The 113,022-nt window shown below is 66.1% G+C and carries 103 protein-coding genes and 1 pseudogene (1 of these 104 only partly in view); 48 read left to right on the forward strand and 56 right to left on the reverse strand.

The genetic code is table 11. The features are described from left to right. The first annotated feature begins 457 nt into the window (after positions 1-457). The gene (locus AC1Q7Q_RS34505; RefSeq protein ID WP_416048614.1) at positions 458-847 is read left to right on the forward strand and encodes a nuclear transport factor 2 family protein; all 390 of its coding nucleotides are present in this window, start codon (positions 458-460) and stop codon (positions 845-847) included. Positions 848-951: 104 nt separating this feature from the next. Here the strand turns inward: AC1Q7Q_RS34505 and AC1Q7Q_RS34510 are convergent, their stop codons facing one another. After that, complete coding sequence (locus tag AC1Q7Q_RS34510) at positions 952-1,989, reverse strand: DNA-binding protein (protein WP_492374827.1); 1,038 nt, start codon at positions 1,987-1,989, stop codon at positions 952-954. A gap of 141 nt (positions 1,990-2,130) precedes the next feature. Between AC1Q7Q_RS34510 and AC1Q7Q_RS34515 the strand changes: the two genes are divergently transcribed. Together AC1Q7Q_RS34515 and AC1Q7Q_RS34520 are read left to right on the forward strand one after the other, a co-directional pair. Next, positions 2,131-3,342, forward strand: coding sequence for a tyrosine-type recombinase/integrase (locus AC1Q7Q_RS34515; protein ID WP_492374828.1), 1,212 nt, complete (start codon positions 2,131-2,133; stop codon positions 3,340-3,342). Between the two features lie 52 nt (positions 3,343-3,394). Then, positions 3,395-3,979, forward strand: coding sequence for a DUF1294 domain-containing protein (locus AC1Q7Q_RS34520; protein ID WP_492374829.1), 585 nt, complete (start codon positions 3,395-3,397; stop codon positions 3,977-3,979). A gap of 86 nt (positions 3,980-4,065) precedes the next feature. On the opposite strand, the gene rpoD is transcribed toward AC1Q7Q_RS34520, so the two are convergent. The 3 genes from rpoD to AC1Q7Q_RS34535 all read right to left on the reverse strand — a co-directional run bounded on the left by rpoD (position 4,066) and on the right by AC1Q7Q_RS34535 (position 8,044). Beyond that, on the reverse strand, positions 4,066-6,027 hold the full coding sequence (gene rpoD, locus AC1Q7Q_RS34525) for an RNA polymerase sigma factor RpoD (RefSeq protein WP_253932086.1): 1,962 nt from the start codon (positions 6,025-6,027) through the stop codon (positions 4,066-4,068). A gap of 366 nt (positions 6,028-6,393) precedes the next feature. After that, positions 6,394-7,719 carry a type II toxin-antitoxin system HipA family toxin gene (locus tag AC1Q7Q_RS34530; RefSeq protein WP_492374830.1) on the reverse strand — a complete coding sequence of 442 codons (1,326 nt, stop codon included), beginning with the start codon at positions 7,717-7,719 and terminating at the stop codon, positions 6,394-6,396. Further along, positions 7,709-8,044 (reverse strand): helix-turn-helix domain-containing protein, encoded by a 336-nt coding sequence (locus tag AC1Q7Q_RS34535; RefSeq protein WP_492374831.1) that lies wholly within the window; start codon positions 8,042-8,044, stop codon positions 7,709-7,711. The genes AC1Q7Q_RS34530 and AC1Q7Q_RS34535 overlap by 11 nt, the downstream gene beginning before the upstream one ends. 220 nt (positions 8,045-8,264) lie before the next feature. Between AC1Q7Q_RS34535 and AC1Q7Q_RS34540 the strand changes: the two genes are divergently transcribed. Together AC1Q7Q_RS34540 and speG are read left to right on the forward strand one after the other, a co-directional pair. Further along, complete coding sequence (locus tag AC1Q7Q_RS34540) at positions 8,265-9,050, forward strand: TatD family hydrolase (RefSeq protein WP_492374832.1); 786 nt, start codon at positions 8,265-8,267, stop codon at positions 9,048-9,050. 182 nt (positions 9,051-9,232) lie between these two features. Further along, positions 9,233-9,775, forward strand: a complete 543-nt coding sequence (gene speG, locus AC1Q7Q_RS34545; RefSeq protein WP_150990208.1) for a spermidine N1-acetyltransferase — start codon at positions 9,233-9,235, stop codon at positions 9,773-9,775. Positions 9,776-9,796: 21 nt separating this feature from the next. Here the strand turns inward: speG and AC1Q7Q_RS34550 are convergent, their stop codons facing one another. The 3 genes from AC1Q7Q_RS34550 to AC1Q7Q_RS34560 all read right to left on the reverse strand — a co-directional run bounded on the left by AC1Q7Q_RS34550 (position 9,797) and on the right by AC1Q7Q_RS34560 (position 13,330). Next, positions 9,797-11,665 carry a flavin monoamine oxidase family protein gene (locus AC1Q7Q_RS34550; protein WP_492374833.1) on the reverse strand — a complete coding sequence of 623 codons (1,869 nt, stop codon included), beginning with the start codon at positions 11,663-11,665 and terminating at the stop codon, positions 9,797-9,799. 37 nt (positions 11,666-11,702) lie between these two features. Next, positions 11,703-13,007, reverse strand: coding sequence for a cytochrome c (locus AC1Q7Q_RS34555; protein ID WP_492374834.1), 1,305 nt, complete (start codon positions 13,005-13,007; stop codon positions 11,703-11,705). Positions 13,008-13,144: 137 nt separating this feature from the next. Beyond that, the gene (locus tag AC1Q7Q_RS34560) at positions 13,145-13,330 is read right to left on the reverse strand and encodes a DUF2970 domain-containing protein (RefSeq protein ID WP_150990214.1); all 186 of its coding nucleotides are present in this window, start codon (positions 13,328-13,330) and stop codon (positions 13,145-13,147) included. Positions 13,331-13,517: 187 nt separating this feature from the next. On the opposite strand from AC1Q7Q_RS34560, the gene AC1Q7Q_RS34565 reads away from it, so the two are divergent. Further along, positions 13,518-14,933, forward strand: a complete 1,416-nt coding sequence (locus AC1Q7Q_RS34565; RefSeq protein ID WP_492374835.1) for an aminotransferase-like domain-containing protein — start codon at positions 13,518-13,520, stop codon at positions 14,931-14,933. Between the two features lie 6 nt (positions 14,934-14,939). On the opposite strand, the gene AC1Q7Q_RS34570 is transcribed toward AC1Q7Q_RS34565, so the two are convergent. Next, positions 14,940-16,445 (reverse strand): glycine betaine ABC transporter substrate-binding protein, encoded by a 1,506-nt coding sequence (locus AC1Q7Q_RS34570; protein ID WP_492374856.1) that lies wholly within the window; start codon positions 16,443-16,445, stop codon positions 14,940-14,942. Between the two features lie 258 nt (positions 16,446-16,703). Between AC1Q7Q_RS34570 and AC1Q7Q_RS34575 the strand changes: the two genes are divergently transcribed. The 9 genes and pseudogenes from AC1Q7Q_RS34575 to AC1Q7Q_RS34615 all read left to right on the forward strand — a co-directional run bounded on the left by AC1Q7Q_RS34575 (position 16,704) and on the right by AC1Q7Q_RS34615 (position 27,316). After that, positions 16,704-17,729 carry a LysR family transcriptional regulator gene (locus tag AC1Q7Q_RS34575; RefSeq protein ID WP_492374836.1) on the forward strand — a complete coding sequence of 342 codons (1,026 nt, stop codon included), beginning with the start codon at positions 16,704-16,706 and terminating at the stop codon, positions 17,727-17,729. Continuing rightward, positions 17,726-19,222 carry an NAD(P)-binding domain-containing protein gene (locus AC1Q7Q_RS34580; RefSeq protein ID WP_492374837.1) on the forward strand — a complete coding sequence of 499 codons (1,497 nt, stop codon included), beginning with the start codon at positions 17,726-17,728 and terminating at the stop codon, positions 19,220-19,222. Before AC1Q7Q_RS34575 ends, AC1Q7Q_RS34580 begins: the two co-directional genes overlap by 4 nt. Next, the gene (locus tag AC1Q7Q_RS34585; RefSeq protein ID WP_150990222.1) at positions 19,219-20,205 is read left to right on the forward strand and encodes an ABC transporter permease; all 987 of its coding nucleotides are present in this window, start codon (positions 19,219-19,221) and stop codon (positions 20,203-20,205) included. The genes AC1Q7Q_RS34580 and AC1Q7Q_RS34585 overlap by 4 nt, the downstream gene beginning before the upstream one ends. Further along, positions 20,202-21,143 (forward strand): ABC transporter permease, encoded by a 942-nt coding sequence (locus tag AC1Q7Q_RS34590; RefSeq protein ID WP_492374838.1) that lies wholly within the window; start codon positions 20,202-20,204, stop codon positions 21,141-21,143. The genes AC1Q7Q_RS34585 and AC1Q7Q_RS34590 overlap by 4 nt, the downstream gene beginning before the upstream one ends. Then, the gene (locus AC1Q7Q_RS34595; protein WP_492374839.1) at positions 21,140-22,150 is read left to right on the forward strand and encodes an ABC transporter ATP-binding protein; all 1,011 of its coding nucleotides are present in this window, start codon (positions 21,140-21,142) and stop codon (positions 22,148-22,150) included. The genes AC1Q7Q_RS34590 and AC1Q7Q_RS34595 overlap by 4 nt, the downstream gene beginning before the upstream one ends. Then, the gene (locus tag AC1Q7Q_RS34600; protein ID WP_492374840.1) at positions 22,147-23,184 is read left to right on the forward strand and encodes an ABC transporter ATP-binding protein; all 1,038 of its coding nucleotides are present in this window, start codon (positions 22,147-22,149) and stop codon (positions 23,182-23,184) included. Before AC1Q7Q_RS34595 ends, AC1Q7Q_RS34600 begins: the two co-directional genes overlap by 4 nt. Before the next feature lie 81 nt (positions 23,185-23,265). After that, a complete protein-coding gene (locus tag AC1Q7Q_RS34605) occupies positions 23,266-24,840 on the forward strand; it encodes an ABC transporter substrate-binding protein (RefSeq protein ID WP_492374841.1) in 1,575 nt (524 codons plus the stop codon). A gap of 11 nt (positions 24,841-24,851) precedes the next feature. Next, on the forward strand, positions 24,852-26,150 hold the full coding sequence (locus tag AC1Q7Q_RS34610; RefSeq protein WP_492374842.1) for an acyl-CoA thioester hydrolase/BAAT C-terminal domain-containing protein: 1,299 nt from the start codon (positions 24,852-24,854) through the stop codon (positions 26,148-26,150). Positions 26,151-26,195: 45 nt separating this feature from the next. Beyond that, a pseudogene (locus tag AC1Q7Q_RS34615) lies at positions 26,196-27,316 on the forward strand (CMD domain protein). Positions 27,317-27,354: 38 nt separating this feature from the next. Here AC1Q7Q_RS34615 and AC1Q7Q_RS34620 read toward each other — a convergent pair. Continuing rightward, the gene (locus tag AC1Q7Q_RS34620; protein WP_492374843.1) at positions 27,355-27,729 is read right to left on the reverse strand and encodes a cupin domain-containing protein; all 375 of its coding nucleotides are present in this window, start codon (positions 27,727-27,729) and stop codon (positions 27,355-27,357) included. Between the two features lie 34 nt (positions 27,730-27,763). Further along, positions 27,764-31,423 carry an FtsK/SpoIIIE family DNA translocase gene (locus AC1Q7Q_RS34625; RefSeq protein ID WP_492374844.1) on the reverse strand — a complete coding sequence of 1,220 codons (3,660 nt, stop codon included), beginning with the start codon at positions 31,421-31,423 and terminating at the stop codon, positions 27,764-27,766. A gap of 274 nt (positions 31,424-31,697) precedes the next feature. On the opposite strand from AC1Q7Q_RS34625, the gene AC1Q7Q_RS34630 reads away from it, so the two are divergent. Next, on the forward strand, positions 31,698-32,915 hold the full coding sequence (locus AC1Q7Q_RS34630) for an EAL domain-containing response regulator (protein ID WP_492374845.1): 1,218 nt from the start codon (positions 31,698-31,700) through the stop codon (positions 32,913-32,915). Between the two features lie 35 nt (positions 32,916-32,950). On the opposite strand, the gene AC1Q7Q_RS34635 is transcribed toward AC1Q7Q_RS34630, so the two are convergent. Further along, positions 32,951-33,364, reverse strand: a complete 414-nt coding sequence (locus AC1Q7Q_RS34635) for a DoxX family protein (protein ID WP_492374846.1) — start codon at positions 33,362-33,364, stop codon at positions 32,951-32,953. A gap of 145 nt (positions 33,365-33,509) precedes the next feature. Then, positions 33,510-34,466, reverse strand: a complete 957-nt coding sequence (locus tag AC1Q7Q_RS34640; RefSeq protein WP_174426354.1) for a LysR family transcriptional regulator — start codon at positions 34,464-34,466, stop codon at positions 33,510-33,512. Positions 34,467-34,615: 149 nt separating this feature from the next. Here AC1Q7Q_RS34640 and AC1Q7Q_RS34645 point away from each other — a divergent pair, with 149 nt between their 5' ends. Together AC1Q7Q_RS34645 and egtB are read left to right on the forward strand one after the other, a co-directional pair. Continuing rightward, a complete protein-coding gene (locus AC1Q7Q_RS34645) occupies positions 34,616-35,218 on the forward strand; it encodes an FMN-dependent NADH-azoreductase (protein ID WP_416048637.1) in 603 nt (200 codons plus the stop codon). Between the two features lie 348 nt (positions 35,219-35,566). Continuing rightward, a complete protein-coding gene (gene egtB / locus AC1Q7Q_RS34650) occupies positions 35,567-36,856 on the forward strand; it encodes an ergothioneine biosynthesis protein EgtB (RefSeq protein ID WP_492374847.1) in 1,290 nt (429 codons plus the stop codon). Between the two features lie 77 nt (positions 36,857-36,933). On the opposite strand, the gene AC1Q7Q_RS34655 is transcribed toward egtB, so the two are convergent. The 7 genes from AC1Q7Q_RS34655 to mltG form a co-directional block, all read right to left on the reverse strand. Beyond that, entirely contained in the window at positions 36,934-37,623 is a 690-nt protein-coding gene (locus AC1Q7Q_RS34655) for an ankyrin repeat domain-containing protein (RefSeq protein WP_492374848.1), read from the reverse strand. Between the two features lies 1 nt (position 37,624). After that, positions 37,625-38,419, reverse strand: a complete 795-nt coding sequence (locus AC1Q7Q_RS34660; protein WP_492374849.1) for a TatD family hydrolase — start codon at positions 38,417-38,419, stop codon at positions 37,625-37,627. A gap of 113 nt (positions 38,420-38,532) precedes the next feature. Beyond that, positions 38,533-39,054: a GNAT family N-acetyltransferase gene (locus tag AC1Q7Q_RS34665; protein ID WP_492374850.1), complete on the reverse strand. Its 522-nt coding sequence runs from the start codon at positions 39,052-39,054 to the stop codon at positions 38,533-38,535. 82 nt (positions 39,055-39,136) lie between these two features. Then, positions 39,137-39,574 (reverse strand): PilZ domain-containing protein, encoded by a 438-nt coding sequence (locus tag AC1Q7Q_RS34670; RefSeq protein WP_236701899.1) that lies wholly within the window; start codon positions 39,572-39,574, stop codon positions 39,137-39,139. A 64-nt stretch (positions 39,575-39,638) separates the two neighbouring features. Then, positions 39,639-40,646, reverse strand: coding sequence for a DNA polymerase III subunit delta' (locus AC1Q7Q_RS34675; RefSeq protein ID WP_492374851.1), 1,008 nt, complete (start codon positions 40,644-40,646; stop codon positions 39,639-39,641). A 117-nt stretch (positions 40,647-40,763) separates the two neighbouring features. Next, positions 40,764-41,378, reverse strand: a complete 615-nt coding sequence (gene tmk / locus AC1Q7Q_RS34680) for a dTMP kinase (RefSeq protein WP_492374852.1) — start codon at positions 41,376-41,378, stop codon at positions 40,764-40,766. An 8-nt stretch (positions 41,379-41,386) separates the two neighbouring features. Beyond that, complete coding sequence (mltG, locus tag AC1Q7Q_RS34685) at positions 41,387-42,382, reverse strand: endolytic transglycosylase MltG (RefSeq protein ID WP_492374853.1); 996 nt, start codon at positions 42,380-42,382, stop codon at positions 41,387-41,389. Between the two features lie 189 nt (positions 42,383-42,571). Here mltG and ygfZ point away from each other — a divergent pair, with 189 nt between their 5' ends. From ygfZ to AC1Q7Q_RS34700, 3 genes are all read left to right on the forward strand, one after another. Further along, complete coding sequence (gene ygfZ / locus AC1Q7Q_RS34690; RefSeq protein ID WP_492374854.1) at positions 42,572-43,567, forward strand: CAF17-like 4Fe-4S cluster assembly/insertion protein YgfZ; 996 nt, start codon at positions 42,572-42,574, stop codon at positions 43,565-43,567. Positions 43,568-43,592: 25 nt separating this feature from the next. Beyond that, on the forward strand, positions 43,593-43,883 hold the full coding sequence (locus AC1Q7Q_RS34695; RefSeq protein ID WP_150990383.1) for a DUF4936 family protein: 291 nt from the start codon (positions 43,593-43,595) through the stop codon (positions 43,881-43,883). Positions 43,884-43,997: 114 nt separating this feature from the next. Further along, positions 43,998-44,825 carry an NRDE family protein gene (locus tag AC1Q7Q_RS34700; protein WP_477133963.1) on the forward strand — a complete coding sequence of 276 codons (828 nt, stop codon included), beginning with the start codon at positions 43,998-44,000 and terminating at the stop codon, positions 44,823-44,825. A 17-nt stretch (positions 44,826-44,842) separates the two neighbouring features. On the opposite strand, the gene AC1Q7Q_RS34705 is transcribed toward AC1Q7Q_RS34700, so the two are convergent. Further along, on the reverse strand, positions 44,843-45,325 hold the full coding sequence (locus AC1Q7Q_RS34705) for a hypothetical protein (protein ID WP_492374855.1): 483 nt from the start codon (positions 45,323-45,325) through the stop codon (positions 44,843-44,845). A gap of 93 nt (positions 45,326-45,418) precedes the next feature. Next, complete coding sequence (locus tag AC1Q7Q_RS34710) at positions 45,419-46,318, reverse strand: LysR substrate-binding domain-containing protein (RefSeq protein WP_492387269.1); 900 nt, start codon at positions 46,316-46,318, stop codon at positions 45,419-45,421. A 156-nt stretch (positions 46,319-46,474) separates the two neighbouring features. Between AC1Q7Q_RS34710 and AC1Q7Q_RS34715 the strand changes: the two genes are divergently transcribed. Then, positions 46,475-47,746: an MFS transporter gene (locus AC1Q7Q_RS34715; protein WP_492376312.1), complete on the forward strand. Its 1,272-nt coding sequence runs from the start codon at positions 46,475-46,477 to the stop codon at positions 47,744-47,746. 20 nt (positions 47,747-47,766) lie between these two features. On the opposite strand, the gene AC1Q7Q_RS34720 is transcribed toward AC1Q7Q_RS34715, so the two are convergent. Further along, a complete protein-coding gene (locus AC1Q7Q_RS34720) occupies positions 47,767-48,192 on the reverse strand; it encodes a GNAT family N-acetyltransferase (protein ID WP_492376300.1) in 426 nt (141 codons plus the stop codon). A gap of 202 nt (positions 48,193-48,394) precedes the next feature. Between AC1Q7Q_RS34720 and AC1Q7Q_RS34725 the strand changes: the two genes are divergently transcribed. From AC1Q7Q_RS34725 to denD, 7 genes are all read left to right on the forward strand, one after another. Further along, on the forward strand, positions 48,395-49,147 hold the full coding sequence (locus AC1Q7Q_RS34725) for a FadR/GntR family transcriptional regulator (protein WP_492376301.1): 753 nt from the start codon (positions 48,395-48,397) through the stop codon (positions 49,145-49,147). Between the two features lie 49 nt (positions 49,148-49,196). After that, positions 49,197-50,093 (forward strand): L-threonate dehydrogenase, encoded by an 897-nt coding sequence (ltnD, locus tag AC1Q7Q_RS34730; RefSeq protein ID WP_416048650.1) that lies wholly within the window; start codon positions 49,197-49,199, stop codon positions 50,091-50,093. An 11-nt stretch (positions 50,094-50,104) separates the two neighbouring features. Then, entirely contained in the window at positions 50,105-51,409 is a 1,305-nt protein-coding gene (gene otnK / locus AC1Q7Q_RS34735; protein WP_492376302.1) for a 3-oxo-tetronate kinase, read from the forward strand. Beyond that, entirely contained in the window at positions 51,406-52,044 is a 639-nt protein-coding gene (otnC, locus tag AC1Q7Q_RS34740) for a 3-oxo-tetronate 4-phosphate decarboxylase (RefSeq protein WP_267603086.1), read from the forward strand. Before otnK ends, otnC begins: the two co-directional genes overlap by 4 nt. A gap of 194 nt (positions 52,045-52,238) precedes the next feature. Next, positions 52,239-53,570 (forward strand): MFS transporter, encoded by a 1,332-nt coding sequence (locus tag AC1Q7Q_RS34745; protein WP_492376303.1) that lies wholly within the window; start codon positions 52,239-52,241, stop codon positions 53,568-53,570. 57 nt (positions 53,571-53,627) lie between these two features. Beyond that, on the forward strand, positions 53,628-54,410 hold the full coding sequence (gene otnI / locus AC1Q7Q_RS34750; RefSeq protein WP_492376304.1) for a 2-oxo-tetronate isomerase: 783 nt from the start codon (positions 53,628-53,630) through the stop codon (positions 54,408-54,410). 49 nt (positions 54,411-54,459) lie between these two features. Next, positions 54,460-55,449, forward strand: a complete 990-nt coding sequence (gene denD / locus AC1Q7Q_RS34755; RefSeq protein ID WP_492376305.1) for a D-erythronate dehydrogenase — start codon at positions 54,460-54,462, stop codon at positions 55,447-55,449. A gap of 79 nt (positions 55,450-55,528) precedes the next feature. Here denD and AC1Q7Q_RS34760 read toward each other — a convergent pair whose 3' ends face one another. The 3 genes from AC1Q7Q_RS34760 to AC1Q7Q_RS34770 form a co-directional block, all read right to left on the reverse strand. After that, complete coding sequence (locus tag AC1Q7Q_RS34760) at positions 55,529-55,966, reverse strand: YbgC/FadM family acyl-CoA thioesterase (RefSeq protein ID WP_492376306.1); 438 nt, start codon at positions 55,964-55,966, stop codon at positions 55,529-55,531. A gap of 100 nt (positions 55,967-56,066) precedes the next feature. Further along, the gene (locus AC1Q7Q_RS34765) at positions 56,067-57,053 is read right to left on the reverse strand and encodes a tripartite tricarboxylate transporter substrate binding protein (RefSeq protein WP_150990354.1); all 987 of its coding nucleotides are present in this window, start codon (positions 57,051-57,053) and stop codon (positions 56,067-56,069) included. 116 nt (positions 57,054-57,169) lie between these two features. Continuing rightward, positions 57,170-58,135 carry an alpha/beta hydrolase gene (locus AC1Q7Q_RS34770; RefSeq protein WP_492376313.1) on the reverse strand — a complete coding sequence of 322 codons (966 nt, stop codon included), beginning with the start codon at positions 58,133-58,135 and terminating at the stop codon, positions 57,170-57,172. A gap of 316 nt (positions 58,136-58,451) precedes the next feature. Here AC1Q7Q_RS34770 and gbd point away from each other — a divergent pair, with 316 nt between their 5' ends. Then, positions 58,452-59,600: a 4-hydroxybutyrate dehydrogenase gene (gene gbd / locus AC1Q7Q_RS34775; protein WP_492376307.1), complete on the forward strand. Its 1,149-nt coding sequence runs from the start codon at positions 58,452-58,454 to the stop codon at positions 59,598-59,600. Between the two features lie 80 nt (positions 59,601-59,680). Beyond that, positions 59,681-60,202, forward strand: coding sequence for an O-acetyl-ADP-ribose deacetylase (locus AC1Q7Q_RS34780; RefSeq protein WP_043346598.1), 522 nt, complete (start codon positions 59,681-59,683; stop codon positions 60,200-60,202). A gap of 97 nt (positions 60,203-60,299) precedes the next feature. Here AC1Q7Q_RS34780 and AC1Q7Q_RS34785 read toward each other — a convergent pair whose 3' ends face one another. The 15 genes from AC1Q7Q_RS34785 to AC1Q7Q_RS34855 form a co-directional block, all read right to left on the reverse strand. After that, entirely contained in the window at positions 60,300-61,010 is a 711-nt protein-coding gene (locus AC1Q7Q_RS34785; protein ID WP_492376308.1) for an aspartate/glutamate racemase family protein, read from the reverse strand. A 141-nt stretch (positions 61,011-61,151) separates the two neighbouring features. Then, positions 61,152-62,072: an alpha/beta fold hydrolase gene (locus tag AC1Q7Q_RS34790; protein ID WP_416048660.1), complete on the reverse strand. Its 921-nt coding sequence runs from the start codon at positions 62,070-62,072 to the stop codon at positions 61,152-61,154. A 72-nt stretch (positions 62,073-62,144) separates the two neighbouring features. Then, entirely contained in the window at positions 62,145-63,047 is a 903-nt protein-coding gene (locus tag AC1Q7Q_RS34795) for an SDR family oxidoreductase (protein WP_492376309.1), read from the reverse strand. A 55-nt stretch (positions 63,048-63,102) separates the two neighbouring features. Beyond that, positions 63,103-64,038, reverse strand: a complete 936-nt coding sequence (locus tag AC1Q7Q_RS34800; protein ID WP_492376310.1) for a glutathione S-transferase family protein — start codon at positions 64,036-64,038, stop codon at positions 63,103-63,105. Between the two features lie 182 nt (positions 64,039-64,220). After that, positions 64,221-65,042 carry an SDR family oxidoreductase gene (locus AC1Q7Q_RS34805; protein WP_150990339.1) on the reverse strand — a complete coding sequence of 274 codons (822 nt, stop codon included), beginning with the start codon at positions 65,040-65,042 and terminating at the stop codon, positions 64,221-64,223. A 4-nt stretch (positions 65,043-65,046) separates the two neighbouring features. Then, on the reverse strand, positions 65,047-65,901 hold the full coding sequence (locus AC1Q7Q_RS34810; RefSeq protein WP_492376311.1) for a class II aldolase/adducin family protein: 855 nt from the start codon (positions 65,899-65,901) through the stop codon (positions 65,047-65,049). Positions 65,902-66,140: 239 nt separating this feature from the next. Further along, positions 66,141-67,151, reverse strand: coding sequence for an NADP-dependent oxidoreductase (locus AC1Q7Q_RS34815; protein ID WP_492374578.1), 1,011 nt, complete (start codon positions 67,149-67,151; stop codon positions 66,141-66,143). A 97-nt stretch (positions 67,152-67,248) separates the two neighbouring features. Continuing rightward, positions 67,249-68,625, reverse strand: a complete 1,377-nt coding sequence (locus AC1Q7Q_RS34820; protein WP_492374577.1) for a serine hydrolase domain-containing protein — start codon at positions 68,623-68,625, stop codon at positions 67,249-67,251. A gap of 94 nt (positions 68,626-68,719) precedes the next feature. Beyond that, on the reverse strand, positions 68,720-69,163 hold the full coding sequence (locus AC1Q7Q_RS34825) for a PaaI family thioesterase (RefSeq protein ID WP_174426385.1): 444 nt from the start codon (positions 69,161-69,163) through the stop codon (positions 68,720-68,722). Positions 69,164-69,255: 92 nt separating this feature from the next. Further along, complete coding sequence (locus AC1Q7Q_RS34830) at positions 69,256-70,038, reverse strand: SDR family oxidoreductase (protein ID WP_492374576.1); 783 nt, start codon at positions 70,036-70,038, stop codon at positions 69,256-69,258. Positions 70,039-70,109: 71 nt separating this feature from the next. Further along, complete coding sequence (locus AC1Q7Q_RS34835) at positions 70,110-71,960, reverse strand: acyl-CoA dehydrogenase (protein WP_492374575.1); 1,851 nt, start codon at positions 71,958-71,960, stop codon at positions 70,110-70,112. Positions 71,961-72,160: 200 nt separating this feature from the next. Then, complete coding sequence (locus AC1Q7Q_RS34840; RefSeq protein WP_492374574.1) at positions 72,161-72,340, reverse strand: hypothetical protein; 180 nt, start codon at positions 72,338-72,340, stop codon at positions 72,161-72,163. Positions 72,341-72,354: 14 nt separating this feature from the next. Further along, positions 72,355-73,533: an acetyl-CoA C-acyltransferase gene (locus tag AC1Q7Q_RS34845; protein WP_492374573.1), complete on the reverse strand. Its 1,179-nt coding sequence runs from the start codon at positions 73,531-73,533 to the stop codon at positions 72,355-72,357. A gap of 128 nt (positions 73,534-73,661) precedes the next feature. Further along, on the reverse strand, positions 73,662-74,297 hold the full coding sequence (gene pncA / locus AC1Q7Q_RS34850) for a bifunctional nicotinamidase/pyrazinamidase (RefSeq protein ID WP_492374572.1): 636 nt from the start codon (positions 74,295-74,297) through the stop codon (positions 73,662-73,664). Positions 74,298-74,388: 91 nt separating this feature from the next. Then, positions 74,389-76,470 (reverse strand): 3-hydroxyacyl-CoA dehydrogenase NAD-binding domain-containing protein, encoded by a 2,082-nt coding sequence (locus AC1Q7Q_RS34855; protein ID WP_174426390.1) that lies wholly within the window; start codon positions 76,468-76,470, stop codon positions 74,389-74,391. Positions 76,471-76,964: 494 nt separating this feature from the next. Between AC1Q7Q_RS34855 and AC1Q7Q_RS34860 the strand changes: the two genes are divergently transcribed. After that, complete coding sequence (locus tag AC1Q7Q_RS34860; protein WP_492374571.1) at positions 76,965-78,509, forward strand: amino acid permease; 1,545 nt, start codon at positions 76,965-76,967, stop codon at positions 78,507-78,509. On the opposite strand, the gene AC1Q7Q_RS34865 is transcribed toward AC1Q7Q_RS34860, so the two are convergent. The 5 genes from AC1Q7Q_RS34865 to AC1Q7Q_RS34885 all read right to left on the reverse strand — a co-directional run bounded on the left by AC1Q7Q_RS34865 (position 78,410) and on the right by AC1Q7Q_RS34885 (position 83,980). After that, complete coding sequence (locus tag AC1Q7Q_RS34865) at positions 78,410-79,492, reverse strand: pyridoxal-phosphate dependent enzyme (protein ID WP_492374570.1); 1,083 nt, start codon at positions 79,490-79,492, stop codon at positions 78,410-78,412. The genes AC1Q7Q_RS34860 and AC1Q7Q_RS34865 overlap by 100 nt on opposite strands. 114 nt (positions 79,493-79,606) lie before the next feature. After that, positions 79,607-80,932, reverse strand: coding sequence for a dicarboxylate/amino acid:cation symporter (locus AC1Q7Q_RS34870; protein ID WP_492374580.1), 1,326 nt, complete (start codon positions 80,930-80,932; stop codon positions 79,607-79,609). Between the two features lie 454 nt (positions 80,933-81,386). After that, complete coding sequence (locus tag AC1Q7Q_RS34875; protein WP_492374569.1) at positions 81,387-82,349, reverse strand: threo-3-hydroxy-L-aspartate ammonia-lyase; 963 nt, start codon at positions 82,347-82,349, stop codon at positions 81,387-81,389. Between the two features lie 28 nt (positions 82,350-82,377). After that, positions 82,378-83,349, reverse strand: a complete 972-nt coding sequence (locus AC1Q7Q_RS34880) for an ornithine cyclodeaminase family protein (RefSeq protein WP_492374568.1) — start codon at positions 83,347-83,349, stop codon at positions 82,378-82,380. Further along, positions 83,339-83,980 (reverse strand): helix-turn-helix transcriptional regulator, encoded by a 642-nt coding sequence (locus tag AC1Q7Q_RS34885; RefSeq protein WP_253931174.1) that lies wholly within the window; start codon positions 83,978-83,980, stop codon positions 83,339-83,341. The genes AC1Q7Q_RS34880 and AC1Q7Q_RS34885 overlap by 11 nt, the downstream gene beginning before the upstream one ends. A gap of 232 nt (positions 83,981-84,212) precedes the next feature. On the opposite strand from AC1Q7Q_RS34885, the gene AC1Q7Q_RS34890 reads away from it, so the two are divergent. Then, positions 84,213-85,712, forward strand: a complete 1,500-nt coding sequence (locus AC1Q7Q_RS34890; protein ID WP_492374567.1) for a Fic family protein — start codon at positions 84,213-84,215, stop codon at positions 85,710-85,712. Between the two features lie 80 nt (positions 85,713-85,792). Here AC1Q7Q_RS34890 and prfH read toward each other — a convergent pair whose 3' ends face one another. After that, entirely contained in the window at positions 85,793-86,407 is a 615-nt protein-coding gene (prfH, locus tag AC1Q7Q_RS34895; RefSeq protein ID WP_492374566.1) for a peptide chain release factor H, read from the reverse strand. After that, positions 86,404-87,555, reverse strand: coding sequence for an RNA ligase RtcB family protein (locus AC1Q7Q_RS34900; protein WP_492374565.1), 1,152 nt, complete (start codon positions 87,553-87,555; stop codon positions 86,404-86,406). The genes prfH and AC1Q7Q_RS34900 overlap by 4 nt, the downstream gene beginning before the upstream one ends. A 51-nt stretch (positions 87,556-87,606) precedes the next feature. Here AC1Q7Q_RS34900 and AC1Q7Q_RS34905 point away from each other — a divergent pair, with 51 nt between their 5' ends. After that, positions 87,607-87,741 (forward strand): hypothetical protein, encoded by a 135-nt coding sequence (locus AC1Q7Q_RS34905; protein WP_492374564.1) that lies wholly within the window; start codon positions 87,607-87,609, stop codon positions 87,739-87,741. 176 nt (positions 87,742-87,917) lie between these two features. Continuing rightward, positions 87,918-89,291, forward strand: a complete 1,374-nt coding sequence (locus AC1Q7Q_RS34910; protein WP_492374563.1) for an esterase-like activity of phytase family protein — start codon at positions 87,918-87,920, stop codon at positions 89,289-89,291. Between the two features lie 74 nt (positions 89,292-89,365). Here AC1Q7Q_RS34910 and AC1Q7Q_RS34915 read toward each other — a convergent pair whose 3' ends face one another. The 6 genes from AC1Q7Q_RS34915 to AC1Q7Q_RS34940 form a co-directional block, all read right to left on the reverse strand. Next, the gene (locus AC1Q7Q_RS34915) at positions 89,366-90,079 is read right to left on the reverse strand and encodes an ABC transporter ATP-binding protein (RefSeq protein WP_043346656.1); all 714 of its coding nucleotides are present in this window, start codon (positions 90,077-90,079) and stop codon (positions 89,366-89,368) included. After that, on the reverse strand, positions 90,079-90,852 hold the full coding sequence (locus AC1Q7Q_RS34920; protein WP_043346660.1) for an ABC transporter ATP-binding protein: 774 nt from the start codon (positions 90,850-90,852) through the stop codon (positions 90,079-90,081). Before AC1Q7Q_RS34920 ends, AC1Q7Q_RS34915 begins: the two co-directional genes overlap by 1 nt. Further along, positions 90,849-92,162 carry a branched-chain amino acid ABC transporter permease gene (locus AC1Q7Q_RS34925; protein ID WP_043351905.1) on the reverse strand — a complete coding sequence of 438 codons (1,314 nt, stop codon included), beginning with the start codon at positions 92,160-92,162 and terminating at the stop codon, positions 90,849-90,851. Before AC1Q7Q_RS34925 ends, AC1Q7Q_RS34920 begins: the two co-directional genes overlap by 4 nt. A gap of 10 nt (positions 92,163-92,172) precedes the next feature. After that, a complete protein-coding gene (locus AC1Q7Q_RS34930) occupies positions 92,173-93,120 on the reverse strand; it encodes a branched-chain amino acid ABC transporter permease (RefSeq protein WP_150990296.1) in 948 nt (315 codons plus the stop codon). Between the two features lie 181 nt (positions 93,121-93,301). Further along, positions 93,302-94,540 (reverse strand): branched-chain amino acid ABC transporter substrate-binding protein, encoded by a 1,239-nt coding sequence (locus tag AC1Q7Q_RS34935; protein ID WP_492374562.1) that lies wholly within the window; start codon positions 94,538-94,540, stop codon positions 93,302-93,304. 148 nt (positions 94,541-94,688) lie between these two features. Then, positions 94,689-96,314, reverse strand: a complete 1,626-nt coding sequence (locus AC1Q7Q_RS34940; protein WP_492374561.1) for a 3-(methylthio)propionyl-CoA ligase — start codon at positions 96,312-96,314, stop codon at positions 94,689-94,691. A 316-nt stretch (positions 96,315-96,630) separates the two neighbouring features. On the opposite strand from AC1Q7Q_RS34940, the gene AC1Q7Q_RS34945 reads away from it, so the two are divergent. The 5 genes from AC1Q7Q_RS34945 to AC1Q7Q_RS34965 all read left to right on the forward strand — a co-directional run bounded on the left by AC1Q7Q_RS34945 (position 96,631) and on the right by AC1Q7Q_RS34965 (position 100,663). Beyond that, positions 96,631-98,271: a protein adenylyltransferase SelO gene (locus AC1Q7Q_RS34945; RefSeq protein WP_477133974.1), complete on the forward strand. Its 1,641-nt coding sequence runs from the start codon at positions 96,631-96,633 to the stop codon at positions 98,269-98,271. 137 nt (positions 98,272-98,408) lie between these two features. After that, positions 98,409-98,855, forward strand: a complete 447-nt coding sequence (msrB, locus tag AC1Q7Q_RS34950; protein WP_492374560.1) for a peptide-methionine (R)-S-oxide reductase MsrB — start codon at positions 98,409-98,411, stop codon at positions 98,853-98,855. A 70-nt stretch (positions 98,856-98,925) separates the two neighbouring features. Next, a complete protein-coding gene (locus tag AC1Q7Q_RS34955) occupies positions 98,926-99,465 on the forward strand; it encodes a septation protein A (protein WP_174426400.1) in 540 nt (179 codons plus the stop codon). Between the two features lie 84 nt (positions 99,466-99,549). Further along, on the forward strand, positions 99,550-99,864 hold the full coding sequence (locus AC1Q7Q_RS34960; RefSeq protein ID WP_150990287.1) for a BolA family protein: 315 nt from the start codon (positions 99,550-99,552) through the stop codon (positions 99,862-99,864). Positions 99,865-99,868: 4 nt separating this feature from the next. Then, on the forward strand, positions 99,869-100,663 hold the full coding sequence (locus tag AC1Q7Q_RS34965) for a peptidylprolyl isomerase (RefSeq protein WP_150990285.1): 795 nt from the start codon (positions 99,869-99,871) through the stop codon (positions 100,661-100,663). Between the two features lie 88 nt (positions 100,664-100,751). On the opposite strand, the gene AC1Q7Q_RS34970 is transcribed toward AC1Q7Q_RS34965, so the two are convergent. Then, entirely contained in the window at positions 100,752-101,393 is a 642-nt protein-coding gene (locus AC1Q7Q_RS34970; protein ID WP_492374558.1) for a TetR/AcrR family transcriptional regulator, read from the reverse strand. A 108-nt stretch (positions 101,394-101,501) separates the two neighbouring features. Here AC1Q7Q_RS34970 and AC1Q7Q_RS34975 point away from each other — a divergent pair, with 108 nt between their 5' ends. Then, positions 101,502-103,169, forward strand: coding sequence for an acyl-CoA dehydrogenase family protein (locus AC1Q7Q_RS34975; RefSeq protein ID WP_492374557.1), 1,668 nt, complete (start codon positions 101,502-101,504; stop codon positions 103,167-103,169). Between the two features lie 33 nt (positions 103,170-103,202). On the opposite strand, the gene AC1Q7Q_RS34980 is transcribed toward AC1Q7Q_RS34975, so the two are convergent. Next, positions 103,203-104,414 (reverse strand): HD-GYP domain-containing protein, encoded by a 1,212-nt coding sequence (locus AC1Q7Q_RS34980; RefSeq protein ID WP_492374556.1) that lies wholly within the window; start codon positions 104,412-104,414, stop codon positions 103,203-103,205. A 79-nt stretch (positions 104,415-104,493) separates the two neighbouring features. Then, positions 104,494-105,195, reverse strand: coding sequence for a helix-turn-helix domain-containing protein (locus AC1Q7Q_RS34985; RefSeq protein WP_492374555.1), 702 nt, complete (start codon positions 105,193-105,195; stop codon positions 104,494-104,496). A 183-nt stretch (positions 105,196-105,378) separates the two neighbouring features. Here AC1Q7Q_RS34985 and AC1Q7Q_RS34990 point away from each other — a divergent pair, with 183 nt between their 5' ends. The 7 genes from AC1Q7Q_RS34990 to AC1Q7Q_RS35020 form a co-directional block, all read left to right on the forward strand. Further along, on the forward strand, positions 105,379-106,545 hold the full coding sequence (locus AC1Q7Q_RS34990; protein WP_492374579.1) for an NAD(P)/FAD-dependent oxidoreductase: 1,167 nt from the start codon (positions 105,379-105,381) through the stop codon (positions 106,543-106,545). 53 nt (positions 106,546-106,598) lie between these two features. After that, on the forward strand, positions 106,599-108,053 hold the full coding sequence (locus tag AC1Q7Q_RS34995) for a M81 family metallopeptidase (RefSeq protein WP_492374554.1): 1,455 nt from the start codon (positions 106,599-106,601) through the stop codon (positions 108,051-108,053). Positions 108,054-108,126: 73 nt separating this feature from the next. Then, a complete protein-coding gene (locus AC1Q7Q_RS35000) occupies positions 108,127-109,710 on the forward strand; it encodes an ABC transporter substrate-binding protein (protein ID WP_492374553.1) in 1,584 nt (527 codons plus the stop codon). 61 nt (positions 109,711-109,771) lie between these two features. Beyond that, positions 109,772-110,707, forward strand: a complete 936-nt coding sequence (locus AC1Q7Q_RS35005) for an ABC transporter permease (RefSeq protein WP_492374552.1) — start codon at positions 109,772-109,774, stop codon at positions 110,705-110,707. A gap of 41 nt (positions 110,708-110,748) precedes the next feature. Then, on the forward strand, positions 110,749-111,651 hold the full coding sequence (locus tag AC1Q7Q_RS35010; protein WP_492374551.1) for an ABC transporter permease: 903 nt from the start codon (positions 110,749-110,751) through the stop codon (positions 111,649-111,651). Between the two features lie 14 nt (positions 111,652-111,665). Next, positions 111,666-112,706: an ABC transporter ATP-binding protein gene (locus tag AC1Q7Q_RS35015; protein WP_492374550.1), complete on the forward strand. Its 1,041-nt coding sequence runs from the start codon at positions 111,666-111,668 to the stop codon at positions 112,704-112,706. After that, positions 112,703-113,022 carry the beginning of an ABC transporter ATP-binding protein gene (locus tag AC1Q7Q_RS35020; protein ID WP_492374549.1) on the forward strand. 673 nt of this gene lie beyond the right edge of the window, so 320 of the gene's 993 nt are visible here — the first part of the coding sequence; its start codon is at positions 112,703-112,705; its stop codon lies off the right edge, out of view. Before AC1Q7Q_RS35015 ends, AC1Q7Q_RS35020 begins: the two co-directional genes overlap by 4 nt.

A 113,022-nucleotide genomic window follows, 5' to 3' on the forward strand; every position in this document is an offset into this window, starting at 1 on the left:
CGTTTGCTGCAGCGAAGGAACGAGACTATAAAGAATTATCTGCGTTTCATCAATACTTTTTTAATCTTTTCTTGCTCGGGCAAGTTTCGCTCTGCCTATTACTCACCTTCCCCACTAGCAGCCCCGCGAACTCTACCGCCCTGCCCTGAAGCTGAGCCTCCTGCCGCGAAGGGAGCGAATACTAGGTCGTTCGCGCAACGCTGGCAAGTTTTTTCCAAGATTTTTTGCCCCAAGCTTTGTCGCCGCGGGATGAAGGTCACCGCACAGCACTTGTGCAATGACGATGGGGGGCAATGACGATGGGGGCACCGACCGCCTGCGCGACGGGCTCCGGCCAGAGCCGAACGGCGCGGATCCCCGAGCCGAACATATTGTATGCAATAATAGAATGCAATTGCATGGTTTGACGCCCGCCATTCAGGCCACCGCCAGGCGGATTCATAGATCTGGAGACAACATGACATTCAGCACCCCCGGCATGACATCACAACACGTAGCCGCTCTTGAGCCGATCGAGAACTACCTGCAAGCCCACATCACCGGCAATGCGGAATACATGCGCAAGGCGTTCCACCCGGATGCCAGGATCATCTCGTTTCGCGAGGGAAAGTTGCACGCCTTGACCCTCGATGAGTTTTCCGCGCGCTTCCAGGGCCAGCCCGCGGCAGATGAAGCACAACGCAAGCGCTACATCACGCATTTCGACGTCACCGGCAACGCCGGCACTGCCAAGGTCGTGCTGGAGTATCCGGAAGTGACCTTCACGGACTACATGACGCTCCTGGAAATCGACGGCGTCTGGAAGATCGCCAACAAGACGTTCAGCGCAGCGCCGCCGAAAAAATAATCCGCCATCCGCCTTCACGCGGCGCTCCGCAGGCTTTACCCGCCGGCAACTCGCGCTAGCTGGCCAAGTAGCTCGAAACCAAACGCGTCGATCGCAGCGGGCTCTCAAGCCGGCCCGGGCTTGAACTTGGTGCGCGTCACCGGCGCCAGGCGCCTGGCCGTCATCAGGCGGCGCGTCGCGGTGGCCTCGGCTTGCGCACGCTCGGCCCGCCGCAGCGCCACCTCGATTTCGGCCCGTAAGCGCTCCCGCGCCACTTCCCCCTCCGCTAGCGCCTGCTGCGCCTCCACCCACCGCCGGCTGAGCGTGTCGCGCTCGGCCTGCAAGCGCACCCGCTCCTCCGCGCCCGCGACGGCCGCGTCTTGCGCCCTCACCTGCGCCGCGGCCATCCCGGAGCGCAACTCCCCCACCACCTGCTCTGCCTTCTGCCGCAGCGTGCGCTCCTGATCAATCTCGCGCAGCGCGCGGCGCTCGGTGGCGCTGGCCCGTTCCTGCGCCACCGCGACCTGCTCGTGGGTGCGCTCCAGGTCCGTCGAGAACTGTGCATGCATTTCGCCCAAGTGGCGCTCGAGCGCCTCGATCTGGCGCTTGCCCTCCTCTTGGCGCGCCCGCGCGGCTGCGTGGGCCTGGCGCTCGGCTTCCAGTTCCCCTTGTAGCGCCACACGCGCTTGCCGGGCGGCGCCGAGTTCAGCTTGCACGACGGCTTTCTCCTGCTCGGCCACCACCAGAGCGGCCCGCGCCTGGTCGCGTTGCGCTTCGGCCTCGCTCGCCTGGTGTCGGGCCTCCACGCGCAGCGATGCCAGTTCGCCGGCGGCAGCCTCGTTGGCGGCTTGCCAGATCGACTGCACGGCATCGGCGGCGATCTGCTTGAGTGCGTCCGGCAACTCGGGGTGGGCGATGGTCACGCGCATCTTGTCGCGCATGTCTTGCCAGAACTGCGCCAGCACCTCGGTCGGTGTGCCCATGCTGCCCTTGCGCACCAGCCCGTAGAGCTTGTTGGCGGTGGGCGTGATGCCGTAGCGGAAGAACAGCAATCCACACACCTCTCGATAGAGAGCACGTGTTTCCGGGAAGCGTTCGCGCAGTTTGACGATGTCAGCCTGCAGGATTTGCTCGTTTGCCGTGGTTTCTGGGCTAGTGGTCATGAGTTTTGGAGAGGTTCCGGCAATTTATAAATATTACTACGTAATACGTAATATTTCATGAATAAACAGGCAATCTTTAGACATAACTGTTGTTCTGTCTATAATTACGCCTAATTTGAGAACGAGACTCACGCCTCACCCATGGAATCCAGCCAACTGCCCCTCGCCACCCTGCCGGCCACCCCGATCGAGCGCTTGCGCGTGCCCGCCGAGCTATCCGGCGCCGCCGGCACCAACAGGGCGCGCGGCGGCACCCCGCAGATCTCGGCCGCGGAGGATTTGGCCGCGGTGACTGCCTGGCTGGCGCGCTATGCCGACACGCCCACTACCCTGCAAACCTATCGGCGCGAGGTAGAGCGGCTACTGCTATGGGCCGTGATGCAGCATGGCAAGCCGCTGTCGTCGCTGACCCATGAGGATTTACTGGTGTACGAACGCTTCCTGGCCGACCCGCAGCCAGCCTGGCGCTGGGTGATGGCGTCGCGCAAGAAACTAGCGCGTGGTGCGCCCGAGTGGCGGCCGTTTGCCGGGCCGCTCTCCCCAGTCAGTGCGCGGCACACCATGGTGATCCTCAATGGCTTGTTCGCCTGGCTGGTCGACGCGGGCTACCTGGCCGGCAACCCACTGTCGCTGGCGCGCAGCCGGCGCAGCCTGCCCAAGCCGCGTATTACCCGCTACCTGAGCCACGACATGTGGCAAGCGGTCAAGGACGCCACCGCTGCCATGCCGGTCGAGACCGAGCGCGACCGCCTGCACGCGGCGCGTTGCCGTTGGCTGCTGACCGTGCTGTATCTCGGTGGCTTGCGTGCAGCGGAAGTGGCCAGCACGCGCATGGGGGCGTTTTTCTGTCGGCGCGACAGCCAGGGCCTGGAGCGGTGGTGGATGGAGGTGACAGGCAAGGGCAACAAGACGCGGCTAGTGCCGGCCACCGATGAGCTAATGGCGGAGCTGGCGCGTTACCGCAACGCCCACGGTCTGCCGTCTGCGCCAAGCCCCGGCGAGGATCGCCCCATTGTGCTGCCCGTGATCGGGCGCGAGCGCGCCCTGTCGCGTGGCGCGCTGCATTTGGTGCTCAAGGAGATCTTCGGGCTGGCGGCAGAGCAGTTGCGCGCGCGCGGCCCCGAATGGGCAAGCCGTGCCGAGGTGCTGGCCGGCGCCTCGGCACACTGGCTGCGCCACACAGCCGGGTCGCATATGACGGATCGGCAGGTCGACCTGCGCTTCGTGCGGGACAATTTCGGGCACGCGTCCATCGCCACAACCAGCGCATACCTGCATGCGGAAGACGATGCGCGGCACCAGGCCACGCAGGAGCGCCACCGGCTGGGCTGGGGCACAAAGCAGGATCAATGACCATGCACATCAAGGGGTAGCTAGAATGCGCATCGCCGATGGACAAGCAAAAATGAAAAAAGCGGGCCGCGTCAAATCCTGGCATGCCGACAAGGGCTACGGCTTCATCGATATCCATGCGGACTTGAAAGACATCTTCTTTCACATCACCGCGTTGCAGCACCGTGCCGTCCAGCCCAAGGCTGGCGACCGCGTGACGTTTGAACTAGGCAAGGACAAGGACGGCCGCATGCGAGCCACCAGCGTCTCGATACTGGGCGCGCCGAAGGGGCGAAGCCAGGTGAGCCGGCCAAACCTGTTGCCTGCCTTCCTGGCGGCAGCGGCGCTGATGGCCATTGCGGGCGGCGCCCTTAGCGGATACCTGCCACGATATGCAGGCCTCGTCAGCCTTGTGATGAGTGCCGTTGCGTTCCTTGCCTACGTGCTCGACAAGAACAGCGCCAAACACGATGCTTGGCGCACGCCCGAGGCCAGGCTGCACTTCCTGGCGCTGTGCGGAGGCTGGCCGGGCGCGCTTGCCGCGCAGCACCTGCTGCGCCACAAGAATCGGAAGCAAGAGTTCCAGCTGGTTTTCTGGGGCACCGTTGCCTTGAACCTTGGCGCCCTCGTCATGTGGAAGACGTACTTGCCTGGCTGAAATAGCAAAGGGGGCTACGGCTTTTAACTTTGCCGTAACCCCCTTCGACCAGCCTTCGCCCGGCACGCGCCGGGGCAGAACCCTGATTAGCCTTCCTTCAGGAACGCCTTCAGATGGTCCGCGCGGCTGGGATGGCGCATCTTCTTCATCGCCTTGCTTTCGATCTGGCGAATCCGTTCGCGCGTCACATCGAACTGCTTGCCGACTTCTTCCAGCGTGTAGTCGGTCGACATGTCGATGCCAAAACGCATGCGCAGCACCTTGGCCTCGCGCGGCGTCAGGTCGTCGAGCATCTCGCGCACAGTGGCGCGCAGGCTAGCGTGCAACGCGGCTTCGGCGGGGGACGCGGTGTCGGAGTCGGCAATCATGTCGCCCAGGCTCGTGTCACCGTCTTCGCCAACCGGCGTTTCCATCGAAACCGGTTCCTTCGCGATCTTCATGATCGAGCGGACCTTCTCTTCGGGCATCTCCATGCGCTCGGCCAGAGCAGCGGGATCCGCAGCCTTGCCGGTGCGCTGCATGATTTCGCGCGAGATCCGGTTGAGCTTGTTGATCGTCTCGATCATGTGCACCGGCACCCGGATGGTCCGGGCCTGGTCGGCGATCGCGCGCGTCACGGCCTGGCGAACCCACCAGGTTGCATAGGTGGAGAATTTCCAGCCGCGGCGGTACTCGAACTTGTCGACCGCCTTCATCAAGCCAATGTTGCCTTCCTGGATCAGGTCCAGGAACTGCATGCCGCGGTTCACGTACTTCTTGGCGATCGAGATGACCAGGCGCAGGTTGGCCTGCGTCATCTCGTGCTTGGCCTGGCGCATCTGCCGCTCGGCTGCCAGCATCTGGCGATTCACCAGCTTCAGTTCCGACAGCGGCAGCACCACGCGGGCGTGGATGTCGATCAGCTTTTGCTGATGCGCTTCGAGGTCCGGCAAGCTGCGGGAAACGGAGTCACTGTACGAACGCGACTCGCCGGCGATCGCACGGCCCCAGGCGAGATTGGTCTCGTTGCCCGGAAAGCGTTCGATGAACTCCTCACGGGGCATGCCGCAACGCTCGACCATCAGTTGCAGGATCTGGCGCTCGACCACGCGTACTTCTTCCACCACCGTCTGCACATCGGCGCACAGGCGCTCGATGGTCTTTGCGGTAAAGCGGATCGACTTGAGCTCCTCCCGAACCGCGAGCTGTGCCACGAGGAAGCCTTCGGACTCCACGCCGTGGGCGGTGTAGGCCTTGCGCATGGCTTCGAAATGATTGGCCACGCGAGCGAAGCGGGTCAGGCAATCGTCACGCAGCTTGGCCAGGCTGGCGGTTTCGTTGGCTTGCGCGGCCGCACCTTCGTCGACGGGCTCGTCCGAGGCGCTCTCATCCTCGGCGACGACTTCGTCGCGGCTGGTGTCTTCCTCGGCTTCGGCGACTTCGCCTTCCCCTTCGATCAGGCCGTCGACGAGCTCATCGATACGCGTTTCGTCGCGGGCGACCCGCTCCGACAGCTCAAGAATCGTCGCAATGGTGGACGGGCAGGCAGCGATGGCATGCACCATGCGGTTCAGGCCGTCCTCGATGCGCTTGGCGATCTCGACTTCCTGCTTGCGGGTCAGCAGCGTTGCCGAGCTCATTTCCCGCATGTACATCCGCACCGGATCGGTGGTGCGGCCAAATTCCGAGTCAACCGTCGAGAGCGCAACTTCCGCCTCTTCATCGGCCTGGTCGTCAGATGCGGCGACCGCGCTGTCGCGCAGCAGCAGCGCTTCAGCGTCCGGCGTCTGCTCATAGATCGTCACGCCCATTTCGGCGAACGTGCTGACGATGCTCTCCATCGCCGCGGTGTCCGTGAAATTGCCCTGCAAATGGTCGCTGATGTCCGCGTGCGTCAGGTAGCCTCGCTCCCTGCCCAGCTGGATCAGCGCGCGCAGCTGCTGGCTGCGTTCCGTTGCTTCGGTTGCGGGATCAGCTTGAGTCGTGGACGCCGCACCCCTGCCGACAGGCTTTTTGCCGGTCAATGCTGTCTTTGTTTCTGCCACCGTCCGTTGTGCGCCACTCGCCATTAACTGCTGCTCCCTTGCTGAATTACTTCTTAACTGTTGCTGTTGCCCGTACGAGGGTACACCCAACGCACCTCTGGCTGTCAAAGCCGTCACAGGATGGGTACCTGTCGAGAGATGCATGGCTGACGCCACCACTACCGGGTTCTTCCAGTATGGTGGTCCGCGCTCGTTTAGGCCAAAGGGCGATATTCTACATTCGTTGGTGCGACGCAGCACGTGCTAAAAGTTTTTTACCGCATCGCCGAGGCCCTTCAACCCCTCTTAAATTTGCGTTGCCATGTCACTCCATGCTAGGCAATAGCCCTATTTTCACGCACAAACCGGGAGAATTACCCGCAATATGTGACGCAAAGATTCCATATGACCTCATCGGGCCTTGTGACCGAAAGCACCGTCAGGATTTACATACAGATTTGTTTTTTTCTTGCCAGCCAGGCTACCGGGCCCGGAAAGGCCGGCTTCTTCCCTTAATGGGGCGGGTGCCGATTTCCCCGGCCGTGCATCCGGCTTGATGTCCTCCAGCCCTTGCGCCCATGCCGCCAGCATCCGCTTGGCGATTTCCCGGAACTCCGGGTACCGGCCAGCGCACTCAGCTACCATCGGCAGCACTTTTCGAACCGCCTCGGTCACCTGCGCCGCGCACGCCGCCATGTCGGTCCGGGACAGCGACAACCGGGCCCCCCCGTATTGGGTCAACCACTGCCCGGATGCCCAGGTCCGCTTGCCGGCCAACGGCAGCCCCGGAATATCTGCCTGGTACTCGGGGTAGGCCGTCACCGTGACGATGTCGTAAACCGGCGCCAGCCGCACGTCCTCTACGGAGGTATAGACCACTGCGAAGTTTTTCAAGTGCGCGTCTGCATTGCGCAGCGCATAGTTCACGAGCAGCAGCGTAAACAGCCGCCTCGCGCTGTCCTTGCGATGCGGGGCACTGATGTAAATCGACGACAGTTTGGCCAGGTCCTCAAGGCTGCCTTTGTACTTATTGACGGGATCCAGCCCCTTGAGTGCGCAGAAATCCTCGACCGCCAGGCGGCCCCCGTTGGCCAGCCGGTCGAAACGCCGGATGGCCAGCACCTCCCCGTCCTCCGAGAGTTGTGTCTCGGGGACCTCCAGGCCCGCATGCCGCGCGACCTCCAGGCACAGGAATTCATTGACAGACAGGCCGGGCAAGTCGGCCGGACCGGTTTTCAGGATGAACTCATCGGTCCAGACCGTGGCCTTGTCCTCTGGCCTGGCAAGCAGCTTCGGCATGACGCCAGAGACCCCATCGGTAATACCGGCTTCCAGCTGCCGCAACAGGTTGTCCCGTGAGCCTGTTGCGGCAAGCAGGCTCGCCATGTCCAGGTTGGAGGCGGGGGCGTCCACCGATACGCCACGGGGCACCACCCTGACCCTGCCGATTCCGTTCGCGCCGGTCAGTGCCAACAGGCCCTGGTCGCTCACGTCGGCATGGGCGCCAAGTTTTCGGCGCACCAGGTCTTTTTTGTACCCTTCAGGCAGGTTCATCTGAAAAAAAGGCAGCAATCCGGCAGCCCATTTATATGACTCTGCCCGCGCTGGGAGCAGGAGTGAGACGAGGTTGTGCGCCTGTACGTCTGGCAGGTAGGTGAAAACGCTCGCGCGCGCCTCTTCGACCAGGGTGCCCACTGGCGTTGCATTCACGTAGACGTCCAGTACCTTAGCGCTCATCCGCCCTCCCCGTGGCTGCCTGGGGCTTGCTATGGGCATGCCTGACCCGCCGGCGGAGGTCTCCCGCAGCGGCATTGCCTGTTTCGGACTCTGCCAGCACGTCGTCAAGGGTCCTTCGGTGGCCGGCGGGCCGTGCGAGCAGCTCAAGCCCGACGGCTTCAAACAGGCTCAGCAGCTTCACGGCGCCCAGCTCCGGCAAGCCGCCGGTCTCGAACCGGCTGATCCGCGCACGCGGCACCCCGCTGGCGTCCGCGACTTCCTGTTGGGTTTTGTTGGCAAGAAGCCTGGCGTGCTTAAAGGCCTCCCCCAGTTCGGCGAGATTCATATGCCACCTATAAAACATTAAGCCTTGAAATGCATTTAATGTACTGTATATGAAACAGAAGAATGGATCAAGATAATGTTCCGCATATAGAACAATAACTGCCAATTCCCTATTAATGTTCTATATATGGAACATTAATAGGGCTGCACAGGCACGGTATTTAAGCGGTTAGACTGCATACCTGTCGAACCACCAGCCACCCCATCCCTTAGCCAGAGACATGCACCTGATCGACATTGGCGTGAACTTTCACTCGTCTCAGATTGCCCCGCACACCGCCGTGATCCTGGAGCGCGCTACAGCAGCGGGCGTGGTCGGCATCCTTGCCACCGGCACCTCGCTGGAATCAAGCCGAAAGGCACGCGACCTGGCCAGCCGGCATCCCCATTTCCTCTTTGCCACGGCCGGCATCCACCCGCACACCGCCAAGGACTGGTCGCCAGCGGTCCTGCAGTCCCTCCAGGCGCTTTGGGAGAGCCCTGATGTGGTGGCAATCGGGGAATGCGGGCTGGACTACAACCGCAACTTCTCTACGCCAGCCGACCAGCGCCACGCCTTCGAGGCACAACTCGAAGCGGCGGTGCGCTGGAAGAAGCCGCTGTTCCTTCATTGCCGGGACGCCTTCGACGATTTCTACGCCATGGTCGCACCCGCCGTGCGCGCGGGCGCCCACGGCGTGGTGCACTGCTTCACCGGCGCAACCGATGAGGCAGCCGCTTTCGTAGCGCTAGGCCTGGACATCGGCATCACCGGCTGGGTCACGGATATCAAGCGCGGCCAGGCCCTGCGGGAGGCCGTGCAAGCCATCCCGCTCGAGCACCTGCACCTGGAGACGGACGCGCCCTATCTCGGCCCGAAAAACCACAAGAACCGGCGGCCTTACAACGAGCCCGCCAATCTTCCCTGGATCGCGCAAGCGGTCGCCGAGCTGAAGGGGCTGAGCATGCGCGAAGTGGCGGATCAGTGCACCCGCAACAGCCGCCGCTTGTTTGGCATTCCGGCCTGATGCGCTCCGCCCCACACCAGTCACTTCAAGCTTTGCGCCTGAACGTGCCCGCATTACACTGGAACCCGCCCATAGCCGGGCGAGTCCAAAAGACCTTCGCCCGGCCAGTCTTGTGTCTCCAACCGATCCATGATGGCTTGGGCCGACCCATCAATCGAAGAACAATCAAGAAAGGCCCACCGATGGTGACCGAAACCGGCCAGAACCTGCTCCTGCGCCCGCTGGAGCGCAGCCATCTGCATTTCGTCCACAGCCTCAACAACGACGCCAAGATCATGCGTTACTGGTTCGAGGAGCCGTACGAGACCTTCACCGAGCTGTCGCAGCTATATGACCGCCACGTGCACGACCAGCGCGAGCGCCGCTTTATCTGCGAGAACCTGGAAGGCGAGGCCGTCGGCCTGGTCGAGCTGATGGAGTTGAACCATATCCACCGGCGCGGCGAGTTCCAGATCATCGTGGCACCCGCCAGCCAGGGCCGCGGCTATGCCAGCACGGCCACGCGGCTTGCCATGGACTACGCCTTCATGGTGCTGAACCTCCACAAGCTGTTCCTGATCGTGGACGTGCAGAACGAAAAGGCGATCCACATCTACGAGAAATGCGGCTTCCAGCGTGAGGGCGAGCTGCGGGAAGAATTCTTCAGCTATGGCGCGTATCACAACGCACTGCGCATGTGCGCCTTCCAGCGCGACTACCTCGCGTCGCGACCACGGCAGCGCTGAACAACCGCTGCCGCCTCCACATCAGCCAGCCAACTCGCCCACCGCCCTCCACGCCTGATCAATGGCGGACGTCAACGACGGGCTGCCCGCGCTATCGCTATTGGCGATCACCACATTGCCAGCGCGGGCGCGCGAGCGATCCAGCACGGCCTGCGCCGCCGCTTCTTCCTCGAACAAGCTGTTGGGCATATAGCTGTAACCGTGTGCCCAACGGTTGACGGTGATGCCCCGGATGACGTCCTTGCCGGCAAAGCCGCCTGGCGCCAGCATGCGATCGAGCTGGCTGCGCACGCCCTTCTCCAGTTCGCTGAACGGCGTACCCAGCAAGAAGGCGCGCCCCGCGCGAAAGCGCTCGCGCGCCTGCATGCCGCTGTCCGGCACGGTGGGCACATAGAGCATATGCAGCACCACCGGATCTGCCGGACGCGCGCCGGCTGGCTTCTCCAGCCACAGGTCGGTGTAGGCCATGGCCGGCGCGTGGATGCGGCTGGTCTTGAGCGCCTCGAAGGCACGCCAGTTGTCCAGCGCCACCTTGGTGTAGACCACGGGCGCCTTCACGTCGGCGCGCAAAGCTTGCTTTTGCGCGTCCGGCAGGCCGGGCATGATGAACGGGATCATCATGTTGTAGCCTGCCAGCACTACATGCGCGGCTTCGACCCGGTGCAGGTTCCCATTCCAGCCGTAGGTCACGCGCGTGATGCGCTGGTCGGGCTCGATGGCGATGGCTGTGCTGTTCAGCCGCACCCTCACCCTTGCATCTTCGGCATCGAGCCGGCTGTAGTCGAAGCTGGCCGCGCCGATGGCATCGGGGCTGGCGATGCTTGCCACGCCCGGGACCAGGTTCTGCACCAGCAGCCGCGCCAGCGTGGCGTTGCCGTCGGCAAACCAGAGCTTTGACGCGGGCGACTTGCCAAGGCGCGGATTCAGGCTGGGCGGTGGCATGTTCTTGCCCGCCGGCAGGCCAATGGCCAGCGCGTCGAACACGGATACGCCGTCGGCGTCGAGCGCATAGGCATCGTTGCTGCGGCTGCGGAAAAAGCGCTGTCCATCCAGCCCCAGGCCGGCCTTCTCGCGCAGGAACGCCGCGTAGCTGGTGCGCTTCAGGTAGGCCAGCCGCTCGCTTTCGCTCATGCCGGCCAGGTAATCCGTGCCGCCGTCGGCCAGCCGCGCCAGCGCAGCGCGGTCTTGCTGGGGCAACGGCGCCTTGTCGAGGAAGGCTTTGAAGGCGGCGGCATCCACAGGCTGCGTGCCTATCCCCTGTGCGGCTATCCCCTGCGCAGCTATCCCATTACGGCCATCGATCAGCCCCGCAAACGGATCGCCGGCAAGCAACTGGTCCCGGCCGAAATGCTCCTGGTCGAAGAACACCGAGCGGCCCATGCCCAGCTCGCGGTATGGGTCGCGTTCGGCGGCTTGATGGCGCTTTGCGTCTACACCGAGGCCGGCCAGCAGCGTGGCCACCGCGCGGCTGTCCAGCGCGGTCGATGGCATCTCGGCGCTGCCGCCGTACGTCACCAGTTTCTGCCCGCGCACGGTGAACTCGTTGCGCTTGGCGTGCCCGCCGAAATCGTCGTGGTTGTCCAGGATCAGGATGCGCTTGCCGGCGCCAAAGCGGCGCTGGTAGAACCACGCTGCTGCCAGCCCGCTGAGTCCGCCACCCACCACCACCAGGTCGTAGACTTCGCGCGCCATGACGGCGGGATACTTGGCGCCCTCACGCGCCAGGCTGTGCGCGAGCGTATAGGTGCCCGCATGGTTGCCGCGCAGCCCGGTCAGCGCGGGCGGGTAGCCGGCACCGCGTTCGGCGGCCTGCAAAAGCTGGGACGGCGCCAGCCCCGCGGCAATGGTGAGCGCGGCGCCGTTAAGGAAATCTCTGCGCGTGATGGTCATGGCAATAGGATTCGCTTGAAGTAGGTGGCGCGCGGGCTCAACGGGATTCGGCGGTGTCGCGCTGGCGCCCGAGCGCGGCGCGGCGGGCGGCGACAGCCGCTTCCTTGACCGGGCTGGCCTGGTTGCCCCAGCCTGTGCGGATAAAGGTCAGCACATTCGCCAGTTCCTGGTTGTCCAGCGTCCAGCCATAGCCGGGCATGTGGTAATCGGTGGCCGCGGTGCCCACGTGCGCTGTCACGGCGCCATCGAGCAGCAGGTTGGCCAGCGAGGACGGATCGGGATCCACCACGGTGGGATTGCCCGCCAGCGGTGGGAAAACGCGGGCAAAGCCCTTGCCGTTGGCACCGTGGCAAGGCATGCAGAACTCGGCGTACTGGCGCGCGCCGGTAGCATCGAAACGGCCCTGCGCAAGCGTGTCGGTGGTATTGGCGTCATAGGCATACGGCGTTTCATCGCTGCGCGCGCCGGGCACGGACTTGAGGTACACCGCAACGGCGTCCAGGTCCGGGCGCGTCATGAACTGCGTGGACGACGCAATCACCTCGGACATCGGCCCGAAGGAAGTCGCATGCGCATTGCGGCCGGTATGCAGGTATTCGGCAATGTCCTCGCGCGACCAGCTGCCCAGCCCGGTGCGCGGATCGCCGCGCAGGTTGGTGGAGGCCCAGCCTTCCACACTGGCGCCGGCCAGGAAGTGCCGGCTGCGCTCGTCCAGTCCCTTCTCGGCCATCAGCATGCCGCGCGGCGTGTGGCATGCGCCGCAGTGGGCCACCGCCTGGACCAGATAAGCCCCGCGATTCCACGCGACGCTCTGACCCGCATTGGCAGGAACCGGGCCAGACTCCAGGAACAGCCAGTTCCAGACGCGCAGCAGCCAGCGCATGCCAAACGGCCAGCGCATCTCGGGCTCGGCGGTTTGTTGCCGCACGGCTTTCACTTCGGTGCGCAGATAAGCGTATAGCGCCTGCACATCCGGCTCGGCGAGCTTGGCGTAGGACGGGTAAGGCATGGCTGGATACAGCCGCTTGCCATGCCTGGCCACGCCCTCGCGCAGCGCGCGGTCGAATTCCTCGAACGAGTAAGCGCCAATGCCACTGTCCACGTCCGGCGTGATGTTGGTCGAGTAGACGGTGCCAACGCCGGTCTTCAACGGCAAGCCGCCGGCAAACGGCGCGCCACCGGCGCTGGTGTGGCAGGCCGCGCAATTGGCAACCTTGGCCAGGTAGCGGCCGCGCTCGATCTGCGCGGCACCGGGGGCGTCAGCTGCCGCCGCGAAGCATGGCGCCAGCAATAGGACAGCAAAGGCAACGGTAGCGGAAAACCGCCTTGTGGCAAGGCTCATGGGGCTGATTATCGTTTTAAGCGCCGCGATGGCATTCAGTACGGCGAGCGTGCACAGCCCGCACGCGGCGGGCTGTACTTCGTGGTTGCGGGCCTGGATGGCCCCTTGGGCATGGGAGGAATTGGCGGGCTCGCGGCTCAGGCGTGGGTCACCGCCCAGTGCGCCAGCGACACGAGCAGCAGCACCAGCCCCGCCGCCAGCGCCACCCCCGTCAGGATCAACGGCACTGGCCGCACGGCCTGCAGGTCGCGCATATGTTCCTGGCCCTTGCGCAGGCCAAAGAATCCCCACAACACCGTCAGCACCAATCTCAAGGGGTTCATTTCGCTCTTCCTTACATGCTTGCCAACCGCCGCGTGACCTTGCGGCGCTTTGGCTTTTGGTAGTTACGGGGGATTATGGCGTCGGCTGGCAAGGAATAACAGAATCAGATCTGCGATAATTTTGCGTATCAGTTTGAGCGCCTGAGACTGCGCTCATCGCTACGCCACGGCAACGCCCCCTGCCCCCATGAAGCGCTATGAAGAACTGGCGGAAACGCTGGCCAAGGACATCCGCAACGGTAACCTGCCGCCCGGCACCAAGATGCCGTCGATCCGCAAGACCGTGACCCAGTTCGGCGTGAGCCCCGCCACCGCGTTCCAGGCTTACTACCGGCTGGAGGAGCGTGGCTTGGTGCGGGCACGCGAGCGCTCCGGCTACTACGTGACCGGCCAGGTCGGCCGGCCGCTGCCGCAACCGGCTGTGCGGCCCTCGCACCAGGTCTCGACCGACGTTGATATTTCCAAGCTGGTTTTCTCTGTGCTGGACGCGGCGCGCGATCCCCAGCTCATCCAGCTTGGTTCGGCCTTCCCTTCGCCCGAGCTGTACCCCTGGGAGCGGCTGGGCAAATCGCTGGCCCGGGCTGGGCGCGAGCTCGATCCCTGGTATTCCGTCAACGACATGCCCGCCGGGCACCTCGCCCTGCGCCAGCAGATCGGCCTGCGCTACCTCGGCGCGGGCGCGCCGCAGCCCACCGACGAGATCATCGTCACCAACGGTGCGCTGGAAGCGCTGAACCTGTGCCTGATGGCGGTGACCCAGCCCGGCGACGTGGTGGCGATCGAGTCCCCCGGCTTCTATGCCGCGCTGCAGGCGCTGGAGCGGCTGCGCCTGCGGGCAGTGGAGATCCCGGTGGATCCGCGCGAAGGCATCGACCTGGACGCACTGGATGCCGCGCTCCAGCGCCATCCGATCAAGGCCTGCTGGTTCATGACGCAGTTCCAGAATCCAATGGGCGCGAGCATGTCCGAAGCCAGGAAGCAGGCGCTGGTAGCCTTGCTGGCGCGCCACCACGTACCGCTGATCGAGGATGACGTCTATGGCGAGCTGTATTTCGGCAATCGCTGCCCCCTGCCCGCCAAGGCCTTCGACCAGGAAGGGCTGGTCATGCACTGCAGCTCGTTTTCCAAGACGCTGGCGCCCGGATTCCGGGTGGGCTGGGTGGCCCCCGGGCGGTATGGCGAGGCAATCAAGCGGCTGCGGCTGATGACCACGCTGTCGGCGGGCGTGCCCACGCAGGTGGCGCTGGCCGAGTACCTGCAGAACGGCGGCTACGACAAGCACCTGCGGCGCCTGCGCCATCTGCTGGAGATGCAGCAGGGCCAGCTGATCGCGGCCATCGGCCGGCACTTCCCGGAGAACGTGCGGGTCTCGCAGCCCGCCGGCGGGTACTTCCTGTGGGTGGAGTTTGCGGCCGGATTCGATGCGCTGGCGCTGCATCGCGCGGCGCTGGAACATGGCATCGGCATTGCGCCTGGCCCGATCTTTTCAGCGCGCCAAGGCTATCGCAACTGCATCCGGCTGAACTATGGCCACCTGTGGAGCGATGCCGTGGAAGCCGCCGTGGCCAAGCTGGGCGAGCTGGCGAAGGCGCAATTGCAATAGGGCGCGTCAGGCTACCGTCCCGCCCCGGGCATGCCTGCCCAGATACCATTCGCCCAGCTCGAAGCCGGCCTGCACCAGCAGCGCAAGCACCGCGGCCGGGATGGCGCCAGCCATCAGCAGCACATGGTCGTTCAGCGCCAGCCCGGTGGCGATGCGCTCGCCATAGCCGCCGGCACCGACAAAGGCGGCAATGGTGGCGGTGCCCACGCTGATGATGGCGGCGGTCTTGATGCCGGCCAGCAGCACCGGCATCGACAGCGGCAGCTCCACATAGCGCAGCACCTGGCCGGGCGTGAAGCCCAGGGCGCGCGCTGCCTCGCGCATGCCGGCTGGCACCTGCTGCAAGCCGGTCAGCGTGTTGCGCACGATGGGCAGCAGTGCATAGAGGAACAGCGCCACCATCGCCGGCCAGACGCCGATGCGCCCCAGCAGCGGGATCAGCATCGCCAGCAGGGCCAGCGACGGCACGGTCTGCAGCACGCTCACCGTGGCCATCAGCACTTGCCCCAGCCGCTGCCGGCGCGCGGCGACGATGCCAAGCGGCACGCCCAGCAAGCTGGCCGCGCCAACCGCGCCCAGCACCAGGGCCAGGTGGCGGCAGGTCAGCCGCAAGGTATCGCGCCCGAACAAGGTGCCAGCAAGGCCCGCCCGCGCGCTTGCCGTTGCATCCGCCACGCTGGCGTTGCCATGCGCCAGGAAGGCCCGCGCCACGGCGGCAAAGGATTGCCCATCCAGTTCCGCTGCGGCATTCATGGCGATCATGTCCGCCGCGCTCACCTTGCCGGCCAGCCCCGTCAATGCCCGCCACGCGGCCGGGAAGCGCTGTGGCAGGTCCAGGCGGTACAGCACCACGGCGTCATAGCGGGGAAAGTAGTGGCGGTCGTCCGTCAGCACGCGCAGGCCGTATTTGCGGATCTTCGCATCGGTGGAGTAGATATCGATGGCGTCGACCTGCCCGTTGGCCAGGGCTTCGTAGGCCACGCCGTGGTCCAGCCCCAGGGGCCGCTGGGGCAAGCCGTAGCGCTGCGCCAGCCCGGGCCAGCCGTCCGCCCGGCCCAGGAATTCATGCGACAGCCCGAGGCGCAGTTGCGGTTGCGCGGCCAGGTCGCCGAGCGCCGCCAGCCCGAGTTGCCGGGCCTTGTGCTCCTCCATGGCAAGCGCATAGGTGTTCTCGAAGCCAAGCGGAATCCCTGCCGCCAGGCCCAGCGGCGCCAGCGCCTGGTTGATCTGCGCCAGGCTGGCGCCGGCGGGCAACTTGAGGATTTCACTGGAAACGGTGCCGGTGTAATCGGGATAGAGGTCGATGCTGCCGGCCTTGAGTGCCTCGAACACGATCGCCGTATTACCAAGGCCGGGCGTGTGCTGCGCACTGGCTTGGGCCGCGGCGGTCTGGGTGAGCACCTCCCCGAGGATGTAGGACTCGGTAAAGCGCTTGGAGCCGACCCGCAGGGTATCGGCGCAGGCCGTGCCGGCTGTGGCCAGCAGCGACAAACCGGCCAACGCCCAGCACAGGAGCAAGGCCAGCCAAGGCTCGGTACGGCGGGGGATTCCGGGTTGCAAGGTCAAATGAAGCGTTCTCCTGAGCATGGTGCGTGGCACGCGGACTGCTGGGCCGGTTCATCACATGATACGTGCATGGCCGCGACGGCGACGCCGGCGCGCACCCACTTTGTGCCGCATGAGCACATACGAAAATAGTATTTGCAATCCGAATGCTAGCGGGGCGAGAATCCACAAAACACATACATAGCATCAGCAACTCGGGCCCCCATGGAAATCCGGCAACTGGAAGCCTTCGCGGCAGTCATGACCAGCGGCAGCGTGACCGCCGCCGGGCGCCTGCTGGGGCGCTCCCAGCCGGCCATCACGCGCCTGATCCAGGAGCTGGAAAGCGAGATCGGCTTTGCCCTGTTCGCCCGCAGCGGGCCGCGCGTCAGCCCGACCGAGCGCGGCTTCCTGCTGTACGAGGACGTGGAGCACGCGCTGGTTGGCCTGCAGCAGATCCGCGCCCGCGCCGCCGAAATCGCCCGCGAGGAAAACCGCTCGCTGCAGATCGCGGCCACGCCGGCCCTGGCGGCTGGGTTATTGCCCCTGGCCCTGGCCGGCCACCAGCCGGACCATGCGACGGCCGGGGCAGCCCACGCCAGCCACATCCACATCAATAGCGCCTCCCCCGAAAAAGTCGTGCATTCGGTGCTGACCGGCGCGGCCGAGATCGGCCTGACCAGCCTGCCGCTGGAGCATCGCGGCGTCACCGTGCACTGGATCGGACAAGCTGCCTGCGTGGCTGCGGTGCGTGCCGACGATCCCCTGGCGGCGCTGGCTACGATTCCGCTGTCCGCCTGCAGCGGCCGGCGCATCGTCACCATGCAGAATCCCTACCGGCTGCGCCGCCGCCTGGACGAGGCGTTTGCCCGCGCCGGGGTGGAGCCGGCCGCGCTGATCGACACCAACTCCTCGCTCAATGCGCTCACCGCCGTGCGCGCCGGGCTGGGCATTGCCGTGCTGGAGCCAGTGACCGCGCGCGGCGTGCCGCTGGCCGATATCGTGGTGCGCCCGATCGATGCCGACATTCCCTTTTACTTTGGCGTGATCACCCCGCAGGCCAGGCCGGCCAGCGTGGCGGTGCTGGCGCTGATCGACACGCTGGCCGACGCGGCCCGCGCACTGCTGCCGGATTTCGCCCAACGCGGCCCGGAACAGCACGGCGCGCTGCTGCAAGCGCTGTATGGCGACGCCACCGCCACCGAGCCGGCCGCCGGCACGCCCTACGACACGGAACACACCGACCTATGAACTCGCCCGCTGACACCTTCCCGGCCGCCGCCGCCAACGCCGCCGGCCTTGCCGCCCTGGAAGCGCGCCTGCGCCAGGACCTGTCCTGGCTGGAACTCCCGGCCAAAAGCTGGACCGTGGCGCGCACGCATGACGGCGAGCCAGTGCTGGACGTTGCCGTGATCGGCGGCGGCATGGCCGGCATGGCCGCGGCGGCTACGCTCAAGCACCTGGGCATCAACGCGCGCATCTTCGATCGTTCGCCGGAAGGCTTCGAAGGCCCTTGGGCCACCACCGCGCGCATGGAAACGCTGCGCTCGCCCAAGCAACTCACCGGCCCCGCGCTCGGCCTGCCCGCCCTGACCTTCCGCGCCTGGTTCGAGGCGCAGTTCAGCACCAACGCCTGGGAAGCGCTGGACAAGATCCCGCGCCTGCAATGGATGGATTACCTGCGCTGGTACCGCCGGGTGCTGGACCTGGATGTGCGCAACGAACATGTGGTCGAGCGTGTGGTGCCCCGCCCCGATGGCCTGGTGGCACTGGAAATCCGCTCGCCCGCCGGCGCGCTCAGCGTGCTGGCACGCCGCGTGGTGCTGGCCACCGGCCGCGACGGCCTGGGCGGCGCGCATGTGCCGCCCTTCGCGCAAGACCTGCCGCGCTCGCGCTGGGCGCACTCGAGCGATGTGTTCGACTACAACACCTTGCGTGGCAAGCGCGTGGGCGTGATCGGCGCCGGCGCGTCGGCCATGGACAGTGCCGCCACCGCGCTGGAAGCGGGCGCGGCCAGCGTGGACCTGCTGATCCGGCGCGCCGACATCCCGCGCGTCAACAAGGGCAAGGGCGCGGGCAACCCCGGCCTCACGCACGGCCACCCGAGCCTGCCGGATGACTGGAAATGGCGCATCCGCCACTACATCAACGCGCAGCAGGTGCCACCGCCGCGCGGCAGCACGCTGCGCGTCTCCCGGCACGAGAACGCGCGCTTCAACCTCGCCTGCCCCATCGAGCGCATCGAACAGGCCGGCGACGCGCTGCTGGTGCATACGCCCAAGGGCGCGTTCGAGCTGGATTTCCTGATCTTCTCCACGGGCTTTCGCATCGCGCTGGAAACGCGCGAGGAGTTCGGTGCCTTCGCCCGCCATATCCGCTATTGGCGTGACCGCTACACGCCGGCCGCGGGCCAGGAAGACCAGGAACTGTCGGACTCGCCGGACCTTGGCCCGGCCTTCGAATTCCTGGAGAAGACGACGCACGCATGCCCCGGCCTGTCGCGCATCCACTGCTTCTGCTATCCGGCGGCGCTGACGCACGGCACGGTATCGGGCGACATCCCCGCCATCAGCGACGGCGCCAGGCGCCTCGGCCAAGGCATCGCCGCACTGCTTTACCAGGAAGACGTGGCGCTGCACTACGCCAATATGGAAGCCTTCGACGAGCCCGAGGTGTTCGGCGATGAGTGGGTCCCCGCCGGGCCACCCCCGGCGCTGCCCAGCGACGCGGCGAACGCATCATGAGCCGCTGGCCGATCCGATGGCTGGCCAGGCGGCTGGCGCAATCGCTGCTGGTAGTGCTAGCGATGACCGTGATCGTGTTCGCCGGCCTGCACGCGATCGGCAACCCGGTCGATATCCTGATCGGCCAGGACGTGGACCAGGTCGAGCGCGCGCGCATCATTGCCAGGCTAGGGCTGGACCAGCCACTCTGGCGCCAGTATCTCGCCTTCCTGCAAGGCGCCCTGCACGGCAACCTGGGCAACAGCTTTGTCTATAACGTGCCCGCCATCGCGCTGATCCTGCAGCGGCTGCCCGCCACGCTGGAGCTCGCCGTGGCGGCGCTGTTGCTGGCGGTGCTGGTGGGCGTGCCCTGCGGCCTCTTTGCCGGGCTGTATCCGGAGCATCCGGTCTCGCGCTTGCTGATGACCGGCAGCATCGTCGGCTTCTCGCTGCCAACCTTCTGGGTCGGGCTGATGCTGATCATGGCCTTCAGCGTGCGGCTGGGCTGGCTGCCCTCGGGCGGGCGCGGCGCCACCGCCGAGTGGCTGGGCGTGCCGTGGTCGTGGCTGACCACCGACGGCCTGCGCCACCTGATCCTGCCGGCCATCAACCTGTCGCTGTTCAAGGTGTCGCTGGTGCTGCGGCTGACCCGCGCCGGCGTGCGCGAGGTGCTGCCGCAGGACTGGGTCAAGTTCGCGCGCGCCAAGGGCTTGTCGCCGATCCGCGTGGTGCTGGGCCATGTGCTGCGCAACACGATGATTCCGCTGGTCACCGTGCTGGGGCTGGAATTCGGCTCGACGATTGCGTTTGCGGTGGTGACCGAGAGCATCTTCGCCTGGCCCGGCGCCGGCAAACTGATCCTCGACAGCATCAACGCGCTCGACCGCCCGGTGATCGTTTCCTACCTGATCGTGGTGGTGTGCCTGTTTGTCACGCTGAACCTGATCGTGGACATTCTCTACAAGCTGCTCGACCCGCGCGTGCGGCTGGAGGCCGCCACATGAGCGCCATCGACAACCCCGCCACAGCCGCCTCAGCCGCTCCGGCGGCGCCCCAGGCGCTGCGCCGCGAATCGCCGTGGCGCCGCATGGCGGCGGATTTCTTCGTCTCGCGCACCGCCGTGTTTGGCCTGGTGCTGTTGGGGACCCTGGTGCTGGCCGCGGTCTTCGCCCCGCTGGTCACCCCGCAGAATCCGTATGACCTGCTCCAGCTCGACGTCATGGACGCGCGCCTCGCGCCCGGCACGCCGAGCGGCACCGGCACCTACAGCTACTGGCTCGGCACCGACGGCCAGGGGCGCGACATCTTCTCGGGCATCCTCTACGGCCTGCGCATCAGCCTGAGCGTGGGCGTGGGGTCCGCGCTGATCGCCGGCGTCATTGGCACCCTGCTCGGCCTGCTGGCCGCCTATGCCGGCGGCCGCGTGGACAGCATGATCATGCGCACCGTGGACCTGCTGCTGTCGTTCCCGTCGATCCTGGTCGCGATGATGATCCTGGCCTTCCTCGGCAAGGGCGTGACCAATGTGGTGCTCACGCTCGTGATCCTGGAGTGGGCCTACTACGCCCGCGCCGCGCGCGGCCAGGCGCTGGTGGAAAGCCGGCGCGAGTACGTGGAGGCGGCGCGCGGCCAGGGCATTTCCAACTGGCGCATCGTGGTGGGCCATATCTTGCCGAACTGCCTGCCGCCGCTGATCGTGATTGCCTCGCTGCAGGTGGCACGTGCCATCACGCTGGAGGCCACGCTGTCGTTCCTTGGCCTGGGCGTGCCGGTGACCGAGCCCTCGCTGGGCCTGCTGATTGCCAACGGCTACCAGTTCATGCTGTCCGACGAGTACTGGATCAGCTTCTTCCCCGGCATCGCGCTGCTGGTCACGGTGGTGGCCACCAACCTGGTGGGCGACCGCCTGCGCGACGTGCTCAACCCGAGGTTGCAGAAATGACGGCGCCGGACATCAACAACGCCGTGCCGACGCTGGAGGTCCGCCACCTGCGCACGCACTTCGAAACCCGCGCCGGCGTGCTGCCGGCAGTCGACGACGTCTCCTTCACGGTGCCGCGCGGGCGCATTCTCGGGCTGGTGGGCGAATCCGGCTCCGGCAAATCGGTCACGGGGTTTTCCATCATGGGCCTGGTGGATCCGCCGGGACGCGTTATCGGCGGCGAGATCCTGTTCCAGGGACGCGAGCTGACCGGCATGCGGCCTGCGCAGCTGCGCCAGTTGCAGGGCAACCGCATCGCGATGATCTTCCAGGATCCGATGATGACACTCAACCCGGTGATGCGGGTGGACGCCCAGATGATCGAGGCGGTGCGCGCGCATAGCCCGGCGAGCCACAAGCAGGCGCGCGAACTGGCGCGCGACACGCTGGGCATGATGGGCATCCCCAGCCCGGAGGAGCGCCTGCGCGCCTATCCGCACCAGCTCTCCGGCGGCATGCGCCAGCGCGTGGCGATTGCCATCGCCATGCTGCACCGGCCCGACCTGATCATTGCCGACGAGCCCACCACCGCGCTGGACGTCACCATCCAGGCGCAGATCCTGTCCGAGGTGCAGAAGCTGGCGCGCCAGCATGGCACCGCGCTGATCTGGATCACGCACGACCTGTCCGTGGTGGCCGGGCTGGCCGATGAGGTCGCCGTGATGTACGCCGGGCGCATCGTCGAGCAAGGGCCGGTCGATGCCGTGCTGGACCATCCACTGCACCCCTACACCGCCGGCCTGATCGGCAGCTTGCCCAGCCTGAACAAGCGCGGCCAGCGGCTGCGCCAGATTCCCGGCATGACGCCCAACCTGCTGGCGATGCCGCCCGGCTGCGCCTTCGCGGCGCGCTGCCCGCGCGTCTCCGAGGCGTGCGCGCAGGCGCCTGCCATTACCTCGCCGCAAGGCATGCGCCAGGTGCGCTGCTTCCATCCGGGCCAACCGGCCATTGCCGCGGAGTTCGCATGAAGCCGACTGAACACGCTGCCGGCGAGCAGCCGCAATTGCCCGCCCTGATCGATGCCCGCGATCTCGCCAAGCGCTTTGGCGAGCAGCATCCCGGCCGCATTGGCCGCGCGCTGCAGCGCATGGGCTGGTCGGTACCCGCGCCGGTCACGCACGCCGTGGACGGCGTAGACCTGCAGATCCGCCGTGGCGAAGTGGTCGGCCTGGTCGGCGAATCCGGCTGCGGCAAGTCCACGCTTGGCCGCATGGTGGCCGGCCTGCTGCAACCCTCGGCGGGGGAAATCCGGGTGGACGGCCAGAGCATCGAGGGCCTGGACGCCAGCGCCCGCCGCGCACTGCGGCTTAAGATCCAGATGGTGTTCCAGGATCCGTACGCCAGCCTCAACCCGCGCCTGCGCGTGGACCGCATCGTCGGAGAAGGCGCGCGCCTGCACGGCCTGGTGGATGCGGCCGGCTTCGACGACTATGTCAGTGCCCAACTGGAGCGCGCCGGGCTGGACCCGGCCCTGCGCCAGCGCTACCCGCATCAGTTCAGCGGCGGGCAGCGCCAGCGCATCGGCATTGCACGCGCGCTGGCGGTGCAGCCGGAACTGCTGGTGTGCGACGAAGCGGTGGCCGCGCTGGACGTGTCGATCCAGGCGCAGGTGCTCAACCTGTTCATGGACCTGCGCGAACAGCTTGGCCTGACCTATCTCTTTATCAGCCATGACCTTGGCGTGGTCGAGCATGTATCGGACCGCGTGGTCATCATGTACCTGGGCCGCGTGGTGGAGAGCGCGCCGACGGAAGAAATCTTCCGGCAGCCCAACCACCCGTACACACAGGCGCTGCTGGCGGAAATCCCGCGCCTGGACTCGCGCCACAAGACCTTCACCGCCATCAAAGGCGAGATCCCCAGCCCGCTGGCGCCGCCACCGGGCTGCCACTTCCATCCGCGCTGCCCGCATGCCATGGCGCGCTGCCGGACCGAGGTGCCGCGCCTGCGCGGCATCGCCGTGAACCATCTCAGCGCCTGCCACCTGAACGAGGCTGGCTAACGGTTGGCCATCCGTTGGCTAACTGTTGGCCAATGTGCGCCACACCTATCAACCCTTCTCACGCCCCGAGGAAACCTGCTCATGAAACGCCTGCTGTCCCTCTCGATCAGCGCCACCGTTGCCGCCATGCTCTGCGCCGGCGCGGCCTCCGCGCAGTCCCTGTCGATCGCTTTTGCCGATCCGCTTTCGTCGCTGGACCCGCAGCTCAACAACCATGCCGGCGACCGCTCCGTCGACCTGCATTTCTGGGACCTGCTGATCGAGAACAAGGACAACAAGCTGCAGCCGGGGCTGGCCCTGTCGTGGAAAGCGCTGGACGACAAGACCTGGGAGTTCAAGCTGCGCCGCGATGTGAAGTGGCAGGACGGCAAGCCCTTCGGCGCGGAGGACGTGATCTTCTCCTACCAGCGCGCGCGCAATGTGCCGGGCAGCGTGGCGTCGTACGCGGGCTACCTGCGCACCATCGAGTCGATGAATGCCAAGGATCCGTACACCCTGGTCATCAAGACCAATATCCCGAACCCGGATCTGCCCCTGAACCTGGCCTCGATCCACATCGTCAGCAAGCACGTCGGCGAAAAGTCCAGCACCGAGGACTACAACAGCGGCCGCGCCGTGGTCGGCACCGGCCCGTACAAGTTCATCTCCTATACGCCGGGCGATCGCGTGATGATGGCGCGCAATGATGGCTACTGGGGCGGCAAGCCGGCCTGGCAGCAGGTCAGCTACCGCTACATCAACAACGGGCCGGCGCGCACCGCCGCGCTGTTGTCCGGCGACGTCGATGTGATCGACAAAGTCTCGGTGTCGGACCTGGCCAAGCTCAAGCAATCGCCCAACATCAGCGTGTTTCCCTATGCCGGCCTGCGCGTGATGCTGCTGCAGCCGAGCTTCAAGCCCGGCCCCAATCCGTACATCACTGACAACGCCGGCAAGCCGCTGGACAAGAACCCGCTGCTGGATGTACGTGTGCGCCGCGCCCTATCGCTCGCCATCAACCGGCAGGCGGTGGTGGGCCGCATCCTGCAGAACACCGCCAGCGTGGCCAACCAGTGGATGCCGAAAAACACCTTCGGCTACAACCCGGAGGTCAAGGACATCCCCTTTGATCCGGAGCAGGCCAAGAAGCTGCTGGCCGAGGCCGGGTTCAAGGATGGTTTCAAGCTGACCATCCACGCGCCCAACGACCGCTACCCGCAAGGCCCGGAGACCGCGCAGGCGGTTGCCCAGTTCTGGACTCGCATCGGCGTCAAGACCCAGGTGGAAGTGGTGCCCTGGTCGGTCTACTCCGGCCGCGCCAACAAGAACGAGTACGCGCTCAGCATGCTGGCCTGGGGCAACGGCACCGGCGAGGCCAGCTATGCGCTGGTCAACGTGCTGGCCACCGTGGATGCCAAGAAGGGCCTGGGCGCCTCCAACTGGGGCCACTACAGCAACCCGGCCGTGGACAAGGCCCTGGATGAATCCACCGCCGAGTTCGATGTGCCCAAGCGCGAGGCCATCCTGCGCCGCTCGGTCAAGCTGGTGTCGGACGATGTGGGCGTACTGCCGCTCTACCACTACCAGAACATCTGGGCCGCCAGGAAGGGCCTGAAGGTGGCGCCGATGACCAGCGACCGCACCGCGGCGATGATGGTCACGCGCGACGGCAAGTAAGGCGGGCGAACATGGCACAGCTTCATATCACCCCAGCCGACGACCTGATCGACGTCGCGCGGCGGATTTCCGTGTCGGGACTGCGTCCCGGTGAAACCATTGCCATCGCCACGCGCACGCTGCGCGGCCGGGAGCTTGCCTGGGCCAGCGAAGCCACGTTCGCGGCGGACGCCGCCGGCACCGTGGACCTGGAGCGCGACGCGCCGCTGTCGGGCAGCTACTCGGGCGTGAGCCCCATGGGCTTGCTGTGGTCCCAGCGCCCGGTCGATAGCGACAGCCGCGAGCAGTTCCATGCTGACGCCACCCGGCCGCTCGTGACCGAGATCACGGTGCGGGCCGATGGCGCGCAAGCACACGGCGAACTGGTGCAGCGCCTGGCGGCTGCCGGCGTGACCCGCCGGGAAGTGCGCGAGGACGGGCTGGTCGGCACGCTTTACCTGCCCGCGGGCCCCGGCCCGCATCCGGCGGTGATGGTGCTCAACGGCTCTGGCGGCGGCATCAACGAACCGCGCGCCGCGCTCTACGCCTCGCGCGGGTATGCCGCGCTGGCATTGGCATACTTCAAGGCGCCGGGGCTATCGGACTACATCTCCAACACGACGCTGGAATACTTCGAGCGCGGCCTGCACTGGATCCGCGAGCACGTCCGGCCTGCGCGCGACTTCATCGCGCTGTCGGGCCAGTCGCGCGGCGGTGAGCTTGTGCTGCTGCTGGGCGCAACCTTCCCCGAGCTGGTCTCGGCTGTGATCGGCTACGTGCCCGGCGCGGTGGTGCACAGCGCGCAGAACGCCGCCGATCCCGCCATCGGCCGCGAAGGTCCCGCCTGGCTGCACCACGGCAAGCCGCTGCCGCATGTGTGGGAGAACAACCGCACGGCAAGCTGGGCGCCCTTTGACGAAGGCCCGGCGCCTCATCGGCATGAACGCGCCATCCTGACCGCGCTGCAAGACCCCGAAGCGGTGGCGCGCGCCCGCATCCGCGTGGAGGCGATCCGCGGGCCGGTGATGCTGCTGTCGGGCACCGACGATGGCTCCTGGCCTTCCAGCCTGTATGCGCGCATGGTGGCGGACAAGCTGGCCGAGGTCGGGCATGCGCACGACGTCAAGCACCTTGATTTCGAGCAAGCCGGCCACGCCATCCTCTTCCCGTATGTGCCGACCACGCAGATGGTCTATGCACATCCGGTATCCAGACGCATCAGCACCACGGGCGGCACAGCGGCGGCCAATGCCGTGGCGGACGAGCAATCGTGGATCGGCGTGCGCGATTTCCTGGCGCGCGCCGTGGCGCGCCACGCTGGCCAAGCCTGATTTGCCGAACAACAAAATCACTGAGTCAAGACCGAGAACCCCATCATGACCCAAGCCAATCCTGCCACCGCCGACGTGGTGGACAACGTTGCCGGCCTCGCCGCCGGCTCGGCCACCCACGCATTGCGCCATCAGCGTGAGAAGGTCGCCGCCGCCACGCAAGGCAGCTATGACGCACTGTTCGATCCCGCCCTTCCCGGCCTGCCGCTGTCCGAGCGTCTGCTGGTGGCGCTGTACGCCGCGCGCCTTACGCCCGCGCCGGAACTGGTTGCGCATTACAGCGCGCGCCTGGCGCAAGCCGGCGCCGATGCCGACCTGGTCACCGCGGCCGGGCAAGGCAATCCGGATTCGCTGGCCGATCCGCGCCTGCGTGCCATGCTCGCCTTCACCCGCACGCTGATCGAGAACCCGGTAGCGGGCGACGAAGCCGCCCTCAAGGCCCTGCCCGCCGCCGGGCTGGCCACGCCCGAGGTGGTGACGCTGGCGCAGCTGATCGCCTTCCTGTCCTACCAGGTGCGCCTGGTAGCCGGCCTGAAGGCCCTGAACACCCTGCAATCCCAGGAGGCTGCAGCATGAGCGCACCCATCAAGGCAAACGGCTTCACCAACGAGGTGCTCGACTGGAAAGCCTGGCTGGACGTGGTCCAGGTGGACCAGGCCACGCCAGAGCAGATCGCGGTGCTGGAAGAAAGCCATCCCAAGGCCAAGGTATCCGACTACTACCTGTTCCTGGTGCATCAGCCCGAAATCCTGCGCCAGCGCTCCACCGCCTTCAACGCCATCATGTACGCCCCCGGCGGCATGGCGCGCGCCGAGCGCGAGCTGGCCAGCACGGTGGTGTCGCGCATCAACGGCTGCGTGTACTGCGCGTCGGTGCATGCCCAGCGCTTCGAGCAACTGGCCAAGCGCAACGATGTGATCACGCAGGTGTTCGAGGACCCGCATACGGCGGGCACCACCGCGCGCGAGCAGGCGATCTCGAAATTCTCGATCGCGCTGACCGAGCAGCCGGATGCGGTGAATGCCGACACCTTGCGCGCGCTGCGCGAGGTGGGCGTGAGCGATGCCGAGATCCTCGACCTGATCCACTCGATCGCCATCTTTGCGTGGGCGAACCGGTTGATGCTGAACCTTGGGGAGCCGGTGTTTCCGGTTGAAGGGGGCTGAGGTAGTGTTAAGCGCTGCCGGCTTCGGCTCGCTTGACGTTAGCCTTCAATCTGGCTTGGCGCACTGCAATGCACCGCCAGCCAGACCGTAGGCTGTTGCGCATCCGTCCACGCCACGCGATGCCGGCAATGCGCCGGCAGATGCAGGTAGTCGCCGGGCGCGAGCGTGCGCGGCTCGGCCTCGCCATCCAGGTGCAGGCCTGCGCTGCCGCTCACAAGCAGCACCCACTCGTCCTGCGCGCTGTCGTACCAGAAGCCCTTTGGGCTGGCCTGGCCGTTCGAGACGATGCGCTCGATCTTCAGGCCGGGCCGCTCCAGCAGGGCTTCGAAGCGCTCGGCAGTCCGGTCGACCGGCACCTGCGCCAGCAGGTTGCCCTGTGGCACGGGCGGCGGGTTGCCCTTGGCATCCATCATCGTCTCCGGTTGGGCGGCACGCCTGCCGCCAACGTCAATCGCCCGGGCCCGGGGCAAGCACGTCGCGCGCGCCGTTGCGGCCCATCGGCGAGACCAGTCCCGCCACTTCCATCTGCTCGATCAGGCGCGCCGCACGGTTGTAGCCAATGCGCAACTGGCGCTGCACGGCGGAAATCGAGGCCCGCCGGCTGGTGAGCACGAAGGAGGCCGCTTCGTCGTATAGCGGGTCGGCCTCCACATCGCCACCACCTTCACCGAACAGGTCCGACGCCGCGGCCTCGGCAGGATCGCCCGCGAGGATAGCCTCGTCGTAGTCGGGCTCGCCGAACTGCTTCCAGTGCTCCACCACGCGGTGGACTTCGTCATCGGCCACAAAGGCGCCGTGCACGCGTTGCGGATAGCCGGTGCCCGGTGGCAGGAACAGCATGTCGCCCTGTCCCAGCAGGCTCTCGGCGCCCATCTGGTCAAGGATGGTGCGCGAGTCGATCTTGGACGAGACCTGGAAAGCCACCCGGGTCGGGATGTTGGCCTTGATCAGGCCGGTGATCACATCCACCGACGGGCGCTGCGTGGCCAGGATCAGGTGGATGCCGGCGGCGCGGGCCTTCTGCGCCAGCCGCGCGATCAGTTCTTCGATCTTCTTGCCGGCCACCATCATCAGGTCGGCCAGCTCATCGATCACCACCACGATGAACGGCAGCGTGCGCAGCGGCTCGGGCGCATCGGGCGTCAGCGAGAACGGATTGGGCACGTGCTCGCCCGCGGCCTCGGCGGCGCGGATCTTCTGGTTGAAGCCGGCCAGGTTGCGCACGCCCAGCGCCGACATCAGGCGGTAGCGCTTTTCCATTTCGCCCACGCACCAGTTGAGCGCGTGCGCGGCCTGCTTCATGTCGGTCACCACCGGCGACAGCAGGTGCGGGATGCCTTCGTAGACCGACAGCTCCAGCATCTTGGGGTCGATCATGATCAGGCGCACATCGTCCGGCGTGGCCTTGTACAGCAAGGACAGGATCATGGCGTTGACCGCCACGGACTTGCCCGAGCCGGTGGTGCCGGCCACCAGCAGGTGCGGCGCGCGCGCGAGATCGGTCACCACCGGGTTGCCGGTGATGTCCTTGCCCATGGCCAGCACCAGATGCGAGTTATGCGCGAGGAACGATGAGGCCGCCACGATCTCGGACAGGCGGATCATCTGGCGCCGCGCGTTCGGCAGCTCCAGCCCCATGCAGGTCTTGCCGGGAATGGTCTCGACCACGCGGATCGAGGTCACGCCCAGCGCCCGCGCCAGGTCCTTCATCAGGCCGACCACCTGCGCACCGCGCACGCCCATGGCGGGATCCACCTCGAAGCGCGTGATGACCGGGCCGGCCGAGGCGCCAACCACCGACACCGGCACCTTGAACTCCGCCAGGCGCTGCGCGATCAGGTTGCCGGTTTCCTGCAACTGCTCTTCGGTCACCTGCTGGATGTCCGCCGTGGCGGTTTCCAGCAGGCCCAGGTCCGGCAAACGGTAGTCCGAAATACGGGACGGCGGCGGCGTGACGGCAATGACTTGCGACGCCGGCACGGCGCTGGCTGCGGGTGCCGCGGATACGGTGGGTGCGGCGGGTGCGGCGGCGGCTACCGGCGCATCGAGCGCTACCACCTTGCCGACCACGGCCGGAAGCACGATGCGCGGCTTGGGCGCCGGCGGCGTGGCCGGCAGCGCTTCGGGCAGCGGAGCCGGTGCTTCTTCTATCTCAGGCGCGCGGCTGGCAGCGCTAGCCTCGCTGCGGTGCTCGACCAGCAGGTTGGCATCGAGAACGCCTTCGGCGATCTCTTCCTTGGCGTCTTCAGGTTCGGCTTCAGGTTCGGGGCCGCCTGCGGGCCTCAGGTCAGCTTCGGCATCCTGAACGAACAGGATATTTGCGGCTTGTGCTTCTACTTCTGGCTCCGCTTCCGGCTCTGCCTGGGCCCGCGCAGCCGGCTCGGCGGCGCCTTCCGGCTCCTGAAGCATCGCCCGTTCGTCCACCTCAGGCGCCAGGACAACCTCTGGCAAGGCAACCGCCTCGGGCTCGGCCAGGACAGCCACTTCGGTATCCATGGCGGACGGTTCGGCAACGACTTCGTCGCTGGCTTCGGCTGCTGCTTCGGCTGCTGCTTCGGCTGCTGCTTCGGCTGCTGCTTCGGCTGTTGCTTCGGCTGTTGCTTCGGCCGGGATTTCGATCGAGGCTTCAGCCACGACCGGCGCTGCTACCTCGCTTACGGCACCGGTGACAAGATCGGAGCCTGCCTCGGCGACAACAGCGGCGACCGCAGGAGCGGCTTCCGGCTCCGGCTGCGCGTCGGCCGCCGGAGCCGCAGGCCGCGTCGACTTCCAGGCGCTGGCCAGTGCGCTCAGCTCCGCCATCAGCGCCTCGGCTTCCAGGCGGAGCGCATCCAGCGTCACGGAGGGTGTCGCGCCTTCGCCGGCGGATTCCGCACGCGGCTGCGCAATCTGCGGGGCGTCAACGGATGCAGCGGCGGGAATGGCCATGTCCTCGGTGGACAGCACCGCCATAGGCTGCGGCTCGGCGGGCGCCACAGCGGGGACGGCCTCGGCCTCCAGCACTTCCGTTTCCTGCGCCTGGCCGGACAGCGCTTCAGGCTCTGCCGGCCCCGCTGGCACAGTGGCAACCTGTTCGCTTCGGTGCTTGCGCGCATCGTCGTCCTGCCCGACCGGCACGACAACCGGCCGCACCGCGGCAGCTGTCGTCCCACTCTTTGCAGCAGCGGGCTGGGCGGGTTGCGCATCGGGTCGCACATTGGCTTGCGGCAGTGTCGTGATGGCCGAGCGTGCGCTCATCTGCGGCTGGCGCACTGGGCTGCTGGGCACGGTCGCGCGTGCAGCCGCAGCCGGGGCAGGGCTGGCTGCGCGGGCCTGCACTGCCGCCGCGGCACTAGCAGCAGCAGCCGCCGCCGCGACAGATGCCGCGCGCGCGGTTGCCGGGCTAGTGGCTTGCGGCTGGCTGGGGGTGCGCAGCGGCGCCGGCCTGGCGGGCGCCTTGGCTATAGGCAGTGGCGATGCGGGTGCAGGGGCCTCCGGCTTGGCGGCGCCCGGCGGCCCGGCCTGCTGCCGCCAGATCTCGCCCGGCTGCGGCGGCGAGTTGCGGGTGCGCGCCGGCGGCTGCCAGACTGGCTGGCGCCGCGCCGATACGGCTTCGATGCCCTTGTGGCGCGGCACATAGTCGGTCGAGCCCGGCACCGCGGTGTGCGTGGCGCCGAGGTGAGTGGTCTCCCAACTGTCCGGCTCGCGCGCGGCGCGGGCGGGCGGGCGCTGGGGCGCCAGTTCGGCCTCGTCCGGCTCCGGCAAGCTGGGCTTGCGCAGGAACAGGCTGCGCCAGGTTTCGCCGAACACCATCGGCGCGGCCAGGGCCAGCACGCCCAGCATCAGCAGCAGGCTGACGCTCCAGCCGAGCATGCCGGAAACCAGGGTGCCCAGCGCGCGCCCGGCGCTGCCACCCGACGTGCTGCCTGCCATGCCGCCCTCGCCCGCCGCGCCTGTCAGCGCTTCGAGCGAAGCGCTTGCGCACAGCACGATCAACGTGCCAAGCCATACGCGCAGCGTGCCGCGCCCACTGAAAAACCGGCGCTCGCCGGCGAGCAGGCGCGCCACCTGGCGCCACACCAGCGGCACAAGCCACAAGGTCGAAAATCCGAACCAGCCAAAACCCATTATCGAAACGCCATCATCAAATACCTCGGGCGACGATTGTAGCGGGTCTGGGCGCGGCGTTTCCGCCCAAGATGGCACTCGCAACGGAATATCGCCTGCTTTCCGGCGTCTGGCCCCCTCCCCCGCCGCGCGAACCCTGTACGCCGACGTCGGCATCCACCGGCGCAAAGGCGCGCCCACCGTGCGGCATGTGCGCTACTATGGACGAAGCCTGCCTCGAATCCACTGCCCGTTCTCACCGGCCGATTTCCATCGACCTAATCCCGAGCCAACCATGCAGACGCGCTACGCCGGACTGTCCGCCCTGGTGGTCGATGACCACCCGTTCCAGTTGCTGGCGGCGGAACAGCTGCTGACCCAGCTGGGTGTCAGCGACGTGCATTGCGCCGCGGACGGCCGCATTGCACTGGACCTGCTTGCCGCGCGCAAGGTCGACCTCGTGCTCTGCGATATCGAGATGCCAGGACTCAACGGGCCCGGCATGATGGACGAGCTGACCCGGCGCAAGGACCACGCCTTCGCCGGCGCCCAGCCCCTGTGGGTATGGGTGTCCGCGCTGCAGGACGACATCATTGATTCCCATGTGAGCTTGGCCGATTCGGTTGGGCTCGCCCACGTGCGCGCGGTGCGCAAACCGATCTCGGCGGTGGTGCTGGAAGAAATCCTGCAGGATGCGCTGGAGCGCGACCTCACCGCCGAAGCCCCGGCGGCGACCCCAAGCCAGCCGGATGACCGCGAGCTGCTGGCCGCGGTGCGCACGCCCGGCGCCATCTTCATCATGCTGCAACCGCAGTTCAGGATCAGCACCGGCGCGCTGGCCGGCGCGGAAGCGCTTTGCCGCTGGCGCCATCCGGCCATGGGCCTGATCCGGCCCGACCTCTTCATCCCAAGGCTCGAGGCGCTGGGCGAGGCCGATGCCATCTTCCAGCTGGCGGGACAGCAATGCCTGTCGGTGCAGCGCCAGTTGCTGGCGCGCGGCGTGCGCATCCCGCTGAGCATCAATGCATCCGCGCAGACGCTGTGCCGGCCCGGCGTGCTCGACGCCTTCGACGCCATGGTGGAAGCCAGCGGCATGCCGCGCCAGTTGCTGAACATCGAATTGACCGAGGGCTACCCGGTCTGCGACACCCGTGCCCTGTCGATCGCGCTGAACCGCCTGCGCTTGCTAGGCTACGGCGTGGCCATCGACGATTTCGGGATCGGCATTGCCACCCTCAAGCTGCTGGCGGACCTGCCCTTCACCCAGATCAAGCTCGACCGCTCGTTCGTGGTGGCGGTGCCCGGCAACAGCCAGCGCGCGGCGATCTGCCGCAACGTCATCAACCTCGCGCGCGACCTCAAGCTGGAATGCGTGGCCGAGGGCATCGAGACCCCCGCGCAGCGCGACGCGCTGCAAGCCCTGGGCTGCGACCTTGGCCAGGGCTACCTGTGGTCCCCCGCGCTGCCGCCCGACATGTTCGTGGCCGAAACGCTGGGCCGCTGGACACCCTGAGGACGCCCTCAGGACGCCCCCGAGCGGCAGCTACGCTAGTTCCACTTGCCGTTGACGCCGCCCACGCTCAGGCGCCCCGCGCCCAGCAGCGCGACCGCAATGGCGCTACCCAGGAACATCGCCTGCAATTCCAGTGCCCAGCCACCGGTGTCGGCCAGCATGCCTAGCTGCTTCATATGGACGAGGCTCACTGCCACCAGCATGTTCACGACGACGATCAGCGCGGCGACCCGGGCCCACAATCCAAGGATCAGCAGCACCGGCGCCACCACTTCCCCGATATAGACACCGTAGGCCAGCACCACGGGCAGGCCGGCCTGCGTCACCACCTGCGTCACGAACCCCGGCCCGGCAATAAGCTTGGAGATCCCGTGCAGCAGGACCAGCACGCCGAGCACAATGCGCAGTACCGCCTTGCCCAGGTCCTGCGATGGCTGAGAACCACTCATGGTCGTCACTCCTTGTCCGGATCAGAAAATGAAAGCACGAATGCGCCGCCCGCAGCCGAAGCGCCTTTGGCTCCACGCGCGGCACGCATATTCACCTTAGTGCGCCGCGCGGTGAAGGTAAAGGCACAAGTTGCGCGGACGCGTCTCAGATCTGGCCGACGGGCCGGTGCATGCCAGGCTGGCGCGGCGGCTGCATGCCCGCCTTGCAGGCCGTCTCGGGCAGGATGTCGGCAAGGAAATCCAGGAAGCGCCGCAGCGCCGGCGGCATGCCCTTGCGCGAGGGGAAGACCGCGTGCAACGTCCCGACCGGCATGATCCACTGCGGCAGCAGCACCTCCAGTTCCCCGCTCTCGATGGCATCGCGGCAGAACATGCGCGGCAGCATCGCCACGCCGATGCCCGCGATGGCGGCCGCGCGCAGCAGGGCGAATTCGTCGGTGACAAGGCGCGGATCGTACGGCACGTGGATCGACTGCCCGGTATTGCAGGTCAGCGTCCAGACATGCTTGCCGTCGTGCGGCTTCTGGTTGACGCCCGGCATGCCGTCCAGCGCCTCGGGCGTGCGCGGGCGGCCAATGCTGTCCAGCAGCGCCGGGCTGGCTACCAGCATGAGCGGGCTCTCGCCATAGGTGCGCACCACCAGCGACGAGTCGTCCATCACCTCGCGCACCCGCAGCGCCAGGTCGAAGCCTTCGGCAATCACGTCCACGCGGCGATTGGTGGCTTCCAGTTCGATGCGCACGCCGGGATTGGCCTGCATGAAATGCCCGATGGCGGGCGCCAGCAGGCTCTGGGCAATTGCCACGGGGCAGCTCACGCGCAAGGTGCCGCCGGGCTGGTCGCGAGCCTGCTCGATCACTTCGCGCGCCGCTTCGGCCTCGGCCAGCATGGCGCGGCAGCGCTCGTAGTAGGCCTCGCCGATGGGCGTCACGCGCACTTGCCGGGTGGTCCGGCGCAACAATTGCACCCCCAGGTCGCGCTCCAGCTGGGCAATACGCCGGCTGAGCCGGGACTTCGGCACGCCGCTGGCACGGCTCGCGGCCGAAAAACTGCCGTGCTGGACCACCTGGGCAAACAGGGAAAGATCATTCAGGTCTTGCATGGATCATCCTTGGCGGTAGGAGCGAGCCAGGGTAGCAGCCCGCCTGCGTTCTGCGCCTGGAACAATAAGTTCTATTTTGCCCCACTACCGGCATCAATAGCAGACCGCTATCTTTCATTCATCCAACCCGAACCCCAGTGGAGATGAACATGAAGATCTTGCAAATCGACTCGAGCGTACTTGGCGGCCATTCCGCTTCCCGCAGCCTGACCGCCAAGGTGGTCGCCGACCTGCGCGCCAAGCACCCCGAAGCCACCCTGACCGTGCGCGACCTGGACCAGGACGCGCCGGCGCACCTGTCCGGCGCGCTGCTGCCCGTGCTGGGCGGCCCGAAGGACGGCCTCAACGCCGTGCAGGAAAGCGAGCTGCAACGCACCGAAGCCTTCCTCAAGGAATTCCTCGAAGCCGACGTGCTGGTCGTCGGTGTGCCGCAATATAACTTCGGCATCCCCAGCCAGCTCAAGTCCTGGATCGACCGCATCGCCCAGGCTGGCCGCACCTTCAAGTACACCGAGACCGGCCCGGTCGGCCTGGCCGGCGGCAAGCGCGTGATCGTGGTGTCGTCGCGCGGCGGCGTGCGCCAGGACGCCAACGCCCTGGACCTGCATGAGCAGACCGTGGACGTGGTGTTCCGCTTCCTGGGCCTCACCGACATCACGTACGTGCGCGCCCACGGCCTGGCAATGGGCCCCGAAGCCCGCGAAGCCAGCCTGGTCGCCGCCAACGGCGCCGTGGCAGCCCTGGCAGCCTGATCCCGGCACGGCGGCCTCGCGCCGCCCAGTCCAGCGTCGAGCGCAAAACGCCCGCCCGCAGTCATGCCGGCGGGCGTTTTGCATTCCTGCGTTTCAGCCCGCGCACCTTGCAGCGCCGCGCCCAGCCACGGATTTTCGCAGGCGCGAGCCGGCTATGCCCATTGCGCGATCGGGTCTATGATGGTTCCGAACGCCTGAGCGGTTTCGGTGCATGTCCATCCAGGGGGAAGCCCGCGCGGCCTTGTTGTGCAGGCCTGGGTCGGAACCTGTCCGCAATCCACACGCCACGGCCAGCCGCCGCCCAAAGCGGCATCCGCGGCAGATGCATAGTCCGATCCGGGAGCCCGCATGTCCTCTGCCCTGCTGCCTGCCAGCGCCGTGCATCCTCCGCACGAGCCAGCCCTGCTGTCCCAGTACCGCCACGTGCGCGCGGCTACCGAAGCCATGGTCGCCGACCTGACCGACGCCGACGCCACGGTACAGTCCATGGACGACGCCAGCCCCGCCAAATGGCACCTGGCGCATACCACCTGGTTCTTCGAGGAATTCGTGCTGACGGCGCGTATCCCGGACTACGAGCCGGTCGATCCGCAGTATCGCTACCTGTTCAACTCCTATTACGAATCCGTCGGCGCCCGCCACCCGAGGCCACGCCGCGGCCTGCTGTCGCGGCCGTCGCTCGACGAGATCCTGGCTTACCGCGAGGCGGTCGACGAAACCATGCTCGGGCTGCTGACCAGCGCGCAAACCGATGCCGAGGCGGCGCTGATCGAGCTTGGCCTGAACCACGAGCAACAGCACCAGGAACTGCTGCTGACCGACATCCTGCATCTGTTCGCGCAAAACCCACTGAAGCCGGCCTTCGCGCCGGAGCTGCTGGCGCCCGTGATCGCCGATCCGCGCCCGGCGGCGGAATGGATCCGCTTTGCCGGTGGCGTGGTCGCCATCGGCCATGACCGCGACGGCTTTGCCTTCGATTGCGAAGGCCCGCGGCACAACGTGCTCCTGCAGCCTTACCAGTTGTGCTCGCACCCAGTCAGCAACCACCAGTGGTTTGAATTTATCGAGGATGGCGCCTACCGGACTGCCGGACTGTGGCTGTCGGATGGATGGCGCTGGGTGTGCGAACACGGCATCGAGGCACCGCTGTACTGGGAGGAGCGCGAAGGCACCTGGTGGCAAATGAGCCTGCGCGGCATGCAGCCGGTGGATCCGGATAGCCCGGTCACGCATATCAGCTTCTACGAGGCCGATGCCTTTGCCCGCTGGGCCGAGCGCCGCCTGCCGACCGAGGCGGAATGGGAGCACGCCGTGCGCAACCTGCCGGCTACCGGGAATTTTGTCGAGGGACGCGTGCTGCGGCCGCTGCCCGATCGCCAGAATACCTCCGGCGTGCTGCGGCAGATGTTCGGCGACGTGTGGGAATGGACTGCCAGCCCCTTCCAGCCCTACCCGGGCTTCCGGCCTAGCGCCGGCGCGGTGGGGGAATACAACGGCAAATTCATGTGCAGCCAGATGGTGCTGCGCGGCGGTTCCTGCGTCACGCCGGAGTCGCATATCCGCGCCAGCTACCGCAACTTCTTCTACCCGCACCAGCGCTGGCAGTTCACCGGCGTGCGCCTGGCCGACGACGCCTGAACACCTGAACGCTCGATCGCCTGAGCAGTAACCAGGCAAAAACGCGCCGGGTTTTGGCCCGGCGCGTTTTCACTAAGTCAGTTCCAGCCCTTTTGCGGAGGCTGCGCGCTTAATGGCGTCTGCGGATACAGCTTCTGCCAGCGCGACTTCAGCCCCTGCGCGATCTCCTTCTGGTGATAGCGCTCGGCAAAATCGATCACGGTCATGCCCTGCTGGTTCTTCAGGCGCATGTCGGCACCTTCGTCCAGCAGCAACTTGACCGTCTCGATATGCCCGCCGCGCGCCGCCATCATCAGCGGCGTGCTGCCATTGGGGCTCTCCGCGTCGATATAGGCGGCGTGGTCGACCAGGAACTTGACGATCTCGTTGTTGCCGTTGGTCGCGGCGTAATGCAGCGGCGTCCACCCGGTCTTGTTGATCTCGACCTCCATCTGGTCGACCATCAGCTTGACCAGGTCCAGTTCGTTCTGCAGGCTGGCCATCATCAGCGGTGTCTCACCGGCCGCATTGGTCTTGTCGAAATCGATGTCCTTGGCGCGGATCAGCGCCTCCGCCACCTTCAGCGACTTCTCGCGCAATGCCACCACCAGCATGGGATTGCCCTTGGCATCCACCAGGTTGGGGTCGACTCCGCGCGCCAGCATCTTCTGGGCGGCCTTGACGTCATCGAACTCCACCGCATGGCGCATATCGTCCACAGGCGCGGCCCAGGCCACGGCGCCCACCAGCATGGCCGCAACGGCGGCGAGGCGTCGGACAGTATTCATGTTAAGCATGAGATTTCCTATCTATATGCTTGAAAAGACGGAAGAAATTATCCGACGTATGTTCCGCGAGCGCCTCAACCGGCATGCCACGCAGGTTGGCGATGAACTCACCCACATGGCGCACCCATGCGGGCTGGTTGGTCTTGCCGCGGTACGGCACGGGTGCCAGGTACGGCGAATCGGTCTCGATCAGCATGCGGTCCAGCGGGATCTTGCGCGCCGTTTCCTGCAACTCCACCGCATTCTTGAAGGTGACGATGCCGGAGAACGAGATGTGGAAGCCCTCGTCCAGCGATTGCCGGGCGACCTCCCAGTTCTCGGTGAAGCAATGCATCACCCCGCCGGCTTCGCCCGCGCTTTCCTCGCGCATCACGCGCAAGGTGTCTTCGGCGGACGAACGGGTATGGATGATCAGGGGCTTGCCGGTTTGCCGCGCGGCGCGGATATGGGTGCGGAAACGCTCGCGCTGCCATTCCATGTCCGCGATGCTGCGGCCTTCCAGCCGGTAGTAATCGAGCCCGGTCTCGCCGGTACCGACCACCCGCGGATGCGCCGACAGCGTCAGCAGGCGCTCCAGCGTGGGCTCCTCGCCCTCCTCATAGTCGGGATGCACCCCGATGGTGGCGTACAGGTGCGGATGCTGCTCGGCGAGCGCCAGCACGCGCGGAAAATCTTCCAGCGTGACCGAAATGCACAGGGCATGCGATACCTGGTTGGCGCGCATGTTCTCCAGCAATTCGGGCAGGCGCGCGGCCAGGTCGGGGAAATCTAGATGACAGTGGGAATCGACAAACATTGGGGCGGTTTCCGGATAGAGACGCCGCCGCGGGCGGCGCCACCCGCCATTGTATCCGGTCGTGCCAGCGAGCCAGCGTGCCCGGTGCCTGGCGGCGCTTGGCTGGCGAGCTCCTACTCGGCCGGCTTGGTCAGATGCCGGCCGAGGATGATCAGGTCGCGCTCGACCCCATCGAGCACAGCCACGCGCGGCAGGTTGCCCCAGCGCTCGAAGCCCAGCGAGGCGAACAGGGCCAGGCTGGGCGCGTTATGGCCAAAGATGAAGCCCAGCAGCGTATTGACCCCGATCAGCGGCGCATGCGCGATAGCCTGCTGCAGCAGGTAGCGCCCCAGGCCCTGCCCGCGGCGGGTGGCATCCAGGTAGATCGAGACTTCGGCGGTGGCGCCGTAGGCCGGGCGTCCATAAAAGTCGGAAAAACTGAGCCACCCGGCCATGCGCCCTTCACCGTCCTCGGCCACCCACAGCGGACGCCGCTCCGGCTGATGCTCATCGAACCAGGCCTGGCGCGATTCCACCGCCACGGGCTCGGTGTCCGCCGTGACCATGCGTGAAGCGACGGTGGTGTTGTAGATGGCGACGATGCTGGCCAGGTCGCGCTGCAGCGCGGGCCGCACGGTAAAGGCGGAATCACTCATTGTTGAATTTCTTCTCGGACGGGCCAGAAAATTTGGCAAAAATCAACCATATCAAATACTTAAACCACAAATCTGAAGTCAGTTATAACGTCTGACTGGGCCGACCGGACTCAATGGTCTTGCCCAGGATCTCTTCCACCGCGCGGCGCAGGTTGCGGCCGTTGTCGTCATCCGGCAGGTGAATCCCGATGCCAGGCGTCTTGTTGGGCGTGCCGACCGGGGTAATCCATGCCACGTGGCCGGCAATCTGGTACTTCTGCGGCCGGTCCACCAGCGAAAGCACCAGGAAGACCTGCTCGCCCAGCCGGAAGGGCCGGTTGCTCGGGACAAAGATGCCGCCGCGGTGCAGGAACGGCATGTAGGCCGCATAGAGGCCCGCCTGGTCCTTGATCGACAGCGAAAGCACGTTGGGCCGGGAAGCGGCACCCGGGACGGTCGGCGCCCCGATACCGCCGGCGGCGGCCAAGCCTGCGGCTCCGGGAACGCTGGCGCCCCGTGCCCCTGTCACCTCTGTATTCATGACTGACCCCTTGTTACTGACTGTTGGCCTTCAGGCCATATTGGATTTGTTCAACGTCTTGGGCTTACTGAAACAACTGCCGGTATTCCAGAAACACGGCCTCCATCACCAGCCGAGCCGCCAGCGGATGGTTCTCGCTGCGGCGATGGCCCACCAGCCGCGTGGAGAACGCCTGCAACCGGTGCGCATCGGTTGCCTGTGCGCAACGCGCCAGGGCTGCCTGCTCGCGCGGAAAATAACGCGGCCCTGGCGTTGCGGCCAAGCGGGCCGACAGCAGATCGTACGTCCACCGCTGCAGGATGCCAAGCACCGACGGCACCGGCAGCTTCTGCACCTGCTCGGCCGCCGCCAGCGCATCGAAGCCAGCGCCTGCGCCAAGCTGGCTCACCAGCCAGCGCTGCATCGGCTGCTCCTCGGCCTCGGCGGCATGCAGTGCGGTCAGCGGGGAGCCACCGGCCAGCGCCAGCTGCGCCTCGGCGTCTCCCACGCCCTGGCTGCTCAGCCAGCTCATGGCCGCATCGGCCGTGGGCCGTTGCACGGAAAACTGGCGGCAGCGCGACAGGATGGTGGGCAGCACACGATCCAGCCGGTCGGTCACCAGCAGGAACACGGTGGACGGCGGCGGCTCCTCCAGCGTCTTGAGCAAGGCGTTGGCACCCTCATGCTGCAAGGCGTCGAGCGGATACACCACCACCAGGCGCAAGCCGGCGCGGTGCGTGCCAATGCCGACCGTTTCGATCAGGGCCCGCACCTGCTCCATGCGGATGACCTTGCTGGGCGCCTTCTTCTTGCCGCTTTCATCCGTCTGCGCGTCGTCCGTCGCCTCCATGGCCTCCGGGCGCACCACGCTGAAGTCCGGGTGGTTGCCCTGGCTGAACCAGTGGCAGGCCGAGCATGTGCCGCAAGGCTGCCCGTCGGGGCGCGGCGTCTCGCACAGCAGTCCCTGGGCAAAATGCAGCGCTAGGTCGCGCTTGCCGATGCCTTGCTGGCCGTGAATGAGCAAGGCATGCGGGAGCCGCTCGCGCAGCGCGTTCAGCCGTTGCCAGTCTTCTTTCTGCCAGGGATAAAGCATGCGGATCAGTGAGTTAGGGTTGAAACTTCGTGTAACTACGCACGTGGGGCGAGCAATAGGCGATGGCAGGCTCGGCCAACCCCATCACTATCAATATTCCCGAATCACGCTGCCAATTCAAAGCGTTGCGAGGATTTTCTCAAGCTCCACCTGAATCTCGGGAATGCTCTGGGTCGCGTCGATGACCCGGAAACGCTGCGCAGACTCCGCCGCGCGGCGCAGGTATTCCTGCCGCGTGCGCTCGAAGAAGGCACGCGACTCAGCCTCGAACTTGTCGGGCTCGCGTGCGCCGGCCAGGCGCGCGCTGGCGGTTTCCAGCGGCACATCGAACAACAGCGTCAGATCGGGCTGCAGGCCATCCTGCACCCAGGTCTCCAGCACTTCGAGCCGTGCGCGCGGCAGGCCCCGGCCACCGCCCTGGTAGGCAAAGGTGGCATCGGTGAAGCGGTCGGAAACCACCCAGTCACCGCGCGTCAGCGCGGGTTCGATGACTTCGGCAATATGTTCGCGGCGGGCGGCGAACATCAGCAAGGCCTCGGTTTCGAGATGCATCTTGCGGTGCAGCAGCAACTGCCGCAGATCCTCGCCAAGCGGAGTGCCGCCGGGCTCGCGGGTGGTAACGACCGATGCATTACCTGCCAGGCGGGCGCGCAGGCGCTGCGCCACCCACTCCACGTGGGTGCTCTTGCCGGCACCGTCGATGCCTTCGAATGTGATGAATTTTCCGCGCATGGGGAGACTTATTTGCCGCGCTGGTATTTATCTACCGCGCGGTTGTGTTCGGGAAGCGAGTTGGAGAAATGGCTGCTGCCGTCGCCGCGCGCCACGAAATACAGTGCATCGGACGGGGCCGGCGCGGTGGCGGCAGCCAGCGAGGCCAGCCCGGGCAACGCGATCGGGGTGGGCGGCAGGCCGTTGCGCGTGTAGGTATTGTAAGGGGTGTCGGACTGCAGGTCGCGCTTGCGGATATTGCCCTCGAACGCCTCGCCCATGCCGTAGATCACCGTGGGATCGGTCTGCAGCATCATGCCCTTCTTGAGCCGGTTGACGAACACGGCCGCGATCAGCGCGCGCTCGGCCTGCTGGCCGGTTTCCTTCTCCACGATCGAGGCCATGATCAGCGCCTCATAGGGCGACTTGTACGGCAGGTCAGGCGCCCTGGCGTTCCAGGCGTCGGTCAGGCGCCGCTGCATGGCGCGATAGGCATGCTTGTACAGTTCGAGATCGCTGCTGCCGCGGGCAAACAGGTAGGTGTCGGGGAAAAACAGGCCCTCTGGCGCCGGCTCCGGCGCGCCGATGGCCTTCATCAGTTCCGCGTCCGACAAGCCGCGGCTATCGTGCTTGAGCGCCGGATGCGCATCCACGGCGGCGCGCATCTTGTGGAATTCCCAGCCTTCGATGACGGTCAGCACATAGTGGTTGACCTCGCCCCGGGCGATCTTGCCGATCACCGACAGCGGCGTGGCGCTGCTGTCGAACTCATAGCCCCCGGCCTTGAGGTCGGCGCCATGGCCGGTAAGCCGCACCAGCAGCGCGAACAGGCGGGGGTCCATCTGCACCCCGCCACGCTGGATCTGGCGGCCAACGCTGGCCACGCTGGAATTAGGCTTGATCACCACCTCAATGGGCGAGGCTGTCAGCGCGAGCGGGCGATTGGCCCACCAGGCAAAGGCGCCGGCGGCGGCAATCGTGAAAATCACGGCGACCAGCAGCAGCCGCAGGAAAAGACGTTTCATGTAAAAGAGAAAGTAGCGGCGCACAATGCACCGCGGCAAAGCCGGGCTCACCCAGTGTCGACCAAGGGCATCCCGGCTGAAATGGCGACAGCCTCATATAATACCGGGAGCCTTGCACCTTTAGCCGCTTGTAGCTCCTTGTACCTTCCATCCGGCGCGCCCGTGCGCGCCTTGCCTGCGATACCTGCCATGAATGCCCCTGCCCCAGACCGTGCCACCCAGTTCGAAGCCGTGCGTCAAAGCGGAGTCGTCTGCCGACCCGCGCACCTGGGCCTGATCCGGGTTGCCGGCGAAGACGCCGGCAGTTTCCTGCATACCCAACTGACCAATGCCGTGGATGACCTGGACGCCGGCACCGCCCGCCTGGCCGGCTACTGCTCGCCCAAGGGACGGCTGCTGGCCAGCTTCCTGATGTGGCGTGACGAGGAAGGCATCGTCCTCCAGTTGTCCGCCGACCTGCAGCCCGCTATCCAGAAGCGCTTGTCGATGTTCGTGCTGCGCGCCAAGGCCAAGCTGTCCGATCTCACTCCGGCCCGCGCCGTGCTGGGCGTGGCAGGTGCCAGTGGCGCCGCCGCCCTGCAGGCGGCCGGCCTGCCCGCCCCGGCCGAGCCCTGGGCCAGCGCCGCGGCCGCCAGCGCCACCGTGATCCGTCTGCCCGACGGCGCCGGGCTGCCGCGCTGGCAGGTGGTGCTGCCGGCCGAACAGGCCGACGAAGTCCAGGCTGCGCTGTCGGCGCAGCTGGTGCCGGTGGATGCCGTGGTGTGGGACTGGCTGGAAGTGCAGGCCGGCGTGCCGCGCATCGCCGCAGCCACGCAGGAGCAATTCGTGCCTCAGATGATCAACCTGGAACTGGTCGGCGGCGTGAGCTTTCGCAAAGGCTGCTATCCGGGCCAGGAAATCGTTGCGCGCAGTCAGTACCGCGGCACGCTCAAACGACGCATGTGGCTGATCCACGGCGAAGGCGAAGTGCCGGGCGCGGCCACGGAGATCTTCCGCCCCGAGGATCCTGAGCAGCCCTGCGGCATGGTGGTCAATGCCGCCGCCGCGCCACAAGGCGGCTGGGACGGCCTGGCCGAACTGAAGATCGATGCGGCGGGTGGCGCCCTGCACCTGGGCAGCGCTGCCGGCAGCCCGGTGCGCGTGGGCGAACTGCCCTATGCGGTCCCCTTCGGCGACGCCGCCTGAACCCCTGGCAACACTGGGAATAGCCATGAGCGACCACCTGTACGTCTATTTCCGAGTACCGGAAGCCCGTGCCGATGAGGCCATCGCGCACTGGCACCGCTGGATGGAGACCGTTGCCGAAGCGAGCGGAATTGGTGGTACGCTCTTACGCAGGCCCGAGGCGCGCGACGGCATGCAGACCTGGATGGAAGCCTACGCCGATGTGCCGCCAGCCTTCGACCAGCTGCTCGACGGGCTGTGGCGGCAAAGCGGGCTGCAGCAGTGGATCAGCGGCGAGCGGCAGGTGGAGCGCTTTGTCGATATCGACCAGCTCTGAGCGTTGCCGTGGAACGGCCCCGCCGCGCTGGTCCCTGAATGACGAAGCCGATGATTGAATCGCAGTCAATGCAGTGAATGTGGCAACCGCAGTGAATGCAGCAAAGGAAGCGCTATGTGCTTGATTCTGGTGGCCTGGCAATCGCACCCGGACTATGCCCTGGTGGTGGCCGGCAACCGCGACGAGTTCTATGCCCGCCCGGCGGCGCCCGTGCATTGGTGGGAAGACGCCCCCCAGGTGCTGGCCGGACGCGACATGGCGGAAGTGATCGGCGAGCCAGGCACCTGGATGGGCCTGGCCGGCGACGGCCGCTTTGCCGCCCTGACCAACTACCGCGCCCCGTCCGAAAAACGCACCGATGCGCGCTCGCGCGGTGAGCTGGTTGCCGGATTCCTGCGTGGCGACAGCGATCCGCAATCCTATCTGTCCGGGCTAGTGCCCCGCACCGGCGCCTACAACGGCTTCAATTTGCTGGCGTGCAACCTGCGCGAGCTATGGTGGTACAGCAACCGCGGCGCCTCGCCCTATCCGCAGCGCCTCAAGCCCGGCATCTATGGCCTGTCCAACGCCTTGCTGGATACGCCGTGGCCCAAGGTGCGCAGCCGCGTCGGCGCGCTCGCCGAAACACTCGCCGCCGACACCGGCCTGGCCGGCGCCAGCATCGAACCCTATCTCGACCTGCTGGCCAACGATCGCCAGGCCTTGGATTTCGAGCTTCCGCGCACGGGGGTGACCCCGGAGTGGGAAAAACTGCTGTCCTCCGCCTTCATCCGCTCGCCCAGCTATGGCACCCGCGCCAGCACCGTGCTGCGCGTGCGCCATGACGGCCGCTTCGAGCTTAGCGAGCGCAGCTTCGACGCCAACGGCCGCACCGGCGAGGTGTCCTACCGCGGGCACCTGCGCGTTGCCCGCGACGCCGGCTCGGTGCAAGCGCCGCGCTAAGGCTAAGGCGGGCGCGCTCAGTACTGCTGGGCCGCCAAGCCGGTTGGGCGCAATGCCACGTTCAGCGCCCGGATCGCGGCGGGGTCATTGCGCACCGCAAGCAGCCATGCATCCTCGAAATGCCCGATCTCCAGCAATTGCATGCCGTGCGGCGCCAGTTCGCGGTTGACGTGCGCCAGGTAGAGCGCGGCGGGCTCCATATCGAAATCAAAGTCGTCGCCACCTAGCGGAATGCCGTCTTCGTCGTAGAGGTCGTCGACATCGATGGCCGAGACCCCCGCCGCGCGCAGCGTGGCGAGGCGCGCCACGGCCTGCACGCCCAACGTGCTGAAATCCTGCCAGTCCACCTTGACCAGGCAATGCTCCGCCAGCCAGGGCTGCAACCATACCGAGAGCAGGCCTTCGCCGGCGGGCGGCTCGCCCGGCGGCGCACGGTCGAGGTCTAGGGCGGGCGTGGCATCGGCCAGGGCCTGGAGCAGGCGGGAACGGATTTCAGACATAGACAAGATCAACGCGAAAGCGACGGCAAAAACAAAGACCGCGATGGTACAGCGTAGGCGGCTGGCTGCAAGCCCCGCAAGTGATCGCTCCATTCAGGCCACAGCCGCCAGCCTGGCCGGCAATGCAGCCCGAACCGCCTCGCTCACGATGCCTGCCAGCCGGGTGGCGGGTGCCTCCAGCTCGGCATCCTTGCGGTAAAGCGCCAGTGCCAGCGAGGGCAACGCAGGCAGCCCGCCCTCGCCCGGCTCCCAGGCCCGCACGGACGGCGGCAAGCCCATGCCGGTGCGGATGGTCAGCCCCAGCCCAGCCCCCGCCCCTGCCCACAACCCGCCCAGGCTCGCGCTGCTGAAAGCCACCCGCCAGGCAATGCCGGCGCGGTCCAGGGCGGCCGTGCCCGCCGAGCGGAAACGGCATGGCGGCTCGAATGCCACCAAGGGCAGCGGTCCGTCGCCCTGCCACGGCGCACGCGCGGCGGCGGGCCCGATCCAGCGCATCGGCAACATCGCCACCTGCTCCACATGCGGCATGCGCACGCCATCGTCCCACGCCAGCGCCAGGTCCAGGCGGCCGGCGGCCACGCTGTCCAGCAGCTCGGTGTTGCGCGCCACGCGTGCCTCGATCTTCACCTTGGGGTGCGCGCGGGCGAACCGGCCGAGCACCTCGGGCAGCAGCACCTCGCCAAAGTCCTGCTGCAGGCCGAACCGCACCCAGCCCTCCAGTGCCACGCCGTGCACGGCGGCCGCGGCCTCGTCGTTGAGTTCCAGCAGCCTGCGGGCATAGGCCAGCATGGTCTCGCCCGCCTCCGTCAGCGCCAGTCCCCGCCCGGCCTTGCGAAAGATCGCCGTGCCCGACTGCTCCTCCAGCTTCTTGAGCTGGGCGCTAACCGCCGAGGTAGAGCGGCTCAGCCGGTCGGCGGCCCGGGCATAGCTGCCGAGCTCCATGCCCACGACGAAGCTGCGCAGTACATCAAGGTCGAAGTTCACCGCTGCCATGTCAAACCATCCTGTTATTTGGGATGTTTAATCAATAATTATCTGATATTCAGGATCATTCTGCGGCGGCAGAATCAGGGCGTCAAGGCTTGCCTATGCCGTTTTCCCAAGGATGATCCCGTGTCCCGCGCTCCCGCCCCGCTCCCGTTTGCCGCTGTGCCTGCCCCTGCCGGCGCAGCCCTCGCCCCACGCCATGGCCCGGGCCATCGCTGGAAAGTGCTGGCCCTCGGCTTCGCGGCCAATGCCAGTTTTGCCGCAGCGTTCTCGGGCATTCCCACCACCGCGGTGCTGATGCGCGCCGGCTACCGGATCAGCGATGGCGAGCTGGGTTTTTGCCTGGGCATGATGGGACTTGGCATTGCGGCGAGCGAAGTGCCGTGGGGCTTGCTGACCGACCGCTGGGGCGACCGCCGCGTGCTGCTGACCGGCTTGATGGCCACCGCGCTGTGGCTGGCACTGATGGCGGTGTTCGTGGCGCCGCTGCCCGGCCATATCCCGGGCAATGCCATGCTGGCGCTAGGCCTGTTGGGTCTGGGCCTGCTGGGTGGCAGCGTCAACGGCTCCAGCGGCCGCGCCGTGATGGCATGGTTCCGCGAAGGCGAACGGGGCCTTGCCATGAGCATCCGCCAGACCGCGGTGCCCGCCGGCGGCGGGATTGGCGCGCTGATGCTGCCGCTGCTGGCGCAGTCCTTTGGCTTTGCCGCCGTCTACGGCGCGCTGGCGGTGTTCTGCGGCGTCACCGCGGCCTTTGCCTGGCACTGGATGCACGAGCCGCCGGCCGAGCCGGCGCGCGCTACGTTGCCCACAGGCAGCGTGGCCGGCAAGGCAGGGCCCGGCCCGCTGAGAAGCGCGCAGGTCTGGCGGCTGGTGAGCGGCATGGGCCTGATGTGCGTGCCACAAGTGGCTGTGCTGACGTTCGCAACGATCTTCCTGCACGATTTCAGCCACATCGGCATTGCCGCGGCGGGCATGGCCGTGGCGGCGGTTCAGGCAGGCGCTGCCGTCATGCGGGTGTGGAGCGGCCGCTGGACCGACCGCCATGGCAACCGCCGCGCCTATATGCGCGCCTGCAGCTTGCTGACCTTGCTTGTGTTCGCCACGCTGGCGGGGCTGACCTGGCTGTGTGCCGCCACACCGGGCTGGCACGCCTTGCTGACGCCGGTGCTGATTGCATGCCTGGTGCTGGGCGGCATCTGCACTTCGGCCTGGCATGGTGTGGCCTTCACCGAGCTGGCGACGATCGCGGGCGCCAGCCGCGCAGGCACCGCGCTCGGGCTGGGCAATACCTTTGCATTTTCGGGCTTTTTCCTGGTGCCGCTGGCGATCCCGGCGATAGCCGCCGGCTATGGCTGGGCGGCCGTGTGGCTGGCGGCCAGCGCGAGCGCCCTATTGGCGCGGCCCTTGTTTGCTCGGCAGGCCCGCGCCTGACGACAAGCCGCCCGTCGCGTTCAGCGCAGCAATTTGCGCATTTCCACGTGAGCAATGCCGGCCTCTTCAAATTCCTCGCCGACCTGCTCGAAGCCCACACGCGCGTAAAACGGTGCCGCATAGCGCTGCGCATTGAGCACCAGCTCAGGGTAGCCAAGCTCCGCGGCCTTGGCCATCAGCGCATCCAGCACCCTGGCGCCGACGCCGCTGCCGCGCGCGGGCTTGAGCACCGCCATGCGGCCGATGTGGCCATCCGGCAGCAGGCGGCCTGTGGCCAGCGCACTGCCGTCCTCGGCCAGCGCCAGGGCGTGCCAGCTCGGCTCATCCCATTCGTCCCATTCCAGCTCCACCGGCACGCCCTGCTCTTCGACGAAGACGGCATAGCGGATGGCGCGCGCGGTATCGCGGGCTTCGGACCAGGGGGCGAGGCGGATGGTGATCGTCATAGTTGTTCGGTGCACAAAGCGCAAAGCGGTGAAAAAACTGCCAGAGGGGCGGACGCCATGATACTCCGGCCACGGCGGGGGCAAGCGACGCCGACCATTGCTGCAATGCCGCATGGAGAAAGGGATAGGGGTAATTCCCGATCCGCACTCTTCATCGAAAATTTGTATGATGACCATATTACCTAATCACCTGAGGCCTCCCGTGTTCCAGAAAGTCCCGGCCCGAGCCCTGACAGACACCGTTGCTGAACAACTGCTGGAGAAGATCGAAAGCGGTGCCTTCGGCCGTGGCGACAAGCTGCCCACGGAGGCGGTACTGTCCGAGGAATTCGGCGTCAGCCGCACTGTGATCCGCGAAGCCATCGCCCGGCTGCGCCACGAAGGCGTGGTGGAATCGCGCCAGGGCAGCGGCGTGTTCGTCACCGAGCAGGCCGGCATCCGGCCGCTACGGATCGACTACACCGATGTGGCCACGCTCGAATCGGTATTGCAGATCGTGGAACTGCGCCGGGCCATCGAGGCTGAGGTGGCCGCACAGGCGGCGCGCGACCGCACCGATGCCAGCATGACGGCCATCGACGCCGCACTGGCGCGCATCGATGCCGAGGAGGCCGCCGGCGGCGACGGCGTGGCGGCCGACGTGGCCTTTCACCGGACCATCGCCGAAGCCACCGGCAACCCGTTCTTTCTCAAGACGCTGGCATTCCTGAGCCAGTACCTGGAAACCGCCACCCGCGTGACCCGTACCAACGAGGCACGCCGGGCGGATTTCTCGCGCCAGGTGCGCGAGGAACACCAGGCCATCGTGGCCGCCATCCGCGCCGGCGACGCGCTGGCCGCGCGCAACGCGGCCGAGACCCATATGTACAACGCGGCGCGGCGCCTGTCCCATGGCGGACAGCCCGAGACCGCTACCGACCTTGCCGACGCGCCCGCGCGCGGCCTTTCCCACTGATCGACTGATCCGCTGATCCGCTGATCACCGCCCCCTGGCAGGAGTCTTCATGAGCAAATCAATTGGCGTCATCGGCCTCGGCGCGATGGGCAACGGCGTTGCGCACAGCCTGCTGCGCGCCGGCTTCAAGGTACATGCCTGCGACCTGCGGCCCGACGTGCTGCAGCGCTTTGCCGATGCGGGGGGCATCCCCTGCGCCAGCCCGGCCGAGCTCGGCGGCAAATGCGATGTGGTGGTCACGCTGGTGGTCAACGCCGCGCAGACCGAGGCTGTGCTGTTTGGCGAACAAGGCGCGGCAAGCAGCCTGCGCCCCGGCACGCTGGTGATCGCCAGCGCGACCGTGCCGCCGGGCTTCGCCGAGGCACTGGGCAAGCGGCTGGGCGAGCGCGGCATCCTGCTGCTGGACGCACCGGTCTCCGGTGGCGCCGCCCGCGCCGCCAGCGGCGAAATGACCATGATGACTTCAGGCCCGGCCGAGGCCTATGCACTGGCCGAGGACGTGCTGGCTGCCATGGCCGGCAAGGTCTACCGGCTGGGCGACGCGCATGGCGCCGGCTCCAAGGTGAAGATCATCAACCAGTTGCTGGCGGGCGTGCATATCGCCGCGGCGGCAGAAGCCATGGCGCTGGGCCTGCGTGAAGGCGTGGATGCCGATGCCCTGTATGAGGTCATCACCCACAGCGCGGGCAATTCGTGGATGTTCGAGAACCGCGTGCCGCATATCCTGTCGGGCGACTACACGCCGCTGTCCGCGGTCGATATCTTCGTCAAGGACCTCGGCCTGGTGCTCGATACCGCGCGCACCAGCAAGTTCCCGCTGCCGCTGTCGGCCGCGGCGCACCAGATGTTCATGATGGCGTCCAGCGCGGGACACGGCGGCGAGGACGATTCCGCCGTGATCAAGATATTTCCCGGCATCGAGTTGCCGGCGAAGAAGGCTGAGTGAGGCAAGCCAGCATGACTGCACAGAACCCTTCCTCGCGCGCCGTGCTTGGCTGCATCGCCGACGACTTCACCGGTGCCACCGACCTGGCCAACACGCTGGTGCGCAACGGCATGCGCACCGTGCAGACCATCGGCGTGCCGGCGGGCGGCGCGGCGCTGCCCGGCGTGGAGCAGGCCGATGCGCTGGTGGTCGCGCTCAAGTCGCGCACCATCCCGGCGGCCGATGCCATCGGGCAATCGCTGGCCGCGCTGCGCTGGTTGCAAGCCCAGGGCTGCCGCCAGTTCTTTTTCAAGTACTGCTCCACCTTTGACTCCACCGACGCCGGCAATATCGGCCCGGTGACCGAGGCCCTGCTGGCGGCGCTTGGCAGCGACTTCACCATCGCCTGCCCGGCATTCCCGGAGAACGGCCGCACCATCTTCCGCGGCCACCTGTTCGTGGGCGATGTCCTGCTCAATGAGTCGGGCATGGAGAACCACCCGCTCACGCCGATGCATGACGCCAACCTGGTCCGCGTGCTGCAGCGCCAGAGCCAGGCCAAGGTGGGCCTGCTGCGCTACGACGCCGTGGCGCGCGGCAGCGACGCGGCCCGCCAGGCCATGGCCACCTTGCGCGGCGATGGCGTGAAACTGGCGATTGCCGACGCCGTAGGCGATGCCGACCTGCATACGCTAGGCGAGGCGTGCGCTGACCTGCCGTTGCTCACCGGCGGCTCGGGCCTGGCGCTCGGCCTGCCCGCCAACTTCCGCCGCGCCGGCTCGCTGCCGCAACGCGCGGATGCCGACAAAGTGGCGCCGGTGGCCGGGCCGGCCGTGGTGCTGGCCGGCAGCGCGTCCAAGGCGACCAATGCGCAGGTGGCGCAATGGCTTGTGGCCAAGCGCCCCGCCCTGCGCATCGACCCGCTCGCGCTGGCGCAAGGCGCACCCGTGGTTGAGGAGGCGCTGGCCCTGGCGGGCGCCCATGCGGAGCCGGTACTGTTCTACGCCACCACCACGCCGCAGGAGGTCAAATCGGTGCAGGCCGCCCTCGGCGTGGAGCGCGCCGGCCATCTGGTCGAGCAGGCACTGGCGGACATCGCCGCCGCGCTGAAAGCACGCGGCACGCGCCGCTTCGTGGTAGCCGGCGGCGAAACCTCGGGCGCGGTGGTGCAGGCACTGGGCGTGCAAGCCCTGCGCATCGGCACGCAGATCGCGCCGGGCGTGCCCGCCACCGTCACGCTGGAAGCGCAGCCGCTGGCGCTGGTGCTCAAATCCGGCAATTTCGGCGGTGTGGACTTCTTTGACGAAGCGCTGCGCCAGCTTGGAGGGCAAGCATGAGCACCGAAGCCAGCCTGCGTGAAGAAATCTGCCGCATCGGCGCCAGCCTCTACCAGCGTGGCTACACCGTCGGCAGCGCCGGCAATATCAGCGCGCGCATGGAAGACGGCTGGCTGATCACGCCGACCGATGCCTGCCTGGGCATGCTGGACCCGGCCGCCATCGCGAAGGTGGACAGCGGCGGCAACTGGGTGGCCGGCGACAAGCCGTCCAAGACGCTGACCCTGCACCGCGCCATCTACGACAACAACCCCCAGGCCCATGGCGTGGTGCATACGCACTCCACCCACCTGGTGGCGCTGAGCCTGGCGGGCGCCTGGCAACCGGACGATGTGCTGCCGCCGATCACGCCTTACTACGTGATGAAGGTCGGGCATATCCCGCTGATTCCCTACCATCGCCCGGGCGACCCGGCGGTGGCGGCGCGCGTTGCCCAGCTTGCCGCCGAAGTGCGCGGCGTGCTGCTCGCGCGCCTCGGCCCGGTGGTGTGGGAGGCCACCGTCTCGCGCGCCGCCTTCGCGCTCGAGGAACTTGAAGAAACCGCCAAGCTCTGGCTGATGCTCAAGGACAAGCCTGACCCGCTCGACGAGCAAGCGCTGGCCGAACTGCGCGATACGTTCAAGGCGCGCTGGTAGGGACCACGCGCGCAGGTACGACAAAGCCCTAACAACAAAAACACAAGCAAAGCAGAACCGCCCGCCGCCCGCCCTCGCTAACGCCTGGGCCGCGGCAAGGGCAGCGTTCGCCCCCGGTTTGCCGCTAACAACGGAAATCAATCCGGAACCAAGCTGGAACCAAGCCGGGACCAAACCGATATACGGAGACAACCATGCATGCATCCACCCAGGCCGCGCTAACCGGCGCCGGCCAAGACATCGACCGCGACATCGAGAAACGCGCTTACAGCAAGGTGTTCTGGCGCATCATGCCGTTCCTGATGCTGTGCTACGTCATCGCTTACCTGGACCGCGTCAACGTGGGCTTCGCCAAGCTGCAGATGGCGCAGGACCTGGCGTTTTCCGAAACCGTGTTCGGCCTTGGCGCCGGGCTGTTCTTCATCGGCTACTTCCTGTTCGAAGTCCCCAGCAACCTGCTGATGCACAAGCTCGGCGCGCGCGTCTGGATCGCACGGATCATGATCACGTGGGGCATCATCTCGGCGCTGTTCGTCTTCGTGAAGACGCCCACCACCTTCTACATCATGCGCTTCCTGCTCGGCCTGGCCGAGGCGGGTTTCTATCCCGGTGTGATCCTCTACCTGACCTACTGGTATCCGGCCAACCGGCGCGCCAAGATGATCGCGCTGTTCATGTCGGGCATCCCGGTGGCTGGCATGCTCGGCAACCCGCTGTCGGGCTGGATCATGGATGCCTTCCATGACTACGGCGGCATGCGCGGCTGGCAGTGGATGTTCCTGATCGAGGCCCTGCCCGCGCTGCTGATCGGCATCGTCACCGTGTTCGTGCTCAAGAACGGCATCGACCAGGCGCCGTGGCTGGACGCCAACGAGAAGCGCGTGCTCAAGCGCAATATCGAGGAAGACGCGCGCCAGGCTGGCGCCTCGGGCACCGGCCACTCGCTCGGCGCCGTGTTCAAGGACAGCCGCGTCTGGTGGATGTGCATGATCTACTTCTGCTTTGTCACCGGGCAATATGCGCTGACGTTCTGGATGCCCACACTGGTCAAGACCAGCGGCGTTACCGGCAACCTCAATATCGGCCTGCTCAGCGCGATTCCGTTTATCTGCGCCATCGTGGTGATGAACTTCCTCGGCCACAGCGCCGACGCCCGGCGCGAACGCCGCTGGCACCTGATCGTGCCGGCGCTGATGGGCGCGGTGGGCTTTGCCATTGCCGCTTCGTATACCCACAATACCGTGGTGGCCATTGCCGCGCTGTCGCTCGCCGCCGCCGGCGTGCTGACCTGCGCCCCGCTGTTCTGGTCGCTGCCCACCGCCTTCCTGTCCGGGCTGGCCGCTGCCTCGGGCATTGCGGTGGTGAATTCGGTGGGCAACCTGGCGGGCTTTGTGGCACCGTACATGGTGGGCTACCTGACCGACCTCACCCACAGCACGCAGTCGAGCATGTATGTGCTGTCGGGCATGCTGGTGCTCGGCGCCGGGCTGGTCTGGTTCACGCCGGCCAAGCTGGTCAACCGCTAGGCCAAGAACTCAAGAACACAAGAACCCAAGAACAACGCACTTCTCCTGGAGCACCGCATGCCGCGTTTTGCCGCCAACCTGTCGATGATGTACACCGAGCACGCCTTCCTGGATCGCTTCGCCGCCGCAGCGGCAGACGGTTTCAAGGCCGTGGAGTATCTCTTCCCGTACGAGCACGCTGCCGCGGAAATCCGCGCGCGGCTCGACGCCAACGGCCTGGCGCAAGCGCTGTTCAACGCGCCGCCGGGCGACTGGACTGCCGGCGAGCGCGGCATGGCCGCCCTGCCCGGGCGCCAAGCCGAATTCCGCGACGCCTTCGGCCGCGCACTGGAATACGCTGCCGTGATCGGCAATGACAAGATCCACGTGATGGCCGGCCTGGTGCCGGCCGGCGCGGACCACGGGCGCCATCGCGCCTGCTACCTGGAAAACCTGGCGCATGCCGCGCAGGCTGCGGCTGCACAAGGCATCACGGTCCTGATCGAGCCGATCAACGGACGCGACATGCCCGGCTACTTCCTCAACCGCCAGGACGACGGCCAAGCCATCTGCAAGGAAGTGGGCGCGGCCAACCTGAAGGTGCAGTTCGACTGCTACCACTGCCAGATCGTGGAAGGCGACCTTGCCGTCAAGCTCAAGCGCGACTTTGCCGGCATCGGCCACATCCAGATTGCCGGCGTGCCCGAGCGCCACGAGCCGGACTTGGGCGAGCTGAACTACCCGTACCTGTTCGACGTGATCGATGGCCTTGGCTATGACGGCTGGATCGGCTGCGAGTATCGTCCGCGCGCCGGTACCTCGGCGGGTTTGGGCTGGCTCAAGCCTTACTTGAAGGCCTGAGCGGCCGCTGTCTCCATGCCGCCCACGGCGGCACAACAGGAAAACGAACATGCAAGTACTGATCACCGGCGGGGCAGGCTTTCTTGGCCTGCAACTGGCCCGCCAGCTGTTAAAACGCGGCACCCTGGACATCGACGGCAAGCCCGTCGCCATCGCGGGCCTGACGCTGCTCGACGTGGTAGCACCGCCTGCGCTGAACGACACGCGCGTGCGCGTGGTCACCGGCGACTTGTCGGATCCCGCCGTGCTTGCGCAGGCGATCGACGAACACACCGGCGCGGTGTTTCACCTGGCGGCAGTGGTCAGCGGCCAGGCCGAGGCGGATTTTGACCTGGGCATGCGCGTGAACCTGGATGCCGCGCGCGCGTTGCTGGAAACCTGCCGGGCGCTTCACGTGAAACATGGCAGCCGGCCACGCGTGGTGTTCACCAGTTCGGTGGCGGTGTACGGCGGCACCCTGCCCGCTGTGGTGCAGGACGATACCGCGCTCAATCCGCAATCCTCCTACGGCGCGCAGAAGGCCATCGGCGAGCTGCTGCTGTCGGACTACAGCCGCCGCGGCTTTATCGACGGCCGCGTGCTGCGCCTGCCGACCATCAGCGTGCGGCCAGGCAAGCCCAATGCCGCGGCATCGTCGTTCGCCAGCGGCATCATCCGCGAGCCACTGGCAGGCGTTGCCGCCAATTGCCCGGTCTCGCCGGAAACGCCGCTGTGGCTACTGTCCCCGCGCGGGGCGATTGCCGCGCTGGCGCGGGGCATGGAGATCGATGGTGCCGAGCTTGGCGAACGCCGGACGGTGAACCTGCCCGGCTTGTCGGTCACGCCCAAGGAGATGGTGGCGGCGTTGCGGCGCGTGGCCGGCGACACCGTGGCGAATCGCGTGAGCTGGGAGCGCGAGGCGCGCATCGAGAATATCGTCGGCACCTGGCCTGCCGCATGGAATACGGAGCGCGCGCTGGCGCTGGGGTTCCAGGGCGACCAGGATTTCGATGCGGTGATCCGGGCTTATATCGAGGACGCGGGCATAGCGGCGCGTTGAACCCGCAGACGCGTCTTGGCGGCGCTGGCTTGCACGCAGGCCAATGCTGCCACACCTGAAACCACGAAAGCCGGACAGATCAAGCGTCCGGCTTCACCATTTCATACGCCGTGATCGTTTCCCGCACCGGCCCCGGAATCGGCGCCGACTTCTGCGTAGCGGGATCCGCGCAGACATAGACGATCTCGCCCGTGACGAGGTGCTCGTCGCCGCGGTACATCTCCACGCGGAACAACATGCTGGAGCGGCCCAGGCGCGCAATCCGCCCCCGGATCTCCAGCATGTCGTCAAAGCGCGCGGACGCGTGATACTCCAGCGTGGACTTCACCACGAAGATATCCACGCCGTGCGCGTGCAGCACATCCTCCGGATACCGGATCCCCACCGCCCGCCAGTACTCCGTCACGCAGATATCGCAGTAGGTCAGGTAATGCGCGTTGAACACGATCGATTGCGGATCCACTTCGGCCCAACGCACGCGCAGCGGCATGCTGTGACGGAAATCTTCCTTCGCCATGTCAGCGTCCCTCCTTGATTGCCGGCCAGATATCGGCCTGATATGAAAACGGCGCCGGCCCCGGACAGGGCGGCGCCGGCATAAAGCGGCTAAGTCAGGCTTATTGCGGCTTGTTCAGCCCCAGCTTGTCAATGATGGCCTTCTCTTTCTTGACCGTATCGGCGGCGAAGTGCGCGTATTGCTCGCTGCTCATGTAGAACGGCTCCATGTCGAACTTGGCCAGCGCATCGCGGTAGTTCTGCATTTCCATGGCCTTCTTGAAGCCGTCGTGAAGCTTCTTCACGATCTTCGGATCGGTGCCCTTGGGTGCCACCACGCCGAACGGCGAGGTCTGCACGATGCCCAGGCCCAGCTCCTTCAACGTCGGCACATTGGGGAAGCGCGCCGAGCGCTTCTCGCCCCAGGTCGACAGCAGGCGCAGCTTGCCGGACTCCACGTACGGTGCCCAGGCCGGGGTGTCCGCCACCGACATCACGTGCCCGCCCAGCAGGGCCTGCATCGATTCCGAGTTGCCCTTGTACGGAATATGCGAGAACTGCACGTTCTGCTTCATGGCCAGCTCTTCCATGGTCAGGTGCAGCGTGGTCATCGAGCCCGGCGAGCCGTAGGTCAGGCGGCCCGGGTTGGCCTTGGCGTAGGCGATGTAGTCCTGCATGGTCTTGATCGGCGAATCCACCGGCACAACCAGGCCAAACGAGTAGCCGGCCAGGTTGATCACGTACGACAAGTCCTTGACCGGATCCCAGTTGATCTTGGTGGTGTACGGCAGGCGGTAGACCGGCATGGCCACCTGCGCCAGCGTGTAGCCGTCCGGCTGGGTCGATTGCATCAGCTGGGCGGGCAATACCCCGCCGGCGCCAGGCTTGTTCTCGATGATCACCGGCTGGCCGAGGATCTTGGAAGCGTTTTCCGCCAGCACGCGGAACGGCAGGTCGGTGGAACCGCCCGCGGTATAGCCGATGATCAGGCGAATCGGCCGTTGCGGGAAATTGTCCGCCTGCGCCAGGGCCGGCGCGCTGGCCAGCCCCAGGGTAGCCGCGGTGGCGGCGAGCGCGCCCGCATGGGCGAGGAAATGGCGGCGTTGCATGAGTCTGTGTCTCCTTTTGCTACTGCTACAAGTAATGCACTACACGTAAAGCCAATGAAACCGGGGGTTCTGCGACCGCTTCGATCTGGCTGCCGGCCCGTGCCGGCAAGTCCCGCTCAGCCGTCGAAGGCAGCGCGCAAGGCGGCGACCGCGTCGCCATGCGCGCCGGCCACCGCCGGGACAAAGCGCCCCAGCTTGAAAAAATCGTGGATCATGCCTTGGTAGTCGGCCAATTGCGCCGGCACGCCCGCGGCGCGCAGCTTGGCCGCGTAGGCCACGCCTTCGTCGTGCAGCGGGTCGTAGCCCGCCACGGCGATCCAGGCCGGGCAGCAACCGCGCACGTCGGCACCCGTGCCACCACCGTCCAGCGGGGCAAAACGCCAGTCGTCGCGGCTGGTTTCGCTGTCCAGGTATTGCGAGAAAAACCACTGGATCATCGGCGCGGTCAGCAGATAGCCCTCGGCCAGCGCGCGATGCGAAGGCGTGTCCTGGCGGGCGCAGGTGCCGGGATAGATCAGCATCTGCAGGACAGGCTCCAGGCCCAGATCCCGCGCGTGCACGGCGCAGGCGCTGGCCAGGGTGCCGCCCGCGCTGTCGCCGCCCAGGGCGATACGGCCGGCATCGGCGCCCAGGCGCGCGGCCTCGGCGAACACCCACGCCATGACATCGAACGCATCGTTCGCCGCATGAGGAAACTTCCACTGCGGGCCAAGCCGGTAGTCCACCGACAGCACCATGCAATCCGCCTGCATGCACAGCAGCCGGCTCAAGGGATCGTGCGAGTTGACGCTGCCCACCGTGAAGCCGCCGCCATGGAAGTACACCAGCAAGGGCAACGGCTCGGCCCAGCTGGCCTCGCGCGGCGCATACAGCCGCACCGGGATGTCGTAGCCATCGCGCGCGGCTACCGTCAGGTTTTCCACGCTGTGCACGGCCAGCGGCGCGATATCCATGATGGGCGCGCTCTTTTCGTAGGCGGTCTTGGCGTCGGCCGGGTCCAGTTCGTGGATGGACGGACGCTTCACGCGCCCGATCAGCTCCAGCAACGCCGCCACCTGCGGGTCCAGCGGCACCGTCGGCATGCCGGGCAAGGCAGGCACAGGCTGGGCGGGCGCAGCGGTGGAATCAGGCGGGACAGCGGACATGGACACTCAGAATCAGTAGCAACGAACCTTCGGCAGCAGCCGAATCCCCAGTGGCGTCAGCGCCGCTGGCGTTCGAATTGTGAACGATCGTTCGATTTTAGTATGATTCCAGATGTTTCTGCAGCAAAGCATATGAAATTTCCCTGGGGCTGGTCAGGGCGGCAGGTTTTGCGCGATCATCGACCATCGTCAGAAAAGCCAGAAGTCAGAAGCCAGAAGAAATAGAAAACCCTCATCGACGGAGACAGCATAGATGGCCTTCATTTATTACCTGACCCACATCCACCTGGATTTCGGCACCATCAGCCAGCTCAAGGCAGAGTGCGAGCGCATCGGCATCCGGCGCCCGCTGGTCGTCACCGACAAAGGCGTGGTTGCCGCCGGTGTGGCCCAGCAGGCCGTCGTGGCCCTGGGCGGCCTGCCGCACGAGATCTTCGACGAAACCCCCTCCAACCCGACCGAAGCCATGGTCAAGAAGGCCGCGGCGCAGTATCGGGATAGCGGCTGCGATGGGCTGATCGCGGTCGGCGGCGGCTCCTCCATCGACCTGGCCAAGGGCATCGCCATCCTCGCCACCCATCCCGGCGAGCTGACCACCTACGCCACCATCGAAGGCGGCAGCGCCAGGATCACCGAGCGCGCCGCGCCGCTGATCGCCGTGCCGACCACCTCGGGCACCGGCAGCGAGGTGGCGCGCGGTGCCATCATCATCCTGGAAGACGGCCGCAAGCTCGGCTTCCACTCGTGGCACCTGTTGCCGAAATCCGCCATCTGTGACCCGGGCCTCACGCTCGGCCTGCCGGCCGGCCTGACCGCCGCCACCGGCATGGATGCCATCGCGCATTGTGTGGAAACCTTCCTGGCGCCAGCCTTCAACCCGCCCGCCGACGGCATCGCCCTGGACGGCCTGGAGCGCGGCTGGAAGCATATCGAACGCGCCACCCGCGACGGCCAGGACCGCGACGCGCGCCTGAACATGATGAGCGCCTCCATGCAGGGCGCCATGGCCTTCCAGAAGGGACTGGGCTGCGTGCACTCGCTATCGCACCCGCTCGGCGGCCTCAAGGTGGACGGCAAGACCGGCCTGCACCACGGCACCCTGAATGCGGTGGTGATGCCAGCGGTGCTGCACTTCAACGCCGACGCGCCCAGCGTGGTGCGCGACAACCGCTACGCCCGCCTGCGCCATGCCATGGGCCTGCCCCAGGACGCCGACCTGGCCCAGGCCGTGCACGACATGACCGCGCGCCTCGGGCTGCCCACTGGTCTGCGCCAGATGGGGGTCACCGAAGACATGTTCGACAAGGTGATCGCCGGCGCACTGGTCGACCATTGCCACAAGACCAACCCGAAAGAGGCCAGCGCCGCGGATTATCGGCGTATGCTGGCGGAATCCATGTAAGTGCCGCGGCGGGCCGGCAGCACAGGTGCGCGGAACAGCCGGGGCGATCCAGCTTTACCACCCAGCACGGAGAAGAGGTCATGACAGGGGAACACCTGCAGGTCTTGCACGGAGACATCACCCGCATGGAAGTCGACGCCATCGTCAATGCCGCCAATAGCGGCTTGCTCGGTGGCGGCGGTGTCGACGGCGCCATCCACGGCGCTGGCGGTCCCGCCATCATGGCCGCCTGTCGCGGCATTCGCGAAACCAAGGGCGGCTGCCCCACCGGCCAGGCGGTGATCACCACCGGTGGCCTGCTGCCCGCGCCTTACGTCATCCACGCGGTCGGCCCGGTCTGGCAAGGGGGCGACCACGGCGAAGACGCCCTCCTTGCCAGCGCCTACCAGGCCAGCATCGCGCTAGCCGCGCAGCACAAGCTGCGCACCATCGCCTTTCCCAATATCAGCACCGGCATCTACGGTTTCCCGCGCGAGCGCGCCGTGGACATTGCCATCGAGGCGGTACGCAAGGCCCTGGTGGCCGCACCCACCATCGAGCAGGTCAGTTTTGTCTGCTTTGATGACGAGAATTACCGGTTGTATCGGCACAGGTTGAGCTAAATGGCTGACGGGAAATCGGCATTCTCCTGCGATTTCCCGTTTTGCTGTCTTCCTCGCTGTCCCTGCCCTCGCTCCGGGAGTTCTTCTCACTCCTGGGCTAATTCGCCACCACCACCCCCTCCAACGCCAGCCCCACCGCGGCCTGCGCATGCAAAGCCGTGGTATCGAACACCGGCCGCGCCACATCATCCTGCCCGATCAGCAGCGCGATCTCGGTGCAGCCCAGAATCACCCCGCCCACGCCCTGCGCCTGCAAGCCGCCGATAATCCGCCGGTACACATCGCGCGAGGCGTCGCGCACGATGCCGTGGCATAGCTCGTCGTAGATGATCCCGTGGACCAGCGCGCGGTCGGCGGCGTCGGGGACCACGACTTCGATGCCGTGCTTGTCCTGCATGCGGCCGCGATAGAAGTCCTGCTCCATGGTGAAGGCCGTGCCAAGCAAGCCCACGCGCCGGATGCCGGCCGCGCGCAATGCTTGCGCGGTGGGATCGACGATATGGAGAAAGGGGATGTCGAGCGCGGCTTCCAGGACAGGGGCCACGCGGTGCATGGTGTTGGTGCAGAGCAGCACGAAATCCGCGCCGGCGGCCTGTACCTGCAGGGCGGCTTGCCGCATGGCTTCGCCGAGTTCGTCCCAGCGTTGCGCGTGCTGCAGTGCCTTGATCTGCTCGAAGCTGACCGTGACCATGACGCTGCGCGCGTTATGGTGGCCGCCGAGACGTTGTTTCATGTCCTGGTTGATCAGGCGATAGTATTCGGCTGAGGATTCCCAGCTCATGCCGCCGATCAGTCCGATCGTCTTCATCTTGACCTTCCTTGCGCACCGGCGCCGTCGAATCAGGTCAATGTAGCAGCAGGCGCCACCCCGCCCCATGCACAGTGCGGCGGTTTCCGACCGGGCCGGCGCAGGCGCGCATGCCTGACGCGGCCTGGCATGCACAACAAATCAGGGCAAAGCGCTCCGGATCAACAGGTTGATGCGCTCCGGCTGCTCGTGGATGACCCAGTGGGTGCCATCCGGAATGCGCTCCAGCCGCATGTCCGGGATGAACTTGTCCAGGCCATCCAGCAGGCTCTTGGGCAGCGCGGTGTCGCGCTCGCCCCAGACCACCAGCGTCGGCACGCGCACGGTGAAGGCGGCGGGATCGAGCCTGGAGATATCGGGAGGCGTCTCGCCAGGGCCCGGCGGATGCATGGGCGACGCGCGGTAATAGTTCACACCGCCGGTCAGCGAGTGAGAGCCGCCGGCGCCGGGCTGCGACCAGGCCGCGTGGTATTTCTCGCGGGTCTCGCCGGTAAACCAGGGCGCGGGCTGCTTGCCCTGCCCATTCAGGAAGCCCTCGAGCTTGGCGAAGCCGTCCGCCGCCAGCGCTTGTTCCGATCCCGGCTCGCGCAGCCAGTTCATATAGGCCGAGGCGGCTTGCTGCTGGGGATCGCTGGTCAGCGCCTTGGCAAACACATAGGGATGCGGCGAATTGATGATGACCAGCCGCTCCACCATCTGCGGAAACTGGATGGCCAGGTTCCAGCAGATTGCCCCGCCCCAGTCGTGCGCCACCACCACGCAATGCGAGTAGCCCAGCGCGTTGATGAACTGGACCAGGTCCTCGACGATGTGGCGGGGACGGTAGGCCTCGACTTCCGCGGGCTTGCTTGAGAGGTTGAAGCCGCGCAGGTCCGGCGCCACCGCGAAGTGGGTCTTGCCGAACTCGGCCAGCTGGGCTTCCCACTCGTACCAGAACTCGGGAAAGCCATGCACGAACAGCACCAGCGGCTTGCCGCGCTCGCCGGCGCTGGCGTAGTGCAGGCGCGTGCCATTGGGCAAGGTGGCGTACTGCAGATGGCGAATGACTGCAGGTTTGGTCATGTATTCCTCCCTTGCCGCAATGGCTGTCTCTGGTGGACTTGCTGCTGGCCGCACCTGGCGGCTCCCCCTCGGTTATCCGCGCAAGGCGGCGATGAGCCCGGCGCGCACTTCCGGCTTGTCGGCGAACGGGTCGCTTGGGTTGCGTTGGCTAATGATATCTTCGAAGCGCTGCCGCACGGGATCCAGTTGCTGCGGATGCGAGTAAATATAGAAGCCGTTGTCGCGGATGGCATCGAAGGTGAGTTGCGCCACTTCAGCGGCCGTGACCTTGCCCGAACTGACCGCTTTGTCCGACATGGCTTGCGACACCAGTTGCGAGCGCGTAGGCGGAGCGTCATTGGCCAGCCCGGCCGGCCGGTTGCGGCCCGATTGCGTGATGCCGGTCGGCACGAAATACGGGCACAGCACCGAGCAGCGCACCTGCTCGCTGACCAGGCTGAGATCCTGGTACAGCGATTCGGACAGGGAAACCACGGCATGCTTGGAGACGTTGTAGACGCCCATCGCGGGCGGGCTGAGCAAGCCGGCCATGGAGGCCGTATTGACGATATGGCCTTCGAACGACGGGTCCTTGGCCGCGGCCGCGAGCATCAGCGGGGTAAAGATGCGCACACCGTGGATCACGCCAAAGAGGTTGACGCCCAGCACCCACTCCCAGTCGCGCTCGGTGTTTTCCCACATCAGGCCGCCCGCGCCCACGCCGGCGTTGTTGAACAGCAGGTTGACCTGGCCAAAGGTGGCGATGGCGGCATCGGCCAGCGCCTGCACCTGCTCGGCCTTGGACACATCCACGCGCACGCCGATCACCTGCACGCCTTGCGCCTTGAATTCCGCCACGGCGCCATCCAGTGCGCCCTCCTGCACGTCGGCCAGCACCAGCTTCATGCCGAGTCCCGCACCCAGCTTGGCGAATTCCTTGCCGAAGCCCGATGCACCACCGGTGATCACTGCCACCTTGCCCTGGAATTGCTTCATGTTGTCTGCCTCTCGTTTGCTGTCGTTGTTATGGGGTTGCCTTGCCGCGCGGGTCTTAGCCCGCGTGCTGCACTTGATAGCCTTGGCGCGGGAAATGCACGTTGACCGCGCCCGCACGCGGGTCCTGGCGGCGCAATGTGGCACGGTGGGCGTCCAGCGCCACCAGCACGCCGGCCACGGGATCGCGCGCGTAATCCGTTGGCGTCACGGTGACCGCGTCGCCCGCTTCGAAGCCGCTGCCGGCAGCCACCCCGCCAGGCAACGCGGCCGGATCGGCGTGCCGTGCCACTTCTAGCGCCGACTCCGCGCTGACCACCCGCACCGTGCCATGGCCAAAGGCCTTCATGCGCGCATACCAGGCTTGCACCGCCGGATACGCATCCAGCAGCTTGGCCAGCTCGCTGGCGCGCTGGATGAACCAGATATTGTGGTACAGCGAAAAATCCGCCACCGACAGCTCGGCCCCGGCCACATGCGCCACGCCCGCCTTGAATTGCTGCTCGAGCCGCCCGAAGGTTTCATGCAGCATGGCGATGGCCTCGGGCAATGGCATGCGCAGCGCATTGGTCTCGCCACGCATGGCCTTGCGATCGGCCGAGAAAGCCTGCATTTGCGCCGGCGTGAGATGGCCCAGCATGCTTTGCGCGCCAGCCGGCTGGAACAGGTAGGTGACGGCGGCGGTAAACAGCGCGGTATCGATCCAGCCAGCGACCAGGCGCGTGGTGGCCGCTTGCGCGGCGGGATAGAGCGGGCGCGCGGGCGCCGCGCTGTCGATCACCTCGCAGATCAACGCGGTGTCGCAATAGATGTCGGCCCCGACCTGCAGGATCGGGGTGCGGCGGTAGCCGCCGGTCAGCGCCACCACGTCCGGCTTTGGCATGATGGGCGGGATTTCCACCGCTTGCCACGCCAGGCCCTTCGCGCCCATCAGCAGGCGGATCTTCTCGGAGAACGGCGACGTTGCATACTGGTGAAGGATAAGGTCTGCCATGGTGTCGGAATCGCTTGTGTTGCCAGTCTGAAGCCAATCTATCGCCAATCTATAGCCAGATTAAACTCAGCCTGAAATTTCTCTTATGCCTGCTGCCGGTGCGTCGGGCGGATGCCGCCACGGGTATCAGCAAGGCGCGTGCCTGCTATTGCTCGATTTCCTCTGTCGCGCTGTCAACCGCACTACCGCCCCGTTTGCTTCAGCGCCTTGAGCGCCATGTTCTCGACCAGGCGCGGCGCCAGCAGCTTAAGCCACAGCCCGAGCCGGCCCTTGCCGGTCATCACCAGTTCGCGCTTGCGCGCGGCCATGGCCGCCAGCATCTGGCGCGCGCATTCCTGCGCGCTCATGGCCCCCTCCTCGCGCAGCCGGCTCTCGCCCAGTGGGCGGCCGTCTGGGCCGAAGCCATTGATGCGCGTATCGGTCGCCACCACGCCGGGGAACACCACGCACACATCCACGCCAGACCCGCGCAGCTCGGCCCGCAGCGCCTCGCAGAATCCCGCCAGTGCGAACTTGCTGGCCGAGTAGGCGGTACGGCCCGGCACGCCGATCTTGCCGGCCAGGCTGGACACCGCCACCATCAGGCCGCCGCGCTCGCGCAGGTGCGGCAGCGCCTCGCGCGTGCACCACATGGCGCCGAAGTAGTTCACGCGCATGACCTGCTCGTAGTAGCTGTAGTCCGATACCTGTTCGAAGTAGCCGTGGGCGGACACGCCGGCATTGTTGACCAGCACGTCGAGCCCGCCATACTGCGCCACCACCGTGGCCACCAGCCGCCGGCAGTCGAACTCGTCGGACACGTCGACGCGCCACACGCCGACGTCGGCGGCCGGGTGCTGGCGGCGGATGCGCTCCGCCAGCGCCTGCAGCATGTCGACACGGCGCGCCGCCAGCGCAAGCCGCGCACCCTGCTGCGCCAGCAGCAGGGCCAGTTCGGCGCCAATGCCGTCGGACGCGCCGGTGATCAGCACGACCTTGCCAGTGAATGGAGCAAAGGCGGCCATGACTTCAATCCAGCAGGTCGGGCTGTTCCTTGACGATGCGGGCGTACAGCGGCTGGAACTGGAACCAGCCCGCCTGCGCGGTGCCGACGATCGAGTACGCCTGGCGCGCCGCGGCGTCGGAGATCACCTTCAGCGGCGCATTGGTGCGCGCGGCGGCGGCCTCGGCCAGCAACTGCACCTGGCATGAGCGCTCCATGGTGATGAACCACCAGGCAGCTTCGTCCACCGTCTTGCCCACTGTCAGCAAGCCATGGTTCTGCAGGATCGCGGCCTTGTTGCTGCCCAGCGCGTTGGCGATGCGCTGGCCTTCGTCCAACTCCACCACCACGCCGCCGAAATCGTCGTAGAGGGCATGATCGTTGTAGAAGGCGCACACGTCCTGCGTCAGCGGGTCGAGCGTGCGGCCCAGCGTGGACCAGGCGCGGCCATAGGTGCTGTGCGAGTGCGCGGCGGCGACCGCGTCTTCACGGGTCTGGTGCACGCGCGAATGGATGGCAAAGGCCGCGGCGTTGACCGGGTAATCACCTTCGACCACGTCGCCATGGTGATCGCAGCGGATCAGGTTGGACACCTTGACCTGGCTGAAATGCACGCCGAACGGGTTGACCCAGAACGTATCCGGAAACTCGGGATCGCGCGCGGTGATGTGGCCGGCCACGCCTTCGTCGAAGCCGAACTTGGAAAACAAACGGAAGGCCGCGGCCAGCCGCTGCTTGCGGTGCAGGCGCTCCTCTGCCGGTGTATCGAACTTCGGCGGGCGCGGCAGTACGCGGTACTTGGCCTTGACCGCTTCGGACAGGCCGGCGGCCATTTCGTCCTGGTCGGCCTGGGGCCTGGTGCTTTCTGCAGGGGCGTTCATGGGGAATCTCCTTGTTCGTAGTTGGTTTGCCCCCCTCTCCCGCGTGCGGGAGGGGTCGGGGGAGAGGGCGGGCGCTCGTTACGCCTGCGTGCCGGACAACACCACGGGCTTCGCTCCAAGTGCCTCCTAGCTAAGCCACCCCTCTCCCCGGCCCTCTCCCCCTGAGGGGAGAGGGAGAGACAGCCGTCGTCATGGCGCGCGGCTCTGGCCCGCTCGGCGGCTTCGGTGCATGCCTCTGGTTAAACCAGCTTGACCAGTTGCTTGCCGAAATTCTTGCCCTTGAGCAGGCCCATGAACGCTTCCGGCGCGCTCGCCAGGCCTTGCGCAATGCTCTCGCGGAACTTGAGCTTGCCTTGCGCCACCGCGGTGCCGAGCTCTTGCAGCGCTTGCGGCCACACGTCCATGTGCTCGGACACGATGAAGCCTTCCACGGTCAGGCGCGACACCAGGATCAGCTGCGGGTTCTTCAGCGGCATCGGCTGGCCATCGTAGCCAGCGATCATGCCGCAGATGGCGATGCGGCCAAAGGCGTTCATGCGGGCCAGCACGGTGTCGAGGATCTCGCCGCCGACGTTCTCGAAGTAGCCATCCACGCCATCCGGGGTGGCTTCCTTGAACATCGTGTACAGCGCCTTGCTGTCCTTGGCCGCCTTGTAGTCAACGCAGGCATCGAAGCCGAGTTCATTGACCACGTAGTCGCACTTGTCCTTGCCGCCGGCAAAGCCGACCACGCGGCAGCCCTGGAGCTTGGCCAGCTGGCCCACCACGCTGCCGACCGCGCCGGAGGCCGCGCTCACCACGATGGTCTTGCCGGCCTTCGGCTGGATGATCTTGTTCAAGCCATACCAGGCCGTGACGCCGGGCATGCCGACCGAGCCGAGGTAGGCCGACAGCGGAATATGGGTGGTATCGACCTTCTGGATGCCGATGCCATTGGTGACGCCCATTTCCTGCCAGCCGAACATGCCGACCACCTTGTCGCCGACTGCGTACTTGGGGTTCTTCGTCGCCACGATCTCGCCAACCGTGCCGCCGATCATCACGTCGCCCAGCGGCTGCGGGGTGGCGTACGACTTGCCCTCGTTCATGCGGCCGCGCATATACGGATCGAGCGACAGGAAATGATTGCGGACCAGCACCTCGCCTTCGCCGATCTCGGGCACAGGCACCTCTTCCAGGCGGAAGTTGTCAGGGGTCACGGCGCCGGTGGGACGCGATGCCAGGACGATGCGCTTGTAGGTGTTCGACATGATGGCTTCCTTACAGTGAAATGGACAAGGACACTCGCCCTTTGCCGTTCGTTGTGGGTCGTTGCCGGCTAGCTGGTCAGCTTGCCGGCTTGTTTGGTTATTTCATCAATGACAGCGCCAGTGCCCGATACGCGCGATGCGTGACGGGGTCGTTGGCGCCGTTGGCCGCGATGGGATGCGAGGCGTAGCGCACGATGGTGAGTTCCGCCTTGGGATCGACGTAAATACGCTGGCCGTGGATGCCACGTGCCTCGAACACGCCGTGGTCGTCGTTCGAGACCCACCACATCGAACGGTAGCTCCAGCCGGGCAAGGTGGCATAGCCAGCCTTGGCAAACTTGGCGGGATCGCCGCCGCGGCGGATGTCCGCCACCACTTCGGCCGGGATAACCTGCTGGCCATTGAAGCGGCCGCCGTTGCGCATGGTCTCGCCAAAGCGGGCCAGGTCGCGCAGCGTGGTATTCAGGCCGCCGCCACCGGACTCGCTGCCGATGCTGTCCACCATGAAGTAGGCATCGTTCTCCGCGCCCATTTTTTGCCAGACGCGCTCGGAAAGCAGCTTGGCCAGCGACTGCCCGGACACGCGCTTGACGATCCAGGCCAGGACTTCGGCATTGACGGTCTTGTAGGCGAAGGCCTGGTCATGCTCGCCTTCCTTCTTCAAGGTGGCCAGGAATTCGTAGAACGTCTTGGGTCCGGCATAGCCGGGCTCGCGCGGCATCATGCCGCCGGCGCGGCTGTAGTCCCAGATCTCGGCCTTGGGCTCGGCATAGTTTTCGGAATACTTGACGCCCACCGTCATGTCCATGACTTCGCGCACAGTCGCATCGCCGTAGGCGGTGCCCGCCATCTCCGGCAGGTAGCGCGTAACGGGCGCGGCGGGATCCAGCTTGCCGTCCGCCACCAGCATGGCAGCCAGCGTGCCGACGAAGGACTTGGTGACCGACATGGCGATGTGCGGCGTATGGTCGTCCAGCGCGCCGAAGTACTTCTCGTAGACGACCCGGCCCTTGTGCATCACCAGGATGCCGTCGGTATAGGTCAGGCCGAGCATGTCGCTGAACGTGCGGCGGGTGCCGTCGGCATCGGTGAACGGCACGCCACCGATATCGCGCTCGGCACGCGGCAGTGCCGAAACCGGGCCGCGCCCGTGCCAGACCGAGGCTGTCGGGACCAGTTCGCGGATATGCGAAAAGCTCCAGCGCGTGCGCGGGAAGCCGTTGCTGGCAGGAGTGAAGCTGATGACCTTGGCGGCTGCGGGAGGAAAGCCCTGCATCCAGCCCGCCGCAACGGGATCGGTGGCGGCCGCGTCCGGGAACACTGGCGCGGCAGGTGCCGCAACCGGCGCGCCGGCCGAAGGAACAGGTGCATTCTGGGCTTGGCCCGGCTGATACATGGCAAGGGCTCCTGCGCCGAAGGCGGCGAGCACGGTCAGTTTCAATCGCCGCGTGGCGGCAATCCGTTCAAACAGCATCTTGTCTCCATTTTTGTTTTACAGCTGCTGCGCGCCGCCGGCTCTGGTGACCCTGCCGGTCTTGTAGCTAATATCCCCTCTCTGCCCCGCGGCCTCAGCCGTCCGCGCCGGTATCCGAAGCGCCGCTTGCCGCCCGCTGCGGCGGCACGCGCTTGACGAACTTGAACGTGCCCGACCCGCGCGACACGGTCTTGCCATCGGCGTCGACGATCTCCGCCTCGCAAAAGGCCATGGTGCTGGTACGGTGCACGCACTGGCCGCGCGCGATGAGCTTGCCGCGGCCAGGCGCCATGAAACTGGTCTTCATCTCGATGGTGACCACCCCGCGGCCATCGGGATCGGCGGCGCGACCGGCGATGGCCATGGCCACGTCGAGCAGCGTCATCAGCACGCCGCCATGGGCCATATCCCAGCTGTTCTGGTGACGCGTTTCCAGCGCCAGTTCGATCTCGCTGCCCTCCTTGTCCATGCGGGTGCATTGCACGCCGAGATCGGCAAGGAAGGGAATCTTGAGGGGAAATCCGTTGGTTTTAGTCATAGTTGCTAGTGTGGCGAAGACGGTACGGCTGGCCGGCTGGCGAGGCGAAAAAGCCCCGCCCTGCATGAGCCAACCGCATTGGAGCATGGACTTTATACCGCGCTCACGCCGCCATCCACCGCCAGCACCTGGCCGGTGATGTGCTTGCCGGCGGCGCTGGCGAACAGCAGCGCCGCGCCCTTCAGGTCTTCGTCGTCGCCCAGCCGGTGCAGCGGCACCGACGCGCACATGGCATCCACCCCAAGGCGGTCCAGCGAGCCCTGCGTCATCTTGGAGGGGAAGAAGCCCGGCGCCAGCGCGTTCACCGTGATGTTGTGCTCGCCCCACTCGGCCGCCAGCGTGCGGGTAAAGTTCACCACCGCGCCCTTGGAGGTGTTGTAGGCAATGGTTTCCATCGATCCCGGCGGGTTGCCCGCCAGGCCGGCGATGGAGGCCACGTTGATGATGCGGCCATAGCGGCGCGGAATCATCGACAGCTTGCCGATGCGCTGCGACAGCAGGAACACGCCGCGGATATTCAGGTTCATCACCTTGTCCCAGGCTTCCACCGGGTGATCTTCGGCAGGCGCGCCCCAGGTGGCGCCGGCATTGTTGACCAGGATGTCGATATGGCCCAGCTTGGCCAGTGCCTCGTCGGCCAGGCGCACGATATCCGCATCGCGCGCGCCGTCGGCGGCGATCCACTCGGCATCGATGCCAAGCGCCTTGAGGTGGGCTTGCGCCGCTTGCAGCTCATCGGCCTTGCGCGCCGACAGCACGATGCGCGCGCCCTGCTCGCCAAGCGCTTCGGCAATCTGCAGGCCAAGCCCGCGCGAGCCGCCGGTGATCAGTGCCGTCTTGCCCTTCAGGTCGAACAATTGCTGGATGGTGTTCATGGTGTCTCCCGATTTGGTTTGGCGCGCGCGCAGATCGATGCGCGCGCTCGTTCATCTTGCTTGGATGCCGCTCAGAACCAGGCGTCCTGCATGTCCAGCGTGGTGCGGTCCAGCGAGGCCAGCAGGTCTAGCTGCGGGCCCACCTTGGGCAACTCCCAGCGGAAGAAGTACGCCGCCGCCGCCAGCTTGCCGCGATAGAAGTCCTGGTCCTCCTGGCCCTTGGCTCCCGCCAGTGCGGCCTGCGCCACCAGTTCCTGCTCCAGCCACGTCCACGACAGCACGACATGGCCGAAGGCTTCCAGGTAGACCGAGGCGTTGGCCAGCGTCACCGTGGCGTCGCCCGCCGCCCACAACGCCTGCGTGACTTGCGCCACGCGCTTGACGGCGGCGCCCAGCGCCTTGGCGTGACTGCCCAGCGCGGCATCGCCGCTGGCCAGGGCGCGGCCGATGGTGGCCTGGATCTCTTCGCCCAGCACCTTGAAGGCCGCGCCGTCCTTCATCACCACCTTGCGGCCCAGCAGGTCCAGGCCCTGGATGCCGTGCGTGCCTTCGTGGATCGGGTTAAGGCGGTTGTCGCGGTAGAACTGCTCGACGTTGTACTCGCGGGTGTAGCCGTAGCCTCCGTGCACCTGGATGGCCAGGTTGTTGGCTTCCAGGCACCACTGCGACGGCCAGCTCTTGGCGATCGGCGTGAGGATATCGAGCAGCAGTGCCAGGCGTTCATGCTCGGCACCCTGCGCAGCACGCTCCTGGTCCACCAGTTGCGCGCAATACAGGTTGAGCGCCAGCCCGCCTTCCACATAGCTCTTCTGCGCCAGCAACATGCGGCGGATATCCGCGTGCTCCACCAGCCGCACCTGCGGGCTGGCCGGATCCTTGCCGCCGGGGCCGATCGGGCGGCCTTGCGGGCGGGTGCGCGCGTAATCGACCGAATGCAGGTAGCCGGTATAGCCCAGCATGACCGCGCCCAGGCCCACGCCGATGCGGGCCTCGTTCATCATATGGAACATGCAGGCCAGGCCCTTGTGGGCCTCGCCCACCAGGTAACCAATGGCCCCCGCCTTGCCGCCCGGTTTGTACTTCATGCCTTCGCCGAAGTTCAGCAGGCAGTTGGTGGTGCCGCGATAGCCCATCTTGTGGTTCAGGCCGGCCAGCACCACGTCGTTGTGCTCGCCCAGGCTGCCGTCGGCGTTGACCAGGTATTTCGGCACGATGAACAACGAGATGCCCTTCACGCCCGGGATCAGCTTGCCGTCCGGGCCGGGGATCTTGGCCAGCACGAGGTGGACGATATTGTCGGAGAGCTCATGCTCGCCGGCAGAAATCCACATCTTGTTGCCGCGCAGGCGGTATTGCTGGCCGAGCGGCGATTCGCCCTCGTAGTCGGCGCGCGTGGTGATGTCCGACAGCGACGAGCCCGCCTGCGGCTCGGACAGGCACATGGTGCCGAAGAAGCGGCCTTCCATCTCCGGCTTGACGAAGGTCTCCACCTGCGCCGGCGTGCCGTGCGTGAGCAGCAGGTTGGCGTTGCCGATGGTCAGGAAGGGATAGGAGCTGGTGCCGACGTTGGCGCCCTTGAAGTAGGCAAAGCCGGCCTTCTCCACCACCACGGGCAGTTGCATGCCGCCGATGTCGTAGTCCTGCCCGGCGGCCATCAGGCCGGCCTCGCAGAAGGCCTTTAGCGCGGTCTTGACCTCGGGGATGATGCTGACGGTCTCACCGTCGAAATGCGGCTCTTGCTGGTCGTTCTTCTTGTTATGTGGCGCGAACAGGTCGGCGGCGATCTTCTCGCAGGTATCGAGCGCGGCGTCGAAGGTCTCGCGGGAATGGTCGGCGTAGCGCGGAATACGGGTCAGCCCCTCGACCTTGAGCCATTCGTACAGCACGAAGTTCAGGTCACGGCGGGAAAGGATCAGCGACATGGCAGGAAACGGCTCCCAGACTGAAAGGGAAAATCAAAGATGCGCGACCCGTCGGCGGCGGCATCAACTGCAAGCCTCGCGGCGGGGATCATCGCTGTCTCCACAACGGCGCGCTCTCATGGCGCACCGCAAATTCTGTATCTCTAAACGGCGCGGGGAAAGAAAAAGGCGCTCGCGCGCCCGTCTCTTTCCCGCCGTGCCTAGCTGCCTTCGCCCAGGCGGGCGATCAGCGTGTCGCCGATCGCCGGGCGCAGGTAGTTGATCTTGTACTCGGAGGTCACCACCGGCGCGTCCAGCTCGGCGCCGACCAGCACCGGGAAGGGCTGGCTGGCCTGCACCTCCCGGCCACGGTCCAGCATCGGGTCGGCTGAATCGCGCACGGTACCGTGCCGCCTCAGAAGACTTCGAACAGGCCGGCAGCACCCTGGCCGCCGCCGATGCACATGGTCACCACCACGTACTTCGCGCCACGGCGCTTGCCTTCGATCAGCGCATGGCCGACCAGGCGGGCGCCCGACACACCATAGGGATGGCCCACCGCGATGGCGCCGCCATTGACGTTCAGGCGGTCCATGGGGATGCCCAGGGTGTCGGCGCAGTACAGCACCTGCACGGCGAAGGCTTCGTTGAGCTCCCACAGGCCGATGTCGGCAACCGTCAGGCCGGCCTTCTTCAGCAGCTTGGGCACCGCGAACACCGGGCCGATGCCCATTTCGTCAGGCTCGCAGCCGGCCACGGCAAAGCCGCGGAACGCGCCCAGCGGCTGCAGGCCGCGGGCCTCGGCCACCTTCGAATCCATGACCACGACCGCCGAAGCACCGTCGGAGAACTGCGATGCATTGCCTGCCGAGACCACGCCGCCGGGCATGGCGGTGCGGATCTTCGACACGGCTTCCAGCGTGGTATCGCCGCGGATGCCTTCGTCGGCCGAGACCGTGACTTCCTTGGTCATCAGCTGACCGGTCGCCTTGTCGGCCACGCCCGCGAGCACCGTGATCGGCACGATTTCGTCGTTGAACTTGCCGGCTTCCAGGGCCGCGAACGCGCGCTGCTGGCTGCGCACGCCGTACTCGTCCTGGCGCTCGCGCGAGATGTTGTAGCGCTTGGCCACGTTCTCGGCGGTTTGCAGCATGTTCCAGTAGATTTCCGGCTTGTTCTTGGTTAGCCAGCTTTCCTGGATCATGTGGCGGTTCATTTCCTGCTGCACGCAGGAGATGCTCTCCACGCCACCGGCCACGAAGATGTCGCCTTCATCGGCAATCACGCGTTGCGCGGCCATAGCGATGGTTTGCAGGCCGGACGAGCAGAAACGGTTCACGGTGGCGCCGGGCACGGTAACCGGGCAGCCCGCGCGCAGCGCGATCTGGCGCGCGATATTGGCGCCAGTGGCCCCTTCCGGGTTGGCACAGCCCATCAGCACGTCTTCCACTTCGCCGGCGTCGATCTTGGCGCGCGCAATGGCGTGCTGGACCGCATGGCCGCCCAGGGTCGCGCCGTGGGTCATGTTGAAAGCACCCTTCCAGCTTTTGGCCAGGCCGGTACGTGCGGTGGAAACGATGACTGCCTCTTTCATGTCTTGCTCCTCGGTATCTCTGGTATCTGGTGACCTGCGGCGTGCGTTCACGTCCGGCAGTGTCATGCAATATGTCGTTGGCTGGGTTCAGCCGCGTCAGCTCGGGTTGGCTTGGCGATTCTTCGGTTTCAGGACAGCAGCGCGGCCGCTTGCACGCGTCGCACGCCTGCGGCTTCCAGGTCTTGCCACGCACGCGCCAGCGACCCGTCGAGGTCGATGGCGCGGCAGGCATCCTCGACCACGACGGCCTCGAACCCCGCCGCGCGGGCATCCAGCGCGCTCCAGGCAACGCAGTAATCCGTTGCCAGTCCCACGCAAAACACCCGGCGCACGCCACGCTCGCGCAGATAGCCCGCGAGCCCCGTCGGGGTGGCGCGGTCGGCCTCCATGAAGGCCGAGTAGCTATCCACCTCGCGGTGATGGCCCTTGCGGATCACCATCTGCGCGTGCTGCACTTCCAGCCCGGCATGCAGCGCCGCGCCGTAGGTGCCCTGCACGCAATGCGTGGGCCACAGGACTTGCTGGCCATAGGGCAACGCCACGGTCTGGAACGGCTGCGTGCCGGCATGGTTGGCGGCAAACGAAACGTGATCGGCGGGATGCCAGTCCTGGGTCAGCACCACTCGCGCAAACGCCGTCGCGAGGCGGTTGATCACGGGGACGACTTCATTGCCATGCGCCACGGCAAGCGCGCCGCCCGGCATGAAGTCGTTCTGCACGTCGATGACCAGCAGGCAATCTTCGGGGCCGTATTGCTTGGCCATGCCGCTACTCCTCGCTTGGTGACCGGTTTGCGATCAGTGATGAGAACCCCGCGCGGCCTGACTGCGCCGCGCGAAATCGCCTTGGCTATGCTTAGCCGTTGAAGCCCTTGCCTTCGCCAGCCAACTTGACCAGCAGCGGGGCTGCTTGCCAGGCTTCGCCGTGGTAGCCCTTGGCATAACGCGCCATCGACTGCGCCACATTGAACAGGCCAACCTGGTCCGCGTACAGCATCGGGCCACCGCGGAACAGCGGGAAACCGTAGCCGGTCAGGTAGACCATGTCGATATCCGAGGCCTTGGAGGCAATGCCTTCTTCCAGTATCTTGGCGCCTTCGTTGACCAGCGCGAACACCAGGCGCTCGACGATTTCCTCATCGGAGATCTTGCGGCGGGTGATGCCCAGGTCCTTGGAATGCTGCACGATCATGTCGTTGACCTGCTGGTTCGGGTACGGCTTGCGGTCGCCCGCCTTGTAGTCGTACCAACCCGCGCCGGTCTTCTGGCCATAGCGACCCAGTTCGCACAGCAGGTCGGCGGTCTTGGAGTACTGGATTTCCGGCTTGTCGATCGCGCGGCGCTTGCGGATCGCCCAGCCGATGTCGTTGCCGGCCAGGTCGCCCATGCGGAACGGGCCCATGGCAAAGCCGAACTTCTCGATGGCCTTGTCCACCTGCTCCGGCAGCGCGCCTTCGTCCAGCAGGTAGCCAGCCTGGCGGCTGTACTGCTCGATCATGCGGTTGCCGATAAAGCCGTCGCACACGCCCGATACCACGGCGGTCTTCTTGATCTTCTTGGCGACCTGCATGACGGTTGCCAGCACGTCCTTGCCCGTCTTTTCGCCGCGCACCACTTCCAGCAGCTTCATCACGTTGGCCGGGCTGAAGAAGTGCATGCCGACCACGTCTTGCGGACGTTTGGTGAAGGAGGCGATCTTGTTGACGTCCAGCGTGGAGGTGTTCGAAGCCAGGATCGCGCCCTGCTTCATCACTTCATCCAGCTTCTTGAAGACGATCTCCTTGACGCCCATTTCCTCGAACACGGCCTCGATGACCATGTCCGCGTCCTTGATCTCGTCATAGGACAGCGTGGTGGTCAGCAGGCCCATGCGCTGCTCGACCTTCTCTTGCGTGAGCTTGCCCTTCTTGGCGCTGTTTTCGTAATTCTTGCGGATCGTGGCCACGCCGCGGTCCAGCGCTTCCTGCTTGGTTTCCAGCATGATCACCGGCACGCCGGCGTTCAGGAAGTTCATGGTGATGCCGCCGCCCATGGTGCCGGCGCCGATCACGGCGACCTTCTCGATCTTGCGGGTTGCGGTGCCTTCCGGCACGTCAGGAATCTTGCTGGCGGCGCGTTCGCCAAAGAAGGCGTGACGCAGCGCGCGCGATTCCGGCGTGGTGATCAGGTACATGAAGCCCTCGCGCTCGGCCTTCAGGCCAGCTTCGAACGGCTTGAGCGAGGCGGCCACGGCATCCACGCACTTCAGCGGCGCCGGGAAGTTCTTGGCAACGGCTGCCACGGTATTGCGCGAGAAAGCGATAAAGCCTTCCGCGTTCTCGTGCTTGACCTTCAGGTCGCGCACCTTGGGATACGGGCCGGGGTTGGCCGCCGCCGTCTTGGCAAACGCCACGGCTGCGGGCAGCACGTCACCGTCGACGATCTCGTCGAACAGCTTGGTGCCGGCGAATTTTTCGCTGGGGATGGCGTTGCCCGACACGATCATGTTCAGGGCGGCTTCCAGGCCGATCACGCGCGGCAGGCGCTGCGTGCCGCCAGCGCCGGGCAGCAGGCCCAGCTTCACTTCCGGCAGGGCGATCTGCGCGCCCTTCGAAGCCACACGGTAGTTACAGCCCAGCGCCAGTTCCAGGCCACCGCCCATGGCGACGGAATGGATCGCCGCCACGACGGGCTTGCTAGATCCTTCCACGACCTTGATCACCGAGTGCAGCGTCGGCTCCTGGGTGGCCTTGGGCGTATTGAATTCACGGATGTCGGCGCCGCCCGAGAAGGCTTTGCCGGCGCCGGTAATGACGATGGCCTTGACGGCCGCATCGTCCAGCGCACGGGTCATGCCTTCGACGATGCCAAGCCGGGTGCTGAGACCCAGGCCATTGACGGGGGGATTGTCGAGCGTGATGACGGCGACGCCGTCCTGAACCTGATACTGCGCTGTCATGCTGGTTCCTTTGGTAACTAGAACTAGAAGGTGTCTCGGGATTCGAATTCTCGAATTATGTTTTTCCGCGGGGCCCAAAACCACCGCCCGGCCACCGGGGAAGCACTGTGCTTGCCCCCCTCGGCCCGTGCCCACCCTATCGCGAGCGGATCAAGCATACACAAAATAGCACGGTCGTTCAATTTCATTTTGGGGCTTCGCTGGCACCACCATGCGCCTCATTCATGGCGGATCGCGCCGGCGTGCATTCAGGCTGCCAAAGGCCACCAAAAAGCTAGGGTAAGCCCGGAGTCTCATGACCCCTACAGCACATTATCCAGTTCCTGAGGATGGCCTCTAGTCACAGTAGGCGACTTTCCTGACATAAACCGCCGCAACCCTCGGATTTACCCGGATAACCCGCTAAACTCGCGCCCTTTGCCCGCTCGGGTGCCCCACAAGGCGTCACCCGCTCCGAAGTCGCGGCCCCGCCCGCCGAAGTTCCAGTGACCCTGATGTCTTCCCAACCTCATCCTCACCAGCACCCCGTCGTCGAGCACGACGACCTGCAGCGCAAACTCAAGGCCCGCCACCTGACCATGATCGCCATCGGCGGCGCGGTCGGCACCGGGCTGTTCGTAGCCTCCGGCGCGTCGATCTCCCAGGCGGGGCCCGGTGGCGCACTGCTGATGTACTGCCTGATCGGGCTGATGGTGTACTGCCTGATGACCAGCCTGGGCGAGCTCGCCGTGCATATGCCGGTGGCCGGCTCTTTCGTCACCTACAGCGCGCTGTACGTAGAAGAAGGCTTTGGCTTCGCGCTCGGCTGGAGTTACTGGTTCAGCCTCGCGGTCACGATTGCCGTGGAGCTGGCGGCGGCTCAACTAGTGATGCAGTACTGGTTTCCGCACGTCTCCGGCGTGGTGTGGAGCGCGGGCTTCCTGCTGCTGATGTTTGGCCTCAATGCCTTCTCGGTACGCGGCTTCGGCGAGGCCGAGTACTGGTTCGCCCTGATCAAGGTGGCCACGATCCTGATCTTCCTGGCTGCCGGCCTGATGATGATCTTCGGCATCATGCAAGGTGGCCCGCAGTCCGGCTGGCACAACTTCACGCTGGGCGATGCCCCCTTCGTTGGCGGCATCCCCGCCATGTTCGGCGTGGCCATGATCGCCGGGTTCTCCTTCCAGGGCACGGAAACGGTCGGTGTGGCCGCCGGCGAAGCCGCCGACCCGGCACGCACCATCCCGCGCGCCATCCGCCAGACCTTCTGGCGCATCTTGCTGTTCTACGTGCTGGCGATCCTGATCATCGGCGTGCTGATCCCCTACACCGACCCCAGCCTGCTGCGCAACGACGTCACCGACATCGGCGTCAGCCCCTTCGCGCTGGTGTTCCGCCACGCCGGCCTGGCCTTCGCCGCCGGCCTGATGAATGCCGTGGTGCTGACCGCCCTGCTCTCCGCCGGCACCTCCAGCATGTACGCCTCCACCCGGATCCTTTACGGGCTGGCGGTCAGCGGGCGGGCGCCGCGCGCGCTGGCGCGGCTCTCCGCCAGCGGCGTGCCCTACGTGGCGCTGTTCGCCACCACCGCCGTCGGCGCCCTGTGCTTTCTCAGCTCGCTGTTTGGCGACAAGGCGGTCTACCTGTGGCTGCTGAACACGTCCGGCATGACTGGCTTTATCGCCTGGCTTGGTATCGCCATCAGCCACTACCGCTTTCGCCGGGGGCTGGTGCACCAGGGCTACAAGCCGTCCGACCTGGCTTACCGCTCGCCGCTCTACCCGTTTGGACCCATCTTTGCCATCGTGCTGTGCGTGGTGATCGTGCTTGGCCAGAACTACCAGGCCTTCTCCGACGTGCGCGGGCGCTGGCTGGAGATTGTCGGCACCTACATCGGCGTGCCGCTGTTCCTGGTTCTCTGGCTTGGCTATCGGCTGGTCAAGAAGACGCGGCTGATCGACTACGAAGATATGCCGTTCAACTGCAAGCGGGCAGCCGAGGCAGGGCCGGCTGCGGCTTCACTGCCAAGGCACGCGTCCACCGACAGCAATGCCGCATAACGCGCCAGATCCACATTGCCGCCGCTGATGATGATGCCAACACGCTTGCCCTGCAGCGGTAGCCCCGCATAGCGCGCGGCCGCAAGGCCAAGGCAGCCGGTCGGCTCGACCACCAGCTTCATGGCCTGCGCGAACATGCGCATGCATTCAAGCAGCGCATGGTCCGGCACGGCGAGGATGTCGGTCACGCCGCGGCGGATCAGCCCGAACGTCAGCGCGCCAAGATGCTGGGCGCGCGCGCCGTCGGCAATCGTGTCGGGTGGCTCGATATGCACGATGGCGCCACGGCGAAGCGACTGCTGCCCATGATTGCCGGCCTGCGGCTCGACGCCGTACAGCAGGCAACCGGGCGAGAGCTGTTCTTTCACCAGGGCGGCGCCCCCAAGCAGCCCCCCGCCCCCCTGGCAAACGAACAAGGCATCGAGCGGGCCGGTTTCCTCCAGCAATTCGCGCGTGACCGTACCTTGCCCGGCAATGACATCGGCATGGCCGGTGGAGCCCGCGCTGGTGACCACGACCTTGCCGCGCAGGTCGTTGAGAGATTGGATGCCGGAATCCTCGCGAACCAGCATGCGCACCACCGACACATAGTGCGATACGCTGAATGCGACCTGCTTCTGGCGCTCGACCGTATTGGTGTTGGGCGCGCAGTCCACGGTCACCAGACCGTTCATCACCGCCGGCACGCGGCTCTGCGCCGTCAGCGGCAGCCAGCGCACCTTCAGGTCCTTCAGGCCGAGCTTCTGGCGCGCGGCCTCGGCCACACGCAGGCACAAATCCACGGCGTAGCCCGAAGGCTGGCCCTTGATGTCGGAGAAAGAAAACGGCAGCGCGCCCTCGCGATAGCCCATCGTGATCGTGCCGGATTCCCGGATCTGCTCCAGGATCGGGCTCTGGGCGCGCGCGGACTGGAGGCTGGCCAAAGCAGCGAGGGCGGTCAGCGCCACGAATGCGCGCGCTGTGAATGAGACAGGAAAGGACATGGCAGGTACTCGGGCAAAGTGCGTAGCGTATTGCGCACTCCGCCCCAGCGAAACAATATCTTTCTTATAAGAGCATGCCCGGCATTCTCATAAGCAAATTGCTTTTCCGTGCGATCAAGCCATGCGCGCCGGGGAGGGTATCGCTGGTGCGACCGGTTCGCCGTGACCGGCGGCCACATCGACGCAGAGCGGGTCAAACTCTTCCTCGGTCCCCAACTCTCCCTCCCATTTGGCAACGACGGCAGTGGCAATGCTATTGCCCAGGACATTGGTCGCCGTGCGCCCCATATCCAGGAACTGATCGATTCCCATCACCAGCAACAGCCCAGCCTCCGGCAAGCCGAACATCGGCAAGATGGCTGCTACCACCACCAGCGAGCCGCGCGGGACCGCGGCCATGCCCTTGCTGCTGACCATCAGGATCAGCAGCATGGTGATCTGGTGCCCGAGCGACATATGGATATCGAAGGCCTGCGCGATAAAGACCGCCGCAAACGCCTGATACACCATGGAACCGTCGAGGTTGAAGGAGTATCCCAGCGGCAGTACAAAGCCGACCAGGCGCTTCTTCACCCCGAAGCGCTGCAGCCGCTCGATCATCTTCGGGTAAGCCGCCTCGCTGCTGGCGGTGGAAAAGGCAATCATCATGGGTTCGCGGATACCCTTTGCCAGATCGAACATACGCCCCTTGAGAACCACATAGCCCGCGATAAAGAGCACGGCCCACAGGGCCAGCAAAGCGAGATAGAACGCGCCAATGAACTTGCCATAGGTCACCAGTACGTCAAGGCCCTGCACGGTGATGGCCGCGGCAAGCGCCGCAAAGATGCCGACCGGCGCGAACAACATCACCGTATTCGTGATGTGCAGCATCACGTGCATCAGTTCGTCGACGGACCGCTTCAGGAATTGGCCCGAGCCACCGGTCGTCTTGCCCAGCGCAATGCCGAAGAAAAGCGAAAAGATCAGGATCTGCATGATCTCATTGGTCGCCATGGCCTCGAAGATGCTCTTCGGGAAAATATGCGTGACGAACTCTTTCAAGTTGAGTGCGCCGGTCTTGAGATTCGTGCTTGCGCCAGCGTCCGGCAGAACCATGTTCAGGCTGACACCGGGTTGCGCCAGGTTCACGAACAGCAGTCCGATGCTCAGCGACACGAGTGACGCGAGGAGGAACCATGTCAAGGCCTTGGCGCCGATGCGGCCAATTGCCTTGGTGTCGTCCATGCTCGCGATGCCCGAGACCAGGGTCGCAAACACGAGCGGGGCGATGATCATCTTGATCATGCGCAGGAAGATCTCGGTGATGATCGAGAAATTCCCGGCAATCGTCTTGGCCGCTGCCGCGTCGGCCGCCATGCGGTGACAGGCATAGCCGACGATGACACCCAGGACCATGCTGAGCATGATCCAGCGGGTAAGTTTGTTAGTGGTTTTCAAAGCTTCGCCTCCTGGCCAGTTTCCAATATCGACGCACACTGCATCCCGCCCATGTCGATAAGACAGATTATCCAACACTAGATAAAACGTCAACACAATGAAAACCCGAAGTGTTTCGGCAAGATGAGTGCACAGCGCCGGCGACAGGCGCACGCAGGCGCATGCCTTCGGGCAACGGCAGCAAAGCGGAAACAATGGAGGGAATGGCCAGAGCGAGGCCAGGCATGCGATAGCGATACCGAGTGGGGATCCCGGTGAAGGCAAACGCCATCGCGCGCGCAGCCTGATGGACAGGCTCACACGAATGGCGATCGGTAGGAATGGTCGAATCTGTTCCTGGCTGCGATGCCGCCGACCCCGGCAATCACGCCGCCGGGGCCAACGTCACCTGCGCCACGCGGCATGGCCGGGCGGTGCCATGCGCACCGCCCGGCCCGCGCGCGGATCGGGCCAATCAGCCAGCAAGCAACGCGGCGAACCGGTCGATATCGATGTTCCCGCCGCTGATGAGGACACCCACGCGCTTGCCTTGCAGTTCGGCCTTCATGGCACGCACGGCGGCAAAGCCGAGGCAGCCGGTGGGCTCCACCACCAGCTTCATGCGCGACGCGAAAAAGCGCATGCAGTCGACCAGCTCGTCGTCGGTCGCGGTAACGATGTCATCGACATCGCGGCGAATGATCTCGAACGTGTAGTTGCCAAGGTGCTGCGTCTGCGCGCCGTCGGCGATGGTCTTGGGTGTCTCGATATGCACGATCGAGCCAGTGCGGAACGACTGCTGGCCGTCGTTGCCAGCGGCAGGCTCCACGCCGTAGATCTTGCATTGGGGAGACAGCGCGCGCGCGGACAACGCGGACCCGGAAAGCAGCCCGCCGCCGCCAAGGCAGACAAACAGGGCATCCAGCTCGCCGGTTTCCTCGAACAACTCCTTGGCGGCGGTGCCCTGCCCGGCGATGACATCCGGGTGGTCATACGGCGGGATCAGCGTCAGGCCCTGTTCCTCGGCCAGCTTGCGGCCGATTGCCTCGCGGTCCTCGGTATAGCGGTCATAGATCACCACCTTGCCGCCGTAGCCCTTGGTCGCGGCAACCTTCGCGGCCGGCGCGTCATGCGGCATGATGATCGTCGCCGGCATGCCGAGCAGGGAGGCCGAGAGCGCGATGGCCTGCGCGTGGTTACCCGAGGAAAAGGCCACCACCCCCGCCCGCCTCTGGCCTTCGTCGAACTTCGACAACGCGTTGAAGGCGCCACGAAACTTGAAAGCGCCCATGCGTTGCAGGTTCTCGCACTTGAAGAACAGCTCAGCGCCCACTTCCTTGTCCGCGGTGCGCGAGCGCATGACGGGGGTGCGGTGCGCGTAGCCCTCAAGCCGCGCAGCGGCGGCTGACACATCATCAAAGGTCGGTAGATTCAGCATGATCGTAAGTCTCGTTTGAGTAAAAAGGCTACCAGGGCCAGTGGATGCTGGTGCCAGCTTGCGCGGTGGCGGCGCGCCGCTGGAGCAGGCGGGCCACCGTCAGGTCCTGCAAGGCCAGGCCTGTCATATCGAAGATGGTGATGTCGGTGCCGTGGCGCTCAACTCGCACCTTGCCGCCCAGCACGTCGCCGATTTCCGTGCAAGGCGTGTCCGGCGCCCACTGCGTCTCGCCGATCTGGCGGGCCTGGGCCCGATCGTCGACGAACAGCCGCGCGCGCGCCAGCAGGCCGTCGGGCAACTCGCGCTTGCCGCGCGTGTCCGCGCCCACGCAGTTCAGGTGCGTGCCTGGCTGCACGGCTTGCAGGTCGAACAGCGCACCGCCGCCAGGCGTAGCGGTGATGACTACGTCGCTGCCCGCCACTGCCGCATTGCGCTCAGGGGCATGGGAGATCTCACAGCGCTCGGCAAAGGCGCGCTCGAACGCCGCGTCGGGCTGGCCCGTTACCGTAACGTATTGAACCTGATTGAGCGAGGGCAGCAGCGCAAGGGCAAACGTCAACTGAATCCGCGCCTGCACGCCGGTGCCGAACAGACACAGGCGCTCGCTGTCCTGGCGTGCCAGCCACTGAAGCCCAAGGCCGCCGGCGGCACCGGTGCGCATCGTGGTGACGGCGTTGCCATCGATCATGCACACTGGCCGCCCGGTTGCCGGATCGATCAGCATGATCGTGGCCTGATGCGGCTCGCCGCCCACCTCGCGGTTGGCCGGCCAGAATCCAGCCGCCTTGAAACCCAGCAGGCCTTGCGACTGGACGTCGCCGGACTTGATGCCGAACACGCCACCGGTCGCCAGCGGCTCCCGAACCAGCGGAAAGACACGGCCCTCTGCCTGGCTATGCAGGGCAAAGGCTTCGCTCACCGCCTCCATGGCATCTGCCGGCTGCAGCAGTGACTCGACCTGGTTCTTGTCGAGCAGGAGCAAGCGCGCTTCACTTGGCATAGCTGTACACCGTAGCCCGCGACACGCCGAGATGCAGCGCCACGATTTCCATGGCGCGGCGCACCTCCATGAACCCCGCCTCCTTGAGCTCGCGCAGCAACGCACGCCTGTCTTCGGCCTTGAGGGATCGCGGCGTGGTGGCCAGCCGTGCGGCAAACTGGTCGATGCGGGCCCGGATGGCATCTGCGCCGGCCGGGTCGAGCGACTCCTTCATGGCTGCGCCCGCGTCCACGCTGCCAAACTGGCCCAGCACGTTCTGCAAGCTGCGGAACAGCGTCAGGTCGACGTTCATGCACAGGGCGGCCACATAGCCCCCGGCCGAATCCTTGATGCCGATCGACGTGCTCTTGGCCTGCCGCCCGTCGGCGAACTGATTCGCATAGTTGGCGATCACCTGCGGATACTCGGGGTCGGCGATACGGGCAAGGCCCAGCTCGGTTGCGGGGTCTCCCACCTGACGGCCCGACAGGTTGTTATGGATGGCGAGAATGGCGTGCTTGGGGTCCAGCAGATCGTGAACAACCACCTCGCAAAAGGGCGCGAAGGTCTCGCTCAAACCTTGGGCCACCTGCTTGAGTTGCTCGAGCAGCGCTTGCTGCTCGGGCGTGCGTTCTGGTGTGCGTTTTTTCATATGGACAGGTTATCCAAATGTAGATAATTCGTCAACGTCAGGATTGATCACAACACCGACTGGCAAAAATCTGATCCATCACTTGAAAACTGGCAAAAATCATAAGCGGCTAAGAAAAAACCTCACCACCACCATCTGGCATCGCCGTATAAAGTTACTTAAAAGTAACTTCTTACAAAAAAGAGGATGCGTCATGCAATAATGCGAAAAAACATGGGGCGATGAGAAAAATATGAGCGCAGTGGGGTATGAGTTTCTTCGTCGAACAGGTGAGTTGACTGCGTTTGCCCTAGCGCAGCCAGCGCGAATACAGCCGGTCACAAAGGTGATGCCAGGCAACGGACTGCTGGCCATTCCGGCACAGGTGGCACCACAATCAGCCCAGCCACTGGATCACGTTCTGTTCGCCTTGAAGCACGAAGGGGTCAATCTCCAAATCCTGGCTCAAGCGCTCCCAACAATCCCCGCGGCGCAAATGCTTGCAGCGCTGCACCAAACACCTAATGGCCAATACATCCGGGTCGCGGCGTTTCTCTGGGAACACTTCAGTGGCCAGCGGCTTGAGGGTCGGCCGGAGATCACGGTCGGCTATGTGAGCGTATTCGATCCAGCTCGCTATATCACGGGCCCCTCGCGCCGCGATGCACGGTGGCGGGTAGATTTCAACGGACTAGGCTCCCTGGCTTACTGCGCCACGGTCGAACGCACACCGGCGATCGAGGCCGGGATCGCCTCCGACATCCCGGGGCGTGCCAACGCGTTCCTGAAGAGCCTCGGACCTGCCATGCTTGACCGTGCGCTAGCCTGGGCCTATCTGCATGAAACAGAGGATTCCTATGCGATTGAGCATGAGGCCCCGAGCGAAGACAAGGCTCGTGCCTTTGTCCAGCTCCTTCGCCAAGCCCATGAAGGCCAACGCCTTACCGAGGACTACCTGGCTGAATTGCAGTCGTCGACCGTGCTCAACCCGCTCGATCAGGCCGTGCAGTTCCGGGGCGAGCAGAACTGGCTCCGAGGGCCAGGGCGCGGCGCTAGTGGCGTAACGTACGTGCCGCCATGGCCGGAATTGGTCGAGCCACTCATGGACGCGTGGATGGCGTTCGCCAACGACGCACCGAGCCAGACCGACCCCATCGTTGCTGCGAGCATCGCGTCGTTCGGCTTTGTCTTCATTCATCCGTTCATGGATGGCAATGGACGGCTGTCGCGATTCCTCTTTCACAAAGCCCTGTGCACGTCCGGGAAGCTGGCGAAGGGACTGCTCCTGCCTGTGTCAGTCGCCATGAAGCGAAATGAGGCGGACTATCTTGTTGCGCTCCAATCGTACTCACGCCAGGCCCGTGAGCGGGTGAGGGTTACCTGGATCGACGAAGGCGAATACCAGTTCGAGTTCAAGACGGACGATTCGATCTTTCGCTACTGGGATGCCACGCATTGCGTCGAATTCGGTTTCCGGATGGCGGCGCAGGCACTGGATGTGGAGTTGCGCCAGGAAACGGTTTTCCTTGGGCGCTATGATCAGGTGATGCGGCGGGTGAACGAGCGAATCGACGTCCGTGGCAATGATCTGGCGACGCTGGTGGTCATCTGCCTCGACAACGATGGCGTCATCTCCAAGAAGCGGCGCAAGCGTTTTTCCGATCGCGTTCCGCAAGCCTCCTTCGACGTGATTGAAGCGGCTGTCCGAGAGGTACTGGATGACGCTGGCGACGAGGACACCAACAGCGAATGAAGGCGCTGCATAGAGACAGGCACCAGCGCCCCGGCACCGGCGCGGCGTCCGTAATGCAGGCGCCGCGTCATGTCCTTGCCTCAGGCCGGCTCGAAGCGCTCCCCCTTGAATACCCGCACCGGGGCGCCGCGCTCCACCTGATGGTGCAGCAAGCGCCGCTGGGCGCGTTGGGCGAGCATGCTCTGGTCCGCCTGCTGCGCCAGCTTGTGCGCAATCAGCAACGTGGCAATGCGCTTGTTGGCATGCTGGCTGCGCTCGGACTGCACCCTGACGCTGATGCCGGTCGCCACATGGATGGCGCGCACAGCCGACTCGGTACGGTTCACGTGCTGCCCGCCTGGCCCGGAGGCCCGGCAGGTCTCAAAGCGGATCTCGCCCGCCAGGGCTGGCGACGGCGCAGCGCAACGCGCCACGCCGATAAACCAGTTCTTGCGCGCATGCCGGGGCCGGTAAGGGCTCTGGCAAGTCCATTGCACCGTGCCCTCCCACTGGCGCGCCAAGTCCGGCGCCGGCTCGCCATCCAGGCTCACCAGCACCGAGCGCAGGGTGCCCGCGCGCTCGCCACCCTCCTCGTCGATGATCTCGATCTGCACGCCGCAAAGCGTCGCCTCGTGCAGCAGGCGCCGGAGCGCCCGGCTGACTGCCAGGCAGCATTCGGATGGCCCTTGCGCCGCGGAAAGTTGTAGCAGGATCATCGGCAGCACTCCCCGCTGGTCTTGTATGTGAGCACGGGGCGCAGGCGCGCCAGCGGCCTTGCCAGGCCCGCGTCGCAAAGCGCCGCCACCACGCTCTCGATGGGCTTGTAGGCTTGCGGCGCCTCCTCGTAGATCAGTTGCCGGTCGCGGCAGATCACGCGGCTGTCAAAGCGCGTCCGGCTTAGTTGCTCGACGGTAAAGCGCCCCGACAAGCGGCTCTTGCACTCGCCGCGCATCCATTTGCGGCCCGCGCCGTGCGCCAGCGACAACAAGCTGCGCGCATCGGCGACCGGCTCGACCAGGTAGCTGTAATCTCCCCGCGAGCCCGGGATCACCACCGGGCCGGCATCGGCCGGCGTGGCGCCCTTGCGGTGCAGCCAGCCGGCAATGCCGTCGATCGTGGCCGCGGCCAGGAAGTTGTGGTCGACGTCGAGCACCCGCTCGCCGCCGCCCCGCAGCCGGTCCAGCATGCGGCGCGCGACCAGCTCGCGGTTGCCTTGCGCGAAACGCATCGCCTGCGCATGCCTGGCCAGATAGTCGGCGCCATCCTGGCTGCCGCCGCTCAAGCCACTGTGGCCGAAGCGCTCGATCTGAGCTTGCAGGATTGCCTGGCCGAGCCCGCGCGAGCCGCTGTGCACCAGCAGCACCAGCCGGCGGCGTTCCAGCCCGAGCGCCGCCACCGCGGCTTCGTCGAGAATCTCGTCGATCTGCTGCACTTCGGCAAAGTGATTGCCCCCGCCGATCGTGCCCAGCGCGTGCTCGTGCCCCACGCCTTGCAGCGACTGGCTGGCCACGACCTGCGCCACGGCCTCGGCCCATGACGCGTCGAGCGGCCCATCGATATTGCCGAGCCGCTTCTCCAGCTGGTCCGCGCCGATCCTGGTCGCGTCCAGCTCCGTGCGCCACAGCGCCATGCCGCAGCCGATGTCATTGCCGACCAGCGCAGGATAAAGCCGGCCGCTGGAGAAAAAGGCCGCGCCCACCGGATAGCCCCGGCCAGGATGCAAGTCAGGCATGCCGGCGACTCGCTCCATGCCGGCGAGACTAGCGGTGTGGTGAAGTTGTTGGATCGCGTCGCCTTCGATCCAGGTGTGGTCCGACGCGATCAGCGATACGCGTTCGGACAGATGCTTGATGCCATTGCCCATATACCATCCAGATAAGAGAAAGAATCTGATGTGGCAGGCCGGAGCCGGGCAATGCAACTCACCGCGCAACGCGATGCCAATTTGGCAATGCGCTTGCGCGGCGGAACGATTAAACCTGGCGCGGCCTGCAAGGATGCGTCGACGTTTTCATGGTGTGCTCTCCTTTGCAGTGCGATTGATGAATGAAGGGAAACGATCGTAATGCGCAATGGCGTGATCTGGCAATGTTGACGATCAGATCAGCGCGCGCGGCTGTTGTCAGACCGAGACACTTATCTGTCACGCGAGCGTCACGCCTTCATCACGCCACCGTCACGTGGCCCATGCATCGTAGCGGTCTTTCGACACCACTTTTCTCCTACATGCGCATCCTCCCGTCCGCGACCGTCATTGCCGTTATCGCCGTCACCGCTGCGGCCTGGGCTTTGCCCGCCGCGGCCCAGGCCACAGCCCCTGCCGCTTACCCCGCCACCCTCGCCGGCCACGCCATCCTGCCCGCGCAGAGCTATATCGCCGCGCCCAAGGACGCGCCGCAGGACCTGCAGGAGAGCGGCAAGTTCACCACCGGCGCGCGCGTGGAAAAGATCGGCGCGGTGGAAGGCCAGTCGAACAACCGGCCGACGGGCGTCTCGCTGCCCTTCAAGGGCCAGCCGCTGCAAGGCCATTCCGGCATCAAGCACATGGCGGACGGCAGCTTCTGGGTGCTGACCGACAACGGCGCCGGCAGCAAGGCCAACTCGCCGGACTTCATGCTCTACCTGAATCACTACAAGGTGGACTTCAAGAGCGGCAAGCTCCATCGCCTGGGCACTGTGTTCCTGCACGATCCGGACAAGAAGGTGCCCTTCCGCGTCGTCCACGAAGGCACCAGGCAACGCTACCTGACCGGTTCGGACTTCGACACGGAAAGCTTCCAGTTCGCCGGCGGCGCGCTGTGGATCGGCGACGAGTTCGGGCCCTTCCTGATCAAGGCCGACCTGCAAGGCAAGGTGCTGGCCGTGTACGACACGCTGGTCGACGGCAAGGTCGTCCGCTCGCCGGACCATCCCGCCGTGACCACGCCGGGCGTGCCGGGCGGCGCGGTGGACTTCCAGGTCAAGCGCTCCAAGGGCTTCGAAGGCATGGCCTCATCACCGGACGGCAGCAAGCTCTACGCGCTGCTGGAAGGCCCCGTGTGGAGCGCCGAAACCAAGGATTTTGAGCGTATCGGCGGCAAGGAAGCCCTGCGGGTGCTGGAGTTCGACACCCAGGCCGGCAAGTGGACGGGCCGCTCATGGAAGTACCCGCTGGAAGCCAATGGCAACGCCATCGGCGACTTCAACATGATCGACGCCAGCACCGGCCTCATCATCGAGCGCGATAACGGCGAAGGCACGGCCGACAAAGCCTGCCCCGAAGGCCAGAAGCGCAACGACTGCTTCTCGGATATCGCCAAGTTCAAGCGCATCTACAAGATCGAACTGAGCGACGCCAACGCGGGCGGCCCGGTGCGCAAGATCGGCTACATCGACCTGCTCAATATCGCCGACCCCGACAAGCTGGCCCGCAAGCCGCTCAATGAAGGCGTGCTCAAGTTCCCGTTCTTCACCATCGAGAACGTGGATGTGGTCGACCCGACCCATATCGTGGTCGGCAACGACAACAACCTGCCCTTCTCCAGCAGCCGCGAGCCTAACAAGGCCGACGACAATGAACTGGTGCTGCTTGAGGTCGGTGAGTTCCTGAGGGCGAAGTAATTGGCCTCAGGGCAGTGCCGGCGCACGAGCCGGCGTGGATGGGTGTCCCGGGCTAACGAGGACACCCATCCGGCCTACACTTCCAGCCATTCCTTGCGAATGGCGGCATTGGCCTTCAGGTCCCCAGGCGTGCCCTCGAACACAATGTGCCCGTGCCCCATCACATAGACCCGCTGCGAGATATCCAGCGCGATAGCCAGCTTCTGCTCGATCAGCAGCACCGACACGCCACGCTCCTTCAAGACCTTCAGGTAATCGCCCACCAGCGCGACGATCATCGGGGCCAGCCCTTCGGTAGGCTCGTCGATCAGCACCAGGTCGGGGTCGCCCATCAGGGTGCGGCACAGCGTGAGCATCTGCTGCTCGCCGCCGGAGAGCACGCCGGCTGACGTATTCTCGCGCTCCTTCAGGCGCGGGAACATGTTGTACATGTCCTGCACCGTCCAGCGAGGCTTGGACTGGCGCGGATTGCGCTTCTCCCCGAGCTGCAGGTTCTGGCGCACCGTGAGCGTGGGAAAGATATCGCGGTTCTCCGGCACGTAGCCCACGCCCAGGTGGGCGATCTCGAAGGTGCGCCGCCCGAGGATCTCTTCGTCGCGAAAGCGCACCGAGCCCTCCGCCTTGACCATGCCGAGGATGGCCTTGGCCATGGTCGAGCGCCCCACCCCGTTGCGGCCCAGCAGCGCGACGATCTCGCCTTCGTCGATATGCGCGTCGACGCCGTGGAGGATATGGCTTTTGCCGTAGTAGGCGTGCAGGCCCTGCACGTCCAGCATGCGCTTGCCCATCAGTGCGCTCCCTCAGTAGCAGGTTCGTCCAGGGTCGTGCCCAGGTAGGCTTCCTTGACCTTGCGGTTGGCGCGGATGGCCTCGGGCGTGTCGGTGGCGATGACCTCGCCGTAGACCAGCACCGAGATCCGGTCGGCCAGCCCGAACACCACGCTCATGTCGTGCTCCACCATCACCAGGGTCTTGCCCACGGTGACGCGGCGGATCAGTTCCACCGCATGGTCGGACTCCGAGCGGCTCATGCCGGCCGTGGGCTCGTCCAGCAGGATCACCTCGGCGCCGCCGGCGATGGTGATGCCGATCTCCAGCGCGCGCTGTTCCGCATAGGTCAGCAGGCTGGCCTGGGTGCTATGGCGGTGCTGCAGCCCGATCAGCTCCAGCACTTCGTCCGCCCGCTCGCGCGCGTCGCGCAGCTCGGACAGGCGATGCCAGAACGAATACTTGTAGCCCAATGACCAGAGCACCGCGCAGCGCAGGTTTTCGAACACCGACAAGCGGTGAAAGATATTGGTGATCTGGAAGCTGCGCGACAGTCCCATGCGGTTGATCACGAATGGCTGCAGCCCGCCGATCTCCTGCCCATTCAGCCTGACCGTGCCCGAGCTTGGCGCGAAGCGCCCCGAGATCAGGTTGAAGGTGGTCGATTTACCGGCGCCGTTGGGGCCGATCAGCGCATGCCGCTCCCCCTTGGGGATGCTCAGGTTGACGCCCCGGATGATCTCGGTCTGGCCGAATTTCTTGCGTACGTCGTTCAGTTCCAGTGCGGCGCTCATGCCGTGCCTCCCGCCATTTCGGCCTGTACCTTGTCCCACGTGGCGCGCACCCGCGCGCGCGCGGCGCGGCAAGCCAGCAGGCCGGCCACCCACAACGCTGCGGCCACCAGCCACGGCTTCACCGTCGCGGCGTCGAAGCCGATGCGCAACAGCGACATCTCCGTCCCGTTGGCGCTGTCCACCTGCACCTTGTAGACCAGCTCCACGGTGAGGATCACCGCGGCGAGCAGCACCAGCCCGGCAGCCGCGGCGCGGCCGTAGTCGGGCAACATGGCGCGCAGCTTGCCGCGCGCGAGCAGCGGCACCTGCATCATCAGCAAGCTGGCGATGCCGCCCGGCACGAACATGACCATCAGCACGAAAAACAGGCCAAGGTACAGCAGCCAGGCCTTGGTCAGGTCCGACAGCGCCACCGCGAACAGGATGAACACCACCGCGCCGATCACCGGCCCGAAGAACACGCCCGCGCCGCCAATGAAGGCTGCCAGCAGCACCCCGCCGGAGCGCACCGCACTGACGTTCTCGGCCGACACGATCTCGAAGTTGATGGCCGACAGCGCCCCCGAGATGCCGGCGAAGAACGCCGACAGGATCAGCACCAGGTAACGCACGCGCTGCGTGTTGTAGCCGATGAATTCCACCCGTTCCGGGTTGTCACGCACCGCGTTGGCAATGCGGCCGAGCGGCGTCTGGGTCCAGGCGTACATGGCCACCATCGACAACAGGCACCACACCGCGATCAGGTAGTACACCTGGCGCCCGGGTCCGTAGGTGATGCCGAACACGGGGTCTCCCACCATGCGGTTGGTGGAGATGCCGCCCTCGCCGCCGAAGAAATCCGGGAACATCAGCGAGCTGGCAAATACCATTTCCCCGATGCCCATGGTGATCATCGCGAAGGTGGTGCCGGACTTCTTGGTGGTGACATAGCCGAACAGCACGCCGAAGAAGGCGCCGGCCAGGCCGCCCACCACCGGCAGCAGCGACACCGGCAGCCATACCTTGCCCGCCCCCACCATATTGAGCACGTGGATGGCGATGAAGGCGCCCAGGCCCGCGTACACCGCATGGCCAAACGACAGCATGCCGGTCTGCCCGAGCAGCATGTTGTAGGACAGCGCGAAAATAATCATGATGCCCATCTGGGACATCAGCGTGATGGCGAACCCGCCGGTGAAGAACAGCGGCATCACCAGCATCAGGGCCGCGGTCAGGCCCCAGATCGCCCAGCGTGCCAGGTTCATCGGGCGGTAGCGCATGGTGCTGCCGGTCACAACCGTCTCGCGGCGTTGTTGCATTGTCGTCTCCATGCTCATGCTATCAACCCTCCCTGGTGCCCATCAAACCACGCGGGCGGAAGATCAGCATCACCACCAGCAACAGATACGGCAGTACCGGGGCAACCTGCGCCACCGTGAGCTTCCATAGCGAGGACAGCGGCGTGCTGTCGGTAACCTGCAGGCCGATCGAGCCCAGCAGGCCAGCCAGCGAGGCGTCAAGCGTGACGGCAAAGGTCTGCAGTACGCCGATCAGCAGCGAGGCAATGAACGCCCCCACTAAAGACCCCATGCCGCCCACCACCGCCACCACGAAGATGATCGACCCCACCGCCGCCGCCATCGACGGCTCGGTGATAAAGGCATTGCCGCCGATCACGCCGGCCAGCCCCGCCAGCGCAGCGCCACCACCGAACACCATCATGAACACGCGCGGCACATTATGGCCAAGCGCCTCGACCATTTCCGGATGCGTCAGCGCGGCCTGGATCACCAGCCCGATGCGGGTGCGGGTGAGCACCAGGTAGATCGCCACCAGCATGGCCAGCGACACCACCATCATGAAGGCGCGGTACTTGGGGAACGAGGAGGTGAATACGGTAAACAGCGGCCCGTCCAGCTCTGCCGGGATGCGGTAGGGTACGGCGGCAAGGCCCCATACCAGCTTCACGCCTTCCTCGATCAGGTAAGCCAGGCCGAAGGTAAACAGCAGCTCCGCCACGTGCCCGTATTTGTGCACGGTGCGCAGCCCGAAGCGCTCCACCAGCGCGCCAGCGCCGGCCACCAGCAGCGGCGCGAAGATCAGCGCGGGCCAGAAGCCGATCTTGCTGGCAATGGTGTAGGCGAAGTACGCGCCCAGCATGTAGAAGCTGGCGTGCGCGAAGTTCAGCACGCCCATCATGCTGAAGATCAGCGTAAGCCCGGAAGAGAGCATGAACAGCAACAGCCCGTAGCTGACGCCGTTCAATAGGGAAATGACGAAGAATTCCACAACTTATCCTTCATTCTGACGCACGTGGCCAGTTGGCGGCCACCGATCGGCCGGTCGGAGAACGGGCGCGCGCGGGTGAGCGCCGCCCACCCGAAAGCGGCATGCGCCGCGCCGGGTCGACCGAAGTATGCAGGATCGGGTGGCGCGCCGGAACTGGCCGCGCCATCCGCCGCGCGCGAGCTTAGCCCGGGCGCTTCATCTGGCAGGAAGTCGGCTGCGCTGCCACGTACTGATCCATCAGCGCATCGGTCTTCCAGCCAAAGCCGGTGTTTTCCTGGTCGAACTTGACCTCCTTGCCGTCAACCTTGGTCCAGGTAGCCACCACCAGCGACTGCTGGGCCTGGTGATCCGAGCCGCGCATCTCCACCGTGCCATTCAGGCTTTCGGCCTTGAGGCCTTCGAGCGCCTTGGCCACCTTGACCGGATCCGTCGACTTGACGTCCGTGAACGCCTTGCCCAGCATGGCGATGCCGGTGTATGCGGCCATCACGTAGAAGTCATCGTTGTACTTCTTCTTGAAGCCTTCGATGACGTCCGCGCCCTTGAAGCCCTTGTTGTTGGGGTTGTAGTAGCCGACGTACTTGACGTGCCCGGCTTCCGACGGACCCATGGCGGTCGGCACGCCGGTGGTGGCGGCGTAGTAGGTGTAGTAGTTGGTGCTCAGGCCCGCGTCCTTGCCGGCCTTGATCAGCAGCGCGAGGTCGCTGCCCCAGTTACCGGTGATCACCGTGTCGGCCCCGGAGGCCTTGATCTTGGCCGCATAAGGGGCAAAGTCCTTGACCTGCGCCAGCGGGTGCAGGTCTTCGCCGACGATCTGGATGTCCGGACGCTTGCGCTTCAGGTATTCCTTGGCGGCGCGCGCCACCTGGTGGCCGAAGGAGTAGTTCTGATTGATCAGGTAGACCTTCTTGACGCTGGGATCCTTGGCCAGGTAAGTGGTCAGCGCCTCCATCTTCATGTCGGAATTGGCGTCCAGGCGGAAGTGCCAGTAGTTGCACTTGCCGTTGGTCATGTCCGGATCCACCGCGGCGTAGTTCAGGTAAACGATCTCCTTGCCCGGATTACGCTCGTTGTGCTTGGCCACCGCGTCTTCCAGCGCCAGGCCCACGGAGGAGCCGTTGCCCTGCACGATATAGCGGATGCCCTGGTCCACCGCCTGCTTGAGGATGGTCAGGCTTTCCTGTGGCGAGAGCTTGTTGTCAAAGCCAACCACTTCAAACTTGTTCCCGCCCCCCCAGTTCTTCTGGTTGGCGATGTCCGCGACAAACTGCCAGCTCTTTAGCTGGTTCTGCCCCACCGGCGCCATCAGGCCGGACAGCGGGTCGATAAAGGCGATCTTCACCGTATCGGCAGCCGCAACCCCGGAACCCATTGCCGCGAAAATGGCCGTAGCTGCCACGAGCGGACGCAATCTGATCATGCTTGTCTCCTTCGGTTTTATTGTTGGCTGTGGTTGATCCCGATTCGCGGCGGCGCTCTCTCCCAAGACCGCGCGCGCCGCAAACCTGTCCTGCAATCGCCGGCATCAACGCCCGGCAAGCATTGGCGGCTCTATGGCCGCCTTGGGGTCAGGCCGCCGGCAGGCGGTAGTCCTTGAACTGCTCGCGCAGCTTGAGTTTCTGCATCTTGCCAGTAGCGGTGAGCGGAATCTCGGTGACAAAGGCAACGTCGTCGGGGATCCACCATTTGGCGACCTTGCCTTCGAAGTACGTCAGCAATTCCTCGCGCGTCACCTCGGCGCCGGCCTTCTTCATCACCACCAGCAGCGGGCGCTCGTCCCACTTGGGGTGATAGCAGGAAATGCAGGCCGCCATATGCACCGCCGGGTGGGCGGCCGCCACGTTCTCGATATCGATCGAGGAGATCCACTCGCCGCCGGACTTGATCACGTCCTTGCTGCGGTCGGTGATCTGCATGTAGCCGTCGGGGTCGATGGTGGCCACGTCGCCCGTGGGGAACCAGCCATCCACCAGCGGCGACGCGTCGTTGCGGTAGTAGTGCTCGATCACCCAGGGGCCGCGCACGTGCAGGTCGCCGAACGCCTTGCCATCCCAGGGCAGCTCGTTGCCGTCGCCGTCGACGATCTTCATGTCCACGCCGTAGATCACGCGGCCCTGCTTTTCCTGGATCTTCTGCTGTTCGTCTTCCGGCAGGTCATTGTGGCGCGCCAGCAGCTTGCAGGACGTGCCCAGCGGGGACATCTCCGTCATGCCCCAGGCGTGAATGGTCTCCACGCCGAGCGCCTTGAGCGCGCGGATCATGGCGGGCGGCGCCGCCGAGCCGCCGATCACGGTGCGATTGAAGGTGGAGAACTTGAGATTGTTGGCCTGCACATGCTGCAGCAGGCCCAGCCATACCGTGGGCACGCCGGCCGAGAAGGTCACCTTCTCCTTCTCGAACAGCTCGTAGACCGAAGCACCGTCCAGCTTGGCGCCCGGCAGCACCAGCTTGGCGCCCACCAGCGGCACCGAATACGGCAGACCCCAGGCGTTGACGTGGAACATCGGCACCACGGGCAGGATCACGTCACGCGCCGAGCAGCCCAGCGCGTCCGGCAGCGCCGATGCGTAGGAGTGCAGCACGGTGGAGCGATGCGAATACAGCGCGCCCTTGGGGTTGCCGGTGGTGCCGGAGGTGTAGCACAGGCTGGAGGCCGTGTTCTCATCGAACTGCGGCCACGTGTAGTTGCCGTCCTGCGCGTCGATCAGGTCCTCGTAGCACAGCAGCGGCACCTTGGCTTGCGCCGGCATGTGCGAGCGGTCGCTCATCATCACCCAGCCCTTCACGCCCGGGCAATGCGCCGCCACGCCTTCGACCAGTGGCAGGAAGGTGGCGTCGAAGAACACGTACTGGTCTTCGGCATGGTTGATGATGTAGGCGACCTGCTCTGGGAACAGGCGCGGGTTGACGGTATGGCATACCGCTCCCGAGCCCGATACGCCGTAGTAGATCTCCAGGTGACGATAGCCATTCCAGGCCAGCGTGCCAACACGGTCGCCCGACTGCACGCCCAGCGCGGCGATGGCCTGGGCCAGCTTGCGCGAGCGCAGCTCGCAATCGCGGTAGGTATAACGGTGCAGATCGCCTTCGGTCCGTCGCGAGACGATTTCCGTGCCGCCATAGTGGCGTGCGGCGTGCTTGATGATGGAGGAAATGAGCAGGGGTTCGCTCATCATTTGACCCATCAATGCCATGGAATAGTCTCCTGTAATTTTCGAAATCCGTCAAAAAAACGAACAACCGTTCTATTTTTGGGCCGATTGTTGCCATCCATTGATGAAACGTCAACGGGAATCCGTTGTGCAGCGCCATATCCGGGAGGCCGGCGGGCTGCACCCCGGCACCATGGCGGTGCGCCAGGGGCGGGATTCAAGGGATATCCGGAAACATTGTGGTGACAACGACGGTCAGAGATGCGAATGACGGCGTGGAAGTACAATAACGCCTGCCATGTTGCACCTCAACATGTCGTTTTCCCTAGCCTGCAAGCGCACTTGCGCGAAATCCGACATGCCGGCGCTGCACCGCCCAGCCACCCATAGTGATGCCCCAGTGAACTCTCCCGAGCCAACCGACGCCCCCCAAGCCTTGCCAGACCCCGCCGGCCCCGCCCCATTGAATGCTGCCGAGCCGCGGCCGCCGTTTACTGCCGTGCCTGGCTTTGCGGAACTCGGCCCGCGCTTCTTTACACGGCTCGCGCCGACGCCGCTACCCTCCCCCAGGCTGGTCAGCGTGTCGGCCTCCGCAGCCGGGTTGCTGGGCTGGGATGCGGATGCCGCAACGCAGCGTAGCTTCATCGAAACTTTTGCAGGAAATCACGTGCCCGAGTGGGCAGATCCCCTCGCCAGCGTGTACTCCGGCCATCAGTTCGGGGTCTGGGCGGGGCAGTTGGGCGACGGCCGGGCGATACGCCTGGCCGAGGCGCGCACCGCCTCCGGCCCCTGGGAAATCCAGCTCAAGGGCGCCGGCATGACGCCCTACTCGCGCATGGCCGATGGCCGCGCCGTGCTGCGCTCCTCGATCCGGGAATACCTGTGCTCCGAGGCGATGCAGGCGCTGGGCGTGCCCACCACGCGCGCCATGTGCATCATCGGATCGGACGCCCCGGTGCGCCGCGAGACCATCGAGACCGCCTCCGTGGTGACGCGCCTGGCGCCGTCCTTTATCCGCTTTGGCCATTTCGAGCATTTCGCGGCCCGCGAGGACCTCGGCTCGCTGCGCCAGCTGGCGGATTTCGTGATCGACCGCTTCATGCCCGAGTGCCGCGACGACAAGCAGCCCTACCAGGCCCTGCTGCGTGAAGTCTCCCTGCGCACCGCCGACCTGATGGCCAGGTGGCAGGCCGTGGGCTTCTGCCATGGCGTGATGAACACCGACAATATGTCGATCCTCGGACTGACCATCGACTACGGCCCCTTTGGCTTCCTCGATGCGTTCGACGCCAACCACATCTGCAACCATTCCGATTCGCAAGGCCGCTATGCCTACAGCCAGCAGCCGCAGGTTGCGTTCTGGAACCTGCACTGCCTGGCCCAGGCACTGATGCCGCTGTGGCGAGAGGGCGATGGCAAGGCCGACGCCGAAACCAGCAAAGCGGCCACCGACGCCGCGGTAGAAGCCGCGCGCGCCGCGCTGGATCCGTTCCGCGAACGCTATGCCGCAGCCTTCTTCCAGCAATACCGGGACAAGCTTGGCCTGCGCCCGACGGGCGGCCCCGATGCCGACGACGAGCCGCTGCTGACTGACCTGTTCCAGCTGATGCACGCCCAGCGTGTGGACTACACCTTGTTTTGGCGCAACCTCGCCCGCATCTCCTGCGCCGATGGCAGCCAGGATGCCCCGGTGCGTGACCTGTTCCTGGACCGCGCGGCGTGGGATGCCTGGGCCGAGGCCTACCGCGCCCGCCTGCGTGCCGAGAACTCCGTTGACGCCGTGCGCGCTGTGGCCATGCTGGCGGTCAACCCGAAGTACGTGCTGCGCAACCACTTGGCAGAAACCGCCATCCAGCGCGCGCGCGAGAACGATTTCAGCGAGGTGGATCGCCTGCTGGCCGTGCTGTCGCGCCCGTTCGACGAGCAGCCGGAGGCCGAGGGCTACGCCGCGCTGCCGCCGGACTGGGCAGCCGGGCTGGAAGTGAGCTGTTCGTCGTGAAGGCGCGGCACCACTGCAAGCACCGTAAGGTTTGACAGGCAAGAAACGACCAACTGGCCTCGGGTGACGAAAAGCGGGCTGCGCAACAAGCTGTGCGCCGGCCAAGTCTCCCGGCCAACGAGAAAGGAAAGCCGATTATGACCACGCAAAAAACCGAAGCCGAGTGGCGCGAGCAACTCTCCGACATCGAGTACCGCGTTGCCCGCGAAGCCGCCACCGAGCGGCCCTTCACCGGCCGCTACTGGGATCACTGGGAGCGCGGCACCTACCGTTGTGTCGGCTGCGGCACACCGCTGTTCGAAGCCAGCACCAAGTTCGACGCCGGTTGCGGCTGGCCGAGCTACTTCCGCCCGATCAACGGCGAGGTGATCGACGAGCACACCGACCACACGCACGGCATGGTCCGGGTGGAGGTTCGCTGCAAGGAATGCGGCAGCCACCTTGGCCACGTTTTCGAAGATGGCCCCGCGCCCACCGGTTTGCGCTACTGCATCAACTCGGCTGCGCTAAAATTCGACCAGCGCGACCCTGCCGACCTCAACGCGGGTGACGCCGCGCCGACATCGCCCGACACGCCGCGCTAAGCCCGAACCGCCCGCGCGGCGGTTCGCCGCCAACCAAGCCTTCGACCTTGCGTCGCTCAATCCTGTTCGCATGAAATTCCTGTTCGACCTGTTTCCGGTCATCCTGTTCTTCGTCGCCTTCAAGTTCGCTGGCATCTATGCCGCCACCGGCGTGGCGATCGCCGCCACCGTGGTGCAGATCGGCTGGGTCTGGCTGCGCCACCGCAAGGTCGAGCCGATGCAGTGGGTCAGCCTGGCGATCATCTCGGTGTTCGGCGGCGCCACGCTGCTGCTGCATAACGAGACCTTCATCAAGTGGAAGCCCACCGTGCTGTACTGGCTGTTTGCCGCCACGCTGACCCTGTCGGCGCTGATCTGGCGCAAGAACCTGATCCGCGCCATGCTGGGCAAGCAGGTCACCATGCCGGAAGCCGCCTGGGGCAAGCTCAACGCCGCCTGGGCCGCTTTCTTCGCCGTGATGGGCGTGGTCAACCTCTATGTGGCCTACCAGTTCTCCACCGACGCCTGGGTCAACTTCAAGCTGTTCGGCAGCATGGGCCTGATGCTGGTGTTCATCCTGGCACAAAGCGTCTGGCTGTCCCGCCACATGCAGGAAAACACCCCCGAGTAAGCGCACCGGCGGGCCCAGCCCGCCGCGCCTGCCTCGATTGATCTCCCGGCTCCGGCCGGGCCCCACCAGGATACGCATTCACCGATGGCCGCAGAACCCGCACAAATCGAAGCCCTGCTGCGCGCAGCCCTTTCGCCGTCCAGCATCGAAGTACGCGACGACAGCGCGCTGCACGCCGGCCACGCCGGCGCCGCCTCCGGCGGCGGGCATTACCACGTCACCATCGTCAGCGCGCAATTTGCCGGCAGCACCCGGGTGGCGCGCCATCGCATGGTGTATGATGCGCTGCGCGATCTATTCCCCGCGCAAATCCACGCGCTGGCGGTGACCGCGCTGACTGACCAAGAACTTGAATCCCGCGAAACCTCCCGCGATTCCTCGAGCAACTCTCAGATCTGATTCCATGAAGACCACAGTCCTCTCGTTCAGCCTGGCGGCTGTGCTTGCCGCTGGCAGCTTGCCCGCCCTCGCCCAGAACGCCGCCGTCGTGAATGGCAAGGCGATCCCCTCGGCCAAGCTGGACAAGCTCGTAGCCGGCACCGGACAGCCTCCCAGCGCAGAACTGCGCGACCGTGCCCGCACCATGCTGATCGACCGTGAGCTGCTGCTGCAGGAAGCCAACAAGCGCGGCCTGACCCAGCGCGACGACCTGCAGGAACAACTGGAGCAAGCCAAGCTGAACGTGCTGGCCGGTGCCGTGTTCGAGGACTACGTCAAGACCCACGGCGCCAGCGACGACGAACTGCGCAAGCAGTACGACAAGATTAAGTCCCAGTTCGGCAGCGGCAAGGAATACCACGCCCGCCACATCCTGGTCGAGAAGGAAGCCGACGCGCGCGCCATCATCGCCAAGATCAAGGCCGGCGCCAAGTTCGAAGACATGGCCAAGGCCTCGTCCAAGGACCCGGGCTCCGCAGCCAACGGCGGCGACCTCGACTGGGCCAACAGCAGCAGCTACGTGCCGGAGTTCTCGGCCGCCATGACCGCGCTGAAGAAGGGCCAGATGACCGAAACCCCGGTCAAGACCCAGTTTGGCTGGCACATCATCCAGCTCGACGACACCCGCGACGCCAAGATCCCGACGTTCGAGGAAGTCAAGCCGCAGCTGGTGCAGATGCTGATGGGCGACCAGAACTGGCAGCGCGAGCAGTTCCAGGCAATGATGAAGTCGCTCAAGGACAAGGCCAAGATCCAGTAAGTGGACCCGGGCTTGCCGTGACGGGAAAACCGGCGCCGATGGCGCCGGTTTTCATTTGCGCGAGCGGGATACCGCTGGTTTGCTCCCTTCAGCCTTCCTGCCCGCCAAGCGTTCGCAGGTATCCATGCGCTGCGCCCCGCAGTTGTCGCATCAGCCGCGAGAAATCGATCCCCTCCCCCTCATCGATGCAAGCATGCGAGATCAGGCCATAGACGATGGCCTGCAGCGTCACCGAGGCCTCCTCGACCACCGCGGCCTGCGGCGCGTCGGCCGCGCATAGCAGCGCCCGGCTCCACCCGTTCACAAACCGTGCGTACATCTTCTGGTAGGCCGCGCGCCCCGAGTAATGCCGCTCCAGCAGGTAGATCGGCCCCCAGCGCTCCGGCGTCTCCCGGTGGTGCTCTACGTTGACGGCGATCAGCGCATCCACGATGGCCGCCATCGATTCGCCCCGGCACTGCGCCAGGTAGCCGTCCATCGCCAGCACGATCCGCTTGGCGCGCAGGTGCAGGCACACCTGCGCCAGCTCCTCCTTGCTGCCGAAGTACTCGTAGAACGTCCCCAGCCCCACGCCGGCCAGGTCCACGATGGCGCGGATCGTCACGTGCCCATAGTCCTGCCCGGCCAAAAGCCGAACAAAGGCCTCCTGGATGGCCAGGGAGGTCTGCCATGAGCGCGACTGCACCGGCCTGCGGCGCGGCTTTGCCGGGCCTTTTTGCTGTGGGTTCATGGTGCTCCGAAAGCCGAACATGCAGGCTGGCCATTCTATCTAGAATGACCTTTCGAATCTAACGGGTGGCGGCAAGCCCGGCCGCCCGGCCCAAGGAGACAGCCCGCCATGAACGCCATGAACGCCACCCACGCCACCCACGCCACCCACGTCATCACCAACCAGGTCCCGGAGCTCAAGGACTACAACCTCTACACCAGCGACCCCGGCATCCGCCGCGCGGTTGCCCGCGCCGGCGCGGGATGGAACGAGGGGGAACTCGAACGCCAGGGCGCGGTGCTCGGCGCCGAGCAAACGATCCGGCATGCGGAAGATGCCAACCGCCATCATCCCGAGCTGCACACACACTCGCGCATCGGCGAGCGCATCGACCAGGTGCGTTTTCACCCGGGCTGGCAGGCGCTCATGACCATTGCGCGCCGCAGCGGGCTGGCCAACCTGCCCTTCGCCGATACGCGCCCCTCGGCCTGGGCTTCCTACGCAGCCTCGCTCTATATGCATAGCCAGATCGAATCCGGCTCGCTGTGCCCCACCAACATGACCCAGGCCTGCATCCCCGTGCTGCGCAAGGAGCCGGGATTGTTCGCGCAGTTCGGCGACAAGCTGCTGACGCAGGCCTACGACCCGCGCGACCTTCCCATCGAGCACAAGCACGCGATCAACGTGGGCATGGGCATGACCGAGAAACAAGGCGGCTCAGACGTGCGCGCCAACACCACGCGCGCCATGCCCAGCCGCGGCGAGGGGCGTGGAGCCGAGTACCTGATCACCGGCCACAAGTGGTTCTTCTCCGCGCCGATGTCGGATGCCCACCTGGTGCTGGCGAACACCGAGGCCGGCTCCTCCTGCTTCTTCGTGCCGCGCTGGCGCCCCGACGGCAGCAAGAACCCCATCGAGATCCAGCGCCTGAAGGACAAGGTGGGCAACCGCTCCAACTCCAGCAGCGAAGTCGAGTTCCGCGCTGCCTGGGGCATCATGGTCGGCGAGGAAGGCCGCGGCATTCCCACCATCCTGGAGATGGCCACGTATAGCCGGCTTAACTGCTCGCTATCGAGCGCCGGTTTCCTGCGCCAGGCACTGGTGCAGGCCCTGCACTACGCGCGCCACCGCAGCGCCTTCGGCAAGCCGCTCATCCGCCAGCCGCTGATGGTCAGGCTGCTGGCCGACATGGCGCTGGAGGCGGAGGCAGCGATGCTGCTGGCGATGGACCTGGCCACCGCCTTCGAAGCCACCGACGACCCCGCCCGCCTGGCATGGCGCCGCATCCTCACGCCCGCTTCCAAATTCTGGATCTGCAAGCGCGCGGTGGAGATGACCGGCGAGGCCATGGAAGTGTTCGGCGGCAACGGCTATGTGGAAGATGGCCCCATGGGCCGGCTGTTCCGCGAAGCCCCGGTGAACTCGATCTGGGAAGGCTCCGGCAACGTGATGTGCCTGGACGTGCTACGCGCCATCGGCCGCAACCCGGACGACTACCTGCGGGTGCTGGAACACATGAGCGTGGTCGGCGCGGACGAGCCGCGCATCCAGGCCAGCGTGGCGGCATTGCGCGCGGCGCTGCGCCTGCCCGAGGAAGAGCAGCAGGCCGAGGCACGCCGCACCACCACGCGGCTGGTGCTGACCGCCCAGGCCTGCTTGATGCTCCAGCATGCCGATGCGGCCACAGCCGACGCCTTCCTTGCCAGCCGCTTCGACCCCGAATGGGGCGCCGTCATGGGTATCAGCGCGGGCGGGGGCAATGCCGCGCGCATCGTGGAGCTGGCCTGGGCCGCCTGACGCCAGCATGGCATTGCCGCACCGTGGCCGGGATCAAGCCGCGCAGAGCTCAAGCAACTGCTCGTCGCGAAAGCCCCATTGCGCCGGATCCTCGAACCCCACCACGGTGTCCTCCGTCTCGCGCAGATCGAGCGTCTCGGGGCCGAGGTGAGCGGCCTCGCTCACCGAGTAGAACACCTTGACCTGCGGGCGCAGCGGCTCGTTGTCGTTCTGCGCGAAGACCACCGCCAGCCGTCCGGAACGCAAGCGCAGCACCGTGCCCAACGGATAGATGCCAATGGACCGGGTGAAGGCCTGGAACACGGTACGATCGAACAGCGTATCCACCCGCACCGCCATATACTCCAGCGCCCGCGCTGGTGTCCACGCCTGGTGCCCGGGCCGGTTGGAGGTCAGGGAATCATAGGCGTCGCACACCGCGGCGATCTTGGCGTGCACGCTGATCTCGTTGCCATGCAGGCCAAACGGGTAGCCGCGCCCGTCGATGCGCTCGTGGTGGTGCATGCAGACATCGAGCGGAATATTGCTGTAGAGCTTGGCCTCGTTGAGGACGCGGTAACCCACCGAAGGATGGCGCTGCACCATCGCTACCTCGGCGGCGGTCATCTCGCCCTGCTTGTGCAGCACGTGCGTGGGCACGGAAATCTTGCCGATATCGTGCACCAGGCCCGCCAGCCCGAGCTGTTGCACCGCGGCATTGTCCAGGCCAAGGGTGCGGCCGAGCGCGATCATCAGCGCGCAGACCGCGAAGGAATGCAGATAGGTGTAGTCGTCCCGCACCTTGAGCCGCGCCAGCGCGATCAGGGCCTGCGAATGGCGGGTCAGCGAATTCGATACGGAGTCGACCAGCATCAGGGCGCCCTCCACCTCCAGCGCCCGGCCCATGCGGGCATTCGTGAACATCGACCCGACCACCGCCTTGCCGTTCTTCATCACCTCCCGGGCCAGCCCGAACTCCACCTCCAGCGGCACCCCCGACTGCGGCACGGCGCCGGCCGGCTCGTCCGCGACGGGCTTCACGCTCAAGGATCCCGATGCCGCGAGTTGCGCGGGCGGCGGTACACCCTTGCCCTTGAGCAGATCGATCCAGACCTCCTCGACCTTGGAGGCGATCATCTGGTCGATCTGTTCCTGGCTATTCACCAGGAACCGGGACCGCCAGAAGGGATGCTCCAGCCATGCCCCCCCCACCCTGGCCACGAACATTCCGACTTGAAGCTGTTGGGTCTTGATCCGTTTCAGCATGCCAGCTCCTCGCGTACAGATTGAATAAGGCGTGGCCGCTTAACGGCAAGGAGACGGAATACTTTAGGGCTTCAACGCTTCAACCCTTACCCTGCGGCCGCCTGGCGGCAGGTTTCAGCGCGGCTTCCGTCTCCCCGGCCTGGGCGGACTTCATGAAGCTGCTTTCGCTGGTCATCACGCCGACGATCCGCGCGAGCTGGCGGCTGAGGCTGATGTAGGCGTGGCCCATGCGGGCATCGAAGTACAGCGAGTCGCCGCGCGCCAGATGCACCCGTTCGCCGCCGTCGAAATGCACCTCGATCTCGCCGGAGAGTACGTACACGAACTCCTCCCCGGGATGGCGCGCGAAATCCTCGGGCCCCGCGATACGGCGCGCGTGCACGGTGCTGACCACCGGAATCATCTGCTTTCCCACCGCCTCGGTGCCGAGGAATTCATAGGAAAACGACACGCCCCGATAGGTCACGCCCTCTCCGGCCCGCGTCACGACGGGCCCCTGGAATGGCGCAGTCTTCGCGCCGGCGCCCGCGAACATCGAGCCCATGTCCATCCGCAGCGCCTTGCCCAGCGCGGCAAAATTCTCGTAGCCCAATGCCAGCTGCCCACGCTCCGCGCGCGAAATGGTGGTGATCGACACGCCCGACAGCTCCGCCAGATGTGCCAGCGTCCAGCCAAAGGCCTTGCGCGCACTGCGCAGACGCTTGCCAAAGGTCTCGCGGTCGAGCGTGCGCGACTCTTCGCTATCGTCGCTGCCGCGCCCCGGGGCGATGTGTGTTTTCAAGCCTGCGTCCTTTTTTCCGTTGGAGCGGATGCTATCAGACGGCGCAGCCGGGTACATCCCATGCCGCTCACTTTAGTGCAAAATTTGCGTATCCGCAATTTGCATATTCGCAAATTCTTGAATACACTCACTCGCATTCCAAAGCACCAGCGCCCCACGAGCGCGCTCAGCCCCACCACCATCATGCGCACAACTCACGCTGCTTCGCCGATCTCAGCCGACTACCTCGTCATCGGGGGTGGCATTGCCGGCGCGTCCGTCGCGCACTGGCTCGCGCCGCATGGCCGCGTCATCGTGCTCGAGCGCGAAGCCCAGCCTGGCTACCACTCGACCGGCCGTTCGGCGGCACTTTTCATGGAGAGCTATGGCACCCAGCAGGTACGCGCGCTGACCATGGCAAGCCGCGCTTTCCTGCAGGACCCGCCGCCGGGCTTTGCCTCGCATCCGCTGCTCACCCCGCGCGGCGCGCTCATGATCGCCGGCCCGGGACAATTGCCGCTGCTCGAAGCGCACTGGGAGGTGCTGCGCGCCATGGACCCCGATGCGCGCCGCCTGAGCGCCGAGCAAGCACGCGAGCGCGTGCCGGCGCTGCGGCCAGAACAGGTGCTGGGCGCCGTGTATGAGCCCAACGCCGCGGACATGGATGTGCATGCCATCCACCAAGGCTATCTGCGCGGCATGCGCCAGGCCGGCGGCAAGCTGGTGTGCGATGCCGAAGCCAGCGCCATTGCGCGCGTGCGGGACCACTGGCGCGTGGAAGCGGGCGGGGCTGTATACGAAGCGCCCGTGCTGCTCAACGCCGCCGGCGCCTGGGTCGACGCCATTGCGCGACTGGCCGGCGTGCAGCCGCTGGGAATCGAGCCCCGCCGCCGCTCCGCGTTCATCTTCGCGCCGCCCGCGGACATGGATACGGACCACTGGCCCATGGTCTTCGGCGCCGGCGAGGACTGGTACTTCAAGCCCGATGCCGGCATGTTGCTGGGCTCGCCGGCCAATGCCGATCCGGTCGAGCCGCAAGACATCCAGCCCGAGGAAATGGATATCGCGCTCGCCATCCACCGCATCGAGGAAGCCACATCGCTGTCGATCCGCCGCCCCACCCGCACCTGGGCCGGGCTGCGCTCCTTCGTCGCCGACGGCGACCTGGTCGGCGGCTTTGACGACGCGGCCCCCGGCTTCTTCTGGGTCGCTGGCCAGGGCGGCTATGGCATCCAGACTTCGGCCGCCATGGGCGACACCTGCGCCGCGCTTGCGCGCGGCTTGCCCGTGCCCGCGCATCCCGCATCGTTCGGCCTGACCGCCGAGATGCTAGGGCCCGCGCGGCTGCGCCGCCTCGCTGGCCCGACCTGAATCGCGTCCCCCCCCAAATCGCCAATCGCCAAATTGACCAGGAGTTCACCACCGTGCGTGTATTCAGTGCCTCCCTCGCCACCGAAACCAACACCTTCGGGCCGATGCCGACAGGCCTCGCGTCCTTCAGGGACCGCGGCTACTTCCCGGCTGGCCAGCATCCCGAGCAGATGACGTTCTTCTCCGGCCCGCTGTGGGCCGCCCGGCTGCGCGGCAAGGAGCGCGGCTGGCAGTTGTCCGAAGGCATGGTAGCCGGCGCGCAGCCCAGCGGCACGACCACGCGCCATGCCTACGAAACCCTGCGCGAGGAACTGCTGGCCGACCTGCGCGCGGCGCTGCCCGTGGACATGGTGCTGCTAGGCCTGCACGGCGCGATGGTGGCCGATGGCTACGACGACTGCGAAGGCGACTTGCTACAGCGCGTGCGCGCCATCGTCGGGCCGCAGGTGGTGATCGGCGCGGAACTCGATCCGCACAGCCACCTGACGCCGGAGATGGTGGAGCACGCCGACGTGCTCGTCGCCTTCAAGGAATACCCGCACACCGACGTGCTGGAGCGCGCCCTGGAACTGGTCGACCTGTGCGCGGCCAAGGTGCAAGGCAAGGTCCGCCCCGTGGCTGCCGTGGTCGACTGCGAGATGATCGTTACCGTTCATACCTCGCGCGAGCCGGCGCGCGGCTTCGTGGACCGCATCCAGTCGCTGGAAGGCCGCGACGGCGTGCTGTCGGTCTCCATCGCCCACGGCTTCTCGTGGGGAGACGTGCCCGGCATGGGCACCAAGGTGCTGGTCTACACCGATGGCAACCAGGCCCAGGCCGATGCGCTGGCCCGCCGGCTGGCCGACGAGCTGATCGGCATGCGCGAGGCGCTCACGGTGCGCTATCCGGACATCGACACCTCGCTCGACGAGGCCCTGGCCTTCGACGGCGGCCCGGTGGTGCTGGCAGACGGCGCCGACAATCCCGGGGGCGGCGCGGCGAGCGACTCCACCTTTATCCTGCGCCGCATGATCGAGCGCGGCATCGCCAACGCCGCCGTCGGCCCGCTGTGGGACCCGATCGCGGTGCGCATCGCCTTTGACGCGGGTGTGGGCGCGCGCCTGGCGATGCGCATCGGCGGCAAGATCAGCCCGCTCTCGGGGGATCCGCTGGACCTGGACTGCACGATCAAGGCCTTGCTGCCCAACATGGTGATGACCGGCCTGTCGAACACGCCGGTGCAGATGGGCGATTGCGCGCTGGTGGAAGCCAACGGCATCGACATCGTGCTGATCACCCTGCGCAACCAGGCGATGGGCACGGATCTGTTCACGCAACTGGGCTGCGACCTCGCGCGCAAGAAGATCATCGTGGTGAAGTCCTCGCAGCATTTTTACGCCTCGTTCTCGAAGGTGGCCAGGCACGTGATCTACGCGGGCGCCCCCGGCGCCGTGACGCTCGACCTCACGACCCTGCCCTACCGCAAGGTGCGCCGGCCCAAGTGGCCGCTCGACGCGGCGGCGGCCTGAGCGCCGCGCGCCGGTTAGCAACGGCTACAACCATAACAACGACAACAACGACAACAAGAACGGAGACACGCCCATGAAACCGAATCCCACCCTGCGCACCGCTCTCGCGGCGAGCGCGCTCGCCCTGGCCAGCGTCAGCCTTCCCGTGCTGGCGCAGACCAAGACGCTCAAGGTCGTGGCCCATGCCGACCTGAAGATCCTCGACCCGACCTTCACCACCGCCTACATCACGCGCAACTTCGGCTACATGGTTTACGACACGTTGTTCGCGCAGGACGCGAGCGGCAAGCCGCAACCGCAGATGGTGGAGAAGTACAGCAGTTCCAAGGATGGCAAGCAGTGGAGCTTCACCCTGCGCCCCGGCCTCAAGTTCTCGGATGGCAGCGCGGTCACCGCGGCCGACGCCGTCGCATCGCTGCAGCGCTGGGGCGCGCGCGACAGCCTGGGCCGCGCCATGGGTGACGCTGGCGCCGAATGGAAGGCGCTCGACGCGCGCAGTTTCACGCTCACGCTCAAGGAGCCCTTTGGCATGGTGCTCGATGCGCTGGCCAAGCCATCGGGCTTTCCGCCGGTGATCCTGCCGGAGCGCCTGGCCAGGATGCCCGCCACCGCGCCGCTGCCCGAGGTGATGGGCTCCGGCCCCTTCGTCTTCAAGCGCGACGAATGGGTACCGGGCAACAAGGCGGTCTTCGTGCGCAACCCGAACTACGTCGCGCGCAGCGAACCGGCAAGCGGTCTCGCCGGCAGCAAGAAGAGCCAGTTTGACCGCGTGGAATGGCTCTACCTGCCGGATGCCAACAGCGCCATCGCGGCGCTCAAGCGCGGCGAGGTCGACCTGGTGGAGCAGGTGCCGCCGGACTACATCGCCCCGCTGCGTGCCGACACCAGCGTCAAGATCGGCTCGGGCGGCGCCTACCAGGGTGTGCTGGTGATGAACCAGCTCCATCCGCCCTTCAATAACCCGAAGGTCCGCCAGGCCTTCCTGCAGGCGGTGAGCCAGGAGCGCTTCACAGCGGCCATGGGCTATCCACTCGATATGCGCATGAACTACTGCGCCACCTATTTCATCTGCGGCGGCCCCAACGATACGACGGCCGGCGCCGAGCCGTACCGCAAGGCCGACCTGGCGCGCGCCAAGCAGTTGCTCGGCGCGGCCGGCTACAAGGGCGAGAAGGTGGTGGTGCTGGTGCCGACCGACGTGCCCCAGCTCAACGCCGAGGCCCTGATGGCAGCGCAGACCATGCGCAGCATGGGCATGAACGTGGACATGCAGAACATGGACTGGGCATCCATCGGGGCGCGCCGCGCCAAGCGCGATGCGCCCGAGGCCGGTGGCTGGAGCATGTACGTGACGGTGGCGGGCGAGTTCGATTCGAATTCGCCGATCACCAACGCCTACCTCAGTGCCGCCTGCGGCAACAGCCTACCGGGCTGGCCCTGCGACAAGCCGCTCGATGCGCTACGCACCGCCTGGATCCGCGAGACCGTGCCGGCCAAGCGCAAGGAATTGCTCGATGCCTTCCAGAAGCGCGCCTATGAGGCCGTGCCCTATGTGAACGCCGGCCAGTACTCGGCGGCCTTCGCGGCGCGCGCCAGCCTCAAGGGCGTCGACAAGCTGTGGGCCGGCATGCCCACGGTCTGGATGCTCGACAAGTAGAAACGACGAACGACGAACGACGAACGAAAAACGAAGAACGACCCACCGAGGAGACACAACGATGGGCTACCTGCTCCGACGCCTGGCCGCGACGCTACCCGTGATGGCAGTGGTCGCCACCGTGGTATTCCTGCTGATCCACTTGTCGCCGGGCGACCCGGCTGCACTGATCGCGGGCGACCTTGCCACGGTCGACGACATCGCCAGACTGCGTGGCGCGCTGGGCCTGGACCTGCCGCTGTGGCGGCAGTTCGTGCTGTGGCTCGGCCGGCTCGCCACCGGCGATCTCGGCACCTCGATCTTCACCCAGGTGCCGGTGGCCCGGTTGCTGGCGCAGCGGCTGGAACCCACGGCCTCCATCGCCGCGCTGACCATGCTGCTGACCTTGCTGGTCGCGGTGCCGCTGGGCACGCTTGCGGCCTACCGCGCCGGCAGCTGGATCGACCGGCTGGTGATGCTGTTCGCGGTGCTGGCGTTCTCGCTGCCGGTGTTCCTGGTGGGCTACCTGCTGGTCTACGCCTTCGCCATCCAACTGCCGTGGTTTCCGGTGCAGGGTTATGCGCGCTTGGCCGACGGCATCGGCGAATGGCTGCGCAGCCTGGTCCTGCCCTGCGTCAACCTGGCGCTGGTCTATATCGCGCTGGTAACGCGCATGACGCGCGCCACCGTGCTTGAGGTGCTGCACGAGGACTACATCCGCACAGCGCGTGCCAAAGGCCTGGGCGTGCTGCCCGTGCTCGGCCATGCGCTGCGCAACGCGGCAATCCCGATCGCCACCACCATCGGCATGGGCATCGCGCTGCTGATCGGCGGCGTGGTCGTCACCGAGACGGTGTTCGCGATTCCCGGCGTCGGCCGCCTGGTGGTCGACTCGGTGCAGCGCCACGATTATCCGGTGATCCAGAGCGTGCTGCTGATCTCGGCCGGCGTCTACGTGCTGATCAACCTGATGATCGACCTGAGCTACCGCCTGTTCGATCCGCGTATCAAGTACTGACATCCGGTACCAATCCCATCCTTGCCGCGAGACCTGCCACCATGTCCACCTCCCTGCCCGTGACCGATGGCGCCGCCCCCAGCCCGGCGATGCCGCAGGACACCCCCTTCGTGCTGCCGCGCTGGCACTGGGCGCGCAAGCACCCCACGCTGATCGTCGGCGCGCTGTTGCTGGCCGCGATTGCCGCGCTCTCCATCGGCGCGCCCTGGATCGCCACCTTCGATCCCCAGGATATCGATCCGCTAGCGCGCATGCAGCCGCCTTCGGCCGAGCACTGGTTCGGCACCGACGCGCTCGGCCGCGATGTGTTCAGCCGCGCGGTCTGGGGCGGGCGCGTCTCGATGGTCGTCGGCCTTTCCGTCGGCCTGCTTGCGACCGTCTTTGGCGTGCTGCTCGGCCTCACCGCGGGCTTCGTGCGCTGGGCCGATTCCTTCGTGATGCGCGTGATGGACGGCTTGATGGCCATCCCCGGCATCTTGCTGGCGATCGCGCTGATGGCCGTCACGCAGGCCAGCCTCACGGCCGTGATCGTCGCCATCACCATCCCCGAGGTCCCGCGCGTGGTGCGGCTGGTGCGCTCGCTGGCGCTCACGCTGCGCGAGCAGCTCTACGTCGAGGCGGCGCATGCGGTGGGCACCCGCCTGCCGGTGATCCTGGCGCGCCATGTGGTGCCCAATATGGTGGCGCCGCTGATCGTGCAGGCCACCTTCGTGGCCGCCGCCGCCGTGCTGACGGAAGCGGCCCTGTCCTTTCTCGGCGTCGGCGTGCCCGGGCAGACACCGAGCTGGGGCAACATGATGGCCGAGGGCCGCAACTTCGTGGCGGTGGCGTTCCATATCATCCTTTACCCCGGCATCCTGCTGGCCGCGACGGTGCTGGCGATCAACCTGCTGGGCGACGGCTTGCGAGACGCGCTCGATCCGCGCCTGGCGCGGCAACTCTGAAAGGGCGCTCACCAATGACGACAATGTCCCGCGTTGCCCTGGCCACCGGCGAGCCGCTGCTCGAGGTGGACGACCTCCACACCCATTTCGACACGCTCACCGGCCCGGCCCGCTCGGTCAACGGCGTCTCGTACACCGTGCGCGCCGGCCAGACGCTTGGCGTGGTCGGCGAGTCCGGCTGCGGCAAGAGCGTGACCGCGCTGTCGGTCATGCGGCTGCTGCCCACGCCGCCGGCACGTATCCGCGGCGCCGTGCGGCTGCGCGGCACCGACCTGCTGCAACTCAGCGAGCGCGAGATGCGCCGCATCCGCGGCAACCGCGTCTCGATGATCTTCCAGGAGCCGATGACCTCGCTGAACCCGGTGCTCACGATCGGCCGGCAGATTGCCGAGACGGTGCAGCTGCACCAAGGTGCAAGCCGTGCCGATGCGCTGAAGCGCGCGGTGGAAATGCTGCGGCTGGTGCAGATCCCCGAGCCCGAGCGCCGCGTCAACGAATACCCGCACCAGCTCTCCGGCGGCATGCGCCAGCGCGTGATGATCGCGCTGGCCCTGGCCTGCAACCCCGAAGTGCTGATCGCCGACGAGCCCACCACCGCGCTCGACGTGACCATCCAGGCCCAGATCCTGGACCTGATCCGCCGCCTGCAGAAAGAGCTGGGCATGGGAGTGGTGATGATCACGCACGACCTCGGCGTGGTGGCGGAATGCTGCGACCGCGTGATCGTGATGTACGCCGGGCGCAAGGTCGAGGAAGCCAGCGTCATCGACCTGTTTGACCGCCCGCTGCACCCCTACACCCGCGCGCTGATGGCCTCGATGCCTTCGATGAATACCAGCAGCCAGCGCCTGGCCGAAATCCCCGGGCTGGTGCCATCGCCGCAGGAAGCACGCCGCGGCTGCGCGTTCGCGGCGCGCTGCCCGCATGCCGACACGCGCTGCGCGCGAGAGATCCCGCAGCTCACGCGCCACGGCACAGAGCATGCGGTGGCCTGCTTCGCGATCGAGGAAGGCCGCATCGAATACAACCAGCCAGCCCAGGAAGCCATTGCATGAGCACCCCCACTGCCTCGCCTTTACCCCTGCTCAAGGTCGACCGGCTCAAGAAGCACTACCTCGCGCCGCAGCGCTGGCTGGCACCGCGCAAGCCGCCCATCCAGGCGGTGGACGGCGTGTCCTTCACCGTCGAGCGCGGCGAGACGCTCTCGCTGGTCGGCGAATCCGGCTGCGGCAAGACCACCACCGCCAAGTCGGTGCTGCGCCTGGTCGAGCCCACCTCCGGCTCGGTGCAGCTCGATGGCGAGGAGCTGCTGGGCCTGTCGGCAAACGCCATGCGCCTGCGCCGGCGGGATCTGCAGATCATCTTCCAGGA

The sequence above is a fragment of the Cupriavidus sp. GW823-FHT07A04 genome (genome assembly GCF_058794615.1).

Bases quoted from the DNA above. Each gene is read 5' to 3' on its own strand.
- AC1Q7Q_RS34505 (WP_416048614.1), top strand. From the start codon at position 458: ATGACATTCAGCACCCCCGGCATGACATCACAACACGTAGCCGCTCTT.
- AC1Q7Q_RS34510 (WP_492374827.1), bottom strand. From the start codon at position 1,989: ATGACCACTAGCCCAGAAACCACGGCAAACGAGCAAATCCTGCAGGCT.
- AC1Q7Q_RS34515 (WP_492374828.1), top strand. From the start codon at position 2,131: ATGGAATCCAGCCAACTGCCCCTCGCCACCCTGCCGGCCACCCCGATC.
- AC1Q7Q_RS34520 (WP_492374829.1), top strand. From the start codon at position 3,395: ATGAAAAAAGCGGGCCGCGTCAAATCCTGGCATGCCGACAAGGGCTAC.
- rpoD (WP_253932086.1), bottom strand. From the start codon at position 6,027: ATGGCGAGTGGCGCACAACGGACGGTGGCAGAAACAAAGACAGCATTG.
- AC1Q7Q_RS34530 (WP_492374830.1), bottom strand. From the start codon at position 7,719: ATGAGCGCTAAGGTACTGGACGTCTACGTGAATGCAACGCCAGTGGGC.
- AC1Q7Q_RS34535 (WP_492374831.1), bottom strand. From the start codon at position 8,044: ATGAATCTCGCCGAACTGGGGGAGGCCTTTAAGCACGCCAGGCTTCTT.
- AC1Q7Q_RS34540 (WP_492374832.1), top strand. From the start codon at position 8,265: ATGCACCTGATCGACATTGGCGTGAACTTTCACTCGTCTCAGATTGCC.
- speG (WP_150990208.1), top strand. From the start codon at position 9,233: ATGGTGACCGAAACCGGCCAGAACCTGCTCCTGCGCCCGCTGGAGCGC.
- AC1Q7Q_RS34550 (WP_492374833.1), bottom strand. From the start codon at position 11,665: ATGACCATCACGCGCAGAGATTTCCTTAACGGCGCCGCGCTCACCATT.
- AC1Q7Q_RS34555 (WP_492374834.1), bottom strand. From the start codon at position 13,007: ATGAGCCTTGCCACAAGGCGGTTTTCCGCTACCGTTGCCTTTGCTGTC.
- AC1Q7Q_RS34560 (WP_150990214.1), bottom strand. From the start codon at position 13,330: ATGAACCCCTTGAGATTGGTGCTGACGGTGTTGTGGGGATTCTTTGGC.
- AC1Q7Q_RS34565 (WP_492374835.1), top strand. From the start codon at position 13,518: ATGAAGCGCTATGAAGAACTGGCGGAAACGCTGGCCAAGGACATCCGC.
- AC1Q7Q_RS34575 (WP_492374836.1), top strand. From the start codon at position 16,704: ATGGAAATCCGGCAACTGGAAGCCTTCGCGGCAGTCATGACCAGCGGC.
- AC1Q7Q_RS34580 (WP_492374837.1), top strand. From the start codon at position 17,726: ATGAACTCGCCCGCTGACACCTTCCCGGCCGCCGCCGCCAACGCCGCC.
- AC1Q7Q_RS34585 (WP_150990222.1), top strand. From the start codon at position 19,219: ATGAGCCGCTGGCCGATCCGATGGCTGGCCAGGCGGCTGGCGCAATCG.
- AC1Q7Q_RS34590 (WP_492374838.1), top strand. From the start codon at position 20,202: ATGAGCGCCATCGACAACCCCGCCACAGCCGCCTCAGCCGCTCCGGCG.
- AC1Q7Q_RS34595 (WP_492374839.1), top strand. From the start codon at position 21,140: ATGACGGCGCCGGACATCAACAACGCCGTGCCGACGCTGGAGGTCCGC.
- AC1Q7Q_RS34600 (WP_492374840.1), top strand. From the start codon at position 22,147: ATGAAGCCGACTGAACACGCTGCCGGCGAGCAGCCGCAATTGCCCGCC.
- AC1Q7Q_RS34605 (WP_492374841.1), top strand. From the start codon at position 23,266: ATGAAACGCCTGCTGTCCCTCTCGATCAGCGCCACCGTTGCCGCCATG.
- AC1Q7Q_RS34610 (WP_492374842.1), top strand. From the start codon at position 24,852: ATGGCACAGCTTCATATCACCCCAGCCGACGACCTGATCGACGTCGCG.
- AC1Q7Q_RS34620 (WP_492374843.1), bottom strand. From the start codon at position 27,729: ATGATGGATGCCAAGGGCAACCCGCCGCCCGTGCCACAGGGCAACCTG.
- AC1Q7Q_RS34625 (WP_492374844.1), bottom strand. From the start codon at position 31,423: ATGGGTTTTGGCTGGTTCGGATTTTCGACCTTGTGGCTTGTGCCGCTG.
- AC1Q7Q_RS34630 (WP_492374845.1), top strand. From the start codon at position 31,698: ATGCAGACGCGCTACGCCGGACTGTCCGCCCTGGTGGTCGATGACCAC.
- AC1Q7Q_RS34635 (WP_492374846.1), bottom strand. From the start codon at position 33,364: ATGAGTGGTTCTCAGCCATCGCAGGACCTGGGCAAGGCGGTACTGCGC.
- AC1Q7Q_RS34640 (WP_174426354.1), bottom strand. From the start codon at position 34,466: ATGCAAGACCTGAATGATCTTTCCCTGTTTGCCCAGGTGGTCCAGCAC.
- AC1Q7Q_RS34645 (WP_416048637.1), top strand. From the start codon at position 34,616: ATGAAGATCTTGCAAATCGACTCGAGCGTACTTGGCGGCCATTCCGCT.
- egtB (WP_492374847.1), top strand. From the start codon at position 35,567: ATGTCCTCTGCCCTGCTGCCTGCCAGCGCCGTGCATCCTCCGCACGAG.
- AC1Q7Q_RS34655 (WP_492374848.1), bottom strand. From the start codon at position 37,623: ATGAATACTGTCCGACGCCTCGCCGCCGTTGCGGCCATGCTGGTGGGC.
- AC1Q7Q_RS34660 (WP_492374849.1), bottom strand. From the start codon at position 38,419: ATGTTTGTCGATTCCCACTGTCATCTAGATTTCCCCGACCTGGCCGCG.
- AC1Q7Q_RS34665 (WP_492374850.1), bottom strand. From the start codon at position 39,054: ATGAGTGATTCCGCCTTTACCGTGCGGCCCGCGCTGCAGCGCGACCTG.
- AC1Q7Q_RS34670 (WP_236701899.1), bottom strand. From the start codon at position 39,574: ATGAATACAGAGGTGACAGGGGCACGGGGCGCCAGCGTTCCCGGAGCC.
- AC1Q7Q_RS34675 (WP_492374851.1), bottom strand. From the start codon at position 40,646: ATGCTTTATCCCTGGCAGAAAGAAGACTGGCAACGGCTGAACGCGCTG.
- tmk (WP_492374852.1), bottom strand. From the start codon at position 41,378: ATGCGCGGAAAATTCATCACATTCGAAGGCATCGACGGTGCCGGCAAG.
- mltG (WP_492374853.1), bottom strand. From the start codon at position 42,382: ATGAAACGTCTTTTCCTGCGGCTGCTGCTGGTCGCCGTGATTTTCACG.
- ygfZ (WP_492374854.1), top strand. From the start codon at position 42,572: ATGAATGCCCCTGCCCCAGACCGTGCCACCCAGTTCGAAGCCGTGCGT.
- AC1Q7Q_RS34695 (WP_150990383.1), top strand. From the start codon at position 43,593: ATGAGCGACCACCTGTACGTCTATTTCCGAGTACCGGAAGCCCGTGCC.
- AC1Q7Q_RS34700 (WP_477133963.1), top strand. From the start codon at position 43,998: ATGTGCTTGATTCTGGTGGCCTGGCAATCGCACCCGGACTATGCCCTG.
- AC1Q7Q_RS34705 (WP_492374855.1), bottom strand. From the start codon at position 45,325: ATGTCTGAAATCCGTTCCCGCCTGCTCCAGGCCCTGGCCGATGCCACG.
- AC1Q7Q_RS34710 (WP_492387269.1), bottom strand. From the start codon at position 46,318: ATGGCAGCGGTGAACTTCGACCTTGATGTACTGCGCAGCTTCGTCGTG.
- AC1Q7Q_RS34720 (WP_492376300.1), bottom strand. From the start codon at position 48,192: ATGACGATCACCATCCGCCTCGCCCCCTGGTCCGAAGCCCGCGATACC.
- ltnD (WP_416048650.1), top strand. From the start codon at position 49,197: ATGAGCAAATCAATTGGCGTCATCGGCCTCGGCGCGATGGGCAACGGC.
- otnK (WP_492376302.1), top strand. From the start codon at position 50,105: ATGACTGCACAGAACCCTTCCTCGCGCGCCGTGCTTGGCTGCATCGCC.
- otnC (WP_267603086.1), top strand. From the start codon at position 51,406: ATGAGCACCGAAGCCAGCCTGCGTGAAGAAATCTGCCGCATCGGCGCC.
- AC1Q7Q_RS34745 (WP_492376303.1), top strand. From the start codon at position 52,239: ATGCATGCATCCACCCAGGCCGCGCTAACCGGCGCCGGCCAAGACATC.
- otnI (WP_492376304.1), top strand. From the start codon at position 53,628: ATGCCGCGTTTTGCCGCCAACCTGTCGATGATGTACACCGAGCACGCC.
- denD (WP_492376305.1), top strand. From the start codon at position 54,460: ATGCAAGTACTGATCACCGGCGGGGCAGGCTTTCTTGGCCTGCAACTG.
- AC1Q7Q_RS34760 (WP_492376306.1), bottom strand. From the start codon at position 55,966: ATGGCGAAGGAAGATTTCCGTCACAGCATGCCGCTGCGCGTGCGTTGG.
- AC1Q7Q_RS34765 (WP_150990354.1), bottom strand. From the start codon at position 57,053: ATGCAACGCCGCCATTTCCTCGCCCATGCGGGCGCGCTCGCCGCCACC.
- AC1Q7Q_RS34770 (WP_492376313.1), bottom strand. From the start codon at position 58,135: ATGCCGACGGTGCCGCTGGACCCGCAGGTGGCGGCGTTGCTGGAGCTG.
- gbd (WP_492376307.1), top strand. From the start codon at position 58,452: ATGGCCTTCATTTATTACCTGACCCACATCCACCTGGATTTCGGCACC.
- AC1Q7Q_RS34780 (WP_043346598.1), top strand. From the start codon at position 59,681: ATGACAGGGGAACACCTGCAGGTCTTGCACGGAGACATCACCCGCATG.
- AC1Q7Q_RS34785 (WP_492376308.1), bottom strand. From the start codon at position 61,010: ATGAAGACGATCGGACTGATCGGCGGCATGAGCTGGGAATCCTCAGCC.
- AC1Q7Q_RS34790 (WP_416048660.1), bottom strand. From the start codon at position 62,072: ATGACCAAACCTGCAGTCATTCGCCATCTGCAGTACGCCACCTTGCCC.
- AC1Q7Q_RS34795 (WP_492376309.1), bottom strand. From the start codon at position 63,047: ATGAAGCAATTCCAGGGCAAGGTGGCAGTGATCACCGGTGGTGCATCG.
- AC1Q7Q_RS34800 (WP_492376310.1), bottom strand. From the start codon at position 64,038: ATGGCAGACCTTATCCTTCACCAGTATGCAACGTCGCCGTTCTCCGAG.
- AC1Q7Q_RS34805 (WP_150990339.1), bottom strand. From the start codon at position 65,042: ATGGCCGCCTTTGCTCCATTCACTGGCAAGGTCGTGCTGATCACCGGC.
- AC1Q7Q_RS34810 (WP_492376311.1), bottom strand. From the start codon at position 65,901: ATGAACGCCCCTGCAGAAAGCACCAGGCCCCAGGCCGACCAGGACGAA.
- AC1Q7Q_RS34815 (WP_492374578.1), bottom strand. From the start codon at position 67,151: ATGTCGAACACCTACAAGCGCATCGTCCTGGCATCGCGTCCCACCGGC.
- AC1Q7Q_RS34820 (WP_492374577.1), bottom strand. From the start codon at position 68,625: ATGCTGTTTGAACGGATTGCCGCCACGCGGCGATTGAAACTGACCGTG.
- AC1Q7Q_RS34825 (WP_174426385.1), bottom strand. From the start codon at position 69,163: ATGACTAAAACCAACGGATTTCCCCTCAAGATTCCCTTCCTTGCCGAT.
- AC1Q7Q_RS34830 (WP_492374576.1), bottom strand. From the start codon at position 70,038: ATGAACACCATCCAGCAATTGTTCGACCTGAAGGGCAAGACGGCACTG.
- AC1Q7Q_RS34835 (WP_492374575.1), bottom strand. From the start codon at position 71,960: ATGTCGCTGATCCTTTCCCGCCGTGACCTGAACTTCGTGCTGTACGAA.
- AC1Q7Q_RS34845 (WP_492374573.1), bottom strand. From the start codon at position 73,533: ATGAAAGAGGCAGTCATCGTTTCCACCGCACGTACCGGCCTGGCCAAA.
- pncA (WP_492374572.1), bottom strand. From the start codon at position 74,297: ATGGCCAAGCAATACGGCCCCGAAGATTGCCTGCTGGTCATCGACGTG.
- AC1Q7Q_RS34855 (WP_174426390.1), bottom strand. From the start codon at position 76,470: ATGACAGCGCAGTATCAGGTTCAGGACGGCGTCGCCGTCATCACGCTC.
- AC1Q7Q_RS34860 (WP_492374571.1), top strand. From the start codon at position 76,965: ATGTCTTCCCAACCTCATCCTCACCAGCACCCCGTCGTCGAGCACGAC.
- AC1Q7Q_RS34865 (WP_492374570.1), bottom strand. From the start codon at position 79,492: ATGTCCTTTCCTGTCTCATTCACAGCGCGCGCATTCGTGGCGCTGACC.
- AC1Q7Q_RS34875 (WP_492374569.1), bottom strand. From the start codon at position 82,349: ATGCTGAATCTACCGACCTTTGATGATGTGTCAGCCGCCGCTGCGCGG.
- AC1Q7Q_RS34880 (WP_492374568.1), bottom strand. From the start codon at position 83,349: ATGCCAAGTGAAGCGCGCTTGCTCCTGCTCGACAAGAACCAGGTCGAG.
- AC1Q7Q_RS34885 (WP_253931174.1), bottom strand. From the start codon at position 83,980: ATGAAAAAACGCACACCAGAACGCACGCCCGAGCAGCAAGCGCTGCTC.
- AC1Q7Q_RS34890 (WP_492374567.1), top strand. From the start codon at position 84,213: ATGAGCGCAGTGGGGTATGAGTTTCTTCGTCGAACAGGTGAGTTGACT.
- prfH (WP_492374566.1), bottom strand. From the start codon at position 86,407: ATGATCCTGCTACAACTTTCCGCGGCGCAAGGGCCATCCGAATGCTGC.
- AC1Q7Q_RS34900 (WP_492374565.1), bottom strand. From the start codon at position 87,555: ATGGGCAATGGCATCAAGCATCTGTCCGAACGCGTATCGCTGATCGCG.
- AC1Q7Q_RS34905 (WP_492374564.1), top strand. From the start codon at position 87,607: ATGCAACTCACCGCGCAACGCGATGCCAATTTGGCAATGCGCTTGCGC.
- AC1Q7Q_RS34910 (WP_492374563.1), top strand. From the start codon at position 87,918: ATGCGCATCCTCCCGTCCGCGACCGTCATTGCCGTTATCGCCGTCACC.
- AC1Q7Q_RS34915 (WP_043346656.1), bottom strand. From the start codon at position 90,079: ATGGGCAAGCGCATGCTGGACGTGCAGGGCCTGCACGCCTACTACGGC.
- AC1Q7Q_RS34920 (WP_043346660.1), bottom strand. From the start codon at position 90,852: ATGAGCGCCGCACTGGAACTGAACGACGTACGCAAGAAATTCGGCCAG.
- AC1Q7Q_RS34925 (WP_043351905.1), bottom strand. From the start codon at position 92,162: ATGGAGACGACAATGCAACAACGCCGCGAGACGGTTGTGACCGGCAGC.
- AC1Q7Q_RS34935 (WP_492374562.1), bottom strand. From the start codon at position 94,540: ATGATCAGATTGCGTCCGCTCGTGGCAGCTACGGCCATTTTCGCGGCA.
- AC1Q7Q_RS34940 (WP_492374561.1), bottom strand. From the start codon at position 96,314: ATGGCATTGATGGGTCAAATGATGAGCGAACCCCTGCTCATTTCCTCC.
- AC1Q7Q_RS34945 (WP_477133974.1), top strand. From the start codon at position 96,631: ATGCCGGCGCTGCACCGCCCAGCCACCCATAGTGATGCCCCAGTGAAC.
- msrB (WP_492374560.1), top strand. From the start codon at position 98,409: ATGACCACGCAAAAAACCGAAGCCGAGTGGCGCGAGCAACTCTCCGAC.
- AC1Q7Q_RS34955 (WP_174426400.1), top strand. From the start codon at position 98,926: ATGAAATTCCTGTTCGACCTGTTTCCGGTCATCCTGTTCTTCGTCGCC.
- AC1Q7Q_RS34960 (WP_150990287.1), top strand. From the start codon at position 99,550: ATGGCCGCAGAACCCGCACAAATCGAAGCCCTGCTGCGCGCAGCCCTT.
- AC1Q7Q_RS34965 (WP_150990285.1), top strand. From the start codon at position 99,869: ATGAAGACCACAGTCCTCTCGTTCAGCCTGGCGGCTGTGCTTGCCGCT.
- AC1Q7Q_RS34970 (WP_492374558.1), bottom strand. From the start codon at position 101,393: ATGAACCCACAGCAAAAAGGCCCGGCAAAGCCGCGCCGCAGGCCGGTG.
- AC1Q7Q_RS34975 (WP_492374557.1), top strand. From the start codon at position 101,502: ATGAACGCCATGAACGCCACCCACGCCACCCACGCCACCCACGTCATC.
- AC1Q7Q_RS34980 (WP_492374556.1), bottom strand. From the start codon at position 104,414: ATGCTGAAACGGATCAAGACCCAACAGCTTCAAGTCGGAATGTTCGTG.
- AC1Q7Q_RS34990 (WP_492374579.1), top strand. From the start codon at position 105,379: ATGCGCACAACTCACGCTGCTTCGCCGATCTCAGCCGACTACCTCGTC.
- AC1Q7Q_RS35000 (WP_492374553.1), top strand. From the start codon at position 108,127: ATGAAACCGAATCCCACCCTGCGCACCGCTCTCGCGGCGAGCGCGCTC.
- AC1Q7Q_RS35005 (WP_492374552.1), top strand. From the start codon at position 109,772: ATGGGCTACCTGCTCCGACGCCTGGCCGCGACGCTACCCGTGATGGCA.
- AC1Q7Q_RS35010 (WP_492374551.1), top strand. From the start codon at position 110,749: ATGTCCACCTCCCTGCCCGTGACCGATGGCGCCGCCCCCAGCCCGGCG.
- AC1Q7Q_RS35015 (WP_492374550.1), top strand. From the start codon at position 111,666: ATGACGACAATGTCCCGCGTTGCCCTGGCCACCGGCGAGCCGCTGCTC.